At 64.5% G+C, this 115343-nt stretch carries 101 protein-coding genes and 2 pseudogenes (1 of these 103 running past the window's edge); 58 read left to right on the top strand and 45 right to left on the bottom strand.

All coding sequences use genetic code 11. From position 1 onward, the window contains the following. Positions 1-910, bottom strand: the 5' portion of a protein-coding gene (locus HV773_RS16330) for a virulence factor family protein (protein WP_175195490.1). It extends 473 nt beyond the left edge of the window; 910 of the gene's 1383 nt are visible here — the first part of the coding sequence; it begins with the start codon at positions 908-910; its stop codon lies off the left edge, out of view. Beyond that, a complete protein-coding gene (gene mprF / locus HV773_RS16325; RefSeq protein ID WP_175195488.1) occupies positions 907-3519 on the bottom strand; it encodes a bifunctional lysylphosphatidylglycerol flippase/synthetase MprF in 2613 nt (870 codons plus the stop codon). Before mprF ends, HV773_RS16330 begins: the two co-directional genes overlap by 4 nt. Before the next feature lie 496 nt (positions 3520-4015). On the opposite strand from mprF, the gene HV773_RS16320 reads away from it, so the two are divergent. Then, complete coding sequence (locus HV773_RS16320; protein ID WP_175195487.1) at positions 4016-5179, top strand: porin; 1164 nt, start codon at positions 4016-4018, stop codon at positions 5177-5179. Between the two features lie 134 nt (positions 5180-5313). Here HV773_RS16320 and HV773_RS16315 read toward each other — a convergent pair whose 3' ends face one another. Beyond that, positions 5314-5730 carry a DUF2917 domain-containing protein gene (locus HV773_RS16315; RefSeq protein ID WP_175195486.1) on the bottom strand — a complete coding sequence of 139 codons (417 nt, stop codon included), beginning with the start codon at positions 5728-5730 and terminating at the stop codon, positions 5314-5316. Between the two features lie 536 nt (positions 5731-6266). Between HV773_RS16315 and HV773_RS16310 the strand changes: the two genes are divergently transcribed. The 5 genes from HV773_RS16310 (at position 6267) to HV773_RS16290 (ending at position 11078) form a co-directional block, all read left to right on the top strand. Next, entirely contained in the window at positions 6267-6503 is a 237-nt protein-coding gene (locus tag HV773_RS16310) for a hypothetical protein (protein WP_175195484.1), read from the top strand. Further along, positions 6484-7212, top strand: coding sequence for a GntR family transcriptional regulator (locus tag HV773_RS16305; protein WP_175195482.1), 729 nt, complete (start codon positions 6484-6486; stop codon positions 7210-7212). The genes HV773_RS16310 and HV773_RS16305 overlap by 20 nt, the downstream gene beginning before the upstream one ends. Positions 7213-7643: 431 nt before the next feature. Next, positions 7644-8891, top strand: a complete 1248-nt coding sequence (frc, locus tag HV773_RS16300) for a formyl-CoA transferase (RefSeq protein WP_175195479.1) — start codon at positions 7644-7646, stop codon at positions 8889-8891. 135 nt (positions 8892-9026) lie between these two features. Then, on the top strand, positions 9027-9851 hold the full coding sequence (locus HV773_RS16295) for a fumarylacetoacetate hydrolase family protein (protein ID WP_175195477.1): 825 nt from the start codon (positions 9027-9029) through the stop codon (positions 9849-9851). Positions 9852-10034: 183 nt separating this feature from the next. Then, positions 10035-11078, top strand: a complete 1044-nt coding sequence (locus HV773_RS16290; RefSeq protein ID WP_175195475.1) for a hypothetical protein — start codon at positions 10035-10037, stop codon at positions 11076-11078. 80 nt (positions 11079-11158) lie between these two features. Here the strand turns inward: HV773_RS16290 and HV773_RS16285 are convergent, their stop codons facing one another. Beyond that, positions 11159-12103, bottom strand: coding sequence for a LysR family transcriptional regulator (locus HV773_RS16285; RefSeq protein ID WP_175195472.1), 945 nt, complete (start codon positions 12101-12103; stop codon positions 11159-11161). Between the two features lie 360 nt (positions 12104-12463). Between HV773_RS16285 and oxlT the strand changes: the two genes are divergently transcribed. Then, positions 12464-13792, top strand: coding sequence for an oxalate/formate MFS antiporter (gene oxlT, locus HV773_RS16280; protein ID WP_175195470.1), 1329 nt, complete (start codon positions 12464-12466; stop codon positions 13790-13792). A gap of 40 nt (positions 13793-13832) precedes the next feature. Then, complete coding sequence (locus HV773_RS16275) at positions 13833-14870, top strand: LysR family transcriptional regulator (protein ID WP_175195590.1); 1038 nt, start codon at positions 13833-13835, stop codon at positions 14868-14870. 104 nt (positions 14871-14974) lie between these two features. Here the strand turns inward: HV773_RS16275 and HV773_RS16270 are convergent, their stop codons facing one another. Together HV773_RS16270 and HV773_RS16265 are read right to left on the bottom strand one after the other, a co-directional pair. Then, complete coding sequence (locus HV773_RS16270; RefSeq protein ID WP_175195468.1) at positions 14975-15952, bottom strand: 2-dehydropantoate 2-reductase; 978 nt, start codon at positions 15950-15952, stop codon at positions 14975-14977. Positions 15953-16183: 231 nt separating this feature from the next. Beyond that, positions 16184-16804 carry a LysE family translocator gene (locus tag HV773_RS16265; protein WP_175195466.1) on the bottom strand — a complete coding sequence of 207 codons (621 nt, stop codon included), beginning with the start codon at positions 16802-16804 and terminating at the stop codon, positions 16184-16186. 211 nt (positions 16805-17015) lie between these two features. On the opposite strand from HV773_RS16265, the gene HV773_RS16260 reads away from it, so the two are divergent. The 7 genes from HV773_RS16260 (at position 17016) to HV773_RS16230 (ending at position 23224) form a co-directional block, all read left to right on the top strand. After that, on the top strand, positions 17016-18497 hold the full coding sequence (locus tag HV773_RS16260; protein ID WP_175195464.1) for a DUF2252 domain-containing protein: 1482 nt from the start codon (positions 17016-17018) through the stop codon (positions 18495-18497). Between the two features lie 135 nt (positions 18498-18632). Continuing rightward, positions 18633-18830, top strand: a complete 198-nt coding sequence (locus tag HV773_RS16255; RefSeq protein ID WP_175195462.1) for an oxidoreductase-like domain-containing protein — start codon at positions 18633-18635, stop codon at positions 18828-18830. 23 nt (positions 18831-18853) lie between these two features. Next, positions 18854-19753 (top strand): NAD-dependent protein deacetylase, encoded by a 900-nt coding sequence (locus HV773_RS16250; protein ID WP_175195460.1) that lies wholly within the window; start codon positions 18854-18856, stop codon positions 19751-19753. Positions 19754-19868: 115 nt separating this feature from the next. Further along, a complete protein-coding gene (locus tag HV773_RS16245; protein ID WP_175195458.1) occupies positions 19869-20486 on the top strand; it encodes a pyridoxamine 5'-phosphate oxidase family protein in 618 nt (205 codons plus the stop codon). A gap of 40 nt (positions 20487-20526) precedes the next feature. Next, positions 20527-21165 carry a DUF938 domain-containing protein gene (locus HV773_RS16240; protein ID WP_175195456.1) on the top strand — a complete coding sequence of 213 codons (639 nt, stop codon included), beginning with the start codon at positions 20527-20529 and terminating at the stop codon, positions 21163-21165. 122 nt (positions 21166-21287) lie between these two features. Continuing rightward, on the top strand, positions 21288-22697 hold the full coding sequence (gene gndA, locus HV773_RS16235; protein ID WP_175195454.1) for an NADP-dependent phosphogluconate dehydrogenase: 1410 nt from the start codon (positions 21288-21290) through the stop codon (positions 22695-22697). 197 nt (positions 22698-22894) lie between these two features. Then, positions 22895-23224, top strand: coding sequence for a DUF4148 domain-containing protein (locus HV773_RS16230; protein ID WP_175195452.1), 330 nt, complete (start codon positions 22895-22897; stop codon positions 23222-23224). A 511-nt stretch (positions 23225-23735) separates the two neighbouring features. Here the strand turns inward: HV773_RS16230 and HV773_RS16225 are convergent. Further along, positions 23736-24518 (bottom strand): DUF2968 domain-containing protein, encoded by a 783-nt coding sequence (locus tag HV773_RS16225; RefSeq protein WP_175195450.1) that lies wholly within the window; start codon positions 24516-24518, stop codon positions 23736-23738. 101 nt (positions 24519-24619) lie between these two features. After that, positions 24620-24940, bottom strand: coding sequence for a hypothetical protein (locus HV773_RS16220; protein WP_175195448.1), 321 nt, complete (start codon positions 24938-24940; stop codon positions 24620-24622). A gap of 341 nt (positions 24941-25281) precedes the next feature. Between HV773_RS16220 and HV773_RS16215 the strand changes: the two genes are divergently transcribed. Both HV773_RS16215 and ltaE read left to right on the top strand, forming a co-directional pair. Then, positions 25282-26028: a peptidoglycan DD-metalloendopeptidase family protein gene (locus tag HV773_RS16215; protein ID WP_175195446.1), complete on the top strand. Its 747-nt coding sequence runs from the start codon at positions 25282-25284 to the stop codon at positions 26026-26028. A gap of 174 nt (positions 26029-26202) precedes the next feature. Then, positions 26203-27207 carry a low-specificity L-threonine aldolase gene (gene ltaE, locus HV773_RS16210; protein WP_175195444.1) on the top strand — a complete coding sequence of 335 codons (1005 nt, stop codon included), beginning with the start codon at positions 26203-26205 and terminating at the stop codon, positions 27205-27207. Positions 27208-27230: 23 nt separating this feature from the next. Here ltaE and HV773_RS16205 read toward each other — a convergent pair whose 3' ends face one another. Further along, positions 27231-28580 carry an MFS transporter gene (locus tag HV773_RS16205; RefSeq protein WP_175195588.1) on the bottom strand — a complete coding sequence of 450 codons (1350 nt, stop codon included), beginning with the start codon at positions 28578-28580 and terminating at the stop codon, positions 27231-27233. 413 nt (positions 28581-28993) lie between these two features. Here HV773_RS16205 and HV773_RS16200 point away from each other — a divergent pair, with 413 nt between their 5' ends. Further along, positions 28994-31459: a glycogen/starch/alpha-glucan phosphorylase gene (locus HV773_RS16200; protein ID WP_175195442.1), complete on the top strand. Its 2466-nt coding sequence runs from the start codon at positions 28994-28996 to the stop codon at positions 31457-31459. Between the two features lie 34 nt (positions 31460-31493). Here HV773_RS16200 and HV773_RS16195 read toward each other — a convergent pair whose 3' ends face one another. From HV773_RS16195 to phnG, 11 genes are all read right to left on the bottom strand, one after another. Next, entirely contained in the window at positions 31494-31904 is a 411-nt protein-coding gene (locus HV773_RS16195) for a DUF6232 family protein (RefSeq protein ID WP_175195440.1), read from the bottom strand. Between the two features lie 112 nt (positions 31905-32016). Then, the gene (locus tag HV773_RS16190; RefSeq protein WP_175195438.1) at positions 32017-33186 is read right to left on the bottom strand and encodes a porin; all 1170 of its coding nucleotides are present in this window, start codon (positions 33184-33186) and stop codon (positions 32017-32019) included. A 387-nt stretch (positions 33187-33573) separates the two neighbouring features. Further along, the gene (locus HV773_RS16185; protein ID WP_175195436.1) at positions 33574-34689 is read right to left on the bottom strand and encodes a succinylglutamate desuccinylase/aspartoacylase family protein; all 1116 of its coding nucleotides are present in this window, start codon (positions 34687-34689) and stop codon (positions 33574-33576) included. Between the two features lie 258 nt (positions 34690-34947). After that, a complete protein-coding gene (locus HV773_RS16180; RefSeq protein WP_175195434.1) occupies positions 34948-35715 on the bottom strand; it encodes an ABC transporter substrate-binding protein in 768 nt (255 codons plus the stop codon). Between the two features lie 420 nt (positions 35716-36135). Further along, the gene (locus HV773_RS16175) at positions 36136-37269 is read right to left on the bottom strand and encodes an alpha-D-ribose 1-methylphosphonate 5-triphosphate diphosphatase (protein WP_175195432.1); all 1134 of its coding nucleotides are present in this window, start codon (positions 37267-37269) and stop codon (positions 36136-36138) included. Positions 37270-37339: 70 nt separating this feature from the next. After that, the gene (phnL, locus tag HV773_RS16170) at positions 37340-38107 is read right to left on the bottom strand and encodes a phosphonate C-P lyase system protein PhnL (RefSeq protein WP_175195431.1); all 768 of its coding nucleotides are present in this window, start codon (positions 38105-38107) and stop codon (positions 37340-37342) included. 8 nt (positions 38108-38115) lie between these two features. Beyond that, entirely contained in the window at positions 38116-38898 is a 783-nt protein-coding gene (gene phnK / locus HV773_RS16165; protein ID WP_175195429.1) for a phosphonate C-P lyase system protein PhnK, read from the bottom strand. After that, positions 38895-39848 carry an alpha-D-ribose 1-methylphosphonate 5-phosphate C-P-lyase PhnJ gene (locus tag HV773_RS16160; protein WP_175195427.1) on the bottom strand — a complete coding sequence of 318 codons (954 nt, stop codon included), beginning with the start codon at positions 39846-39848 and terminating at the stop codon, positions 38895-38897. Before HV773_RS16160 ends, phnK begins: the two co-directional genes overlap by 4 nt. Next, positions 39845-40969, bottom strand: a complete 1125-nt coding sequence (locus HV773_RS16155) for a carbon-phosphorus lyase complex subunit (protein ID WP_175195425.1) — start codon at positions 40967-40969, stop codon at positions 39845-39847. Before HV773_RS16155 ends, HV773_RS16160 begins: the two co-directional genes overlap by 4 nt. Further along, positions 40969-41622: a phosphonate C-P lyase system protein PhnH gene (phnH, locus tag HV773_RS16150; RefSeq protein WP_175195423.1), complete on the bottom strand. Its 654-nt coding sequence runs from the start codon at positions 41620-41622 to the stop codon at positions 40969-40971. Before phnH ends, HV773_RS16155 begins: the two co-directional genes overlap by 1 nt. After that, positions 41619-42113, bottom strand: coding sequence for a phosphonate C-P lyase system protein PhnG (gene phnG, locus HV773_RS16145; RefSeq protein ID WP_175195421.1), 495 nt, complete (start codon positions 42111-42113; stop codon positions 41619-41621). Before phnG ends, phnH begins: the two co-directional genes overlap by 4 nt. Before the next feature lie 181 nt (positions 42114-42294). Here phnG and phnF point away from each other — a divergent pair, with 181 nt between their 5' ends. From phnF to phnN, 3 genes are read left to right on the top strand one after another with little or no spacing between them, the layout of a single operon-like run. Next, complete coding sequence (gene phnF, locus HV773_RS16140) at positions 42295-43050, top strand: phosphonate metabolism transcriptional regulator PhnF (RefSeq protein WP_175195419.1); 756 nt, start codon at positions 42295-42297, stop codon at positions 43048-43050. Then, positions 43047-43823 (top strand): DUF1045 domain-containing protein, encoded by a 777-nt coding sequence (locus tag HV773_RS16135; RefSeq protein WP_175195417.1) that lies wholly within the window; start codon positions 43047-43049, stop codon positions 43821-43823. Before phnF ends, HV773_RS16135 begins: the two co-directional genes overlap by 4 nt. Before the next feature lie 8 nt (positions 43824-43831). Next, the gene (gene phnN, locus HV773_RS16130; RefSeq protein ID WP_175195586.1) at positions 43832-44383 is read left to right on the top strand and encodes a phosphonate metabolism protein/1,5-bisphosphokinase (PRPP-forming) PhnN; all 552 of its coding nucleotides are present in this window, start codon (positions 43832-43834) and stop codon (positions 44381-44383) included. A 69-nt stretch (positions 44384-44452) separates the two neighbouring features. On the opposite strand, the gene HV773_RS16125 is transcribed toward phnN, so the two are convergent. Further along, positions 44453-45277: an IclR family transcriptional regulator gene (locus HV773_RS16125; RefSeq protein ID WP_175195415.1), complete on the bottom strand. Its 825-nt coding sequence runs from the start codon at positions 45275-45277 to the stop codon at positions 44453-44455. Positions 45278-45886: 609 nt separating this feature from the next. Here HV773_RS16125 and cyoA point away from each other — a divergent pair. The 6 genes from cyoA to HV773_RS16095 all read left to right on the top strand — a co-directional run bounded on the left by cyoA (position 45887) and on the right by HV773_RS16095 (position 52085). Beyond that, positions 45887-46777, top strand: a complete 891-nt coding sequence (gene cyoA / locus HV773_RS16120; RefSeq protein WP_175195413.1) for a ubiquinol oxidase subunit II — start codon at positions 45887-45889, stop codon at positions 46775-46777. A gap of 5 nt (positions 46778-46782) precedes the next feature. After that, complete coding sequence (cyoB, locus tag HV773_RS16115; protein ID WP_175195411.1) at positions 46783-48789, top strand: cytochrome o ubiquinol oxidase subunit I; 2007 nt, start codon at positions 46783-46785, stop codon at positions 48787-48789. Continuing rightward, positions 48789-49400: a cytochrome o ubiquinol oxidase subunit III gene (gene cyoC, locus HV773_RS16110; protein WP_175195409.1), complete on the top strand. Its 612-nt coding sequence runs from the start codon at positions 48789-48791 to the stop codon at positions 49398-49400. Before cyoB ends, cyoC begins: the two co-directional genes overlap by 1 nt. Then, on the top strand, positions 49401-49721 hold the full coding sequence (gene cyoD / locus HV773_RS16105) for a cytochrome o ubiquinol oxidase subunit IV (RefSeq protein WP_175195407.1): 321 nt from the start codon (positions 49401-49403) through the stop codon (positions 49719-49721). Positions 49722-49943: 222 nt separating this feature from the next. Continuing rightward, positions 49944-51146 carry a 3-oxoadipyl-CoA thiolase gene (pcaF, locus tag HV773_RS16100; RefSeq protein ID WP_175195405.1) on the top strand — a complete coding sequence of 401 codons (1203 nt, stop codon included), beginning with the start codon at positions 49944-49946 and terminating at the stop codon, positions 51144-51146. Between the two features lie 324 nt (positions 51147-51470). Beyond that, complete coding sequence (locus tag HV773_RS16095; protein ID WP_175195584.1) at positions 51471-52085, top strand: hypothetical protein; 615 nt, start codon at positions 51471-51473, stop codon at positions 52083-52085. Positions 52086-52258: 173 nt separating this feature from the next. Here the strand turns inward: HV773_RS16095 and gabD are convergent, their stop codons facing one another. Both gabD and gabT read right to left on the bottom strand, forming a co-directional pair. Next, on the bottom strand, positions 52259-53710 hold the full coding sequence (gene gabD / locus HV773_RS16090) for an NADP-dependent succinate-semialdehyde dehydrogenase (RefSeq protein WP_175195403.1): 1452 nt from the start codon (positions 53708-53710) through the stop codon (positions 52259-52261). Positions 53711-53849: 139 nt separating this feature from the next. Continuing rightward, positions 53850-55136, bottom strand: a complete 1287-nt coding sequence (gabT, locus tag HV773_RS16085) for a 4-aminobutyrate--2-oxoglutarate transaminase (protein WP_281365278.1) — start codon at positions 55134-55136, stop codon at positions 53850-53852. Positions 55137-55268: 132 nt separating this feature from the next. Here gabT and pdxR point away from each other — a divergent pair, with 132 nt between their 5' ends. Beyond that, entirely contained in the window at positions 55269-56990 is a 1722-nt protein-coding gene (gene pdxR / locus HV773_RS16080) for a MocR-like pyridoxine biosynthesis transcription factor PdxR (RefSeq protein WP_175195400.1), read from the top strand. A 39-nt stretch (positions 56991-57029) separates the two neighbouring features. On the opposite strand, the gene HV773_RS16075 is transcribed toward pdxR, so the two are convergent. The 4 genes from HV773_RS16075 to phnC form a co-directional block, all read right to left on the bottom strand. Then, positions 57030-57866, bottom strand: a complete 837-nt coding sequence (locus tag HV773_RS16075; protein ID WP_175195398.1) for an EamA family transporter — start codon at positions 57864-57866, stop codon at positions 57030-57032. A 176-nt stretch (positions 57867-58042) separates the two neighbouring features. Continuing rightward, positions 58043-58900, bottom strand: coding sequence for a phosphonate ABC transporter, permease protein PhnE (gene phnE, locus HV773_RS16070; RefSeq protein ID WP_281365277.1), 858 nt, complete (start codon positions 58898-58900; stop codon positions 58043-58045). Next, on the bottom strand, positions 58900-59886 hold the full coding sequence (gene phnD / locus HV773_RS16065) for a phosphonate ABC transporter substrate-binding protein (protein WP_175195396.1): 987 nt from the start codon (positions 59884-59886) through the stop codon (positions 58900-58902). Before phnD ends, phnE begins: the two co-directional genes overlap by 1 nt. Positions 59887-59926: 40 nt before the next feature. Further along, on the bottom strand, positions 59927-60766 hold the full coding sequence (phnC, locus tag HV773_RS16060) for a phosphonate ABC transporter ATP-binding protein (protein WP_175195395.1): 840 nt from the start codon (positions 60764-60766) through the stop codon (positions 59927-59929). A gap of 297 nt (positions 60767-61063) precedes the next feature. Between phnC and HV773_RS16055 the strand changes: the two genes are divergently transcribed. Genes HV773_RS16055 through HV773_RS16040 form a run of 4 tightly spaced genes read left to right on the top strand, consistent with a single transcriptional unit; the run spans position 61064 to position 64889 of the window. Further along, entirely contained in the window at positions 61064-62098 is a 1035-nt protein-coding gene (locus tag HV773_RS16055) for a M14 family zinc carboxypeptidase (protein ID WP_175195394.1), read from the top strand. Further along, positions 62095-62877, top strand: a complete 783-nt coding sequence (locus tag HV773_RS16050; protein WP_175195393.1) for an alpha/beta fold hydrolase — start codon at positions 62095-62097, stop codon at positions 62875-62877. Before HV773_RS16055 ends, HV773_RS16050 begins: the two co-directional genes overlap by 4 nt. A gap of 42 nt (positions 62878-62919) precedes the next feature. Continuing rightward, complete coding sequence (gene selD / locus HV773_RS16045; RefSeq protein ID WP_175195392.1) at positions 62920-63987, top strand: selenide, water dikinase SelD; 1068 nt, start codon at positions 62920-62922, stop codon at positions 63985-63987. Then, entirely contained in the window at positions 63984-64889 is a 906-nt protein-coding gene (locus HV773_RS16040; protein ID WP_175195391.1) for a cation diffusion facilitator family transporter, read from the top strand. Before selD ends, HV773_RS16040 begins: the two co-directional genes overlap by 4 nt. Before the next feature lie 338 nt (positions 64890-65227). Here HV773_RS16040 and HV773_RS16035 read toward each other — a convergent pair whose 3' ends face one another. After that, entirely contained in the window at positions 65228-66232 is a 1005-nt protein-coding gene (locus HV773_RS16035) for a LysR family transcriptional regulator (RefSeq protein ID WP_175195390.1), read from the bottom strand. A gap of 298 nt (positions 66233-66530) precedes the next feature. On the opposite strand from HV773_RS16035, the gene HV773_RS16030 reads away from it, so the two are divergent. From HV773_RS16030 to HV773_RS16015, 4 genes are all read left to right on the top strand, one after another. Then, a complete protein-coding gene (locus HV773_RS16030) occupies positions 66531-67373 on the top strand; it encodes an alpha/beta hydrolase (RefSeq protein ID WP_175195580.1) in 843 nt (280 codons plus the stop codon). 65 nt (positions 67374-67438) lie between these two features. Then, positions 67439-68692, top strand: coding sequence for an efflux RND transporter periplasmic adaptor subunit (locus HV773_RS16025; RefSeq protein WP_175195389.1), 1254 nt, complete (start codon positions 67439-67441; stop codon positions 68690-68692). Positions 68693-68763: 71 nt separating this feature from the next. Continuing rightward, the gene (locus HV773_RS16020; protein ID WP_175195388.1) at positions 68764-71949 is read left to right on the top strand and encodes an efflux RND transporter permease subunit; all 3186 of its coding nucleotides are present in this window, start codon (positions 68764-68766) and stop codon (positions 71947-71949) included. Between the two features lie 54 nt (positions 71950-72003). Next, entirely contained in the window at positions 72004-73560 is a 1557-nt protein-coding gene (locus HV773_RS16015; protein WP_175195578.1) for an efflux transporter outer membrane subunit, read from the top strand. 164 nt (positions 73561-73724) lie between these two features. Here HV773_RS16015 and HV773_RS16010 read toward each other — a convergent pair. After that, positions 73725-73958 (bottom strand): annotated as a pseudogene (locus HV773_RS16010) (integrase core domain-containing protein); the annotation flags it as partial. Between HV773_RS16010 and HV773_RS16005 the strand changes: the two are divergent. Next, the gene (locus HV773_RS16005; protein WP_175195385.1) at positions 73915-74151 is read left to right on the top strand and encodes a helix-turn-helix transcriptional regulator; all 237 of its coding nucleotides are present in this window, start codon (positions 73915-73917) and stop codon (positions 74149-74151) included. The pseudogene HV773_RS16010 and the gene HV773_RS16005 sit on opposite strands and share 44 nt — an antisense overlap. A gap of 99 nt (positions 74152-74250) precedes the next feature. On the opposite strand, the gene HV773_RS16000 is transcribed toward HV773_RS16005, so the two are convergent. Together HV773_RS16000 and HV773_RS36875 are read right to left on the bottom strand one after the other, a co-directional pair. After that, positions 74251-75174, bottom strand: a complete 924-nt coding sequence (locus HV773_RS16000; protein WP_246282284.1) for an enoyl-CoA hydratase/isomerase family protein — start codon at positions 75172-75174, stop codon at positions 74251-74253. A gap of 142 nt (positions 75175-75316) precedes the next feature. After that, positions 75317-75583, bottom strand: a pseudogene (locus HV773_RS36875) (methyl-accepting chemotaxis protein); the annotation flags it as partial. Between HV773_RS36875 and HV773_RS15990 the strand changes: the two are divergent. After that, entirely contained in the window at positions 75570-75944 is a 375-nt protein-coding gene (locus HV773_RS15990; protein ID WP_175195383.1) for a hypothetical protein, read from the top strand. The pseudogene HV773_RS36875 and the gene HV773_RS15990 sit on opposite strands and share 14 nt — an antisense overlap. A gap of 41 nt (positions 75945-75985) precedes the next feature. Here HV773_RS15990 and HV773_RS15985 read toward each other — a convergent pair whose 3' ends face one another. From HV773_RS15985 to HV773_RS15960, 6 genes are all read right to left on the bottom strand, one after another. After that, on the bottom strand, positions 75986-77533 hold the full coding sequence (locus HV773_RS15985; RefSeq protein WP_343052365.1) for an acyl-CoA synthetase: 1548 nt from the start codon (positions 77531-77533) through the stop codon (positions 75986-75988). Between the two features lie 37 nt (positions 77534-77570). Continuing rightward, on the bottom strand, positions 77571-78071 hold the full coding sequence (locus HV773_RS15980) for a PaaI family thioesterase (RefSeq protein ID WP_175195380.1): 501 nt from the start codon (positions 78069-78071) through the stop codon (positions 77571-77573). Positions 78072-78085: 14 nt separating this feature from the next. Continuing rightward, the gene (locus tag HV773_RS15975; RefSeq protein WP_175195377.1) at positions 78086-79777 is read right to left on the bottom strand and encodes a GMC family oxidoreductase; all 1692 of its coding nucleotides are present in this window, start codon (positions 79775-79777) and stop codon (positions 78086-78088) included. A gap of 284 nt (positions 79778-80061) precedes the next feature. Beyond that, positions 80062-82797, bottom strand: coding sequence for a winged helix-turn-helix domain-containing protein (locus tag HV773_RS15970; RefSeq protein ID WP_175195375.1), 2736 nt, complete (start codon positions 82795-82797; stop codon positions 80062-80064). A 255-nt stretch (positions 82798-83052) separates the two neighbouring features. Beyond that, positions 83053-84171 carry an acyl-CoA dehydrogenase family protein gene (locus HV773_RS15965; protein WP_175195373.1) on the bottom strand — a complete coding sequence of 373 codons (1119 nt, stop codon included), beginning with the start codon at positions 84169-84171 and terminating at the stop codon, positions 83053-83055. 13 nt (positions 84172-84184) lie between these two features. After that, positions 84185-85378 carry an acyl-CoA dehydrogenase family protein gene (locus tag HV773_RS15960; RefSeq protein WP_175195371.1) on the bottom strand — a complete coding sequence of 398 codons (1194 nt, stop codon included), beginning with the start codon at positions 85376-85378 and terminating at the stop codon, positions 84185-84187. A gap of 298 nt (positions 85379-85676) precedes the next feature. Between HV773_RS15960 and HV773_RS15955 the strand changes: the two genes are divergently transcribed. The 6 genes from HV773_RS15955 (at position 85677) to HV773_RS15930 (ending at position 90566) form a co-directional block, all read left to right on the top strand. Then, complete coding sequence (locus HV773_RS15955) at positions 85677-86864, top strand: lipid-transfer protein (RefSeq protein ID WP_175195369.1); 1188 nt, start codon at positions 85677-85679, stop codon at positions 86862-86864. A 136-nt stretch (positions 86865-87000) separates the two neighbouring features. Then, positions 87001-87753 carry a 3-oxoacyl-ACP reductase FabG gene (gene fabG, locus HV773_RS15950; protein WP_175195367.1) on the top strand — a complete coding sequence of 251 codons (753 nt, stop codon included), beginning with the start codon at positions 87001-87003 and terminating at the stop codon, positions 87751-87753. Between the two features lie 31 nt (positions 87754-87784). Beyond that, the gene (locus tag HV773_RS15945; RefSeq protein ID WP_175195365.1) at positions 87785-88933 is read left to right on the top strand and encodes an acyl-CoA dehydrogenase family protein; all 1149 of its coding nucleotides are present in this window, start codon (positions 87785-87787) and stop codon (positions 88931-88933) included. A gap of 9 nt (positions 88934-88942) precedes the next feature. Continuing rightward, positions 88943-89440, top strand: a complete 498-nt coding sequence (locus tag HV773_RS15940) for a MaoC family dehydratase (protein ID WP_175195363.1) — start codon at positions 88943-88945, stop codon at positions 89438-89440. Between the two features lie 22 nt (positions 89441-89462). After that, a complete protein-coding gene (locus HV773_RS15935; RefSeq protein ID WP_175195361.1) occupies positions 89463-90254 on the top strand; it encodes a citryl-CoA lyase in 792 nt (263 codons plus the stop codon). Between the two features lie 75 nt (positions 90255-90329). After that, complete coding sequence (locus HV773_RS15930) at positions 90330-90566, top strand: hypothetical protein (protein WP_377729329.1); 237 nt, start codon at positions 90330-90332, stop codon at positions 90564-90566. Between the two features lie 145 nt (positions 90567-90711). Here the strand turns inward: HV773_RS15930 and HV773_RS15925 are convergent, their stop codons facing one another. From HV773_RS15925 to HV773_RS15910, 4 genes are all read right to left on the bottom strand, one after another. Beyond that, positions 90712-91506 carry an SDR family NAD(P)-dependent oxidoreductase gene (locus tag HV773_RS15925; protein ID WP_377729327.1) on the bottom strand — a complete coding sequence of 265 codons (795 nt, stop codon included), beginning with the start codon at positions 91504-91506 and terminating at the stop codon, positions 90712-90714. A 106-nt stretch (positions 91507-91612) separates the two neighbouring features. Continuing rightward, positions 91613-92389: a GntR family transcriptional regulator gene (locus HV773_RS15920; RefSeq protein ID WP_175195357.1), complete on the bottom strand. Its 777-nt coding sequence runs from the start codon at positions 92387-92389 to the stop codon at positions 91613-91615. Positions 92390-92500: 111 nt separating this feature from the next. Then, the gene (locus HV773_RS15915) at positions 92501-93496 is read right to left on the bottom strand and encodes an HpcH/HpaI aldolase/citrate lyase family protein (RefSeq protein WP_175195355.1); all 996 of its coding nucleotides are present in this window, start codon (positions 93494-93496) and stop codon (positions 92501-92503) included. A 29-nt stretch (positions 93497-93525) separates the two neighbouring features. Next, the gene (locus tag HV773_RS15910) at positions 93526-94578 is read right to left on the bottom strand and encodes a MaoC family dehydratase (protein WP_175195353.1); all 1053 of its coding nucleotides are present in this window, start codon (positions 94576-94578) and stop codon (positions 93526-93528) included. 262 nt (positions 94579-94840) lie between these two features. On the opposite strand from HV773_RS15910, the gene HV773_RS15905 reads away from it, so the two are divergent. The 13 genes from HV773_RS15905 (at position 94841) to HV773_RS15840 (ending at position 111447) form a co-directional block, all read left to right on the top strand. After that, the gene (locus HV773_RS15905) at positions 94841-96007 is read left to right on the top strand and encodes an acyl-CoA dehydrogenase family protein (RefSeq protein ID WP_175195351.1); all 1167 of its coding nucleotides are present in this window, start codon (positions 94841-94843) and stop codon (positions 96005-96007) included. A 31-nt stretch (positions 96008-96038) separates the two neighbouring features. Then, positions 96039-97391, top strand: coding sequence for an MmgE/PrpD family protein (locus tag HV773_RS15900; protein ID WP_175195574.1), 1353 nt, complete (start codon positions 96039-96041; stop codon positions 97389-97391). A 44-nt stretch (positions 97392-97435) separates the two neighbouring features. Then, positions 97436-98677, top strand: coding sequence for a CaiB/BaiF CoA transferase family protein (locus HV773_RS15895; protein ID WP_175195349.1), 1242 nt, complete (start codon positions 97436-97438; stop codon positions 98675-98677). Between the two features lie 39 nt (positions 98678-98716). Next, positions 98717-99631: an SDR family NAD(P)-dependent oxidoreductase gene (locus tag HV773_RS15890; RefSeq protein ID WP_175195348.1), complete on the top strand. Its 915-nt coding sequence runs from the start codon at positions 98717-98719 to the stop codon at positions 99629-99631. Between the two features lie 39 nt (positions 99632-99670). Further along, positions 99671-100840, top strand: a complete 1170-nt coding sequence (locus HV773_RS15885) for a thiolase domain-containing protein (RefSeq protein ID WP_175195346.1) — start codon at positions 99671-99673, stop codon at positions 100838-100840. A gap of 1 nt (position 100841) precedes the next feature. After that, the gene (locus HV773_RS15880) at positions 100842-101240 is read left to right on the top strand and encodes a Zn-ribbon domain-containing OB-fold protein (protein WP_175195344.1); all 399 of its coding nucleotides are present in this window, start codon (positions 100842-100844) and stop codon (positions 101238-101240) included. 127 nt (positions 101241-101367) lie between these two features. After that, entirely contained in the window at positions 101368-102600 is a 1233-nt protein-coding gene (locus tag HV773_RS15875) for an acyl-CoA dehydrogenase family protein (RefSeq protein ID WP_175195342.1), read from the top strand. A gap of 101 nt (positions 102601-102701) precedes the next feature. Beyond that, positions 102702-104813, top strand: coding sequence for an acetate--CoA ligase family protein (locus HV773_RS15870; protein WP_175195340.1), 2112 nt, complete (start codon positions 102702-102704; stop codon positions 104811-104813). A 203-nt stretch (positions 104814-105016) separates the two neighbouring features. Continuing rightward, positions 105017-106078, top strand: coding sequence for a porin (locus HV773_RS15865; RefSeq protein ID WP_175195338.1), 1062 nt, complete (start codon positions 105017-105019; stop codon positions 106076-106078). 50 nt (positions 106079-106128) lie between these two features. Further along, positions 106129-107574, top strand: a complete 1446-nt coding sequence (locus HV773_RS15860) for an MFS transporter (protein ID WP_246282283.1) — start codon at positions 106129-106131, stop codon at positions 107572-107574. A 192-nt stretch (positions 107575-107766) separates the two neighbouring features. Then, on the top strand, positions 107767-109821 hold the full coding sequence (locus HV773_RS15855; protein WP_175195336.1) for an alkyl/aryl-sulfatase: 2055 nt from the start codon (positions 107767-107769) through the stop codon (positions 109819-109821). A gap of 7 nt (positions 109822-109828) precedes the next feature. Next, positions 109829-110350 carry a hypothetical protein gene (locus HV773_RS15850; protein ID WP_175195335.1) on the top strand — a complete coding sequence of 174 codons (522 nt, stop codon included), beginning with the start codon at positions 109829-109831 and terminating at the stop codon, positions 110348-110350. 98 nt (positions 110351-110448) lie between these two features. Beyond that, on the top strand, positions 110449-111447 hold the full coding sequence (locus tag HV773_RS15840; protein ID WP_246282282.1) for an Nramp family divalent metal transporter: 999 nt from the start codon (positions 110449-110451) through the stop codon (positions 111445-111447). Between the two features lie 141 nt (positions 111448-111588). On the opposite strand, the gene flhC is transcribed toward HV773_RS15840, so the two are convergent. Continuing rightward, the gene (flhC, locus tag HV773_RS15835) at positions 111589-112191 is read right to left on the bottom strand and encodes a flagellar transcriptional regulator FlhC (RefSeq protein ID WP_175195333.1); all 603 of its coding nucleotides are present in this window, start codon (positions 112189-112191) and stop codon (positions 111589-111591) included. 10 nt (positions 112192-112201) lie between these two features. Next, positions 112202-112522, bottom strand: a complete 321-nt coding sequence (flhD, locus tag HV773_RS15830) for a flagellar transcriptional regulator FlhD (RefSeq protein WP_175195331.1) — start codon at positions 112520-112522, stop codon at positions 112202-112204. Between the two features lie 666 nt (positions 112523-113188). Here flhD and HV773_RS15825 point away from each other — a divergent pair. Continuing rightward, the gene (locus tag HV773_RS15825; RefSeq protein WP_175195329.1) at positions 113189-113647 is read left to right on the top strand and encodes a universal stress protein; all 459 of its coding nucleotides are present in this window, start codon (positions 113189-113191) and stop codon (positions 113645-113647) included. 27 nt (positions 113648-113674) lie between these two features. Here the strand turns inward: HV773_RS15825 and HV773_RS15820 are convergent, their stop codons facing one another. Then, positions 113675-114988 (bottom strand): MFS transporter, encoded by a 1314-nt coding sequence (locus tag HV773_RS15820; RefSeq protein ID WP_175195327.1) that lies wholly within the window; start codon positions 114986-114988, stop codon positions 113675-113677. Positions 114989-115003: 15 nt separating this feature from the next. Further along, positions 115004-115343: peptidylprolyl isomerase (locus HV773_RS15815; protein WP_175195325.1), on the bottom strand; the 340-nt coding region annotated here is incomplete at its 5' end.

The raw sequence follows: 115343 nt of genomic DNA, 5'->3' as shown, positions 1-115343 counted from the left end.
AGTAGCGCAGCGCATCCCAGCCGATCACCGAAATACCCTGTTTTTGCAGGGCTTCCGCGATGGTTTTGTCGAGATCGCGCCAGCCGCCATCGCCGGAAATCACGACCGCGAGCATGTCGGTCGGATGCGCGGCGGGCAGCTCGACGAGCGGCAGATCCGACACGTCTTCCTCGCTTTCCGTCTGCACGCGCAGATGCGGCGCGGTGAGCGCGACGAGCTTGTCGGCATCGGAAAGATTCGCGGCAAATGCGTGCGGCGTCGTGTGAATTGCTCCGGCCGCCGCAGGCGATTTGGTTGCGTTAGCAACGGTTGTTACGCCTTGCTCGAAGAAGCCCGGCAGACCCGTGCCGCGTGACAGCGTGGCGTCGGCGGGGCAGGGTGCGAAGCGTGCGTCGAGCTGCGCGGCGGGATCGAGCGACACTGCGCCCGCCATCGTGTTCGCGGGCGCTTGCGAGAGCATGCGTTGAGCGATGAGCGCGCCTTCGCCGCTGCCGATCGCGATCGGCGCGAAGTACTGGTTCGACGCTTCTTGTCGCTCGAGTTGATGGCTCAGCGCTTCGGCGTCGCTGTAAAGCTTGTGGCAGGTCTCGTTCTTCACTGCCGCGAGATGGGTCGCATAGCGCTCCGTGTCCACGCCCACGACCAGCGCGCCATGTTGCGCGAGGGCATCGGCGCGTGTCTGGTCTGCGGCGCTCCAGTGCTCGCCCGCCGAGAACAGCACGGTGAAACCGCGCATTGCGCCGATGGGGCGCGTCACGGCGACATCGCCATAACGTCCGCCGGAGACATGCGTGACGGCGCTATGCGCCGGTGCCTCGGTCGCGTTGGCCTGAACCGCGCAGAGCGCGAGCACGACGGCGCCCGCCGCGGCGCCCGCGAGGCGCGGCAGCGAGAAAGTACGAAAAATCATGAGCGCCAGCCTCCTGCCAGCAACGAAAGATCCGCAAGGGTGATGAACACGCTGATCGAGCCCGATGCAGCCAGATAACGCGGTTCCCAGCGCGGCGCGAACTTGTTCTTGAAGCCGCGCAGCCCACGGAAGTTGTAGAACCTGCCGCCGAAGCGCCAGATCAGTCCGGCGAGGCGGTGCCACCGCGAAGCGAGCGGCGTCGGCCCCATGCCGGCGAGCGGCGCCATGCCGAGCGAGAGCGATTGATAGCCCGCGCTCTTCAGATGCAGTGCGAGCTGCGTGAACAGATACTCCATCGAGTAGGGCGATGCGCCCGGCAGATGGCGCATGACGCCGACCGTTGCATCGGTGTTGAGATCGGTCGTCATGAAGGTCACGAAGGCGAGCGGCGCGCCGTTCTGGCGCACCAGCAGCACGTGTTGCGCGGCGAGATAGTCGTCGTCGAATGCGGCTACCGAGAAGCTCTTTTCGCGCACGTCGCGCTCTTCGAGCCACGCGTCGGAAATCGCGCGCAGCACGGGCAGGCTGTCGCTCATTCGCGCGGGGTCGATGTGCTCGAACGTGAAGCCGTCGCGTTCGCCGCGCTTGAGCGCGTAGCGCAGATGCGCGCGTTGCGGGCCCTTGAGGTCGAACTCCTGGAGCATCACGCGCGCTTCCTCGCCGAGTTTCATCAGCGTGAGGCCGGCGTCGAGATAGAGCGGCAGGGCGTCGGCGCGTACCTGATAGAACGCGGCGCGGCCGCCGTGCGCGTGCGCGAGCGAGACGAACTCGCGGATCAACGCGGGCCATTCGTCGCGCGGGCCCACCGGGTCGTGCAGCGCGGCCCACGTGCGTCCGCGCTTCGCGTACATGAGGAACGCGTTGCGCGAAGACGAGAACAGGAAGCTCTTGTCGCCCATGAGCGCGAGGCCTGCGTCGCTGCGCTCCTGCGCGCGCACGATGCGTGCGGCTTCGGCCAGATCCTCGCTGGCGGGAATCACGAAGCGGCCCGCGGCCGGACGCAACAGCTGCCACGATGCGAGCGCCGCCGCGAACACGCCCGCGCCAAGCGTTGCGCGGAGCGCGCGCGGCGCACGTTCGTCGAACGCGAATTGCCACCACAGATGCTGCGAGTACTCGACGTCGCGGAAGGCGAAGAACAGCACCCACACGGCGAGCGCGATCACGCAGCCCACCGAGGCGAGCCAGGCGGGCGTGAAGGGCTCGGCGAACAGCGACGAATGACGGTTGAAGCGGCTGCGCGTGGTGAGCAGCAGCGCGATCAGCACGCACAGCACGCCCGCTTCGACGAACGCAAGGCCCTTGGTGAGCGAGAGCGCGAGGTTGGCCACCGCGAGCACGAGGGCGAGCCACCAGGCGGCGTCGAGTCGGCGCAGCAGGCCGCGCGCAACGAACAGCAACAGCACGCCGAACAGGCTGCCGAGCAACTGCGAGCTTTCGAGTACCCAGAGCGGAATGAAATTCTGCAGGAGTTCTATGCGCTTGGTGAACGCGGGCGTGGCGCCCGAGATCACGAGCATGCTGCCGGTCACGAAGGTGACGATGGCGAGGAACAGCGGGGCGAGCTGCGAGACGCCATGAACGCCGCGTCGCGCGAAGTCCGTGTTGAGCGGATTCTTGAGCGCGCGGCCTTCGAACGCGGCGAGCAGCGCGGCCGACAGCGCGAGCGGCGCGCCGAAATAAATCGCGCGATAGGCGAGCAAGGCGGCGAACACCTTGGAGCCCGGCACGCTGTCGCCGAGCGCGAACACCATCGCCGCCTCGAACACGCCGATACCGCCGGGCGTGTGGCCGATCAGGCCAAGCAGCATGGCGACGCTGTAGACCGTGAGGAAGTCGGCAAAGCCGATATGCGCGTGCGGCATCACGGACCACAGCGCGAGGCCCGCGCCGACCACGTCGAGCGCCGCGAGCAGCAATTGCGCGACGAGGTCGCGCCGCGCGGGCACCGTGAAGCGCAGCCAGGCGCGCTTGAACGGCGCGACTTCGCGCGCCTCGCCGGGGCAGGCTGCGATGAGCGCAACGCCGAGCGCGAGCACCACGCCGCCGATCCAGCGCAGCGCCTCGGGCGAGAGCCGCAGCAGGCCCGTGAGCGTGTCGGCGGCGCCCACCATGCCGAGCGCGCTCATGAGCGCGAGGGCGAGCGCGAGCGTGATGCTCGTGAACACGGTCATGCGGCCGACTTGTGCCGCCGTGACGCCCGCGTCGCTGTAGACGCGGCAGCGCACCGCGCCGCCCGTGAGCGCGCCGAAGCCCGTGACGTTGCCGAGCGCCGAGCCGGCGATGGCGCCCACCCACAGGGCGCCGCGCGAAACGCGCGCGCCGAGGTAGCGCAGGCCGACTGCGTCGCGGCCCACGAGCGCGACGAAGCTGGCGGCGGTGGCGCCGAGGGCGCCGATCCATTGCGCCGGGCTCAGATGCCAGAGCTGGCGGATGACCGAGCGGTAGTCGACGGACTGCGAGAGGTGCTGAAACACCAGCAGCAACAGCGCGCAGATGCCGATAGCTAAGGCCGGCGCCACGAAGCGCTGCAGGCGCAACGCGCGGGCGCGGCGGCGCAGCGCCACGGCGGCGGCGCGCGCAATGCGCGAAGGGGGCGAATCAAGCATGGGTTGGCCTGGCGATTCTCCGATGCCGCATTGGCGCCGTGGTCGGCGTCTTTGGGGGCGGCATCGCATAGTGTTTGTTGGTGGGGCCGGCGGCTGCGGGCCGTCGCGGCAGGCAGCGCAAGGGGCCGTGGGACTTGCCTTGGCGGCTTGCCGTCACGGTCAGCCGTAACGGCGAGCCGTAACGGCAAGCCAAAACGTAAACGTTTGGTAAATGCCTGGTAAAGGAGCAAACGCGCGGAGCGACCTGGTGGTTGACCCCGAGCCCGAAGAAACATCGAGCGAAACCTCAAAGGGCCGGATGATCCAGGGGGCGCGAAGCGCGGCATTGTATCGTCCTGCGACACAATGTTTACGGCCGGATTGGATCCTTTCTGAAACCGCTGTGACCAATTCGAGACACGCTTTTTAATTCTTTTACTTCGCGTGTCGGTGGAGGTAGTCTGGTCCGGTCAAGTGCTGTTTGACTGCGGAAGTTCGACTGCGCCGGGAGAAAGACGTGAAACAACTCGTCCTGACTTCGCTTTCGTTCGTCGCGCTCGGCGCCGCCGGCGTCGCGCATGCACAGACCAGCGTCACGCTGTACGGCACCCTCGATACATCCATTACCTACGTCAATCACGCCAACGGCAACAAAAATCTCTGGTCGCTCGGCAACAGCAGCTACGGCAATCTTTCGGGCTCGCGCTGGGGCTTGAAGGGCGCCGAGGATCTGGGCGGCGGCCTCAAGGCCATCTTCCAGTTGGAGAGCGGCTTCAATCCGTCGACGGGCGCATTGGGCCAGGGCGGCCGCCTGTTCGGCCGGCAGGCGTACGTGGGCCTGACCGCGGCGCAGTACGGCGCGCTCACGCTCGGGCGCCAATATGACCCGGTGGTCGACCTCGTGCAGGCCATCACCGAGGACAACTACCTGGGTTCGGTCTTCGCGACGCCCGGCGACGTCGACAATTACGACAACAGCTTCCGCGTCAACAACGCCGTCAAGTACACCACGCCGGTTTGGAACGGCCTGCAGGCCGCTGCCATGTATTCGTTCGGCGGCATCGCCGGCTCTACCGGGGCTGAACAGTCGTATTCGGCGGCCGTCGCCTATAACAACGGGCCGATCTCGCTGGCGGGCGGCTATTTCTACGCGGCTAACAGCCAGGCGGGCACCGGTATCCGGACCACCGGCTGGAGCAGCACTTCGGACGGCACCTTCGACAGTTCCATCAACAGCGGCTATGTGAGCGCCCACTCACTCTCCATTGCGCGCGCGGCGGCGCAATACTCGCTTGGCCAGTTCATCTTCGGCCTCGGTTATAGCAACGCGCAATACGCGCCGGACGGCAGCTCGGTGTTCCGCAGCATCGAGAAGTACAACACGGGCCAGGGCTTCGTGAACTATCAACTGAGTCCGGTGCTCCTGCTCGGCCTTGGCTACACCTACACGCATGCCAATGGCGACACGAACGCGAACTACCACCAGGTGTCGATCGGCGCGGATTACAGCCTTTCGAAGCGCACCGACATCTATATGACCGCGGGCTGGCAGCACGCGAGTGGAGACCAGGGCGATGGCCTGGGCGGCTCGATGCCAGCCGAGGCGTCGATTGGCTCGTACGGCTATAACGGCACGGCGACGCAGACCATGTTCAATCTGGGCCTGCGGCACAAGTTCTGACGTGTTTGCCGCTTGATGAGGGACTGGCGCGCCGCGTGAGCGGTCTGCCAGGCCTTTTTGCATCGTGGTGGGTTTAAAGCGGCGCCCGCTTGCGTTGTGGCGGACGCCTGCATCGGTAGGGCAGGACGAAGCCGCTAACGCACAAGACGGCGCGTCGTGAGCAGGGCAAACCAGTCGGCGCAACGTCCGGCCGTGCGCCGCACTGTTGCAAACGGCGGCCGCCATGCGCTCGTGAGCGTCACGCGTGCGGCGGCGTTTCCGGCGTCCACGCTAAGCCAGAGGCGTTCGCCGCGATAGACCCTCAGCGTTTCGCCCGGGCTCAGCCAGTGGTCGTAAGGCGAGCAGGCGCGCGTGAGCCAGACGCGCGCGCCATGGACGCGCAGCGTGCCGTCCGCGCGCACGCGCCACGTGAACGTGCCGGTCGCGGGCACGGCGAAGTGGATCGACAAGGCTGGCAGCGCATCGTCGTGCGCGGGGGCGGCAAAAATACTGGAAACACTGAAAGGGCCAGAAGCGCCTTCCTGATCGGCATGCTGTGAAGCGGAATCCATCGCGTTCTCCATGATGGGAGCCGACGGACGGGACACGGTCACACAAAAAACAACAGCCCCGTCGATGCCGGCGGGGCTGTGTGATTTGCGTGACGACAGACTGGACTACCCGGATTGCTCGTCCGCACACATTCCCCGTGCTATGCCTTTGGGCATATGCCACGGGTGATTCATCGCGTTCACGTGGATGAAGGGGATGGATGTGTGCATGGGTCGAGTGTGCGGGGGGCGCGCATGCACTGTCAATACAATTTGTAGGAGGAACTGCAATGGCCGTCCGGGCGTACACGGTCGCAGTCGCTTCGTCTTGTCCGCGGTCTGTCATCGCGCCCCTTGTCGCGCGCGCCGGTTTCCGTCAGGATGGCTTTTTTTCTCATGCGGAACGATTTTGGCGATCTGAGGGCTTGAAGAGAGGTGCTGCGGAAAGACAACAATACCCGCACTCGTATGTGATATATCACATACGAAATATTGATTTTTGTCGCGCCGCAGCATATGATTGAGTCATTCAATGATTCAATCTTGTGGAGCTTCAAATGGATTTCATCTCTCTCGCACTCTTCGGTTTGGCAATTGTCGGCTTAGGCTCGGCGGCAACGGTTATGATCGCCAAATGGCTGCCGCAGGCGGCCATCGAGCAGGCGGCCGAGCATGGTCGTTATGTCGGCCTCGGCGTGGCGCCGCGCGCGAAGCTGGACTTGCATGCAAAGCGCCGCCCGCTGGTCGGCGTGCAGGTTGTTAAAGAGGCAATGAATGTCGTCAGAACACACTGAAGCAGTCGCTACCCGGGAAGCCGCGTCGCTCAAGCTGGCGCTGCAACCCATCAACGCCACGCTGAGCCTGCGCGATCAGGCTTACGCGATGTTGCGCCAGGCCATCGCCGACGCGGATATCTATCAGACACGCGAAGAAATCCGGCTGGACGAGCGCGTGCTGAGCGAAACACTAGGCGTAAGCCGCACGCCGGTGCGCGAGGCCATGACGCTGCTGGAGCAGGAAGGTTTCCTGCGCATGGTGCCGCGCCGCGGCATCTATATCGTGCGCAAGAGCAAGCGCGAGATCGTCGAGATGATCCAGATGTGGGCCGCGCTCGAAAGCATGGCCGCGCGCCTCGCGACAACCAACGCGACGGACGCGGAAATCGCCAAGCTGCGCCACATGTTCGACAACTTCCGCGACAGCACGCCGGCCGAGCATATCGCCGAGTATTCGGACGCCAATATCGCGTTCCATCAGGCGATCGTCGAGCTATCGAAGTCGCAACTGATCCTCGATACGATCAAGAACATCTTCGTGCACGTGCGCGCGATCCGGCGTATGACGATCTCGCAGAGCGATCGCGCTTCGCGCTCGATCGTCGATCACCTGCGCATTATCGAGGCGCTCGAAAAGCGCGACACCGAGCTTGCAGAGCGACTCGTGCGCCAGCATTCGCTCGATCTTGCGGCTTACGTCGAGAAGCATTGCGACTTTCTGGACTAAGCGCGGTGGCGTAGTCATTCGCTTGAGAAAGGCGGGAGACCCTATGGTCTCCCGCCTTTTTTGCTTTGGCTGCAGCAAGCGTGGACGAGGGGAGGGCGAAGACGCTCCGGCCGAACTTTATGCGCATCAAGACGAGACACCCCATCCCGCACACCGAATCTAAAATATCTCGCCACTCTCGACTCGGGGTTTTCCCTTCCTCGTGGCGCGCCAAAATGGCATAAATTCCTTCAAAGCCTTACCAAATAAGGCTTTCGGCTGATTCGGCCTGCATCTGCACGCGGTAAATCCCCTCTTGCTTCGTTGTGATATATCACATACTGTATTGAACAAGGACGCAGAAAAGCAGTAACCGCGGACGCCCAGGCGCTCCCGCAGTCCACCGATTTTTCGAAACTCGCCCGGCCACGACTAACCAAGGGAGACATGACATGGGCAAGGCACTGGATGGGGTGCGCATTCTCGATTTCACGCACGTGCAATCGGGCCCGACCTGCACGCAATTGCTTGCATGGTTCGGCGCGGACGTTATCAAGGTAGAGCGCGCCGGCGCCGGCGACGTCACGCGCGAGCAACTGCGTGACATTCCCGACGCGGACAGCCTGTACTTCACGATGCTCAACGGCAACAAGCGGTCGGTCACGCTCGACACGAAGAATCCGCAAGGCAAGCGCGTGCTCGAGCGGATGATCCGCGAATGCGATGTGCTCGTCGAGAATTTCGCGCCTGGCGCGATGGAACGCATGGGCTTCAGCTGGGAGCATATCCAGACGCTCAACCCGCGCATGATCGTGGCTTCGGTGAAGGGCTTCGGCCCGGGCCCTTACGAGGACTGCAAGGTCTACGAGAACGTCGCGCAATGCGTGGGTGGCGCCGCCTCCACCACGGGCTTCGACGACGGCCCGCCGGTTGTCTCCGGCGCTCAGATCGGCGACAGCGGCACGGGCCTGCATCTCGCGCTCGGCATCGTCACGGCGCTGTATCAGCGCACTCACACCGGGCGCGGCCAGAAGGTGCTGGCCGCCATGCAGGACGGCGTGCTCAACCTGTGCCGCGTGAAGCTGCGCGACCAGCAGCGGCTCGATCGCGACGGCGTCATGAAGGAGTATCCGCAGTACCCGAACGAGAGCTTCGGCGACGCCGTGCCGCGCGCGGGCAACGCCTCGGGCGGCGGCCAGCCGGGCTGGATTCTCAAGTGCAAGGGCTGGGAGACCGACCCCAATGCGTACATCTATTTCATCGCGCAGGCGCCCGTGTGGGACCGCATCTGCAAGCTGATCGGCCGCGAGGAATGGATCGACGATCCGCTTTACGCCACGGCCAGCGCACGCCTGCCGCATCTCAAGGAGATCTTCGCAGAGATCGAGCGCTGGACCATGCATCGCACCAAGTTCGAAGCGATGGCCGTGCTTAATCGGCAGAACATTCCGTGCGGTCCGATTCTCTCGATGAAAGAGATTGCCGCCGACGAATCGCTGCGCGATACCGGCACGATCGTCGAGGTCGATCATCCGGTGCGCGGCAAGTACCTCACGGTTGGCAACCCGATCAAGCTCTCGGACAGCCCCACCGAGGTTACGCGCTCGCCGCTGCTGGGCGAGCACACCGACGAAGTGCTCGCCGAATTCGGCTACAGCGCGACGGATATCCGTTCGCTGCGCGCTTCGGGCGCGATCTGAACGGCCGGCAGGAAGCGGCACACGAAGATCGATGCGGGCGCAACGATGCGCCCGTGCCCATGAACGACTGAATCTTTGAACCGATGGACCGCGCGGCACTAGCGTGCCGCGCGCCACGCAACGATGGAGCGAAGCATGGACACATGGATGCGCTTGATGGCGAACGACGGCAGTATCGTGTTCGGCCGCGTAGAAGATGGGTATCTGCACGAATACGAAGGGCTCGATCAACCGGTGCCCACTGGCGCGGTGCTCTCGCTGCGCACGCTCACGCCACTCGCGCCCTGCACGCCGGGCAAGGTCGTGGCGCTCTGGAACAATTTTCATGCGCTTGCGTTGAAGCTTGAAAAGCCGGTTCCGGAGCATCCTCTCTTTCTGATCAAACCGAAGGAGTCGGTGATTGGTTCGGGTGTGCCGATTCGGCGGCCCGATCACTATGCGGGGAAAATCGTCTTCGAAGGCGAGATCGGCATCGTGATTGGCAAGCGTTGCCGCAATGCGAGTCTTGCCGAGGCAGAGGACGCGATCTTCGGCTACACGATCGTCAACGACGTGACCGCTGCGGGCCTGCTTGCGGAAAATCCGCACTTCCCGCAATGGTGCCGCGCCAAAGGTTTCGATACATTCTGTTGTCTGGGGCCTGCTATCGTTTCGGGTTTCGACTGGCGCAGCGCGCGCGTCGTGACGCGGCTCGATGGCGTGGAGCGGCAGAACTATCCGCTCGACGACATGGTGTTTACGCCCGCGCAGCAAGTGAGCCTGATTTCGCAGGACCTCACGCTCGAACCGGGTGATGTGATCGCGTGCGGAACGTCGCTGGGCGTGGGCTCGATCGGCGATGGCGCGACGGTCGAGGTCTCCATCGAAGGGATCGGCACGCTGGTGAACGCGTTGGGCGCGAAAACAGGGGCCACGCAGGACTCGGCGCACGCAGGCCGCGAGGCGGTTCCGGCGGCATAGCCGGAAAAGCAGGTCACGAAGTCAGCAGGAGAACGCGCGAGCGTGTCGCGCGATGCACGACCAGATGCATCGCGCGACGAGACGAACGGTTGGGGGGCGCAACAAAAATGCGCGCCGCAAGTAGGCATTCGAAGCGCGAACAGATTACGTGCGCGGCATGAGTATCGCGTGCGAGGAGGAGAGATGCCGGAGCAACTGGCAGGCGACGTGGCATGGCTCGGTGGCAGCCTGCTGTTCGCGTGGCTTGCATGTGTATTTGCACAATTGGCGGCGCTCGCGCCGGCATGGGCGCGGCGCGCTCCCGAGCGCGCGAAGCCGCGCTGCAAGCATGCGCGTGAGGTGACGCCGCGGGTGCGCACCGCGCTCGCGTTATCGTTCGCACTGCTACTGACGGTGCCGCCGGGCTTGCTGGCGGCGCTGGTTGCGTATAGGCCCGATGCGGTGGGTGCTGCGGAATGCGGAGTGCTTGCCGGCTTATGGCTGGGTGCGCGGCACAACCTTGCGAAGCGTGCGCGAGCAACCGCCGTGGCGGGCTGCATGGTGGGCGCGGTGTCGATCGGCGTTTGCCTTATCAGCTTCCTGATGCTGCCGGCGCTGCCCGCCTCTGGGCGCGCTGCGCTTTACGTCACGGCAACGCTGGGCGCGCTGCTCACTGGCGCGGCAGCGAGCGCGTTCGCATATGGAGCAAGCGCTGGCATGAGCAGCGGTGCAGCCATGAACGAGCGCCGCCGCTTGCCGTTCCGGCGGGGCGATCGTGTGGTGCATGCGATTGCGTTCGTTTTGTTCGCGATTCTGGGCTACGGCTTTGCGGCGGTGCGCATTCTTGCCGCCGCTGAACTAGGGCTCTCCGTGCTGGTGGCCGCCTGCGTGCTGGCCGCTGCGTTCGGCGTGCGTCTCATGGGCGGCGCGCGCCCCCGTGTCGCGCCGCGTCTGGGCATCATGCGTGCGTCTACGGGTGAGCAGGCCGACGCGAACTCGCGGATCGCGTCGAAATCGCCCGTGCGAGCCGGCTTCGCGGGCGTGCCCGGTGCGTGGCTCGTTGCGGCTTGCGGCCGTGGAGCGCTCGAACCTGCGAGTCTCGACATCTGGCTGGCGGACTGCGAACCACCGTTCGAAACGCCACGTACACTGCACCATGCTTCGCAGGACCTGCCGCGCCGCCGGCGCAATCGCAGCCGCGAGGGTGCGCTCAGGCTGCGCCAGGGGCTGCACCAAGGACTGCACTGAAGCAACGCATTCAAGGATTCATTCGGTCAAGGCGCAAACGATCAGGCTTGCCTGATGGATGCGCCTTGACCCATCAAGCCTTACTTATGCAGTGACGACTCCGACACCCGGGTAATGTCCTCGATGAGCTGCTTGCCTTCTTCGAGAAGGAAGCGCTTGAAGGCGAGCGCGACCGGCGGCAGGCGCTTGTTTTTGCGGTGCACGAGGTACCAGTTGAGCATGACCGGAAAGCCCTCGACGTCGAGCACCGTGAGGTGCCCGACCTGCAATTCGAGGCTGACCGTGTGCGCCGAGAGAAACGCGATGCCCATGCCGGCGATCACGGCCTGCTTGATCGTTTCGGTGCTCTGGATCTCCATCGCGATCTTCAGGTTCGTGATCTTGCCCGCAAACCCTTCCTCCATCGAATTCCACGTGTCCGAGCCGCGCTCGCGCACGATGAACGCTTCGTTCGCAAGCGTGCTCAGCTTGATGCCGCGCTTGTTCGCAAGCGGGTGCGAGGGCGCCGCCACGATCACGTAGGGGTGCGGGGCGAAGGGCTCGTTGATGGCGTCGGTCGTGTGCGGCGGGCGCACCATGACCGCGAGATCGGTCTGGTTGGTCGAAAGCTGCTGCAGCAATTGCTCGCGGTTGTGCACCGAGAGATTGAGCTGCACGCCCTTGTAGCGGCGCGTGAATTCGGCGAGCAGGCGCGGAAAGAAGTAGTCGCCCGCGCTGATCACGGCCACGTTGAGCTTGCCGCCGGAGATGCCCTTCAGCTGGCTCATGGCCTCGTCGACTTCATGGAACTGCTGAATGATCGCACGGCTGTAGTGCAGCATCTCCGTGCCAGCAGGCGTGAGATAGATCTTCTTGCCGAGCTGCTCGAACAGCGGCAGGCCCGCGTGCTCCTCGAGCTGCTTGACCTGCGTGGAAACCGCCGGTTGCGTGAGATGAAGCTCCTCGGCGGCGCGCGAAAAACTGAGGTGGCGCGCCACGGTCTCGAAGACTTTCAACTGGCGCAGCGTGGCGTTTCGCATGGTCATGGCCGATCCATAAAGGATACTGAATCAACATAATAACAAACTTTAATTATTAGTAATCGAGTAATCGCCCTAGCATGAGTTGAAAGGCGTTCGAATGCATCGCTTTGATGTGCGGGTAAACGCTTGGAAAAGCGTTTAATAGCGGGAAAACCCGGATAAAAAGGCTTGGTGGAAGCGCTTTTCAGGCACTTCATGAATTCGATGAATGAGAGGGGAATTACGTATTTTCATTCGAATTTTTATGTGCTGATCGAATAAAAATAAGCGGTAATGGATGATGAATTAAAAGACTATAAGTCGATATTTATGCAAGCCGGAAAAGCGGCTGCGGTTCTTGATCGGATAGTGGAGACAACCGAGATGAATGCAATCAGTCAAAGGAGCGAAGGCGGTCCGTTTTGGACGAACCGCTGGGGTCAACTGGTGTTGGGCATGCTATGCATGGCGCTCGTTGCCAACCTGCAGTACGCGTGGACGCTTTTCGTCGCGCCCATGAACGCACGCCATCACTGGGGCGAAGCTTCGATCCAGATGGCGTTCTCGATCTTCATCCTGACTGAAACCTGGCTTGTGCCGATCGAAGGCTGGCTCGTCGACAAGTTCGGCCCCCGTCCGGTCGTCATGGGTGGCGCCGTGTGCGCAGGCCTCGCATGGGTGCTTTACTCGTATGCGACCACGCTGCCGATGCTCTATGCGGGGTCGGTGCTCGCGGGCATCGGGGCGGGCGGCGTGTACGGCACCTGTGTGGGCAACGCGCTCAAGTGGTTCCCGGACCGTCGTGGTCTCGCGGCGGGCCTGACCGCGGCGGGCTTCGGCGCGGGCGCGGCCGTCACCGTGATTCCTATCGCGAACATGATTTCGCGTTCGGGCTACGAGCACACATTCTTCTTCTTCGGCATCCTGCAGGGCGTGGCGATTCTCGTGCTCGCGCTGCTGCTCGTGAAGCCCGTACCGCGCGCCACCATGGCGGCGGGCCGCCGCCTCGTCTCGCGCATCGACTACACGCCGGGGCAGATGGTACGGCAGCCGGTATTCTGGGTCATCTACGCAGCGTTCGTTGCGGTTGCAGCGGGCGGCCTGATGGCGACCGCGCAGATCGGGCCGATCGCGAAGGACTGGGGCCTTGCCCGCATGCCGATGACCGTGTTCGGCGCGACGCTGCCGCTGCTCACGCTCACGCTGTCGATCGACAACATCTGCAACGGCTTTACGCGTCCGCTGTGCGGCTTCATCTCCGACAAGATCGGCCGCGAGAACGCCATGTTCTTCATCTTCGTGGGTGAAGGCCTCGCGCTGCTCGGCATGATGAAGTACGGCACGAACCCGTATGCGTTCATTACGTTTGCCGCACTCATCTTCCTGTTCTGGGGCGAGATCTTCTCGATCTTCCCGGCAATCTGCGCCGACACCTTCGGCAGCAAGTATGCCGCCGCCAACGCAGGCACGCTCTATACCGCGAAGGGCACGGCTGCACTGCTCGTGCCGGTGGCCTCGGTGCTCTCGGCAACAGGCGGCTGGAGTGCCGTGTTCATCGCAGCGGCGGTCATCACGATCGCAGCGGGCGTCAGCGCCAAGTTCATCCTCGCGCCCATGCGCCATCGCCTGATCGAGCGCAGCGACGAGCATTCCACTTCGCTCTCGGCAAATCCGGCAGGCCTGCAGAACTGGTCCAAGCAGACTGGCGAATGAGCCGTGCTCAACCCACGCTGACACGGGCCAGACCATGTCGATGAACGTTTCGCTGCAGCAACTCAAGGTATTCGTCGCGGTCGCGCGTGAGCGCAGCTTCACGCGCGCCGCGCGCGAATTCGGGCTCACGCAGTCGGCGGTAAGCCGCTGCGTGCGCGATCTCGAAGAGGCCATCGATCTGAAGCTGTTCGATCGCACGACGCGCCAAGTCGAACTCACGCTCGCGGGCAGTGGGTTCGAGCGGCGCATCGGGCGCTTGCTAGACGAGATCGAAATGGCGTTGAACGAAGGCCGCGACGCGCATCACGACTATAGCGGCGTCGTACTCGTGGCGAGCAATCCAGCACTGTCGTCGGGCTGGGTTCCCGCCGCGTTTGCACGTTGTGCGGCGGCGTTTCCTTCGCTGACGCTGCAATTGCGGGACTTGCCGCAAGCCGCTGTTTTGCAGGCCGTCGAGCAGGGTGAAGCCGATTTCGGCGTGATTGCCGAAGCCATGCCGTTCACGAGCGCCAACTTCGAGGTGCAGCCGCTCGCCGCCACGCCGTTGTGCGCCGTGCTGCCCTCACATCATCCGCTAGCGCTGCAAGGCGCGCTGCGCTGGGACGAGCTCTCGCGCGAGCCGCTCTTCACGCTCAATCGCGACGCGGGCTGTCACGGTGCGGTGATGCGCGCGCTCCAGGGGCTGCGGCCCGAGGGGCGTCCGGTCCAGGAGCTTGCGCATGTCGAAGGCGTCGCGCGGATGGCGCAACTCGGCATGGGCATCGGCATCCTGCCCATCAGCGACGACGGCGCGCGCGCGACGCATGGCGATGCGTCGGGCGCCGCGTGCCATTGGCCGGTGCCGGCGGGACCGCTCGTCGCGCGCGTGCTGCAGCCGGTCGTGATGGTGAGCACGATGCTCGTACGGCGCCGCAATCGCTCGTTGCGTCCTTGCGCTCAGGCCGCGTGGTCACAGTTCGCCGCGGACGGCCAGATTGCGGAAGACCATGCCACCACCGCTTCAACGCACGCCAGGCACGACACGCACGTCGCGCCGCGTTTCGAACGGGAAACCGTCGCGCTTGCGCGCATCGGCTGACTTCTTCAGGCGCTCCTCGTGAGCGCTTTTCTTTTCTCTCCGAGTTTCAAATGCAAAACGGGCCGCGCTTTCGCGCGGCCCGTTTATTTTGTTGCTACTTATTTTCAGGCTGCCCGTTGCGCCATGCGTTCGCGCTGCTTGATGAGCGCGAGCACGGTGTCGATGGCCGGCGTGGCTTCGCCCACCAGGTGTCCCATTTCCTGCACGACGGTCAGCAGCGGATCGATCTCCATCGGGCGGCGCGTTTCCAGATCGACGAGCATCGAGGTCTTGTGCGCACCGACCGCGCCCGCACCGTTGATACGCCGCTCCACGTCGACGCGGAAGTTCACGCCGAACTGCTCGGCAATGCGCTGCGCTTCAAGCATCATCGTGCGCGCGACGGCGCGCGTGGCCGGGTCTTCGGTAATGATGTCGAGCGTGGCGTGCGTGAGCGCGCTGATCGGGTTGAAGCAGAGATTGCCCCACAGCTTGAGCCAGATTTCGTCGCGGATGTTCTCGCGGATCGGTGCATCGAAGCCGGCGGCCGTCATGACTTCGTGCAGTTGCACGATGCGCGAGGTGCGCTCGCCCGAAGGCTCGCCGATCGGGAACTTCTTGCCGTACACGTGGCGGATCACGCCCGGTGCTTCGATTTCGGCGGCGGGGTAGAGCACACAGCCGATTGCGCGCTCGGGTCCGAGACGCGTCCATTGCGAGCCGTCCGGGTCGATGCTTTCGAGCCGCGAGCCTTCGAACTTGCCGCCGTGGCGGTGGAAGTACCAGTAGGGAATGCCGTTGGTGCCCGTCACGATGGCGGTGTGCTTGCCGATGAGCGGCTGCATCGAGTCGATCACGCCCGCCACCGAATGTGCCTTGAGCGTGATGATCACCACGTCCTGCACGCCCAGCTCGCGCGGATCGTCGGTACAACGGACCTTTGCGACGTACTCCTCGCCGTCCATCAAGAGACGCGCGCCGCGTTCGCGCATGGCGGCCAGATGCGGGCCGCGTGCGACGAAGCTCACGTCGGCGCCGGCGCGGGCCATCTGCACGCCCATCATGGCGCCAATGGCGCCCGCTCCAAAGATGCAGATCTTCATATGGATTCCCCTAATGACGTTGAAAACCGCATGTCCGCAGCGCGCCGCGAGTGATGGGGTGATTCCCGCCACTCGCCGCACGCGCGGGCGATGGTTTGAGCATAGGGGCTGCCGTCGATTAACGACAGTTAAAGTTTATCGGCGCAATCATCAGGAAAACATTATGGACTACGTGTTTTCCCGAGGTTTTCCGATATTGCGCGAGATGAGGGGGATTGAAGCGGGCGTGGATCAGGCGCGGCGGACCAGCAGGAAGCTCACGCCAATGAGGCCTAGAAACGCGCCGCACGCGCGGTTGAACCAGCGGCGCACGCTTTCGCGCGTGAGCCAGCGGCCGAGGTACATGCCCGCGAGCGAGTAGAGCGCGATGGCCACGCATTCGAGCACGAGAAAACTCGCGCCCAGCACGGCGAATTGCGGCAGCATCGGCTTGGCGACGTTGACGAACTGCGGCAGGAACGCGGTGAACACGAGAATCGCCTTCGGGTTGCCCGCCGCCACGAGGCACTCGCGCTGCGCGATGCGCGCGAGCGTGGCGTTGTCGTCGAGCTTCATGCCGATCGGGGCCGTGTCGCTGCGCCAGAGCTGCACGGCGAGCCACACGAGATAGGCCGCCCCCGCGAGCTTGATGGCAAAGAAGATGGCCTCCGAAGCGCGCAGCACGAACGCGAGCCCCGTTGCCGCTAGCCCGATCATCGCCGCGAATGCGACCAGCCGACCCGTGCCGCCCACGAGCGCGCGCATGAAGCCGTGGCGCGCGGCCACATTGATCGACAGGAGGTTGTTAGGCCCCGGCGCCATATTGAGCGCGAAGCAGGCGGGCAGGAAAAAGAGCCAAGCGGTGAGGGACATGATCGGGGTTTTGCAGAGGGCGTGCGCCCGGTGGCGCATTGGGCGATTTTAGCGCGAAGCGTATTCGCCACGGGCCGCGAATTCGTGTGAGTTAGCTTGCGCAAAAAAGGGCCGCACGCTTAAATACCGCAGTCGCGTTCGGCCTCGTTGAGCGGCCGGTGCGGAGTGCATCACGATCATCCACGAACATTCCCGAAAACTGGAGCCGTTCATGAATGGAAGGACTGTTGCCGAGCGAGAAGCGGCTGGCCGCGCCGCGCGCGAACGCGCCAAGCGCTCTAGCCACAAGCAAGTGGGCGAGCTCGAGCGCGACCCCATCGCGCTGCTCAAACAGAACAGCGAGGGGCGCGTGCCCAACCTCGTGCCGCTGCGCTACGGGCGCATGATGGTCTCGCCCTTCACGTTCTTTCGTGGCAGCGCGATCCTGCAGGCTCACGATCTGGCCCAGGTGCCCAACACGGGCATGGCCATGCCGATTTGCGGCGACGGTCATCTGCTCAACTTCGGCGGCTTCGCGACGCCCGAGCGCCAGCTCGCGTTCGATCTCAACGACTTCGACGAAGTGGCTTCCGGCCCTTGGGAGTGGGACCTCAAGCGGCTCGTCGCGAGTTTCGTGGTGGCCGCGCGGCATCTGCGCTTTTCGCGCGGCGTCGCCGAAGATCTCGTTATGACGGCGGTGAACACCTATCGCGACCGCATGCGCGAGTACGCGAATTTCGGCGCGCTGGAACTCTGGTACGACAAGATCACGTTCGACCGCATGGCGGAAAGCGCGCTCACGCCCGAGGGTCGACGCCTGATTCGCCGCGGCATGGAGAAGGCCGCGGGCCGCACGCACGAAAGCATGCTGGAAAAGCTCGCCTATCGTAGCGATCGTAGCGATCGTAGCGATCGCAGTGATCGCAGTGATCGAGACGACCGAGAAAGCAGCGAAGCGCCCGGCGCCTCGCACTGGACGATCCGCGACGCCCCGCCCGCGCTCTTTCACGTGCACGGTCCGAACTCGCTTTACGAGCACGAAGACAACTGGCTCACGCACAGCGACTGGCGCTCGATGATCATGCCGACCTACGAGGCCTATCTGAAGACGCTCGCACCCGACCGCCGCGAGCTGCTCGAACACTTCGCGATCCAGGATCTCGTTTTCAAGGTGGTGGGCGTGGGCAGCGTGGGCACGCGCTGCCTCGTGATGCTGCTCGTCGATCATCATGACAAGCCGCTTTTCCTGCAGTTGAAAGAGGCGCGCCAATCCGTGATCGCCCAGTATTTCAAGAGGCCGGCGTTCAAGCACGAGGGCGCGCGCGTGGTGCAGGGGCAGCGCTTGTTGCAGGCCGCGAGCGATCTGTTTCTCGGCTGGTCGACGGGGCCCTCGGGGCGTCACTTCTACTTTCGCCAGTTGCGCGACATGAAGCTCTCGGTGGAGCTCGAAATGCTCGATAGCGCGCTGCTCGCGGGCTACGCGCGCATGTGCGGCTGGGCGATGGCGCGCGCGCACGCGAAGTCGGGCAACGCGGCCATCGAGATTGCCTCGTATATCGGGCGCGGCGACGCGTTCGCCGAAGCGCTCGCGGGCTATGCGGCCAGCTACGCGGATCAGGTGGAGCGCGATTACGAAGCGTTCGTCAAGGCCGCGCGCAGCGGCGATATCGTGGCGCGCAGCGACGAGGACATGGCGGCCGATTTCCGCGTCTGATTGTTGCGGTTGTTTTTATTTGTGTTTTCGCGAGCGCGCCGAGTCCGTCGAATTCATCGCCGATGTGTTCCCGCACGCGCGTTCGCATGGTCCCGTATACTGGGCGTGCCGAACTGCCACATCGCCCGCGCATTCATGTATTTGCCTTCCGATTCCCATTCCGAGGACGATCCGCGTCCGTCGCCGCCCGAGCGGCCCAACGATGAAGACTGCTGCCAGAGCGGCTGCAGTCCCTGCATCTTCGATCTCTACTACGAAGAGATGGACCGTTGGCGCGCGGCGCTGAAGGCCTGGGAGGCGCGCGAGGCCGCGCGCCGGCCGCCTGGTCACTGATCCCCAATTCCCGCCAGACCGTCATGTCCGATCCCGCTTCCGATCCCGATCCCGCTTCCGATCCCACTTCACCGCTCGCTGCCAGCCAGCCCGATTGCGCCGCGCTCGACGCGCTGCACGCGTTCGCCGAACGTCACCCGCGCCTGTTCGTGCTGACCGGCGCGGGCATCAGCACGGACTCGGGCATTCCCGGCTACCGCGATGAAAACGGCGCATGGAAGCGCTCGCCGCCCATCACGCTGCAGGAATTTCTCGGCTCCGAAAGCGCGCGGCGGCGCTATTGGGCGCGCAGCATGATCGGCTGGCCGACCGTTGGCCTCGCGCAGCCCAATGGCGCGCATCGCGCGCTCGCGCAACTGGGCGCCGCGCAGCGGATCGGCGCGCTCGTCACGCAGAATGTCGATGGACTGCATCAACGTGCGGGCAGCTCCGATGTGATCGAGCTGCACGGCAGCATCGGCCACGTGCATTGCCTCGACTGCGGCGCGCAATACGCGCGCGCGTCGCTGCAGCCGCGCCTCGAAGCAGGCAATCCGGCGCTGGCGGACGCGTACGCCGAGCCTGCCGCCGATGGCGACGCGCACCTCGACTTCGACGGCGAGCAGGCTTTCGACATTCCTGCCTGCGAGGCGTGCGGTGGCGTGCTCAAGCCCTCTGTGGTGTTTTTCGGCGAGAACGTGCCGCGTGAACGCGTGGCTGCGGCCTCGGCGGCGCTCGACGAGGCGGATGCGGTGCTCGTGGTCGGTTCGTCATTGATGGTGTATTCGGGCTATCGCTTCTGCGCGTGGGCGCAGCAGCGCGGCAAGCCCGTGGCGGCGATCAACCTCGGCAAGACGCGCGCCGATCCGCTGCTCGCGCTCAAGGTGGCGGCGCCGTGCGCGGCCACGCTCGAAGCGCTGGCCGCGCGCCTGAATGCGGCATAAGTGTCGCCCCAAGCGTCGCGGCTTCAGGCGGCCCGCAATGGGCGTCAGCATCGCAGCATCGATGAAGCAATAACGCAGCAACAACGCAGCCACAACGCAGCCACAAGGAAGCCTCATGCCGAACACGATCGCGGATCTCGAAGCCCACTACGGCGCGCCGAACGAGCGCTCGCTGCGCAAGGAAATCGATCATGTGAACGCGGATTACCGCCGCTTCATCGAGCTTTCGCCGTTCGTGGTGCTCGCGACGGGCGGCCCCGAAGGGCTCGACTGCTCGCCGCGCGGCGACGCGCCCGGCTTCGTGCGCATCCTCGATCCGCATACGCTGGCCTTGCCCGACCGTCCCGGCAACAACCGCGTCGACAGCCTGCACAACGTGGTGGCCGCGCCGCAGGTCGGCTTGCTGTTCATGGTGCCAGGCGTGGGCGAGACGCTGCGCGTGAACGGCCGCGCACGCGTGAGCCTCGACCCCGAACTGCTCGCGAGCTTCGCCGTGGACGGCAAGCCGCCGCGCTCGGTGCTGCTGATCGACGTGCAAAGCGTGTACTTCCACTGCGCGAAGGCGATCGTGCGCTCGAATCTCTGGGACCCGGCGCATCATGTCGAGCGTTCGCAATTACCGAGCGCGGGCGAGATGCTGCAGCGCGTGAGCGTCGAGCAATACGGCGAGACCTTCGACGTCGAACGCTATGAAGCCGATCTTGCCGAGCGCATGAAGAAGAGCCTGTACTGACCGATCCATGCAGTTTTACGCAACCCAACCCCACGACACGATGAACGATCCCCAGGATCAAGATATCCACCGCCTCACGGCGCCCGCCGCCGCGCGCAACGCAGCGCCGATCCTCGACGTATTGCGCCACGCGCTGCCTGCGCACGGCACCGTGCTGGAGATCGCGAGCGGCACGGGCCAGCACGCCGTGCATTTCGCGGCGGCGCTGCCTGGCATCGAATGGCAGCCGAGCGACGCCGATCCGCGCGCCCGCTTGTCCATTGCCGCGTGGCGCGCGCACACGGGCCTCGCGAACCTGCGCGAGCCGCTCGATCTCGACGTGCGCCGCGAGCACTGGCCCGTGCATGCGGTGGACGCCATCGTCTGCATCAACATGATTCACATCGCGCCCTGGGAGGCAGCTGTCGCCTTGATGAAAGGCGCGGGCGCGCGAGTTGCCGAGGGCGGCGTATTGGTGCTCTATGGCCCGTACCGGCGCGGCGGCGCACACACCGCGCCCTCGAACGAGGCCTTCGACGCCGATTTGCGCGCGCGCGACCCGTCGTGGGGCGTGCGCGACCTGGAAGCGGTCGAAGCACTCGCGCAGGCCGAAGGCTTTGCGTGCGAGGCCGTGGTGCCGATGCCGGCCAATAATTTCAGCGTGGTGTTTCGCAAGCGGGCGGTCGCGGTTGGCCTGTAAGCGATAACCGCGCTCTTGCGCGCTCCGGCACGCCGCGTGGAGGATTCCCTTATCCTTGCACGATCGATGCCGCGCGCAACGCCGCGCGGCATTGCCCCAATCGTTTGAAGTGGAGATTCAACATGAGCAAACAGCCAATCGGCGTGGTGGGTCTGGCCGTGATGGGGCGCAATCTCGCGCTCAACATCGAGAGCCGGGGTCATGCGGTGTCGGTGTTCAACCGCACCCGCGAGAAAACCGACGAGCTGATCGCTGAGTACCCCGAGCGCAAGCTCGTGCCGACGTACACGCTCGAAGAGTTTGTCGCGTCGCTCGAAAAGCCGCGCCGCATTCTGATGATGGTGAAAGCCGGCGAGCCCACCGACGCCACCATCGCCGCGCTCAAGCCGCTGCTGGACCAGGGCGATATCCTGATCGACGGCGGCAACACGCATTTCACCGATACCATCCGCCGCAACCAGGAACTCGCGAAGGCGGGCCTGCACTTTATCGGCACGGGTGTGTCGGGTGGCGAGGAGGGGGCGCTCAAGGGCCCCTCGATCATGCCGGGCGGCCCGCGCGACGCCTACGATCTGGTTGCGCCAATCCTCACCGAGATCGCCGCGAAGGCGCCCGATGGCGAGCCATGCGTCGCGTACATGGGTCCGGACGGCGCGGGCCATTACGTGAAGATGGTCCACAACGGTATCGAATACGGCGACATGCAGTTGATCGCCGAAAGCTACGCGGTGCTCAAGCAGGTGCTCGGCCTCTCGAACGAGGAGCTGGGCCAGGTCTACACGGAGTGGAACCAGGGCGAGCTCGACAGCTACCTGATCGAAATTACCTCGAAGATCTTCGGCAAGAAAGACGACGAGACGGGCCAGTATCTCGTCGACGTGATTCTCGACCGCGCCGCGCAAAAGGGCACTGGCAAGTGGACGAGCCAGAATGCGCTCGATGTGGGCGCGCCGCTGCCGCTCATCACGGAAGCCGTGTTCGCGCGGGTGCTCTCGTCGCTCAAGACGCAGCGCGTGGCGGCGAGCAAGGTGCTCGCGGGCCCGGACGTGAAGCCGTTCTCGGGCGATCGCAAGGCGTTTATCGAAGCGGTGCGCCGCGCGCTGTACTTCTCGAAGGTGATCTCGTACGCGCAGGGTTTCGCGCAACTGCGCGCGGCCTCGGACGAGTACAAGTGGGATCTGCAATACGGCACGATCGCGAAGATCTTCCGCGCCGGCTGCATCATCCGCGCGCGCTTCCTGCAGAAGATCATGGACGCCTATGCGAAGGCCCCGCAGCTCGACAATCTGCTGCTCGATCCTTATTTCCGCGATATCGCCGCGAATTACCAGGCGGCGTTGCGCGAAGTGGTGATCCAGGCGGTGAACTCCGGCGTGCCGGTGCCGGCGTTTTCGTCGGCGATCGCGTACTTCGACGGCTATCGTTCGGAGCGCGTGCCCGCGAACCTCGTGCAGGCGCAACGCGACTTCTTCGGCGCGCATACCTTCGAGCGCGTGGACAAGCCTGGCAGCTTCCACGCCGACTGGTCATAAGGCGTGCGCGAAGCCAGTGCCTGCCAGGGCGCTGTTGAGTAAAAAGGGAGCCATCAGGCTCCCTTTTTTATTGCCGCTTTTGCAATGATGTTTTGTGTAATAAGGGTTTACCCTGGTACGGGTAAACGCCTAGACTTGGATCAAACGCTGACGGACACAGAGTTCGAAGCGGACACGAACCCGATGGAGGTTGGATCATGAAAAAGTTCTTCCCCGCAGTTGTGGTGGCCGCGGCACTCGCTATCCCGGCCGTTTCGTTTGCCCAGTCGAGCCAGCAAGGTTTGACCCGCGCCCAAGTGCGCGCGGAGCTCGTCGAGCTCGAGCAGGCCGGTTACAACCCGGCGGATAACCAGGTGAACTATCCGCAGAATCTGCAGGCCGCGCAGGCCCGCGTGACCCAGGAAAAACTCGCGCGCGGCGATACCAGCGGTTATGGCGCGCCGGCGGTGGGTACCTCGCAGGCGGGTGGCCCGGCCGTGCAGCCGCAGGCTGTTACTCCGTCGCAATCGGTTTATTTCGGTCACTAAGTACGTAGTGGCCGCAGGTTGAAGCGAAGTCGCGTCGAGTGGCTTCGCGCAGGTGGCGGTTGGAAATTGTAGTGCGTAGTAGCAGTGGCTTTACGCAGTAGGTAGTGGAAGTTGCGGTACGTTGTAGAAGGTGCAGTAAGCAAAGAGGTGTAGTTGGCAGTTGGAGTAAGCAGTACGTAGTAGATGTCGTTTTACGCAGTAGGCAGTCAGTAGTGGAAGTTGCAGTACGCAGTAGAAGGTGCAGTAAGCAAAGAGGTGTAGTTGGCAGTTGCAGTAAGCAGTGCGCAGTAGATGTTGAAGTAGATGGTGCTTTACGCAATAGGCAGTATGCAGTAGCAGCACGTAGTCAGCAGTAGAAGGTGCAGTTAGCAAAGAGGTTGCATTAGCAGTTGCAGTACGTAGCACGAAGTTGCAGTACGCAGTAGCAGTATGCAGTCCCAGCGCGGCCCGGTATTTTTCCGGCCCGCGCTTTTCTTTTGGGTATTCGGTAAACAGGAAGAACAGGAAGGCTTCAGCGGCTCGGCAGATGCGGCACGCCTTCGTTGCTCGCCACGCTTAGCTGATGGATCGTTCTGTGCGCCTTGTTCAACTGCGCCTGCGCGGCGATGCGTTGCGCTTCGAGCTGCGCCACGTCCTTGCGCACCTGATGCTGGCGCGCGCTCACGCGGTGCTCCTGCTCGGTATGGCGCTGCAGGTCGACGCGCAGACGCTCGGCTTGCGTCTCCGCCTGCTCGATCTGCTTCGTGAGCATCGCGTTTTGCGCGGCAAGTTGGGCGAGGCGGGTTTCGCCGTCGGCGAGGCGCGTCGCCTGCTCTTCGAGATGATGAAACGCCGCGCTGGCCGAATCGAGATCGGCGGCCCGCAAGGCGTGCCAGAGCGTGTTGTCCTGATGCAGGGTCGCGAAGTAAGAGAGCGTGGGGCCATGAAACAGCAGTGTCACAACGTAATCGAAGCTGCGGAACACGCGGAACGTGGCGAGCTCATCGGCGGCCGCGAGCGCTTCGAACGAAGCGCCCTCCGCGACTTGCACAGGCCGGTTGCTCAGGTGCGCCGGCATGGCCGGCACCGCGTGCAGCGTGGAGACCGGGCGTGCCGCCGTGCCGGCCTCGGGCGAGCGCGGAGCAAGCGTTTCGGTGCCAATGGGCGCGCCATCGTCGATCACGACGCCGCCACTGGCGGCGTGCGCGGCATCGTTCCCGGGGGCGGCTTTGGGCGGCGTTTCGGGTTCGACGGCGACGAGGTGCGAGGCGCCGTTGGTGAGCTTGGCGCTACGGCGATTCAGGAACGACTTCACGGCGTTTCCCCCAAAATGTCATGCGACGCGTCGTGGCGCCCGGCCGGGGTGGCCAAGGCGACCACGCCGGCGGTCCGCTCAGGTTCGCGCTGCGCGCACGTTCAATGCAGCAGGTGGCGCCGGCGTGCAATATCGTCGAATAGCGCGCGGCCGGACTCGAGCGCGAACAGCCAGGTTTCGTCATAGCCGCTCAGCGTGTCGAGGGCGTCGCGCAGGCGCTCGATCACGATGGCCGGAATTTCGACCGTGGCTTCCAGGCCGCCCGAGAGCCGCGCGATACTGGCGTGCTGGATCAGTTCGTCGGCGGCTTCCGCGACGTCGGCGGCAAAGACCAGGTGGTTGTTCAGCAATTCGACGAGGCCGGGCGAGGCGGCGACGTCTTCGACGTTGATCTGCAGGGAAAGGAAAGTGGCTTTGTTCATCCTAATGTTCCTCACGGACGTTGCACCACAGCGAGAGGCCGCCTTTCGTCTAATTGTCTGATTGTCTGATGTGAGCAGCAGGACCCAGTATAGGCGAGCGCACAAGCGAATGGGCCCGGCGTGCGCGAGCCCCGGCGGGCGGCGACGACGCCCATGCGCGGCGCCTAAGCCTGCGCGCGAAAAAAGAGCGTCGCGCATGGGACGATATAATGGGGGCCGTTCGCCAATTCCGGCTTAATCAGGGTATCGCAGGCGAACGCCAGCGGCCCCACGCGCATCCAGATACGCATTCCCGCCGTACGTGGCGTGGAAACAGCGAGGAACCAGCGAGGTACAGCAAGATGAATCGACAACGGCGAAACCCGGGTGCGTACGTGGCATTGGCCGCGCTCACGCTAGCCTGCAGCGCCTGCAGCACGCTCATGCCCCCTTGGGAGAGCAACACGACTCCGGCGCCCACCATGACCTCCAACGGCGTGCCGGCCGGCTATTACCGCGTCAACCCCGGCGACACGCTTTCGCGCATCGCCAGCGCCTATGGCCAGCGCCCGCAAGACCTCGCGAGCTGGAACCAGATGCCGCCGAACGCCCAGGTGCTGCCCGGCCAGGTGCTGCGCGTCGCGCCGCCGCCGGGCTACGCGAATGCGGCTCCCCAGCCGCCCGCGTACACCAGCGCCGTGCCCGCGGCCGCCGGCGTTGCAGCACCTGCGCCGGCCGCGCCGGCTGCGCTTGCGCTGGCGTGGCCCGTGCGCGGTCCGATCCTGCAGCGTTTCTCGCCGGGCAAGTCCAATGGCATTGTGATCGGCGGCACCCAGGGCGAGCAGATCAGGGCCGCTGCCGCGGGCCGCGTGGTCTACGCGGGCTCGGGCATCGAAGCCTATGGTCCGCTCGTCATCATCAAGCACAACGACCAGACCGTGACGGCCTACGGCCACAACGGCAGGCTGCTCGTGAAGGAAGACGACGCCGTTTCGCAAGGCCAGCCGATCGCCGAAATGGGCGTCGACAACGACGGCATTCCGGGCGTGGTGTTCGAAGTGCGCAGCGACGGCAAGCCGGTCGATCCGCTGCAACTGCTGCCGCGCTAGCCACGCGACGGCCTGAGTTTGCACACCGGGGCCACGCGCCCCGGTTTCGTTTTCGGCTTCGGTATTTCTGGCTTCCCTTCGCAAGCCGTTTGAAAATACACTCGATGGTTTCCACGCCGCGCAACGCGGCGGAACGCGCCGTGTGTGCACGGCCATTATGAGGAAGCCATCCGCATGATCGATCTGCGTAGCGACACCGTTACCCGTCCGAGCCCCGCCATGCTTGCCGCCATGACTAGCGCCGAAACCGGCGACGACGTCTGGGGCGACGACCCCACCGTGCTGCGCCTGCAGGCGCGCGTGGCCGAACAGGCCGGCAAGGAGGCGGGCCTGTTCTTCCCCAGCGGCACCCAGAGCAACCTTGCCGCGCTGATGGCGCATTGCGCGCGCGGCGACGAATACATCGTTGGCCAGGCGGCCCACACGTACAAATACGAAGGCGGCGGCGCGGCGGTGCTCGGCAGCATCCAGCCCCAGCCGCTCGAAAATTCCGAAGACGGCACGATCTCGCTCGAGCGCGTCGCTGCCGCGATCAAGCCGATCGACGACCATTTCGCGCGCACGCGCCTCTTCGCGCTGGAGAACACCATCGGCGGGAAGGTGCTGCCTGCGGCGTATGTCGCCGAGGCCACGCAGTTCGCGCATGGCCGCGGGCTCGCCACGCACCTCGACGGCGCGCGCGTGTTCAATGCGGTGGTCGACTCGAACCAGTCGCTCATGGCGCTGACCGACGGCTTCGACTCGGTGTCGATCTGCTTTTCGAAGGGCCTGGGCACGCCGGTCGGCTCGGTGCTGGTGGGCAGCAAGGCGCTGATTGGCTCGGCGCACCGCTGGCGCAAGATGCTGGGCGGCGGCATGCGCCAGGCGGGCGTGCTCGCGGCCGCGTGCCTTTACGCGCTCGATCACAACGTGGCGCGCCTCGCCGACGACCACGCGAACGCCGCGCGCCTCGCGGCCGGGCTCGCCCAAATCGACGAAGTGAAAGTGGCGTCGCAAGCCACCAACATGGTGTTCGCGCAGTTCCCGCAGGCCGATTGCGCGCCGCTGGAGGCGTGGCTCAAGGAGCGCGGCATCCTCACGCAAATGCTCTATGCGTCGCGTTTCGTGACGCATCTCGACGTGAGCGCCGCCGACATCGATACGTTCGTCGCGGCGGTGAAGGGCTACTTCAAGCGCTAACTGTCCAAACCAAAGGCTGCCGCTCAGTGCTTGATCGCGCGATGCGACGGTGCGAACAGCCGCAACCCGCTCGCCACGCTCGCCGCCGCCGCGAACAGGCCGCCCAGGCCCAGCGCCAGCGTGGGCCCGTGCGCGCCTGCAATGCCGAAGCACAACGCGACCAGCGCCGCGCCCGTCGCTTGTCCGAGCAGGCGTGAGACCGCGATGGTGCCGCTCGCCCCGCCGCTGCGCTCGGGCGGCGCGGACGACATGATCGCCTTCAGATTCGGGGACTGGAAGAAGCCAAATCCCGCGCCGCAGATCGACATGCGGATCACGATGTCGACCACGCCCGGATGGGCGGGCAACATCGCGAGCGACGCCATGCCGGCCGCGAGGATCGCGAGGCCGACCGCGCCCAGCAGGCCCGGCGGATAGCGGTCGGAGAGCCGCCCCGCAATGGGCGCGGCAGCGGCCACCACCACCGACCAGGGCGTCATCAGGAAGCCGGTTTCCACCTGGCTGCGCATCAGCACAGTTTCGAAATAGAACGGCAGCGAGACGAACGCGAGCCCCTGGGCCGCGAACGCGCACATGGCCGTGATCGAAGAGAGCGCGAACACCGGGCGCTTGAAGAGATCCACGGGCAGCATCGGCGAAGGATGGCCGGCCTCGCGGCGGATCAGCAGCGCGCCGAACACCAGCGCAGTGAGCGCCGCCGCGATCACTTCTTTTGCCGGCGCGCGCTGCGCCGCTTCGCCGAGCGCGAAGATCAGCGCGGAGAAAGTCACGAGATTGAGCAGCGCGGCGAGCGGGTCGAACGCATGCTTGCCGCGTTCCGTGTGCGGCAGCGCGGGCAGCGCGAACGCGAGCGCGATGGCTCCTAGCGGCACGTTGATTGCGAACAGCCACGGCCAGGTGCCGGCCGAAAGGATGATCGAGGCGATGGTCGGACCCAGTGCGAACGAAACCCCCACGATCAGCGCGTTCATGCCCAAGCCGCGCCCGAGCCGGTGTGACGGGTACAGGAAGCGGATCAGCGCGGTGTTGACGCTCATGATCGCGCTCGCGCCGAAGCCCTGCAGCACGCGCGCGCCCGCGAGCGCCGTGAGCGTGGGCGCAAGCGCGCAGGCGAGCGAGGCCACCGTGAAGATCGCGAGCCCGCTGATATAGATGCGCCGGTGGCCGATGATGTCGCCGAGCGCCGCGAGCGGCAGCAGCGTCGCCACCATCGCGAGCTGGTAGGCGTTGATGATCCAGACCGAGGCGGCGGGCGCCGCGTGCAGATCGGTGGCGATGGCGGGCAGCGCGGTGTTGGCGATGGCGGTGTCGAGCGTCGCTAGCGCGACGGCCAGCATGATGGCGGCCATCGCGCGGCGGTTTTTGGGCGACATGGGCGCGTCGGCGCGCTCGATGAGGCTTTGCGCGGTGCGGGTATCGGACACGGCGGGTCTCGGGTGATGCGAAGCTGGGGCGGGAAACGCGCGGACGCGGCAGGTGCGGCGCGGGCAATTTTGCGATTGTTGCAGACCCTGCGCGATTCTGCAGCGGATGCTTCAAAGGGACAGGGCCAGCAAGTACCGCGGATGCAACGCAACTAACCGCCAGATGCGCGCAATCCCCGCGAGCCGCCGCCACGCTGCGCATCCACGCGCCCCGCTGGGCGCACGGCAAATGGCGCAGCGCCGCACGCGAGGCAAAAATGTCCTACTCTGCAAACTGACTTGAGGCTGCCGGGCTGCTGAATTTGCTGCAGCATTTGCCCTGTCCGCCTTCGCTCCGCATGCCGTTTTACGGGAGACATTCGATGACAGCAGTGGGTCTTGAATTCGACCAATTGAAGAGCAGTGCCGACGCCCTGCGTCGCTCCGTGTCGAACCGCCTGATGTACGGCGTCGGCAAGGACGCCGTGACCGCGCGTCCGCAGGACTGGCTGCACGCCGCCGCGCTGGCCGTGCGCGACCGTCTCGTCGAGCGCTGGATGGTGACCACGCGCCGCCAGTACGACCAGGACGCCAAGCGTGTCTATTACCTGTCGATGGAGTTCCTCATCGGCCGCACCTTCTCCAACGCGTTGCTTGCGCTCGGCATTCACGACGCGATGAAGGAGGCGCTCGCGAGCCTCGGCGTGGATATGGACGCGCTCATCGACCTGGAACCCGACGCCGCGCTCGGCAACGGCGGCCTCGGGCGGCTCGCCGCGTGCTTTCTCGATTCGATGGCCACGCTCGGCATTCCGGGCTTCGGCTACGGCATCCGCTATGACTACGGCATGTTTCGCCAGCAGATCGTCAACGGCGAGCAGGTGGAGGAGCCCGACTACTGGCTGCGCTCGGGCAACCCGTGGGAGTTTCCGCGCCCCGAGGTGCAGTACCCCGTGCACTTCGGCGGGCGCACCGTGCAGCGCAACGGCACCGTCGAATGGATCGAGACGCACACCGTGAACGCGATGGCCTACGACACCATCATTCCCGGCTACGCAACGAGCGCGACCAACACGCTGCGCCTGTGGTCCGCGCGCGCCTGCGAGGAACTCGATCTCTCCGCGTTCAACCAGGGCGACTATCAGCGCGCGGTGGAAGCGCGCAACCTTTCCGAGAACGTCTCGCGCCTGCTCTATCCCGACGACTCGACCATGGCGGGCCGCGAACTGCGCCTGCGCCAGGAGTACTTCTTCGTCTCGGCGACGATGCAGGACCTGATCCGCCGCTACCTGCGCACGCACAGCACGTTCGGCCGCTTTTCCGACAAGGTCGCGGTGCACCTGAACGATACGCACCCGGTGCTGGCGATTCCCGAACTGATCCGCCTGCTCGTGGACGTCCATCACATGCCCTGGGACGAGGCGATGGGCCATATCAAGCGCGTGTTCTCGTACACGAATCACACGCTGATGCCCGAAGCGCTGGAAACCTGGGACGTCGAACTATTGTCGCGCCTGCTGCCGCGTCACCTCGAAATCATCTTCGACATCAACGCCGCATTTCTGCGCGAGGCGAGCGAGTCGAAAGAGAAGGGCGTGCACGATCTCGACTTTATCCGCCGCATTTCGCTGGTGGACGAATACGGCCAGCGGCGCGTGCGCATGGCCTATCTTGCGATCGTCGCGAGCCACACGGTGAACGGCGTCTCGAAGCTGCACTCGCAGTTGATGACGCGCCATATCTTCGCCGACTTCGCGCGACTTTTTCCCGAGCGCTTCACGAACGTGACCAACGGCATCACGCCGCGGCGCTGGCTCGCGCAGGCGAGCCCGCCGCTCGCGCGGCTCGTGGACGAGACCATCGGCACGCAGTGGCGCAAGGACTTGTTCGAGCTCGGCGCGCTGCGCAAGGTCGCCGGCGACGCGGCATTCGAAGAGGCATTTCGCGCGGCCAAGCGCGAGAACAAGGTGCGTCTGATCCAGCGGATGACCGCGCGCACCGGCCTCGCGTTCAACCCCGACGCGCTGTTCGACATGCAGGTCAAGCGCATGCACGAATACAAGCGGCAGTTGCTCAACGTGCTCCATGTGATCACGCGCTACAACCGCATCGTGCAGGCGCCCGAACGGGACTGGGTGCCGCGCGTCGTGCTGTTCGCGGGCAAGGCGGCCTCGGCGTATCGCATGGCCAAGACCATCATCCGCCTGATCAACGACGTGGCGGAGAAAGTGAATCACGACCCGGTCGTGGGCGATCGTCTCAAGGTGGTGTTCGTGCCGAATTACGGCGTGAGCGTGGCCGAAGTGGTGATTCCCGCAGCGGATCTTTCCGAGCAGATCTCGACGGCGGGCACCGAGGCGTCAGGCACCGGCAACATGAAGCTCGCGCTCAACGGCGCGCTCACGATGGGCACGCTGGACGGCGCCAACATCGAGATCGGCGAGGCCGTGGGCGCCGACAACATCTTCATCTTCGGCAACACGGCCGATCAGGTCGACGCGCTGCGCGGCGCGGGCTACCGGCCGCGTCAGATCTACGAAGAGAATGCCGGGTTGCGCATGGCGCTCGACCAGATTCGCCGGGGCTTTTTCGCGCCCGACGATCCCGCGCGCTATCAGGAGATCTTCCACACGCTCGTGGACTGGGGCGATCACTACATGGTGCTGGCCGATTACGCTGCCTTCGTTCAGGCCCAGGAGGCCGCGGACCGGCGCTTTGTCGACGTGCGCAGCTGGACCGCGAGCGCGATCGAGAATGTGGCGGGCATGGGCATGTTTTCGTCGGACCGCGCGATTGCGGAGTATGCGCGCGAGATCTGGCATACGAAGCCGGTCGACACGGGGCGCTGATTTGCGCGTCTGACGCGCGCTACCGTCCGCAGTTCTATTGGGCGGTGGGGCGCGCCGGGCTACCGTTGGTAGCGCTCGTGGCTTTGGCCGCGCGCACGGCCTGCTCGACGCGTTCGAGGAAGACGATATCGGCGCTCCAGACCGCTTCGCGGGATTCGCCGCCCGTCACCACGATCAACTGATGCTTGGCGTCTTGCCAGATCCACGCGAGCCAGCCCACCACCACCAGCATCACGCCGCACCCGAGCCCGGCGCCCGAGCCGTATGCGCCGCCCACCGCCGCGAGCGCCACGCCGATCAGCGCGAGCGCGATGGGCACGGTGCGCTTGCGCTGCCCGAAGACGATGCGCATGTCGTCGATATCGCGCAGCGGGAAGACCTGGCCCGCAGAGGAGAGCGCGGTGCGCGTGACCGAGACGCCAGCTTCGTTGAAAGGGAGTTCCATCGATTCGATCGCTGCGAGGGGAAAGGGCGCAGCGTACCAGAAGCGCGCGTGAAGCGGCAGCCAGCATGACGCCGCAAGGAGCGGCGCCATGCTGCACAAGGTTGGAGCTGGCTTAGAACTTGTGGCGGATACCGAGGCGCACAGCCACCTGGTTCTGCGAACCGCTGCCCGACGGCGCGATGATGCTCGACGCCGAGGAGCCGATCTGTGCCTGGACCGGCGCGCCCTGGTAGGTGCCCGATGCATCCTGATAAGCCACGAGCGCGTACACGTCCGTGCGCTTGCTGAGCGCGTAGTCGGCCGAGGCGTTGACCTGGTTCCAGTGCGCCGTGACGAGGCCCGACGAGCGCGAGTACGTGTAGCCCAGCGCGCCCGTGAAGGCCGGCGTGAAGGCGTACTTGCCGCCCGCTTCATAGGCGTTGTAGATCGTCGACGAACCGGCGATCGGCGCGAAGCGCGTGTTGGTCCAGAGCAGCCACATCGTCGCCGCGCCGGCCACATAGCGGCCGCCGAAGCCGAACGAGCGCAGATCGTGGATCACACCCTTGGCGCCGCCCGTCGTGTTGACGTTGGCGAGCGTGGTCGAGAACGACGTGGGCGATGCCGCGGCCGGGTAGGTGATGTCGGTGTACGCGCCGCCGAGGCTGAACGGGCCATAGGCGTAGTTCGCGCCGAAGCTGTACGCACGCGACGAAGCCGTCGTGGTGCCCGCCGGCGCGCCCGCGAACGAGGTCGTATTCGAGAAGCCATAGAGGCCGCCGAACGTGAAGCCCGAGTAGTTCACGCTCTGGAACTTGACCGCGTTGCTGATGCGGCTCGACGTGAGCTGATCGACGTCGTTGACGTGGTAGGCCCAGTTGCCCGAGACCGTGTTGCCGCCGGTCGAGTACTGCGAGCCGAGCACGTCCGTGCTGAACGAGTACTGGCGGCCGAACGTGAGCGAGCCGATGTTGGTCTGCGTGAGGCCGACATACGCTTGACGGCCGAACATCGAGTTGCCCTGGCCTAACGTGCCGTTACCGATGTTGAAGCCGTTTTCGAGCACGAAGATCGCCTTCAGGCCGCCGCCCAGGTCTTCCGAGCCGCGCAGGCCCCAACGGCTGCCTTGCGCGACGCCGTCGGCAAACGTGTATGCGCTCGAGCTGCCTTTCGTGGCGTTCTGCACGTGGTTGACGTAGTTCACACCCGCATCGATCAAACCGTACAGAGTCACGCTGCTTTGCGCATGAGCGGCCCCGGCAAACGTGGCGAGAATAGCGGTGGTCAAAATCTTGTTTTTCAACTGTTTCTCCGGATGAAGGAAAGTAAGTCTCCGGCTTCTTGAGAGCCGATTGATGCGACGCGCTGTAATTTAAGGGTCGATAACGAAAGGAATATGACAGTAAGGATATGCAGGGTAAATGTCGACTTCGTGTGGCACGAATGCGACAGGGGGCTTGCGAGTGGCGTCGAGTGGCCACGAGCCGCGCCGGGATTGGCTCGGCGGGATCTGAAAGGGGGCGGTGCAGCGCCGGTTGCGGAGAAAACCGGGTTATATGATTTTCTGATTTAGTTCATTCAGATTCGCATATGGATCGCCGATTTATATGGAATCCGAATTAATTGTGGCGGAATTGATCCATGTGACGCATAGGGCTCAAGCATGAGCCCTATGCGTGTGAAGCTTCGTTCAGAGTGACAGCAGCGAACCCGTGCGGATCGGCTTGTCGCCCGCGATGCGCGCGACCTCCATGCCGGCCGTGGCGAAGCGCGCGCTATGCCGCGCGTACATCACGCCGCTCACGCCCGCATGCAGCGTGGTCAGGGTGTCGGTGAGCGGGTCCACGATGTCGGCGATCGGCGCGCCGGCTTCGATCCACGCGCCGCATTCGGCGCGGAACACGATCACGCCGCTTGCAGGCGCGACGATCGGCTCGGTGCCCGCGAGCGGCGTGGCCGGATGCGCGAGCGGCGGCAGCGGGGCAGCCGCGCCGTCGATCACGCCGTAGCCGGTCAGGTACTCGACGATGGCCTGTGCGTCGTGCTCGGCGAATTCGTGCGAGACGTCACGCTGGCTGCGCAGTTCCACGGTCACCGAAATCGAGCTATGCGGAATCGGAAAGCGCTGGCCGAAGCGTTCGCGCAGCTCCGACCAGCAGAAGCTGTGAATCTCGTCGAACGGATTGCCGACCGAATCGAGCGCGAGCAGCGACGCCTTGGCGTCCAGATAGCGCGCAAGCGGCTCGACCTCGGGCCAGAGTTCGGGATTCGTGTAGATATGCATAGCGGCTTCCCAGTCGCAGTGCAGATCCAGCACGATGTCGGCGTCGTAGGAGAGGCGTTGCAGTGCGAGACGCTGCGATTCGATTTCGGTTTTCGGCGTTTGCGTCGCGAGCGCCTCGCCCATCGCGGTGCGAATGGCGTCGCGGTTCGCGTCGGCGTCGGGGCCGAGGCGCGATTCGATGCGCGGCAGCACGAGTGCCGTGAGATCGTAGAAGTTGCGGTTGAAGTTTTGCGCGGTGTTCGACTCGAAGCGGCCGATGAGATGGCCGAGCCAGCGCTGGTTCAAACCAATCGGGTTCGCTACCGGAACCACGACCACTTCGCCGCGCAGCTTGCCCGCCGCCTCGAGCGCGGCCAGCTTGCGCCGCAGCGCCCAGGCCGTGAGCATGCCGGGCAATTCATCGGCGTGCAGCGACGCTTGCACATACACCTTCTTGCCGCCGGGCTGGCCGTAGTGGAAGCTCGTGACCTGGCGCGCGGTGCCGAGGGCGGGCGCTATCAACGGATGGTGGTGAGTTTGCATGATGGGCTCGCGCGGCGCGGGAGGCGCGCGGCGCGTTCAGAGTGAGGGTCGGGATGGCCCGCGGGCGGGCCGGTGCTCATGATCTTAGCCGATCTGGACAGCGGGCTGAAAGCTGGCGTTTGCCTGAGCCGGTGCGCCGGGCGCGACCAGGCATGCCAGAAAAACGAAAGCCCGGCGCAAAGGCCGGGCTTTTTCCCCCATCGTTCAGCCGGGACGCGCTTTCACGCGGCGCCGGCTTTCCCGCAGGGCGTGCAGGGCTTAGCTGCCGTACACGTCGAAGTCGAAGTACTTCGCTTCGATCTTCTTGTACGTGCCGTCCTTGATCATGTCGGCGATGGCCTTGTCGATCTTCGCCTTCAGGTCGGTGTCTTCCTTGCGCAGGCCGATGGCGGCGGCGCCGGTCGGCAGCTCCTTGCCGGCGAACTGGAAACCCGTGCCGCGCGGCGTCTTCAGGAAGCCGAGGTCGGCTTGCACTTCATCCTGCAGCGCTGCGTCCAGACGGCCCGAGATCAGGTCGGCGTAGACCTGATCCTGGTTCTGGTAAGGCACCACGTTCACGCCCTTTGCCGCCCAGTTTTCCTTCGCATAGGTTTCCTGGATCGTGCCCTGCTCCACGCCCACCGACTTGCCCTTGAGCGAGTCAGCCGTCGGCAGGAGCGTAGAGCCCTTCTTGGCGACGAGGCGCGTCGGCGTGTTGAACAGCTTTGCCGAGAAGGCGATCTGCTCCTGGCGCTGCGGGGTGATTGTCATCGACGAAAGCGCGCCGTCGAACTTCTTCGCCTTCAGGCCCGGGATCATGCCGTCGAAGTCCTGCTCGACCCACACGCACTTCGCGTTCAGGCGCTTGCAGATTTCGTTGCCGAGGTCGATGTCGAAGCCGACGAGCTTGCCATCGGGCGCCTTCGATTCGAACGGCGCGTAGCTGGCATCGACGCCGAAGCGCACGGTGGACCAATCCTTCGCGTGGGCGACGCCGGCCGAGACCGCGAGCAGGGCAACCGACAGGGTGGCAAGCAGTTTTTTCACTATGTGTACTCCTCGTATGGTTCAGGGCGCGCAGCGGGCGGTTGTGCCGTCGCCGCGCATGGTTCCGGCGCGGCTCGCGCGGGAACTCTGTTGGGCTCGCTGGCTTGAAAGCGAGCGGCGGCGCAAAGCTTACCCGGGTCAAAATTGCTGCGTGGCTAGTGTTATACCGGATGGCGGGATTCGCAGTGCGCTAACGAACGTTCGAGCACTGTGGCGGGACGGCACAAAGCCTTGTGGGACAAGGCGTTCGGGGCGCGGGCCGGGCGCCGCGCGCGGTACCTGCGAGGGCGATTACGATGCTTTGCCGCAACAGTCTGAAGAATGCGCAACGGCGTTTGCTGGCGTGTGTTGGAGAGTTGAAAACGAAACGATGGTGTGTTGTTGGTTTTGGTGTAAGGCGCGCGTATATATGCGCTTCAATCAGACCACGCGCGTACCCGCGCGGTACGTCGCGCGTGGCACCGGCAGCGTGTCGAGCATCGTCACGCGCACGAAGTCGGCGCGCAGGCCGGGCGCGATCGCGCCGCGGTCCGCGAGGCCCGCCTTGTGCGCCGGTTCCCACGAGACCGTGGCGAGCGCGCGCGGCAGCGTCCAGTCGGCCCGGGTCACGAGATCGAAGGCGGCGGTGAGCAGGCTAGACGGTACGTAGTCCGATGAAAGAATGTCGAGCAGGCCGGCCTGCGCGAGTTCGAGCGCGGAGACGTTGCCCGAATGCGAGCCGCCGCGCACCACGTTCGGCGCGCCCATGATCGTGGCGATGCCGCGCTTTTTCGCCTCGGCGGCGGCCACGCGCGTGGTCGGAAATTCGGCGAGCACGATGCCTTCGCGCGCAGCCTGCTCGACGTGCTCGACGAGCGTGTCGTCATGGCTCGCGAGCGGGATGCGGCGCGCGCGGCAGCGCTCGACGATTGCGCGGCGATGTGCGTCGGCGTAGCGCTCCTGCTCGGTGGCCATCTCGGTGAGCATGATGGCGGCCTGCTCGTCGGTCCATTTGCCGTGGCGCTCCTGAAAGCGCCGCCATTGCGTGCGGTCGTGCCACTGGCGCTGGCCCGGCGTATGGTCCATTACCGAGGCGAGGCGCAGCAGCGGGTGCTCGCTCAGCGTGTCGAACAGATCGATCACGTCTTCGGTTGCGATCTCGCAGCGCAGGTGCAGGAAGTGCTCGGCGCGCAGCAGCTTGCGCTCGGAGAAGCGCGTGAGCGCGGCGGCGCTGGCGAGCTGCACCTCGCGGCCGCGCACGCCCACGGCCGCGCGCGTGCCGATGGCGAGCGCGTCGAACACCGTGGTGATGCCGGCGGCGGCGATCTGCGCGTCGTGGATCACGAACGCGGCGTCGGTGTTCCAGTGCACGCCGGGGCGCGGCGCGAGGTGCTTTTCGAGGTTGTCGGTGTGCAGCTCGACGAGCCCCGGCAACAGGAAGTCGCCTTCCCAGTCCTCGGCGTCGGGCGCGGCGGTCGTGCCGCGCGAAAGTTCGCCGATCGCGCCGTCTTCGACACGCAGCGTGCCGGTGAATACTTCGTCTCGCGTCACGATGCGCGCGTTCTTGATCAACATCGTCGGGCTCCGGAATTCAAACATGAGTGTGCCTGACGCAAATGACAGGCCACGACTTTTCAAGGCACTTTCAGGCCATTTCAGTGACAGATGCGCTCGCATGCGGGGCGGTCAGTGTCAGCACGCGTGTGGCCACGCGGCCGCGCGTGTCCTCGTCGTGAAAGACGCCGACGATTGCAGCGCCCCGCTCGCGCGCTTCCACAATCAGGCTTGCGACCACGGCGCGGTTCTCGGCGTCGAGCGAAGCGGTGGGTTCGTCGAGCAACAGCACGCGATGCTGCGCGATCAGGCCGCGCGCGATGTTCACGCGCTGCTGCTCGCCGCCCGAGAAGGTGGCGGGCGCAAGCGGCCAGAGGCGCTGCGGCACATTCAGGCGCGCGAGCAGCGCGGCGGCCCGGTCGCGTGCTTCGTCTTCGTCCACGCCGCGCGAAACGAGCGGCGCGGCCACGATATCGATCGTACTCACGCGCGGAATCACGCGCAGGAACTGGCTCACGTAGCCCACCACGTTGCGGCGCAGGCGCAGCACGTCGTGTGGCTCCGCGCCGGTGATCTCGAGGTGCTGGCCAAGCGCTGCGTCGTCGCGGATGGCAATCGAGCCGCCGCTCGCGAGATAGTTGCCGTACAGACAGCGCAGAAACGTGCTCTTGCCCGCGCCCGAAGGCCCGACCAGCACCACGCATTCGCCGCGCTCCACGTCGAGCGAGACGCCCGCGAGCGCTTCGATGCCGATGCCGCCCTGGCCATGCAGCGTGAAGGTCTTGCGCACGTCCTCTGCGCGCAGCATCAGGGCGGGGCGCTCGCCGAACGCGCGCGCAATCGAGGGATCCGGAGTCATGGCTCGTCCTATACCGGCAGCACCGAGGCCACCAGCGTTTGTGTGTAGGGGTGCTGAGGATCGTCGAGCACCTGGTCGGTCAGGCCGGCTTCGACTACGGTGCCGCCTTGCATCACCATCAGGCGGTGCGCGAGCAGCCGCGCGACGCCGATGTCGTGCGTGACGATCAGCACCGAGAGATGCAGCGTCGTGGTGAGCGTGCGCAGCAAGTCGAGCAGCCGCGCCTGCACCGAAACATCGAGGCCGGCGGTGGGCTCGTCCATGAACACGAGGCGCGGGCCGGTGACGAGATTGCGCGCGATTTGCAGGCGTTGCTGCATGCCGCCCGAGAACGCGGCGGGTAGTTCGTCGATGCGCGTGGCGTCGAGTTCGACGCGCTGCATCCACTGCTGCGCGGTCTGGCGAATGCGCCCGTAGTGGCGCGCGCCCACGGCCATCAGCGGCTCGCCGATATTGGCGCCCGCCGAGACGCCGGCGCGCAGCCCGTCGCGCGGGTTTTGCTGCACGAAGCCCCATTCGGTGCGGGCGAGCAGGCGCCGGCGCGGCTCGGAAAGCGTGAGCAGGTCGAGCGATTCGCCGTTCGCGTTCACGTATTCGAGCGCGCCCGAATCGGCTTCGGTGCGCAGCGCGAGCGTGTTGAGCAGCGTGGTCTTGCCCGAACCCGATTCGCCGACGATGCACAGCACCTCGCCGGGATACAGATCGAAGCTCACGTCGCGGCAGCCGTTGCGCCCGCCGTATTGCTTCGTGAGGTGGCGGGCGCGAAGCAGAGGCGTGAAACCTGATGTCATGCGTGTTCTCCGGGTGGTTTCGCCTGCGCGGTTGCCTGCGCGTTTGCCTGCGATTTTTCCAGGTTCTCCTCAGCGTCCCGCCGTTCGTGGCAATAATCGCTATCCGAGCAGACGAACATGCGCTTGCCCGCATCGTCGACGATCATCTCGTCGAGGAAGCTCTCGCGCGAGCCGCACAGCGCGCACGCATGGTCCCAGCGCTGCACGTCGAACGGGTGATCGTCGAAGTCGAGGCTTTTCACCGGCGTATAAGGCGGAATCGCATAGATGCGGCGCTCGCGGCCCGCGCCGAACAATTGCAGCGCGGGATTCATATGGAGCTTGGGGTTGTCGAACTTCGGAATCGGCGAGGGCGAGGTGAGATAGCGCCCATTCACCGTGACCGGGTAATCGTAGGTCGTGGCGATGCTGCCGTGCTGCACGATGTCCTCGTAAAGCTTCACGCTGATGAGCCCGTAATCGGCGAGCGCATGCAGCTTCTTGCATTCGGCCACGTGCGGTTCGAGCCGGAACAGCGGCTCTGGCATCGGCACCTGGTAGACGAGAATCTGCTTCTCCGTGAGCGGCGTTTCGGGAATGCGGTGACGCGTTTGCACGATCGTCGCGTCCCGGGTGCGCCGCGTGGTGGCCACGCCCGTGGTGCGCGCGAAGAAGCGGCGAATGTTGACGGCGTTGGTGGTGTCGTCGGAGCCCTGGTCGATCACCTTGAGCGTGTCGTTCGCGCCGATGATGGCCGCCGTCACCTGGATGCCGCCCGTGCCCCAGCCATACGGCAGCGGCATTTCGCGCGAGGCGAACGGCACCTGATAGCCGGGCACGGCCACCGCCTTGAGCAGCGCGCGGCGGATCATGCGCTTGGTCTGCTCGTCGAGATACGCGAAGTTGTAGCCGCCGGCGGCGCGGGTTTCGTGCGAAGCGAGCGTGGCTTCGAAGGTATCGGGCGCGTTCATGCGGCCTCCCCGGATGGCAGGCCGCCGCGCTCGTGCTGCGCGCGCAAGCGGCGCACGAGTTCGAGCTCGGCCTGGAAATCCACGTAGTGCGGCAGCTTCAGATGCTGCACGAAGCCCGAGGCTTCCACGTTGTCGCTGTGCGAGAGCATGAATTCGATGTCCTGGGTGGGCGAGGCCAGCGTTTCGCCGAGTTCTTCGGCGCGCAGCGCGCGGTCGACGAGCGCCATTGCCATCGCCTTGCGTTCCGCATGGCCGAATGCGAGGCCGTAGCCCTGCGTGAACGCGGGCGGCGCGTCTTTGCTGCCGGCGAACTGGTTGATCATCTGGCACTCGGTCAATTCGATCTCGCCGATCTCGACCGCTTCGCCCAGTTCGTCGAGCACCATTTCCACGGCCACCGAGCCAAAGCGGATCTCGCCTGCGAACGGATGCGAATGCGCATAGCCGCGCTGCGTGGCGTAGCCCATCGCGAGCAAGAAGCCTTCGTCGCCGCGCGCGAGGTTTTGCAGACGCACGCTGCGATCAGCGGGAAACGCGAGCGGCTCGCGCGAAAGGTCGCCCGGTTCGCAGGCTTCGCTCGACGGCGTCTCTTGCTCGATCAGACCTTCCTTGTCGAGTAGCGTGACCACGCGCGGCATGGAATCCGGTTCGTTCGGAACGCTGGGTGGCGAGTGAGGTCGGGATGATAATTCGATATCCGAATCATTGCCGCCTTCCGCGAGCAGCGCGAAATCCAGCAGGCGTTGCGTATAGTCGTATGTCGCTCCCAGCAGCTGGCCGCCGGGCACATCCTTGAACGTGGCGGAGATGCGGCGCTCGACGGCCATCTGCTCCGTTTCCACGGGCAGCGTGTAGCCGAAGCGCGGCAGCGTCGTGCGATACGCGCGCAGCAGAAAGATCGCTTCGACGAGATCGCCGGCGGCCTGCTTGATCGCGAGCGCGGCAAGCTCCTCGTCGTAGACCGAGCCTTCGGCCATCACGCGCGCCACGGCAAGGCGCATCTGCTCGCGAATCTGCGCGACGCAGAGTTCGGGTACGCGCGTATCGCCCCGGCGGGCTTGATCGAGCAGGCGCCACGATGCTTCGATCGCGCGCTCGCCTCCTTTGACGGCAACGTACATCAGCTCACCTCCACGCGAGTCGTGCGCGGCAGGCCCATGATTTGGGCGCCGCAAACGAAGTAGAAGTCGATGCCGCACGGAAAGAGCGGCGCGAGTTCGGCGCGTTCTTGCCAGAAGCGCGCGGGCAGGCCGGCGGGCGCGGCGGTGTGCGTCGACTCGATGCCGGGGCCGCGCAGCGTGATCGATGGGCCATCGGCCAACGAATCGACGCGCACAAACACTGTGGCCGACTGTTCCGGCGACTCGGGCGTGCCGCAGGCGAACGCGTCGAGCGGTGGCAGCGCGGCGGTGTCGTGCACGTAGGCGAAAGCGGCCTCGCGTGGCGTGTTCGCAAGCGGGGCGTCCGCGTGAAAGCGCAGCGCGGCTGCGAGCGCGGCGTCGGGCTGCGCGAGCCATACGGGCGTGGCGTAGTCGCAGAGCGTGAGCAGCGCGGCGAAGACCGCGAGGCCCGCGCGCGGCGTGTCGGGCGCGGCGGCGCTCGCCGGCTCTGCCGCTGGCAGCGGCGTCTCGATCGTCGCGAGGGTGCCCGGGCGCGAGAGCGCGCCGAGCAGCGTGCGAAACACGGCTTGCGTATCGTGGACCGGATCGGCGAAGCCTGGCGCGAGCGTATCGAGCGCCGCGTGCAGGGCGGGGCTGTTGCGTTGTTCGTTCATGCGTCGCCTCGAACCATCGTGAAGAACTCGACCTTCGTGCTGGCGGTCTCGTCGTGTTGTGCCGCGCGTTGCGCGGCCAGGCGCGCCGCGAGCGGCTCGATCAACCGTGCGTGGAGTTGGGTGTGGTGCTCGGGCTGTTGCAGGAGCGCGTCGGCGAGCGCGGCCAGTTCGGCGCGGCGCTTGTCGCGGCCCAGATGGCACGCCACGCCCACGGTGGCGTCGGCGCTGTTGTGGGTGCGCAGACGCAGCGTCGCGCGGGTCACGGTGGCTTCGCCGAGATTGAAGGCGTTGCCGGTGCCGCCGACGCGCCCGCGCACCATCGCGAGCCCCGTCTGGGGCGCGCGCAGCCACTCGAAAGCCGGCATGCTCTCGCCGCCGAGCGCGGCAATGAGCGCCGTTTCGAGTTCGGCGCGCGGCGTGCGCGCAAGCACCGCCATCCAGGCGCGGCGCGCATCGGACGCGGCGGAGCGCGGGACCGAAGATGCGTTCATCGGAGTTCCTGTGTCGTGACCGGAGATGTACATTGGAGCATCTACTCATCTAAACGTCTAGACGTTTATGCGGATGTCTAGTGTGTGTGCAACGAAGAACGTTTTCATATTTCCATCACGCCGTGCACACTACAATGCGCAAGCTACAGCCGATATTGAACCCCGGAGGAATGACAGCACCATGACATCGAACGACGAGGCCCCGCACAGCACGCTCGAGCGCGGCGCAGGCGTGGCGGTGTGGCGGCAGATCGAGCAGATCCTCGCGGCCGAGATCGCGGCGAAGGGTTTTGGCGAGGACGGCCGGCTGCCGAGCGAAGGCGAACTGGCACGGCGCTTCGATGTGAACCGTCACACGGTGCGGCGCGCCATGCTGGGGCTCGCCGCGCTCGGCCTCGTGAGTGTGGAGCAGGGGCGCGGCACCTTCGTGCAGCCCGGCGCAATCGATTACACCATCGGCAAGCGCACGCGCTTCACCGAGAATCTGCAGCGTCATCAGCATTCGGCGGTGGGCAAGCTGCTCGCTTCGTCGCGCGTGAAGGCCGATCCGGGCGTGGCGAAGGCGCTTTCCATGCGCGCCGGCGCGCTCGTGTACCGGCTGGAGACGCTGCACGAGTCGGAGGGCGTGCCGCTCACCTATGCGCGCAGCTGGTATCCGGCCGCGCGCTTCGCCGATCTGCCCACGGTCATGGCGCGCGTGGACAGCACCTCGAAGGCGCTCGCCGAATTCGGCGTGAGCGATTATTTGCGCAAGTGGAGCCGCATCGGCAGCGTGCTGCCCGAGCCCGAAGTGGCGCGACGGCTGAACATCAACCGGCAGCAGCCGGTGCTGTGGGTCGAGAACGTCGACGTCGATCTCGACGGCGTGCCCATCAAGTACGGCATTACGCATTTCGCGGCGGACCGCGTGCAGTTGATGGTGGAGCACGACGTATGAGCGCGCCGCACGAAGACTGGAGCGAGGCAACGCGCTTCGCGCTCTATTACGCGCCGCCGCGCGCCTCGGCGTGGTGGCGGGCCGGCTGTGCCTGGCTCGGCCGCGACCCGGAAAGTGGCGAGACGCTAGCGCCGCCGCAACCGGCCGGGCTCGCGCAGCCGCTCGCTGCGCTCACCGGCGCGCCGCACCGCTACGGCTGGCACGGCACGCTCGTACCGCCTTTCCGGCTCGCGGCGGGCGTGACGCCGCAAACACTCGTTGCCGCCGCAGAAGCATGGGCAGCGGGGCGCGCGCGCTTCGAAGTCGCGGTGGAGGCGGCCATGCTCGGACGCTTCGTCGCGCTGCGGGCCGCTAGCGAGAACGGCGCGCAGGCGCTGCGCGAGCTTGCCGCCGACGCCTTGCGCACGCTCGGCCACCTACGCGCCGCGCAGACCGCCGACGAGCTCGCGAAGCGCCTCGACGCGCCGCTCACACCGCGCCAGCGCGCCTATGTCGAAGCGTGGGGCTACCCGTATGTGTTCGACGAGTTTCGCTTTCACATGACGCTTTCCGATTCGCTCGACGACACAGCCGTGTGCGCCGCGCTCGCGCACGCGTGGAATGCCCAGATGCGCGACGCGGGCGCACTGCCCGTGGAGGGCGTCGCGCTCTACGTCGAGCCGCACCCGGGCGAGCCGTTCTCGTTGTGGCGGCGTGTGGATTTTCCCGCCGATTTTCCCGCCGATCGATCGGCACAGATGCAGGCGCACATGCAGGCACGGGGGCGCGCATGACCACTCGCATGAAATCGCGCCTGATCTACGTGATGGGCCCCTCGGGCGCGGGCAAGGACTCGCTGCTTGGCTTTGCGCGCGCGCGGCTCGCGTCCGGCGGGGTGCTGTTCGCGCATCGCTACATCACGCGCGAAGTGGATGGTGGCGAGAACCACATCGCGCTCACCGACGCCGAATTCGAGGCGCGCTCGCGCCTTGGCCTGTTCGCGCTGCAATGGCGCAGCCACGCGCTGCGATATGGCATCGGCGTGGAGATCGACCAATGGCTCGCGCTCGGCTGCACGGTGGTGTTGAACGGCTCGCGCGCCTACGTGAACGAGGCGCTGGCGCGCTATCCGCACATGACGGTCGTGCACGTGAACGCCGCGCAACATGTGCTGGCCGCGCGGCTTGCCTCGCGCGCACGGGAGACGCCTGAGCAGATCGCAGCGCGTCTCGCGCGGCGCGCGCCGTTCGAGGTGCCGGCGGGCGCGGCGCTCACGCACATCGACAACTCGGGACGGCTGGAGGATGCCGGACTGGCTTTCGTCGAGACGGTGCAGCGGGTGGCGGCGGGCTGAGCGCCGCACCGTTCGCCGGCTGCATACGGAAGAAAGCCCCTCTCCCCATGGGTGAGAGGGGGAGAGGGCTCAGGTGCGCAGCGCCACCATCTCCGAGACGCGCTGGGCGGCCTGCTGGAGCGGTTCGAGAAAGGCCTTGACCATCTGTTTCGCCGAGGTGCGCTGGGCATTGCCGCTGATGTTCATGGCGGCGATCACGCGGCCCTGGCGGTTGCGAATCGGCGCGGCGATCGAGATGAGTCCGCCCTCCAGCTCCTGGTCGATGATGGACCAGCCCTGCTGGCGCACCTGCGCGATGATCTTCTTGAGCTCGTCCTTGTCGGTGACGGTGCGCGGCGTGTGCGCGTAGAGCGGCATTGCGCCGAGCGTGGCGTCGAGCGTCGGCTCGTCGAGCGCCGAGAGCAGCACGCGGCCCATGGACGTGCAGTAGGCGGGCAGGCGGCTGCCGATCGAGAGGTTGATCGTCATGATCTTGTGCGTGGGCACGCGCAGCACATAAACGATCTCGGTGCGGTCGAGCACGGCGGCCGAGCAGCTTTCGTGCACCTCGGCCGAGAGTTGCTCCATGACCGGTTCGGCCAGATTCCAGAACGGCATCGACGTCAGATACGCGAAGCCGAGGTCCAGAATCTTCGGCGTGAGCCGGAACAGGCGCCCTTCGGCCTCCACATAGCCGAGCGTTTGCAGCGTGAGCAGGATGCGGCGTGCGCCGGCGCGCGTGAGGCCGGTGGCCGCGGCGACGTCGGTGAGCGTTTGCTCGGGGCGCTCGGCATTGAATGCGCGGATCACGGAGAGCCCGCGCGCGAACGACTGCACGTAGGAGTCGCCCGGCTTTTCGGCGGACTCCGGCGGCTCGTCGGAAGGGGCGGGCGTAGCGCGGCTGGCGGGGTTCATGGCGTCGTGGCGTCGGATCAAGGGCTGGAGGCGGCGCGTAAGGAACCCATGACAATAGCGCAAGCGCATGGATTCGCCAACCGGTGCGCGGCGGACGACGCCGGTCGAGACGGGAAAATCGAGGTGTTCACAGATTTTATTGGCTTTATATTTGATTAGCCGCAATTCGATGGCTTTATATTGGTATTGACGTAGATATTGGAGAGACGCAAGCGCCTTGAATAAGGCTGAGCTTCAATATCAGATTATTTTCCATTGGACCAGTCGAATAGTACTGTCGGATCCCGGTCGGGATTCTCTGACTCCTCTTTTTTCTACGTTCTGTCTCCTTCCACGTTTTCACATTGCCGGAAATTCGTCATACGCGAGAAGCCCGCCGTGCTTGGCTGTGCGTGCGTATGAAGGGTGGATGAAAGTAAATTGCGTCTTTCCGTCGCGCTTGTGCGGGATAGCTTTGTCGCGAGCAGAAAACCTTAGCCTGGATCAAATTTTCGGATAACGCATTTCCGTAGAATTTCCCCAAACACGTAAGGGGTGTATTTTGCGCCGGCATTTTTGCGACGCAATTACATGAAAGCGTCCAGGTAGTTAAACAAAACGCAGGCAAACATGAAGAGAAAAGCCTTCAAAAGGTGGTTAATCCCCCTCGGCAGCGGGCTGCTCGCCTCCCTCGCGGGGTGCAGCGAACTGACCGTGCTCGATCCCAAGGGCAGCATCGGCGTGGCCGAAAAGCACCTCATCGCCACCGCCACGTGGGCCATGCTGCTCGTGGTGGTGCCGGTGATTCTGCTCACGCTCTTTTTTGCCTGGCGCTACCGCGCGTCCAATCGCAACGCCACCTACGCTCCTAAATGGGCGCATTCCACCGCGATCGAAGTGGTCGTGTGGAGCATTCCGGCCGTCATCATCCTGTTCCTCGCGATCCTCACCTGGAAGACCTCCCACGAGCTCGACCCGTACAAGCCGATCGAATCGAACGTCAAGCCCATCAATGTCGAGGTGGTCGCGCTCGACTGGAAGTGGCTCTTTATCTACCCGGACCTCGGCATCGCCACGGTGAACCAGCTCGCGGTGCCGGTGGGCACGCCAGTCAATTTCCGCATTACGTCGGATTCGGTGATGAACTCGTTCTTCATCCCGCAACTGGGCACCCAGGTCTACGCGATGGCGGGCATGCAAACGCGCCTGCACCTGATCGCGGACCACGCCGGCGACTACGCGGGCATCTCGGCCAACTACAGCGGCAAGGGCTTTTCGGACATGAAGTTCCGCACGCTTGCCACGAGCCAGCAGGACTTCGACGCGTGGGTCCAGAAGGTGAAGGCGTCGCAAACCTCGCTTTCGATGGACCACTACGCGAAAGTCTCGGAGCCCAGCGAGAAGGCGCCGGTCGAGTACTTCTCGACGGTCGACCCGAAGCTCTTCAACAACATCATTGGGAAGTACAACAACGGCCACGTCACGGATTTCAACGACCCGTCGTGCGTGACCAAGGGGTAAGCGGCATGTTCGGCAAACTTACATTAGAGGCAGTTCCGTTCGATCAGCCGATCATCATGGGCGCCGCGGCATTCATGGCGCTGATCGTGATCGGCGTGCTCGGTCTTGTGACCGTGACGGGCAAGTGGAAGACCATCTGGAGCGATTGGATCACGAGCGTGGACCACAAGCGCATTGGCGTCATGTACATGATCGTCGCCGTGCTCATGCTCGTGCGCGGCTTCGCAGACGCCGTCATGATGCGTATCCAGCAGGCCATCGCGTTCGACGCGCCGGGCTACCTGCCGCCGCATCACTACGACCAGATCTTCTCGGCGCACGGCGTCATCATGATCTTCTTCATGGCGATGGCGATCATGGTCGGCCTGTTCAACCTCGTCGTGCCGCTGCAGATCGGCGCGCGCGACGTGGCGTTCCCGTTCCTGAACTCGCTGTCGTTCTGGATGACGGCCATCAGTGCGATTCTCATCAACCTCTCGCTCGTGATCGGCGAGTTCGCCCAGGTGGGCTGGCTCGCGTATCCGCCGCTCTCGGAGTTGCAGTTCAGTCCGGGCGTCGGGGTCGACTATTACATCTGGGCCGTGCAGCTTTCGGGTGTGGGCACACTCATTACCGGCATCAACTTCTTCGTGACCATCATCAAGATGCGCGCGCCGGGCATGAGTCTCATGAAGATGCCGGTGTTCACGTGGACCGCGCTGTGCTCGAACGTGCTCATCATGGCCACGTTCCCGATCCTCACGATCGCCGTTGCGCTGCTGGGCTTCGACCGCTACCTCGGCATGCACTTCTTCACGAACGACGGCGGCGGCAACATGATGCTGTACCTGAACCTGATCTGGGCGTGGGGCCACCCCGAGGTGTATATCCTCGTGCTGCCCGCGTTCGGCATCTATTCGGAAGTCATGGCCACGTTCTGCAAGAAGCCGCTGTTCGGCTACAAAACGATGGTTTATGCGTCGTGCGCCATCATGATTCTCGCGTTCCTCGTGTGGGCGCACCACTTCTTCACGATGGGTTCGGGCGCCGACGTCAACGCGTTCTTCGGCATCGCCACCATGATCATCGCGATCCCCACGGGCGTGAAGATCTTCAACTGGCTGTTCACGATGTATCGCGGGCGCGTGCATTTCACCGCACCGGTGCTCTGGACGATCGGCTTCATGGTCACGTTCTCGATCGGCGGTATGACCGGCGTGATGATGGCCATTCCGGGCGCGGACTTCGTGCTGCACAATTCGCTGTTCCTGATTGCTCACTTCCATAACGCCATCATCGGCGGCGTGGTGTTCGGCTACCTCGCGGGCCTGCATTACTGGTTCCCGAAGGTGTTCGGCATCAAGCCCAGCGAAAAGCTCGGCAAGGCGTCGTTCTGGTGCTGGTTCGTGGGCTTCTATGTGGCGTTTGTGCCGATCTACGTGCTCGGCTTCATGGGCGCAACCCGCCGCCTGAACCACTACGACAACCCCGCATGGCAGCCGTACTTCATCGTGGCCGCCATTGGCGTGGCCATCATCGCGGTTGGCGTGGTGTTTCAGGTGCTGCAGTGGGTGATGGCGTTCGTGAACCGGAACAAGGCTGAATGCCACGACGTCACCGGCGATCCGTGGGATGGCCGCACCCTCGAATGGGCGACTTCGTCGCCGCCGCCGGTCTATAACTTTGCGCTCATTCCGCAGGTGCAGGAACTCGACGCCTTCACCCACATGAAGGAAACGGGCCGTGGCATGGGCCTCGCCGCGAAGTACAAAGACATTCACATGCCGTCGAATACTTCGGCGGGCTTTTTCATCGGCGTGTTCAGTCTGTTGCTGGGTTTCGCGGGTGTCTGGCATATCACGTGGCTCGGCGTGCTCGCCTTTATCGCCATCGTCGTTATCGTCGCCGCACGCAGCTTTAGCGACGACGACGGCTACTACATTCCGGCCGCGAAGGTTCGCGAGATCGAAGAGAAGCGTCATCGCGCGGCGGTTGCAGCCGAGCGCGAACTGGTCGCTGTGGAGGCTAACTGATGTTGCAAAAAACCAATCCGGCAACGCTTGCCGATTTCGATCACGACGATCACCCGCCGTCGCATTCCGTGTTCGGATTCTGGGTCTACCTGATGACGGACTGCGTCCTGTTCGCGGCGCTGTTCGCGACGTTCGGGGTGCTCGGGCATCAGTTCGCGGGCGGCCCAACGGGCAAGGACCTGTTCAACATCAGCGACGTTGCAGTCGAAACCGCCGTGCTGCTGGTTTCCAGCATCACCTACGGCTTTGCCATGCTCGGCGCGCAGCAGCGCAAGAGCGGCGCGGTCGTCGGCTGGCTGGCCGTGACCTTCGTTCTGGGCGTGCTGTTCCTCGTGCTGGAATTGCGCGAGTTCTCGCACCTGATCGCGGAAGGCGCAGGCCCGCAGCGCAGCGCGTTCCTCTCGTCGTTCTTCGTGCTGGTCAGCACGCACGGTGTGCACGTCTTCTTCGGCCTCGTCTGGATGGCCGTGCTGATGGTGCAGGTTCTGCGCCGTCCGCAGTTGGACGAGCGGGAAGTGCGCCGCCTCACGTGCCTGAGCCTTTTCTGGCACTTCCTCGACGTGGTGTGGATCTGCGTGTTTACCTTTGTCTATCTCGGGAGCGTGATTTAAATGGCGCATTCTCATAGCGAAGCCCATGGCAGCCTCGGCAGCTATGTTGCGGGCTTTATTCTCGCGGTGCTGTTGACCGCCGGCGCGTTCGGCATCGTCATGCACGGCACGCTGGCGCCGAACACCATGATGGTCGTGCTCGCCGTGCTCGCCTTCGTGCAGGTGGTCGTGCACCTCGTGTTCTTCCTGCATCTGAACACGTCGTCGGAGCAGGGCTGGAACGTGCTCTCGCTCGCCTATACTGTGCTGGCCGCTGCGTTCCTGATCTTCGGCACGATTTGGGTCATGCACAACGTCGGTATGAATATGATGTCCCGGTAACCCACGGGTTCTGCCCGGCGCCTCGGCGCGCAGGCTGACGGCCGCACAGACATGGGTTCTGTGCGGCCGTTTTCATTTCATCTGATGGAATTTGGCGTGCCGATCAGGTGAGATGCCAGCTTGACACCCGCGCGACGCGACGCCTATTATGAACGCCGATTGTTCGTTTATCGGTCATTGGTTCGCTTAACGAACAAATTGCATCTGAAACTGGAGACTCTCATGACGGAAGCATTTATCTGTGACGCGATACGCACGCCGATCGGCCGCTACGCGGGCGCCCTTGCGCAGGTTCGCGCCGACGACCTCGGCGCCGTGCCGCTCAAGGCGCTCATGGAGCGCAACAAGGAGGTGGACTGGGCGGCGATCGACGACGTGATCTACGGCTGCGCGAACCAGGCGGGCGAAGACAATCGTAACGTCGCGCGCATGTCGTCGCTGCTGGCGGGCCTGCCGCAGGCCGTGCCGGGTTCGACGGTGAATCGTCTCTGCGGTTCGGGCATGGATGCCGTGGGCATTGCCGCGCGTGCGCTCAAGTCGGGCGAGGCGGGCCTGATGATCGCGGGCGGCGTGGAGAGCATGAGCCGTGCGCCGTTCGTGATGGGCAAGGCGGCAAGCGCGTTCGCTCGCGACGCCGCGATCTACGACACGACCATCGGCTGGCGCTTCGTGAACAAGCTGATGAAGCAGCTGTACGGGGTGGACTCGATGCCGGAGACCGCCGAGAACGTCGCCGTCGATTACGGCGTGAGCCGCGCCGATCAGGACGCGTTCGCGCTGCGCAGTCAACAGAAGGCCGCGCGCGCACAGGCAGATGGCACGCTCGCGCAGGAAATCGTTGCAGTGACGATCGCGCAGAAGAAGGGCGATCCGCTCGTAGTGTCGCGCGACGAGCATCCGCGTGAGACGAGCCTCGAGACGCTGGCGAAGCTCAAGGGCGTCGTGAGCCCGGATGGCTCGGTTACGGCGGGCAATGCATCGGGCGTGAACGACGGCGCATGCGCGCTGCTGCTCGCGAACGAGGCCAACGCGAAGCGCTTCGGCCTCACGCCGCGTGCGCGCGTGCTCGGCATCGCGACCGCGGGCGTTGCGCCGCGCGTGATGGGCATCGGCCCGGCGCCCGCCACGCAGAAGCTGCTCGCGAACCTGAACATGACCATCGACCAGTTCGACGTCATCGAGCTCAACGAAGCATTCGCCTCGCAAGGCCTGGCCGTGCTGCGCATGCTCGGCGTGGCCGATAACGATCCACGCGTCAACCCGAATGGCGGCGCAATCGCGCTGGGGCATCCGCTGGGCATGAGCGGCGCGCGTCTCGTGACCACAGCGATGTACCAATTGCATCGCACGCAAGGGCGCTATGCGCTGTGCACGATGTGCATCGGCGTGGGCCAGGGCATCGCCATCGCCATCGAGCGCATTTGATACCGTTCAGGCTGATCAGGCGGTTGAAGCAAGCCTGAGCCGCCGTATCGCCAACGCGTTACCCAAGCCGCGAATCTTCGGATTCGCGGCTTTTTGTATTCCGCGCGCCAATGCAACGTTTCAAAATTGAGAAAAATTATCGGTATTGTTTCGCATTCGAGGCTGATCAAAGAAGCGTTGTTTTTTGTTATACGTTTCGCTTAATCTGACGCGGCCCTTGGCCATCTACTAGTCGGTTTTTGATCGGCACGCGTAGAATCCTCACACTTCGGCGCAAGCCGTTGCAGCGAAAATAACCCCCGATTTTTGAGGAGAATACGGATGATGAAGGCAACAGCGTTGGCGGCAGTGGTACTTGGCATGGCGTTCGCGCAAGCGGCATCGGCGCAAACGGAGCAGCCGGCGTCAGCGCCCCAGGCTCAATCGGCGCTCGCGAGCGCGACGCAAGATATCGTCGCGAACATCCCGCCGGTCCACGTGCAGGCCAAGATCGTCGGCATCGACCGTGCGTCGCGCGTGGTCACGCTGCGCGGTCCGCGCGGCAATGACGTTCAGATCGCGCTGAGCCAGCAAGTCGCCAACTTCGACCAGCTCAACGTGGGTGACACCGTCGACGTGCTCTACAAGAACGCGCTGCTCGTGACGGCCGATAAAGTGACGGGCAAGGACAAGGGCATTCGCAAGCGTGTCGACACGAACGTCTACCTCCCGGCCTCGTCGGGCTACGACGCGGCGCGCCAGGTCGAAGTTCAGGCCACCGTGCAGCACATCAACGCGAAGAAGCGCGAAGTGACGCTGCGCGGCGCGTATCAGACGGTCACGCTCGAAGCTACGCCCGACGTCGATCTGAAGAAGCTGAAGGTTGGCGACACCATTCACGCCGTATTCATCTCCGCTTACGCGACGCAAATTACGCCGGTTGGCGCAACGGCGAACTAAGCTGCAAAACAAGCAGTGCCGGGCCGCGCGGCCCGGTTGCACCAGCAGAAACAAGCAGGAATAAACAGAAACGCCGGCATATCGCGGATCGACCACGATATGCCGGCGTTTCTGTTATTGGCGGGCGCCTTTACGGCGCCCGTTTTTCGTCCTGCTGAGTTTCTGGCGAGGGCTTACATGCCTGCCATGCACATGTACTTGACGACGACGTAGTCATCCACGCCATAGTGCGAGCCTTCGCGGCCGAGGCCCGACTGCTTCACGCCGCCGAACGGCGCGACTTCGTTCGAGATCAGGCCGGTGTTGATGCCCACCATGCCGTATTCGAGCGCTTCCGCCACACGCCACACGCGGCCGATGTCGCGGCTGTAGAAGTAGGCAGCGAGGCCGAACTCGGTGTCGTTGGCCATCTTGATCACTTCCTCGTCCGACGAGAAGCGGAACAGCGGCGCGAGCGGGCCGAACGTTTCGTCGCGTGCGACCTTCATCGCGGGCGTGACGTTGGTGATCACGGTGGGCTCGAAGAAGCCATGGCCGAGCGCGTGGCGCTTGCCGCCCGTGAGCACTTGTGCGCCCTTCGCGAGCGCGTCCTCGATGTGCGATTCCACCTTCAGCACGGCCGCTTCGTTGATGAGCGGACCTTGCGTCACGCCGGCTTCGGTGCCGAGACCGACCTTGAGCTTTTCCACTGCATCGCGCAGCTTTGCCGCGAACGTGTCGTAGACGGCGTCGTGCACGTAGAAGCGGTTCGTGCACACGCAGGTCTGGCCGCTGTTGCGATACTTCGAGATGATGGCACCGGCCACTGCCGCGTCAATATCGGCGTCTTCAAAGACGATGAACGGCGCGTTGCCGCCCAGTTCGAGCGAGACCTTCTTGACCGTCGCCGCGCATTGGCCCATCAGCAGGCGGCCAACCGGCGTCGAGCCCGTGAACGAGAGCTTGCGCACGGTGGGGTTGCTCGTGAGTTCGCCGCCGATGGCCTTCGGGTCGCCGGTGACGACGCTGAAGATGCCGGCGGGCACGCCTGCGCGCTCGGCCAGCACGGCCAGCGCGAGCGCTGAGAGCGGCGTGGCTTCGGCGGGCTTGAGCACGATCGGGCAGCCGGCTGCGAGCGCGGGGCCGACCTTGCGCGTGATCATCGCGGCGGGGAAGTTCCACGGCGTGATCGCGGCGCACACGCCAACGGGTTCCTTGGTCACGACGATGCGCTTGTCGCTGGCGACGGTCGGGATCGTGTCGCCGTAAATGCGCTTGCCTTCTTCGGCGAACCATTCGAGGAACGACGCGGCGTAGCCGATTTCGCCCTTCGCTTCGGCGAGCGGCTTGCCTTGTTCGGTGGTGAGGATGAGCGCGAGGTCGTCGGCGTTGGCCATCATCAGGTCGTGCCACTTGCGCAGGATGACGCTGCGCTCCTTCGCGGTCTTGGCGCGCCACGCGGGCCATGCGGCGTTCGCGGCCGAAATAGCGCGGCGCGTTTCGGCGGCGCCCATGCGCGGCACCGTGCCGATCAGCGCGCCGGTAGCGGGGTTGGTCACGTCGAGCGTGGCGCCGTCTTCAGCGCCTTGCCATTCGCCGTTGATATAGGCCTTGTTTTGCAGCAGCGATGCGTCTTTCAGGTTCATGCCTGAGCTCCCGATAACGTTGATTCGATTCAATGCAGTAAGAACGACAAACGGCACAGCGGCAAACGCCGGTGTGCCGTTTCGTGGATGGCCCGCGCGCGGCGGGCCGATGGACTTTCCGGGGTCTTGCGGCGCAGGCTTACGCCGGCACGCCCACGGCTTCCTTGATCGACTCTTCGAGGATCGCGAGCGCTTCGTCGAACACGTTGTCCTGGATCGTCAGCGGGAACAGGAAGCGCACGACGTTCGAGTACACGCCGCAGATGAGCAGCAGCAGGCCGCGGTTCAGTGCGGCGGTTTGCACGCGCTTCGTGAAGTCGGCGTCGGCTTCGGTCGTGCCCGGCTTGAAGAACTCGACCGCGTTCATCGCGCCCGGGCCGCGCACGTCGGCGATTTGCGGCACTTCGGCCTTCATCGCGTTGAGCTTGGCCTTGAGCTTGTCGCCGAGCTTGGTGGCGCGCTCGCAGAGCTGCTCTTCTTCGATGATCTCGATGACGGCGTGTGCCGAAGCCACTGCCAGCGGGTTACCGGCGTACGTGCCGCCGAGGCCGCCAGGCGCTGCCGCGTCCATGACTTCCGCACGGCCCACCACGCCCGACAGCGGCATGCCGCCGGCGAGGCTCTTGGCGATCGTCATGAGGTCCGGCGTGACGTCGTAGTGCTCCATCGCGAACAGCTTGCCGGTGCGCGCAAAGCCCGTTTGCACTTCGTCGGCGATCAGCAGGATGCCGTGCGTGTCGCAAATCTTGCGCAGGCCGCGCACGAAGTCGGCGGGCGCCTGGTAGAAGCCGCCTTCGCCCTGGACCGGTTCGAAGATGATCGCGGCGACGCGCTTCGGATCGATATCGGCCTTGAACAGCATCTCGATGTGCTTGAGCGAATCAGCCGTGGTGATGCCGTGCACCGAGTTGGGATACGGAGCGTGGTAGACGTCGGCCGGGAACGGGCCGAACGCGAGCTTGTACGGGGCGACCTTGCCGGTGAGCGCCATGCCCATCAGCGTGCGGCCATGGAAGCCGCCCGCGAAGGCGATCACGCCCGGACGGCCGGTGTGGGCGCGGGCGATCTTGACGGCGTTTTCGACGGCTTCGGCGCCGGTCGTGAAGAACGCGGCCTTCTTGGCGAAGCTGCCCGGCGCGCGCTGGGCGACTTTCTCGGCCAGCGAGACGTACGACTCGTAGGGGACGATCTGGTAAGCGGTGTGGGTGAAGTGGTCGAGCTGCGCCTTGATGGCGGCGACGATCTTCGGATGGCGGTGGCCCGTGTTGCACACGGCGATGCCGGCCGCGAAGTCGATGAAGCGGCGGCCTTCGACGTCCCACAGTTCCGCGTTCTCGGCGCGCTCGGCGTAGAAGTCGCACATCACGCCCACGCCGCGCGGGGTAATGGCGTTCTTGCGGTTCTGCAGTTCGGCGTTCTTGCTCACGGTCGTCTCCTTCGAAAACGGTGTCGGTTGCTGGTTTGATGGGTGGACCACTTTTGAGTCCATGCCGCGACTATACTCAGGTTTGGCTCTAAAATTCAGAGCCATTCAGATAAATTCTTGGGAGCCAATTTCATGCGAGCGAGTGTCCTGTCCGACTGGCTGGCCCAGCGGCTCGAGCGCGGCAGCGGTCAGCCGGTCTACCGGCAACTGCACCGGCTGCTGCAGCAGGCGATCCTCTCGCGCGAGCTGCCGGCGGGCGCGCGGGTGCCGTCGTCGCGGCTGCTGGCGGCCGAACTGGGCATCGCGCGCAATACCGTCACGCAGGTGTACGAGCAGCTCGTGCTCGAAGGCTATGTGACCTCGGCGACGGGGCGAGGCACCTTCGTCGCCGATACTTCGCCCGACGAGATCGTCGGAGCGGCGGAAATTGGCTCCCTGCAAGCGAGCAAAAATGTCGCTGGATTAGGATCCGCGCCTTATTTTGGGCCGGCGCGCAGGGTGGGGGATTCGGGGGCTATCGCAACTAACAGCCTTGCGGGGCGGGCATCGGCGAGCCTGAGTGGGGCGCCGGGTGTGCCGGGCGCGCCATCCGCGCCTGCTGCTCAGAAGGCCACCGCGCCGGATCATCGCGCCGATATCTTGACCGGACCCGCGCCGCTCACCACCCAGGCGCAGCGCACGGCGGCCCGCGCGCTCTCCACGCGCGGCGCGCGCCTGATCGCGGGCGCGGGCGTCTCGAAGCGCCAGGGCGGCGCGTTCATGCCGGGCGTGCCTGATGTTTCGCGCTTCCCGGCCCGCATCTGGACGCGTCTGCACAACAAGTACTGGCGCAGCCTGCGTCCCGATCTGCTTACCTACGCGCCGGGCGGCGGCCTCGCGCTGTTGCGTCACGTGCTGGCCGACTATCTGCGCACTTCGCGTTCGGTGCGCTGCTCGCCCGAGCAGATCATCATCACGACGGGCATTCACCAGTCGGTGGACCTGGCCGTGCGTCTGCTTTCCGACCCCGGCGACACGATCTGGACCGAAGACCCGTGCTACTGGGGCGTGCGCAGCGTGATGCAGGTCTCGGGCCTCAAGCCGCGCCCGATCGCGGTGGACAGCGAGGGCATCAATCCGTCGCCCGACGATTTCGCCGCCGCCCCGCCGAAGCTCATTCTCGTCACGCCCTCGCACCAGTACCCGCTCGGCATGGTGATGAGTCTCGCGCGCCGCCGCATGCTGCTGGAGTACGCGCGCCAACACCAGTGCTGGATCATCGAGGACGACTACGACAGCGAATTCCGCTACGGTAGCCGGCCGCTCGCGTCGCTGCAGGGGCTCGACACGGCGGGGCAGGTGATCTACGTGGGCAGTTTCGGCAAGACGCTGTTTCCGGGGCTGCGCGTGGGCTATCTCGTCGCGCCGGAGCCGCTCGCCGAAAGCTTCGCGACCGCGAGCGCCGAGCTTTATCGCGAGGGCCAGCTCTTGCAGCAGGCGGTGCTGGCGGAGTTCATCGCCGAAGGGCATTTCACTTCGCACATCCGCAAGATGCGCGCGCTATATGGCCAGCGCCGCCAGGTGCTGCTCGACGCGGTTGCGCGCCGTTACGGCGACGCGTTGCCCGCGATGGGCGGCGACGCGGGCCTGCACGTGGTCATGCAGTTGCCCGAGGGCAGCGACGACCGCTCCGTGGCCGAGGCCGCGCTCGCGCGCAATATCGTCGTGCGGCCGCTTTCGGGTTATTACTCGGCGCGCGAGCGTGCGGCGTCGGGGTTGTTGGTCGGCTATGCGTGCGTGCCCGATGAGGAGATCGCGCCGGCGTTCGATACGCTTGCGGAGGCGATTGATACGAGTTTGCCGGTGTTCGGGTGAGTTGCCGGAGGCATCGGTTCGATGCCTCGCTTGCATCCCTCACATCCGGATCAACACCGCCCCACACGTCACCAGCACGCAAGCCACCAGGCGGCGCGCAGTGAGTTTCTCGCGCATGAACAGCCACCCGATCAGCACCGCGAAGATCGACGACATCTCGCGCAGCGCGGACACCATCGCGATCGGCAGATAGTTGAACGCCTCGATCACGAGGCAATACGCGGTGAGCGCCAGCACGCCCGCGAGCATGCCGCGCACCGCGTTGCCCTTCGAGACGAACATTTGCGCCGCGCCGCCACGCAGCTTGCACACCACGATGAACTGCGGCACGTTCCAGAGCAGATAGACCCACATGATGTAGCTGAGCGGGTTGCCGGCGAGGCGCGCGCCGAGGCCGTCGACGATCGAATAGGTTGCGATGAAGAAGCCCGTCGTCAGCGCCCAGGGCACGCTTTCGCCCGAAAAACGCATGCCGCGCCGGAACGCGAGCGACATGATGCCGAGCGAGACGAGCAGCACGCCCGTGGCGGCGAGCGCGTGCAGTTCCTCGTGCGCGAACACCAGTGCGCCCACGAACACGAGCAACGGCGAGAGGCCGCGAGCGATCGGGTAGATCTGCCCGAAGTCGCCGCTGCGGTAGGCGCGGATCAGCGCGAAGCAGTAGGCGAATTCGAGGAGCGCCGATGCCACGATATACGGCCAGCTCGCGGGATCCGGCAGCGGCAGCACGCACACGCCGACGGCGCTCACCAACACATAAGGCACGGAGAACATGCCGAGCAGCCAGACGCGGTCGCCCGAGAGGTGGAGGAAAGCGTTCCAGCTCGCGTGCATGAGCGCCGAAATCAGAACCAGCAGGACCACGAAGCTTGCCATCGAACGAGCGCGAAGAATGGAAGGAGGGAGCGGTTGCGACCGCAAGCAGCCGATTATTCCAGCGAATGTGCCGCAGCGCCAGAACGGCAGGCGCGGCCGCGCAAAAGAAAAAGCGCGTGCTGCACGGCGGACGCCGTGCAGCACGCGCTTCGCGCGTTACGTTTTGCGAGGCGGCGTCAGATCACGCGCAAGCGCAGCTTCGCCGAGACGAGGTCGATTACCGTGACCACGGCGATCACCATGATCAGCACTGCGCTCGTCTGCGCATAGTCGAACGAGCGGATTTCCTCATAGAGCACGACGCCGATGCCGCCCGCGCCCACCATGCCCACCACCATCGCCGAGCGCACGTTCGATTCGAACCGGTAGAGCGCGTACGAAATCCACAGCGGCATGACCTGGGGCAGCACGCCGTAGATGATCTCGTCGAGCGGCGTGGCGCCGGTCGCGCGCACGCCCTCGGCGGGGCGCGGGTCGATGGCCTCGACGGCTTCCGCGAAGAGCTTGGCGAGCACGCCCGTGGTATGAACCCAGAGCGCCAGCACGCCCGCGAACGGCCCGAGACCCACCGCGACGATGAATAGCATCGCGAACACCATCTCGTTGATTGCGCGGCACGCGTCCATCAGGCGGCGCACCGGATGCAGGACCCAGCGCGGTGCGAGATTGTGCGAGGACATCAGCCCGAACGGCACCGCGCAGACGATCGCGAGCGCCGTGCCCCACAACGCCACCGCCACGGTCACCCACATCTCGTGCACATAGGTGCGCCATTCGGCGAAGTCGGGTGGGAAGAAGCCGCGTGCGAAGGTGCCCATGTTTTGCGAGTCGGCGAAGAGCTCGAGCGGGCGCATGTCGGCGCCGCGCCAGGCTGCGCCGAGCAGCACGAACACCATCGCCCAGAGCACGAGCGAGGACCCGCTGCGCTTGCCCGCCGCTGCGGCCGAAGGGGCCGTCACGGCGGCCTGCGTTGCAACCGGCGGATTGGACGCCGGTTGCGCGAGCCGCGATGCGTCGAAGTCCATCGTGCCCATTACGGCTTCGCGGCGTTCGAGAGCGCGCCGATCTTCGCGTCGATGGCCGCGATCTGGCTCTTGCGGTCCGCGTCGGAGAGATGCGTGTCGGCAGCGATCTTCTCTTTCTGGCGGGACAGCGCGACTGCGCGGATCGGCAACAGTTGGGCATCGGAGGCGGGCGCGAAACCTGCGTAGCCCGTGATGTCGGCCATGACCTTCTTCTCCTTCGGATCGGTTTTCGCGTAGTGATAGAAGAAGTCGCGCAGCTTTTGTTTCGTCGCTTCAGGCAGGTCCTTGCGCCACACGAGCGGATCGGACGGGATCAGCGGCGAGGTCCACAGCACGCGCACCTGGGCGAACTGGTCCGGATGCTTTTGTTGCAGATTGGCGAGCTCGATGGTGTTGTTGGTCGCGATGTCGACCTTGTTGTTGACCACCGCGAGCAGGTTCGCTTCGTGGCTCGACGGCAGCACCGTCTTGAACGTCGAGGCGTTCACCTGAACGCCGTGCTGCGCGAACAGGTAGTAGCCCGGAATCAGCGTGCCCGAGGTGGAATTCGGATCGCCCCAGCCGAGCGTGAGATCCTTAGTATTCTTGAATACATCGTCGAGTGTCTTCACGCGGCTGTTGACGTTGGTGATGAGCACCGACTTGTAGCCCGCGTCGCCGTTGGCGTAGAGCACCTTCGCGAAGAGTTCGCCATTCGAGCGGTCCACGGCTTCCATGGCGGAGGCGTTGCCGAAGTAGCCGATCTGCACCTTGTTGAAGCGCATCGCTTCGATGATGCCCGAGTAGTCGGTGGCGAAGAACGCGTTCACGTGCAGGCCGGTCTGACGGTTCATGTCGTCGATGAACGGCTGCCAGCGCTGCTTGAGCACTGCGGAGGAATCGGTCGAGATGATGCCGAAGTTGAGGTCTTCCGCGTGAGCGGCCGGGGCGCCCAGCGAGGCGGCCGCAACTGCGCTTGCGGCGAACCAGGAGAGCATGGAACGGAGCAGTTTCATGAGAGGCGGGTCCGAGTGTGTGAGGGGAACGTTGGCGTGATCAGGCTGCTCGGGGCTGCGCGCCGAAGCGCTGCGCGGCCGCATGAGCGGTGTCGGGTTCGGCTTCGATTAGTTCGCGCGCGGCGCTGCCGTAAAGCTGTTGCAGCAGGACCGGTGTGAGCGCGGCGGACGGGCCGTCGTAGACCACGCGGCCGTCACGCAGCGCGACCGTGCGCGGGCAGTACTGCATCGCGATATCGACCTGATGCAGCGACACGACCACCGTGAGTCCATGATCGCGGTTGAGCATGCGCAGCATGTCCATCACGCGGCGCGACGACTCGGGGTCGAGCGAGGCGATGGGTTCATCGGCGAGAATCAGGCGCGCGCGCTGCACCAGCGCGCGGGCGAGCGCGGCGCGCTGTTGCTGGCCGCCCGAGAGATTCGCGGCGCGTTCGCCGGCCTTGTCGCCGATGCCCACTTGCGCAAGCGCTGCCGCCGAAAGTTCGCGCTCGCTGCGCGGAAAGCATCCGGTGAGACGGCGCCACAGCGGCAGGCGCGCGAGCGCGCCAATCAGCACGTTGGTTTCCACCGTGAGCCGGTTCACAAGATTGAACTGCTGAAACACGAAGCCGATATCGCGGCGAATGCGGCGCACTTCGCGCACGATGCGGCCGTTGTGCTGGATTGGCCGGCCAAGTATTTCGATCTGCGAAGGTTGTGGATCGGCGGCGATGAAACCCGCGATATGGCGCAGCAGCGTCGACTTGCCCGAACCCGATGCGCCGATCAGCGCAACCATCTCGCCCATGCCCACGCGCAGGTTGATTTCGTCGAGCGCCTTTCGGCTTGCTGCGCCACTGAAGGTCTTCGAGAGGCGTTCGATGCGGATTGCGTCCATGCCGATTCGTCGTGTGGCCACGCGTCGTTGATTGAGTCCCAGACATTCTAGGAAGCGACTATGACGGTTGAGTGAAGGCATCGCGACGTCTAGACGACTACACGTTTTGCGGGACCGTGCGCTTTCTGCGTGCGTCGCGCGGGCGCGAAACATGTCGATAACGTGACAGCGCGAGCGGGCGTGACATCTGTGTGACGCCTTTCATGTGTCACGCGCAACGCACGTTTAACGGGCTATATTGTGGGCAGACGTGTGTGCTGGCCCCGGTTTTTTTCATGGCGACGCCATTGGACGACGATGCCCGGACTAAGCTTCCTTCCCGACAGCTTTGCGGAGTACGAGGACCTGAAAACGCTTCTCGATGCGGGCGCGAACTGGTTCGACATTCGCAGCGCGGGCGAGGTCGAAGTGCGCGGCCGTTCGTTCTCGCTGTACGTGGCCGCAGTGGGTTCGCGCGAACCGGATGCGCCCGCAATCGGCTTTTTCGGCGGCATTCACGGGCTCGAGCGCATTGGCTCGCAACTCGTGCTCGATTACATGCGTGCGCTCATCGGACGTCTCGCGTGGGACGAACTGCTGATGCGCCAGCTCGAGTCGGTGCGGCTCGTGATCATGCCGATCGTCAATCCTGGCGGAATGTGGCTCGCCACGCGCGCGAATCCGAATGGCGTCGACCTCATGCGCAACGCGCCGCAAGACGCCGACGAGCACGTACCGTTTCTAGCGGGCGGCCAGCGCGTGGGCTCCTGGCTGCCGTGGTATCGCGGCCAGCGCGGCGCGCGGATGGAGCCGGAGGCGGCGGCGCTGCTGAAGGTCGTCGATGAGGAGCTTGCGCATCGGCCGCTCGCGTTCGCGCTCGATTGCCACTCGGGCTATGGCTGGAGCGACAGCATCTGGTTTCCGTACGCGCGCACACGCCAACTCATGCGCCACTTGCCCGAGATGTACGTGCTCAAGACGATGTTCGAGCGCGCGCATCCGCATCACGGCTATACGTTCGAGCCGCAGAGCCACCAGTATCTGCTGCACGGCGATCTCTGGGATTGCGCGTACGACCGCGCGCCATCGGCCAGCATTTTTCTGCCGCTGACGCTCGAATTGGGCTCGTGGCTGTGGATCAAGAAGAATCCGCGCCAGCTTTTTTCTCGCCAGGGCATGTTCAATCCGGTCATGCAGCACCGCACCGCGCGCGTATTGCGGCGTCACGCGAACCTGTTCGAATTCCTCACTCGCGCGGCGTTTTCGTCGTCGCGCTGGCTGCCCCAGGGCGTGGCGCGCCAGCAGGTGCTGCAAAGCGCGATCGGGCACTGGTACCGGAAGCCTGGCTCATGACGGCGCGCTGGATTCTGCTGCGCGGCCTAACGCGCGAGTCGCGCCATTGGGGCGCGTTCGCGCCTTTGCTCGAAGCGCGCGGCGGCGCGGTGCTGCCGATCGACTTGCCCGGCAACGGTACGCTTGCGCATCTGCGTTCGCCCTCCGATGTCGATGCCTATGTGGACGCCGTGCGCGCCGAAGTGCAGCGGCAGGGTGCGCAGCCGCCGCTTCGGGTGCTGGCGATGTCGCTGGGCGGCATGGTGGCGTCGGCGTGGGCGCTGCGTTTTCCCGATGAGATCGAGCAGCTCGTGCTCGTCAACACGAGCATGCGGCCCTATAGCCGCTTTTACGAGCGGCTGCGGCCCGCTGCGTGGCCCGCGCTGCTGCGCGCGGCCTGGCACTGGCGCGGTATCACAAACGATAACGTGGCCGAAGCGGCGATCCACGCGCACACCTGCGCGCGCCGCGACACCCTGGCCGCCGATCTCGACGCCTGGTGCGCGATCCGCGCGAGCGCACCCGTGAGCCGCGCCAACGCGCTGCGCCAGTTACTGGCGGCGGCGCGCTATGCGGTGCGTGGCGTGCCGCCCTGTGCTGCGCTGGTGCTGTCCTCGCGCGAGGATCGTCTCGTGAATCCCGTGTGCTCGGCGCGGCTCGCGCAAGCGTGGAGCGCGGCGCATCGCGAGCATCCGTGGGCCGGCCACGATCTGCCGCACGACGACCCGCAATGGCTCGTGGATGCGGTTTGCGAGGCTGGGCCGCAGCGCGCCATCGCGCCCGCGAGGTTTGCCCCATAATATGCGGACTGCTTTTCCGGCTTTCTCTGGAACACTCCGCATATGACGCACACGAACGACAACGACCGCCCCGCGCCGCGCCTCACGAGCCTTTCGCACGGCGGCGGCTGCGGCTGCAAGATCGCACCAGGCGTGCTCTCCGCGCTGCTCGCGCGCAGCACGCCGCTCACCGCCGCGTTTCCGAACCTGCTGGTCGGCACCGAAACGGCCGATGACGCCGCCGTCTACAAGCTCAACGACGAGCAGGCCATCGTCGCGACCACCGACTTCTTCATGCCGATCGTCGACGACCCCTACGATTTCGGCCGCATCGCCGCCACCAACGCGCTTTCGGACGTCTACGCGATGGGCGGCAAGCCGATTCTCGCGCTCGCGCTGGTGGGCATGCCCATCAACGTGCTACCGCACGAGGTGATCGCCCAGGTGCTGCGCGGCGGCGAAGACGTGTGCGCGGCGGCCGGCATTCCGGTGGCGGGCGGCCACTCGATCGACTCGGTCGAGCCGATTTATGGGCTCGCCGCGCTCGGCATCGTGCATCCCGAGCGCGTGAAGCGCAACGCCTCGGCGCGCGCGGGCGATGTGCTGGTGCTCGGCAAGCCGCTGGGCGTGGGCGTGCTCTCCGCCGCGCTCAAGAAGGACCTGCTCGACGACGCCGGCTACCAGGCGATGGTGGCCGCCGCCACGATGCTCAACAAGCCGGGCGCGGCGCTCGCGGAACTCGAAGGCGTGCACGCGATGACCGACGTGACCGGCTTCGGCCTGCTGGGCCACACGCTCGAAATCGCGCGCGGCGCGAACCTCACGGCGCGCGTGCGTTATGCCGATCTGCCTTGGCTGCCGGGCGTGGAGGCGTTCGTGGCGCAAGGTGTGTTCACGGGCGCTTCGGGCCGGAACTGGGCCTCGTATGGCGAGGGCGTGACGCTCGCGGCCTCGTTGCCGGAAAGCGCCTGCACGCTGCTCACCGATCCGCAGACTTCGGGCGGCCTGCTCGTGGCTTGCGCGCCGGAGCAAGTCGATGCCGTGCTCGCGCTTTTCCACGCGGATGGCTTTGCCGATGCGCGCGTGATCGGCGAATTGACGGACGGACCCGCGCGCGTGGAAGTCGCATGAGCGGAGAGTCGCCGAAAGCTATTCTCTACGCTCTCGCGGCGAACACCGGCATCGCGATCTGCAAGTACGCTGCGGCGGCGTTTACAGGTTCGGGCTCGATGTTCGCCGAAGCGATTCACTCGACCGCCGATTGCGGCAATCAACTGCTGCTGCTGTTCGGCCTGCGCCAGTCGCGCGAGCCGCCGACGCCGCTGCATCCGATGGGTGCGGGTCGCGCGATCAACTTCTATTCGCTGCTCGTGGCGCTGCTGCTGTTCTTCGTGGGCGGCGCGTTCTCGGTCTATGAAGGCGTTCACCGGCTGATCGCGCGCGAGCCGCTCCAGTACGCGTATGTGGCGCTCGCGGTGCTGGGCATTTCCGTGGTGCTCGAAGCGTTCTCGCTTTACGGCGCGCTGCGCGAAATCCGCAAGGGTTCGCCCACGAAGTCGCTGTGGCGCTGGGCGCGCGAAACGCGCGACTCCGATCTGCTCGTGGTGGCCGGCGAGGACATCGCCGCACTCGCGGGTCTCGCCATTGCGTTCGCTGCAGTGCTGCTCACGGTCATCACCGGCAATCCAGTGTGGGACGCGTGCGGGTCGATTGGTGTGGGCGTCCTGCTCATGCTGATTTCGTGGTTCATCGCGCGCGAAGTGAAGTCGATGATCGTGGGCGAATCGGCGAGTCCGGAAATGCGTCGCGATATCGAGGCGTTCTTGCGCGCGCGGCCTGAGATTCGCGGCATCATCAGTCTGATTACGCTGCAATGGGGCAAAGAAGTGGTGGTGGCGGTGCAGGCCGAGATGATCGATTACGACCATAGCCGTGCGATGGTCGAGGCGATCAACGTGATCGAAGCCGATTTGCAGGCGAAATTTCCGGTGGTGCGCTGGGTGTTCTTCGAGCCGGATTTCGTAAAGCGTTAAGCGCTCGTTTTGATAAAAAAGCCTGGCGGCCGAAAGACCGCCAGGCTTTTTTATTGCATTGGCACGGTTCAGCGCCGAAACGGCGTCCACACAGGCGTGGTTTCGTCCCAGTCGTCCAACTCGGAGGGAGTCGCGTTATTCATGATCAGGTTTCCTTATCGAATCGAAATGGCGGCGGACACTTGCCGGCACGGGCCAGAGGCGCGGCCGGGAGTGGCGACAGGTGCAAGTGTAGGTGCACGGGCCCGCGCGATAAATGTTCCGAAAGCGAAAGGAATTGTCGGGAAAGCGGAACAATCAGGAAAACGCGCGGAGCGCTTTCCTGATTGAGTGGCCCATCATGCGGCCCACTCCGAAATCACCGGCGTTTCGAGTGCGGGGGCCTGTTCGCGTTCCTCCAGCGTGCGCATCGTGCAGGTCTTGTCGAGCGAGGCGCGGCCGGAGAGGAGCGGGCAACGGTCGAACACTTCGGCGATCCAGTCGACGAACACGCGCACTTTCGGCGACAAATGCCGGCTATGCGGATACACGGCCGAAATCGGCATGGGCAGCGGCTTGAAGTCGGGCAGGACTTCGACCAGCGCGCCGGACTTCAGGTGCGGCAGCACCATGTAGCGCGGCCCCTGGATCAGGCCGAAGCCCTCGACGCCGCAGGTCACATAGGCGTCGGCGTCGTTCACCGAAACCATGCTCTTGAGCTTGAATTCCACTTCCTTGCCGTCGACGAGAAACGCCCAGTCGATCGTGCGCCCCGTGCGCTGCGAAAAATAATTCACGGCGCGATGCTCGGCGAGCTCTTCGAGCGTTCGCGGCGTGCCGTTGCGCTCGAGGTACGAGGGCGAGGCGCACGATACGCCTTCGAACAGGCCGATGCGGCGCGCGACCAGCGACGAATCCTGCAGCGCGCCCACCCGCACGACGCAATCCACGCCTTCCTGAAGCAGGTCGACCGGGCGGTCGGTCAGGCCCAGTTGCAGGTCGATGTCGGGGTAGCGCCCATGAAATTCGCATAGCGAGGGAATCACGATGAGGCGTCCGATCGACCCCGGCATGTCGATGCGCAGCTTGCCGTGCGGCTTGCGGTTGCGGTCCTGGAAGGTCTGCTCGGTTTCTTCCACATCGGAAAGAATGCGCACGCAGCGCTCGTAATACGCGGCGCCGTCGGGCGTGAGCGAAAGGCGGCGCGTGGTGCGGTGCATGAGGCGCACGCCGAGAAAGGCTTCGAGATTCTGGATGATCGTCGTGACCGAAGCGCGCGGCATGTCGAGCGTTTCGGCTGCGCGCGTGAAGCTGTTGGTATCGACGACGCGGGTGAACACCTGCATGGCCTGAAGGCGGTCCATTACCACTCTCCGAAAGACATCGACGCACACCGCGCGGACCCGCTACCCGGTTATGCCAGGCCGGTCGCGCGAATAAAAGGAAACAGATTGTTCAGGTGCGCCGAATTGTGTTGACGGATTATAGGCATTTATTTGCGGATCTGCCGAACCCACAATTTGCACCATTCGAATCTAATCTCGCGCATTGCGCTGTTTCGCCATGGATGCCTTTAAACGTTCGACGCCCTGGATTTCCGCTGACCTCTCCGCGAGCGTCGATGAACCCGCGCCGGTGCGGCTCGTCGCAGCGCCGGCCGCCATGCTCAAGGCCGATCCGCCTGCTGCGGTTGCATCGGGCAAGGCGCGCGGGCCCAAGCCCATCGACGTGAGCGAAGCCACGATCGCCGGCCATGCGCAGGACATCGTGCTGCGCATGTACCGTCCGCGCGGTGCGAGCAATTTGCCGGTATTGCTGTATTTCCATGGCGGCGGTTTCGTGCGCGGCACGCTTGACGACGCCGACTCCACCGCACGCTTTTTCGCAGAGCGCTTACCTGCGCTCGTGGTCTCGGTGGACTATTCGCTCGCGCCCCGGTTTCCGTTTCCGGCCGCGCCCGAAGACGCGTACCTTGCCGCGCAGTGGGTGCATGCGCGGGCGCGCGCATTCGGCGGCAGCGCGAAGCGCATCGTTGCTGCAGGGCACGACGCGGGCGGACAGATCGCTAATGTGCTCGCATTCATGGCGCGCGACCGCGGCGACGTGCGGCTCGCCGCGCAGGCGCTTTTCGCGCCGATGCTCGACCCGAGCCTCACGCGCCTGGGCGACGAAGCGCGGCTCGCGTCGGACATTTCCGCAAGCGAATGCGCGGCCTGCTATCGCGCCTATTTGCCCGAAGCCTCGCAGCGCATGCATCCGTATGCGGCGCCGCTGGAATCTTCGCGGCTCGCCGGCTTGCCGCCCACGTTCATCGTCACGGCGCAAAACGATGTTCTGCATATCGAAGCGGAGAAGTACGCAACGCGCCTGATCGAAGCGGGTGTGCGCACGCATGTGGTGCGCTACCCGAGCGTTTCGCATGCACAGATTGGCACGCATCCCGATGCGCTTGCCGAAGCGGTGCGCTTTTTTCGCTGTTGCTTCGAGGCCGGCGTGGCCTGTTAGCGCCGCCGCAGCGTGCAGCAGAACGTAATTATCGAAAAACAATCAGTCATTTGCTGGAGCTCGCGATGTCACTCAATTCGTCACTCAACTCGCATTCACGTACGCGCATTGCACTCGTGGTGGCCGCTGTTCTCGTCGTTGGGGGGCTCGGTTCGCTCGTCGCCATGCGTCTCGATTCGCACCCGGCCGTGGCCGCCGAAGCGCCGCCCGCGCCCGAGGTGGATGTCGCCGCCGTGCTCAAGCGCGACGTTACCGACTGGCAGAGCTACTCGGGCCGCATGGCCGCCGTCGAGAAAGTCGAGGTGCGCCCGCAAGTTTCGGGCACGATCGTCTCGGTGAACTTCCGCGATGGTGCGCTCGTGAACAAGGGCGACACGCTGTTCGTGATCGACCCGCGCCCGTATCAGGCCGCTGTCGATCAGGCCGCCGCGCAACTGGCCGCCGCGCAGGCGCGCACCGGCTACGCGCAGAGCGACTGGCAGCGCGCGCAGCGCCTGATTGGCGACAACGCCATCGCGAAGCGCGACTACGACGAAAAGCAGAACGCCGCGCGCGAGGCGAGCGCGAATCTGAAGGCGGCGCAAGCGGCGCTCGAAGCCGCGCAAATCAACCTCGGCTATACGCGCATCGTTGCGCCGGTGTCGGGGCGCGTCTCGCGCGCCGAGATCACGGTGGGCAACGTGGTGTCGGCGGGCCCGAGCGCGCCGCCGCTCACGACGCTCGTGTCGGTGTCGCCGATCTACGCCGAATTCGACGCCGACGAACAGACCTATCTCGACTACCTCAGCCGCATGAAGGATGGCTCGAAAGTCCCGGTCGAACTGGGGCTCGCGAATGAGACCGGCTATTCGCGCAGCGGCACGATCGAGTCGGTGGACAACCGGCTCGACACGTCCTCGGGCACGATCCGCGTGCGCGCGCGCTTTGACAACGCCGACGGCGCGCTCGTGCCGGGGCTCTATGCGCGCATCAAGGTGGGCGGCAGCGCGCCTCACGCGGCGCTGCTGGTCGACGAAGCGGCCATTGGCACGGACCAGGACAAGAAGTTCGTCTATGTCGTGGACGGCGCTGGCAAGGTTGCGTATCGCGCCGTGCGCACCGGCGGGCAGCAGGGCAATCTGCGCGTGATCGTGGGCGGCCTGCAGGCGGGCGAGCTCGTGATCGTGAACGGCACGCAGCGCGTGCGGCCGGGCGAGGCCGTGCGCTCGCACGCCGTGCCGATGAACGGCGACCCGGACGCGGGCGTGGCGGGCATGGCCAAGGCGGCGGCTGCGCCTTCGCCCGACAATTCCGCTGCAAAGACGGCTAAGGCTTCCTGAAGCGCGGCGTTCGCCTTTTGCGCGAGCGCGATCCTCGCATCAAGTTAGTCATACGAAATATAGAGCGACCCATGAACATATCGAAATTCTTCATCGACCGGCCGATCTTCGCGGGCGTGCTGTCCGTGCTGATCCTGCTGGCCGGGGTGATCGCACTGTTCCAGTTGCCGATCTCCGAGTATCCCGAGGTCGTGCCGCCTTCGGTGGTCGTCCACGCGCAATATCCGGGTGCGAACCCGAAAGTGATTGCCGAAGCCGTGGCCGCGCCGCTCGAAGAGCAGATCAACGGCGTCGAGAACATGCTGTACATGCAGTCGCAGGCCAACAGCGACGGCAATCTCACGCTTACGGTCACGTTCCGGCTGGGCACCGACCCCGACAAGGCCACGCAGCTCGTGCAGAACCGCGTGAACCAGGCGCTGCCGCGCCTGCCCGAGGACGTGCAGCGTCTTGGCATCACGACCATCAAGAGCTCGCCTACGCTCACGATGGTGGTGCATCTGATCTCGCCGAACAATCAGTACGACATGACGTATCTGCGCAACTACGCGCTGCTCAACGTGAAGGACCGCCTCTCCAACATACGCGGCGTGGGCGAGGTGCAGCTATGGGGCTCGGGCGATTACGCCATGCGCATCTGGCTCGATCCGCAGAAGGTGGCGCAGCGCAATCTCACGGCGGAAGACGTGGTGAACGCGATTCGCGAGCAGAACGTGCAGGTCGCGGCGGGTGTGATCGGCGCATCGCCGAGCGTGCCGGGCACGCCGCTGCAACTGAACGTGAATGCGCGCGGGCGTCTGCGTACGGAAAGCGAGTTCGGCAACATCATCGTCAAGACCAATCCCGATGGTGGCGTGACGTATCTGCGTGACATCGCGCGCATCGAGCTCGCCGCGTCCGAGTATGGGCTGCGCTCGCTGCTCGACAACAAGCCGGCCGTTGCGCTCGCCATCAACCAGGCGCCGGGCGCGAATTCGCTCGCGATTTCCGACCAGGTGCGCGAGGCGATGAAGGAGCTCAAGGCGGATATGCCCGCGGGCGTGGACTACCGCATCGTCTACGACCCCACGCAGTTCGTGCGCTCCAGTATCGAGGCGGTCGTGCATACGTTGCTCGAAGCCATCGCGCTGGTGGTGGTCGTGGTGATCGTGTTCCTGCAAACCTGGCGCGCTTCGATCATTCCGCTCATTGCCGTGCCGGTGTCGATCGTGGGGACGTTCTCGCTGCTGCTGGCATTCGGTTTCTCGATCAATGCCTTGTCGCTGTTCGGGATGGTGCTCGCGATCGGCATCGTGGTGGACGATGCGATCGTGGTGGTGGAGAACGTCGAGCGCAATATCGCCAGCGGGCTTTCCGCGCGCGACGCCACTTACAAGGCCATGCAGGAAGTGAGCGGGCCGATCATCGCGATCGCGCTCACGCTGGTGGCCGTGTTCGTGCCGCTCGCGTTCATGAGCGGTCTCACGGGCCAGTTCTACAAGCAGTTCGCGATGACCATCGCGATTTCGACGGTGATCTCCGCGTTCAACTCGCTCACCCTTTCGCCGGCGCTCTCCGCACTCTTGCTGCGCAGCCACGGCGAAAAGGAAGACTGGCTCACGCGTGTGATGAATACGCTGCTGGGCGGCTTTTTCCGGCGCTTCAACAAGGTGTTTCATCGCGGCTCGGAAGACTATGGGCGCGGCGTGAACGGCGTGCTGCACCACAAGGGCGCGATGCTCGCGGTCTACGCCGTGCTGATCGGCGCGACGGTGCTGATGGCGCGCGTCGTGCCGGGCGGCTTTGTGCCCGCGCAGGACAAGGAGTATCTGATCGCATTCGCGCAATTGCCCAATGGCGCTTCGCTCGACCGCACGGAAAATGTGATTCGCGACATGAGCGCGATCGCGCTCAAGCAGCCGGGCGTGGAAAGCGCGGTGGCGTTCCCGGGTCTTTCGGTGAATGGCTTCACCAATAGTTCGAGCGCCGGCATCGTGTTCGTCACGCTCAAGCCGTTCAAGGAGCGCAAGGGCAAGGCGCTCGCGGCGGGGGCGATTGCGGGCGCGCTCAATCAACAGTACGCGAATATCAAGGATTCTTTTATTGCCGTGTTCCCTCCACCGCCGGTGCTCGGCCTCGGCACGCTCGGCGGCTTCAAGATGCAACTGGAGGATCACGGCGCGCTTGGTTATGAGGCGCTCAACCGCGCAACCGAGGACTTCGTGAAGCGCGCGGCGAAGACCCCCGAACTGGGTCCGACGTTCTCGAGCTATCAGATCAACGTGCCGCAGTTGAATGTCGATCTCGACCGCACCAAGGCCAAGCAGCTCGGCGTGCCGGTCACGGACGTGTTCGAGACCATGCAGATCTATCTAGGCTCGCTCTACGTGAACGACTTCAACCGCTTCGGACGCGTGTATCAGGTGCGCGTGCAGGCCGATGCGCCGTTCCGCCAGAAGGCCGACGACATTCTTCAACTGAAGACGCGCAATGCCGCCGGCGATATGGTGCCGCTCTCGTCGCTCGTGACGGTGACGCCCACTTACGGTCCCGAGATGGTGGTGCGCTACAACGGCTACACGGCCGCCGACATCAACGGCGGGCCGGCGCCGGGCTACTCGTCGGGGCAGGCGCAGGCGGCGGCCGAGCGCATCGCGGCCGAGGTGCTGCCGCGCGGCGTGAAGTTCGAATGGACCGACCTCACGTACCAGCAGATTCTCGCGGGCAACTCGGGTATCTGGGTGTTCCCGATCAGCGTGCTGCTGGTGTTTCTCGTGCTGGCTGCGCTCTACGAGAGCTTGACATTGCCGCTCGCGGTGATCCTGATCGTGCCGATGAGCGTGCTGTGCGCGCTGACCGGCGTGTGGCTCACCCAGGGCGACAACAACATCTTCACGCAGATTGGCCTGATGGTGCTGGTGGGCCTGGCGTCCAAGAACGCGATTCTGATCGTGGAGTTCGCACGCGAACTCGAACATGACGGACATACGCCGCTATCGGCCGCCATCGAAGCAAGCCGGCTGCGCCTGCGCCCGATTCTGATGACGTCCATCGCGTTCATCATGGGGGTGGTCCCGCTCGTGCTGTCGTCGGGGGCGGGCTCGGAGATGCGTCATGCGATGGGCGTGGCGGTGTTCTTCGGCATGCTCGGCGTGACGGCTTTCGGCCTGTTGCTGACGCCGGTGTTCTATGTCGTGCTGCGCACGATCGCGGGCGGCAAGATCCACGTCGCGCAAAAGGACAACGCACGCACGACCCGGTCCACGGTGGACGCGTAAGCAAGGATGATCAAGATGACTAACTATTCAGCCTCGCCCGCGCAACATCGCGGCATGGAAGATACGAGCAGATTCTGGCGCGTGACGCGGCTGGCCGCGGGCGTGGCGCTATTCGCGTGGCTGGCCGCGTGCTCGGTCGAGCCCACCTACAAGGTGCCCGACGCGGGCGTACCGAGCGCGTACAAGGAAGCGCCGCTGCAAACGCAAGGTCAGCCGTTGGGGCAGCACGATGTCGGTTCATGGACGCCCGCGCAACCCGCCGACGACGCGCATCGCGGCGAATGGTGGAAGGCGTTCGGCGACCCCACGCTCGACCAACTCGAGGAGCAGGCGCAAACCGCGAACCAGGACCTCAAGGCCGCCGCCGCGCGCGTGCAGCAAGCGCGTGCGGTGACACAGGCGGCGCGCGCCTCGTGGTTCCCGTCCATCGACGCGGGCTTCGGACCGACTCGCGAGCGCGCCTCGCCGACCTCGCTGTATCTGCCGCAGAACGCCAACGTGCCCGCGCAAACGCTGTGGCGCGCACAGGCTACGGCAAGCTATGAAGTCGATTTGTTTGGCCGCGTGAGCTCGAACGTGCACGCGACCCAGGCCGATGCGCAGCAGAGCGAGGCGCTGTTCCGCTCGGTGCAGCTCGCGCTTCAAGCCGACGTTGCGCAGAACTACTTCCAGCTGCGCCAGTTCGATTCCGACGCCGATCTTTACCGGCGCACGGTCGCGCTGCGCGAGGACGCGCTCAAGCTCGTCCAGCGCCGCTTCAAGGAAGGCGACATCAGCGAGCTCGACGTTTCGCAGGCGCGCAACGAACTGGCGAGCGCGCGCGCCGACGCCGTGGGCGTGGCGCGTCAGCGCGCGGCCTCGGAGCACAGCCTCGCGATCCTGCTGGGCAAGGCGCCGGCGGATTTCACGTTCCCCGAGACGCCGCTTGCGCCGGTGGTCGTGCAGGTGCCGGCCGGCCTGCCTTCGACGCTGCTCGAACGCCGCCCCGACATCGCCGCTGCCGAGCGCGCGATGGCGGCCGCGAACGCGCGCGTGGGCCTCGCGAAGGCGGCGTTCTTCCCGAAGCTCGATATCACAGGTGCATTTGGCTATGAATCGGCGACGCTGGGCGATCTCTTCATGTGGTCGAGCCGCGCGTTCCTGCTCGGGCCGCTCGCGGGCACGGCGCTCACGCTGCCGTTGTTCGACGGCGGCCGGCGCAAGGCCAATCTCGCGCAGTCGCGCGCGAAGTACGACGAGGATGTCGCGCAGTATCGCCAACAGGTGCTCGTGGCGTTCCGCGAGGTCGAGGACAATCTCTCCGACTTGCGCTTGCTCGGCGACCAGATCGGCGCGCAGGACGACGCGGTGAACGCCTCGCAACGCGCCGCGCATCTCTCGCGCACGCAGTACGAGGAAGGCGAGGTCAGCTATTTGAACGTGATCGACAGCGAGCGCTCGGTGCTGGTTTCGCAGTTGCAGGCGAGCCATTTGCAAGGCTCGCAGGCGGTGGCCACCGTCAATCTGATCCGTGCGCTGGGCGGCGGATGGGGCAATGCGAAGGCTGATTCGGAGCCTGCTGGCGCGCCCGCCGCGAGTTCGGCGGCTCCGGCGCCGCTCGCTTCACGCTGACACCGCACGTGCGCGCGCGCCGCCTTGCGGAGCGCGCGCACGTGCGACCCGAGTCGAAGCGGTACACTCGAGAAACCGGACGCGCGGCGCAAACGGGAACTTGAAGCGAAACATAAAACTGAACCCAACGCGCTGGAGTTGCCCCTGCAATCCCGGACGCGGCTTCACACTAAGATTGCTGAGTCCATCGAGCGCCGGAACTCGCGAGGCGAGCGGTATTTCAGCGCGCTATGGGGATGCTTCTCGTTGTAATGCTCGAACGCAATGGCCAGGTTGCGTGCAGCGGTCGCTGCATCCGGCTTCGGCATGAAGGCAACGTAGTCGCGCTTCATCGTTTTCACGAAGCTCTCGGCCATGCCGTTACTTTGCGGGCTACACACCGGCGTGGTCAGGGGCTTGCGCATACAGGCGACCAGCGCGACCTTGGGCGGTTTCGGGCTGTCGCCGGAGACGGTGACGTGGCACCTCACGAATATCTACAGCAAATTCGGCGTAAGCGGGCGAGACGAAGCCGTCGAGCGCGTGCGTGATATGGAGGGGGCGACGCAGTTCGATGCTGCACCGCGCGCCGCCGCTGGTTGGCAGGCTTGAACGGTGTGATCCCTCGCTGCTGGCCGGGCACCGGCAGCGTTCGGGCTGGCCAGCCCTCACGTGCGGTGCGATACAACCACGCGAAACCGTCCGCATTTATCACGTTCGCGAGCGTTCCCAATCGTATGGGGCAGGTTGGCCGTCGAGGAATGCCGCAACGGCTGCGGCATGAAACGGCGCGCTGGTCGCGACTGCCTGAGCCGAACTCTCCAGCTCGGCGAGAAGCGCATAGTGGCTCTCGAAACTCTGATTCAAAAGACGTTTGGTCAATCCCATTGCCTCACGCGGCCCCGTGACAAAACGTCGTGCAAACTCACGTGCCTGTTGCGCGAGCGCTTCGGGCGAGTGAATCGTATGCACGATGCCGAGCTGCTTCGCCTCCTGCACGTCTACGCGGCGAGCCGTCAGCGCGAGTTCCTTGGCCATGGAAAGCCCGACCACGCGTGGCAGCAAGTAGGCCGCAGCCAGATCCGGCACGACTCCAATCTTGACAAACGACATACAAAAGAACGCCCGTGACGAAGCGAGTACGAAGTCCGCTGCGAGCGCGAGCGAAAAGCCTGCGCCCGCGGCCGCGCCATCAACGGCTGCGATCACGGGGATCTCCAGATTGCGCAGCCGCTGCATCCACATATGGCCGTTCATCAAGCGGCGGCGGATCCCATCGGGTGAGCCGGCTTCCGGATTTTCGCGGGCCTCCTTGAGCGACCGGATATCACCGCCCGCGCAAAAGCTACCGCCCGAACCCGTCAGTATCAGTGCGCGGATGCCGCGGTCCCGCTCGATCATGTCCAGCATCTGGGCGTAGTCCTGTCGCAAGCCGAGCGACAAAGCGTTGCGCGACTTCGGTACCTGGTGTGTGAATTCGGCGACGCCGTCGTCGATGACGAGCGTCGAATCACGAAGCTGGATCTGTTCTGCGGGCATGGGCTGCGCTCGGAAAAGTGGGTTGGGAAGGCAATAGTTTTGAAGCTCGACGGTCGCATCACCCCACCGCTGATGGGGGGCGCCGTCACAGATCATGGTTCGCCAGAACCCTCGCGCCCTCGGGCGTTGACATAGACCGCAGGTGTCCCGCCTGCCAGAAAGCCCCAGCGAACGGACGGGTTCTCTGCGCCGGCTGCGCAGGATCGGCAAGGGGGCTCGCCGTGCCCGGCGCCGTCCGGTCCGGGAGCCGGAACACCGCGACCGACGTCATGAGGCGGCCGGCCTGGTCGACAAGCGATGTGCCGGTGCCAACGCGTTCGACCGAGGTGTCGATGAGCGCCTTGATCTCCTTCGCGGCGGTCGACGAGCGCTGCGCGAGCGCGCGCACCTCGCCCGCGACGACCGCGAAGCCACGTCCCTGCTCGCCCGCTCGCGCAGCCTCGACGGCGGCGTTCAAGGCAAGGATGTTGGTCTGGAATGCAATGCCCTCGATGATGCCGATGATCTTCGATGATGGTCATGTTGGCCAGATCGAAGCCGCGTACCTGATAGATGCGCTCCGTGACCTCGAAGAGCCCGTGGACCCGGTTCAGGCGGACCTGGCGCCACAGGGCCGGGTGCGCGGTGGCCGGGGCCTCTTCGGCATCGAGAAAGCCGTAGTCGGCGAGACTCCAGACGAGGCGACCGTAGGCATCGCGCACTTCCGCATTGGGAACGGTACCGATGAAGCCCCGGTTTGCTTCGGCTTCGTCGAGGTGGTCCTCCATCGGCAGCTCGCGCAATGCGCGTTGATGCGCCGCAACGGTGGCGGCGGTGGCTCGGGTTTGTGCATCGGCCTTGTTTGCAGCCGGCACCGGTTGATATGAAGACATGCCCATGTTCCAGATTTCGGGTGGAACGGTTCGCTTTAGTGGCCTGCGTGCGCCGGCTGTTTTTCCATGGCGGCGCGCAGTTCCCGTTTGAGAACTTTGCCGATACCCGAAAGCGGCAGCTCTGCACGGAACTCCACGGATTTCGGGCACTTGTAGCCGGCGATTGCCTGCCTGCAGTGTTCGCGAATCTGCGCTTCGGTCGCTGTCATGTCAGGACGCAACACCACGACTGCATGCACGGTTTCGCCCCACTTTTCGTCTGGCAGACCGATCACCGCGCACGATGCGACGGCCGGGTGCCGGCAGATCACATTCTCGACTTCTGCCGAATAGACGTTTTCGCTGCCGCTGACGATCATGTCCTTGATGCGGTCGACGATGAAGATGTAGCCGGCGTCGTCCATATAGGCGCCGTCACCCGTGTGCAACCAGCCGCCGCGCAGTGCGCTCGCCGTTTCCTGGGGCCTGTTCCAGTAGCCGTGTGTCACGTTCGGACCCTTCACCGCAATTTCGCCGACCGTGCCGCGCGGGACCTCTACGCCTTCGGCATCGACGATCTTGACGGCGATGCCAAAAATGGCGCGCCCGGCCGACATGTGCAGCCCCTTCGTCCGTGCCGGCCCGGTATGGTTTTCGTGCGGGTTCGACGCCACGATCATGGTTTCGGTGAGACCGTAAGCCTGGGTGAACTCGACGTGAGGCAGAAGCTGCAAGCTCGTTTCGAGCGTGGAGGCCGTGATCGGGGATGCACCGTAGGAGATGCGTCGGACGCAGCTCAAGTCGGTTTGGCCGAAGTCGGGATGGTCGATCAGCATCTGCAGCATCGTAGGCACGAGCGTGACTTCGGTGACGCGTTCGCGCTCGACGGTCCGAAGCAGTTCCGCAGGTTCGAATAGCGGGATGATGACGTGGCTCTCGCCCGCAATGAACTGACCGATCGCGCGCCCGAGCGCGCCGATATGGAAGAGCGGCGCCGCATGCAGCACTCTGCCTTCGCGTAGCGGCGCAACGTCGGCATTGCGCTGGATCGAGGCGCACCACAGCGCAGCATGTGTCTGTGTAACGCCCTTGGGAAAACCGGTCGTGCCGCCGGTGTACATGATGATCGCCAGATCGTCATAGCCGCGGCCGGCGTCCGGAACGGGCTGGGTCTCCTCGATCAGTTGTTCAAACGATTTCATCCCATCCGGGACGGGTTTTTCGCCCGCATAGATGAGCGTGAGCGGTCGTTGCGTAGCGCTCTGGATCGCCTCGGCCATCGGCGCGAAGCGATCGGCGAGAATCAGGATGTTCGTGTCGCAGTCGTTGAGCGAGTAGGCTATCTCTGCCGCGCTCCAGCGGATGTTCACCGGATTGGCCACGCCGCCTCCCCACCAGACGCCCATCAGGTATTCAAGGTAGTAGTCCGAATTGAATGACAGCATGGCGACGCGGTCGCCCGGTTGCATGCCAAGCGATTGCAGCGCGCCGGCAAGGCGCGCTACGCGATCGGTGAATTCGCGGAAAGACCGGCGACGTTCCCGGAATATCGTCGCCACTTTGTCGGGCGATTGTTGCAGGGATCGGTGCAGGGCGTGAGTCATGTACATCAACGTCTCCTTCCAGATTGTATTGTCATGCTCAGGTGGCTTGCCCTGGCGGCTTGCAGGTTGTCGAGCGGTCTTGACGGCGGGTGGAACTTCCCACGTGAAAGACGCCGCTGGACGTCAAGAGGGTGCGCCCGTCGGTCAAGACCGAACAGGTTGCGTGGGCAACACTTCTGCCGACCTTCGCGACCGAGACGTGCGCTTCGAGCCAGTCTCCCTGTTTTGCGGGCGCGAGATAGTCGACGCCCAGATGGACTGTCGGGGTCAGGGTGTGGGTGAAGTCGCGCCGCAGGATCAACCCGAACGCGGAATCCACAAACGTGGCAAGAAATCCGCCATGTGCGATGCCGAGGCTGTTCAGGTGTTCTGGCTGCACGCGCACGCCGACGATGGGCAGCAATCGGTGGATCATGAAGCCACCGCACAAATTGGAGAATGCGGCGGTCGTGATGGCCGGCTCGAAATTTTCAGGTGCTGCGATCGACGCATGTGCGACCGCGGCTACCTCGGAGGCGGAGAATTCGGGTGAAAGCATTGGTTGCCGCCTGGTCAAAGCGTCTCTCTGGTCGTCGTCGGTGCGTTGCCTGCGACGGATGTCACTGGCGTGGGGCGACCCAGTATCAAATCTGCGGCTTTCTCCGCGATCATGATCGTCGGTGCGTTGGTATTGCCGCTGACGACGGCCGGCATGACCGACGCATCGACCACGCGAAGCCCGGCTACGCCGCGCACGTGCAATTCCGTGTCGACGACGGCGTGCGCATCTGTGCCCATGCGGCAGGTGCCGACGGGATGAAAGACGGTTTCGGTCCGCGCGCGCAGCAGTGCCCGGATTTCGTCATCCGTGGACGTCTCCGCGTCCAGCCAGGGATTCACGGGGCGGCCGCCGAAGCGCTTGAGCGCGGGCTGGTCGACGATCCGTTTGAGCAGGCGCACGCCGGCCACGAGCGCGTCCATGTCGCGGCTGTCCGCGAGCATGTTGAGGTCGATGACGGGTGTATCGCGCACGTCCTTCGATTTCAGCGTGAGCCGGCCGCGGCTGTGCGGCCGTAGGAGGCAAATGTGCGCCGAGTAGCCGTGGCCGTATTTCATCGGGACCGTGATGGCCGCATTGGCGAAATGGATTTGCAGATCGGGCTCGGTAAGGTCCGGGCGGCTCTTGATGAAGGCACCCGCCTCAGCGACGTTGCTGGTCAGCATGCCGGTACGCTCGCGTTTGTAGCGCCGCAGTTCTCGCAGCATGCGCAGCCCCCCGAGCACGGAGACCCCAAACAGATCGCGACTCGGCACTGAGGTCTGGACGAGCAGAATGTCGGGATGGTCGTGAAGGTTGTGTCCCACGCCGGGTGCATCGCACACGACCTTGATGCCGAGTTCGCGCAGATGTTCGCCCGGACCCACTCCCGAGAGCATCAGCAGTTGTGGCGAGCCGATCGCGCCGGCGCTGAGGATCACTTCGCGGCTGGCGTGAAGGACCGTTTCCTCGCCGCCGCGCTGCACGACCACGCCCGTAGCGCGACCGCCTTCGATCACGATCCGCACCACCTGGGTATCGGTCAATACGTGCAGATTTGGCCAGCGGCTCTTGCCGGCCGCGGCGAGTTCGGGATCTCCGCCGTGCAGGTAGGCACGCGCGGCATTCCAGCGTTCGCCATTGCGCTGCGTGACCTGGAAATAGCCGGCGCCCAACTGGGTGACGCCGTTGAAGTCGGGATTGTAGGGGTGGCCGGCGGCGAGCGCGGCTTCGATGAAGTAGCGCGCGAACGGGCCGGGCGAGCGAAGATCCACGACGCTGAGGGGGCCGACGCCGCCGTGCAGCGCGTCCTCGGTATGGCCCGCAAGGCGTTCGTTGCACTCAGCGCGCTTGAAGTAAGGCAGAACGTCCCGCCATCCCCAGCCAGGGCATCCATTCGCGGCCCAGTTGTCGTAATCGGCCGCGTTGCCGCGGATATACACCATGGCGTTGATCGACGAACTGCCGCCCAGCCCGCGTCCGCGCGGCACACGGATCTTCCGGTTGTTCAGGTCCGGCTGGGGCGGTGTGCGCAAGCCATAGTTGAACGGGCCGCGTTTCGTCGCGACGACAGCGACGCCAAGGGGCGTCGTGATTCTCGCATTCTGGTCGCCCGGCCCGGCTTCGAGTAAGGCGACCCGATGCGTGCTGCGCTGGGCCAGACGGCCCGCAATCGCGCAGCCGGCGGAACCGCCTCCAATCACAATATAGTCGTAGTGGGTATTCATAGGATTCGATCACCTGCAGCGCGAAACTTGCATGGACATGGCGCGGTAACGTAAGACGGCATGCATCCATGCTTGTGGAGGTGATCAAGTACACCACGGGCGGGGGCGCGCTGAGCCCCCCCGCAAAACAGGGGGAAGGACATTCACGCACGCGTCGATGCGCGCGGGTATGAGGCTGGCGCCGCGTCGGGAGCGTCGGGTTTCGCACAACGACGGGAGTGGACGTGCCAAGGCGACGCCCCGGTTCGCGGGACGTGAAGAAGGGGGCACCGCTGAGCAGGCGCCTATTCGTTTGGTTTCGTGTCGAACTTCGCGCGTACGACGCCTGGGCCGGAACCCCAATCGATATCACGCAGACGGTCGAGTGCCGCGTCGCGCCCGGAAACGCCGAGCTTCCCGTAAATGTTGGCGAGATGCCATTTAACGGTTTCGGGTGACAGGCCGAGCGCGCGAGCGATCTTTTTGGCGGTGAATGCTTCGACAAGCAGCCTGACGACGTCGGTTTCCCGCTGGCTGAATTTCGGCAGATCGCGTGCAGCCCGGTTCGGATGGATGTTCGCGCCTCCAGCAAGCGGCGTTCGTGCGTCGTTTGCCGCTATGCGGGAAAGAATGCGCTCCGCGTAGAACGCGACTACCGGCTCGGCGGCCCTGTCTTGTGCGATTTCGCCGAGCAGGGCGGCGGCATTGGGGTCGGCATCGACCAGGGTGCGCACGAGACCGAGCCGGTGGCCGCGCTGCAGGGCCTCCAGCACTTCCCCTCGGGCTGCTGCCACGCGACCCAAACGGGCTAGAACGACCGCGTGCTGCATGAGCAGTGCGACCTCGTCGCGTTGCCGCCCATGCGAGCGGCAGTAGTCGATGAGCGGCGAGAGATAACGCGCGGCTTGTTCGATGTCCCCTGTCGCGAGGCACCAGCGAACCTGGGTCCCGTGTGCGGCCACGTGGAGTTCGCTGTAGAACTCCGCGGGGGAATCCGGAAAGTGTCTCGCATCGAGTTCGGCGAGCTGTTCGAGCCGCGCGTGCGCGGCTTCCATCTCACCATTCGCGAGGAGCCGCGTCACCTGCAATGCCAGGCTGTGCGCGAGCGGGCGGTCGAGTTCGAGATGCCGCGCGTACTTTTCGAGGCGCTCGAGATAACCGATGGCGCTGGAGCGCAGACCCATGTTCCAGTGCGCAGCCGACAACGTCGTCATGACGCGCAGGACGCAATCGGGCATCGAAACCTGTTCGTACACATCGGCACGCTCTTCGAGCAGATCGCGCGCGGTGCGGTTGTCGTTGCGTTCCACGAGCACTTCGCCGAGCAGGGCGGCCGCGAGGTTGGCCGGTTCAGCGCATACCTTGCCACCCATGTCGGCGTCGCGGAGAACGGCGCGGTACACCTGCTCGGCCTGCGTCATGCTGCCTTCGAGCGCATACGCGAGCCCCGCGAAGCAACGGCCATAGAGCGATCCGACGATCGATCCAACGAGCGGCGCATCGTCTATCACCGTGACGGGCGCGTCGAACTGGAGGTCGCGCGCGCGTTGGTACTCGCCGCGGCGCATGGCAAGCCAGGTCAGGATGAGCCGCCCGCCCGCCGCCAGCGCCGGGTCCGCGTCGACGGGCGGGGCGGCGAAACGGGCTCCCAGCGCCTCGACTGCCTGCACGTTGTCGCGCTGCACCGCGAGGGCCGCGCGCAAGACATCGATCGTGAAGCGATGGCAGGCATCGTCGGCCGGGACATCGGCGTCCAGTGCATCGAGGGTGGCGGCGCACGCGACGAATTCGCGCCAGTAGATCTGCATGCGAGCCATCCACGTACGCAATCGCACACTCGCCTCTACCTGCGCGGCGGGTAGTTCGCGAACGAGGTGCATCAGTTTGGCCCGGTCGCCGAGCACGAAGAGCGTCTGCGCGCACTGTTCGACCATGGCCGCTGCCTGCTCGGGCTCGCCGGCGCGCAATGCGTGGTGGATGGCCTCGTCCACGTGGCCGTGTGCGCGGAACCAGCGGGAGGCAATCGCATGGACCTTGCGCTGCGCTTCGTAGTCCCAGGCAGCGAAGTGCTCTGACAACGATTCGCGCAACAGCGGGTGCAGGCCGTACCAGGTCTCCCATGCGTTGCGATCGACCGTGGAAATGAACAGATTGTCGGCTTCGAGCCGCGCAAGCAGTTCATTCGACACGTCCCGGGCACCGGGATTGTCGAGCAGCGCCGCACAAAGCGCGGCGCAGAAGCGGTCGCAGGCGGATACGCGTATGAGCAGGTCCAGCTCCTCGGGCGCGAGACGCTGGAGCACTTCCTGTTCGAAGTAGACGGCGAACGCGCGCGAGTCGCGCAACTGCTTCTGGAAGAACGCACTGGCGGCGCCGGGCGTGGGCGCGCCCCGCCTTCTGCGCTTCCACGCCACGGAGAAGACCTGGAGCCCTGCCGCCCAGCCGTCGGTGAGCACATGCAGGTGGTGAGCGCTGTCGCTGTCGATGCTGCCGAGCTGTGCGCTCAGGAACAGGGCGGACTCCTCCGCGGAAAAGCGTAGCTCGGAGGCGCCGATCTCGCACACCCCGTTCTCTGCGCGTTCCCGTTCGAGCGGAAAGGGCAGCGGTGAACGGGAGCTGAATGCGAAATGCAGGTTGGGCGGGGCGTAGTTGATCAGCGACTGGAGCGCCGAAAGTATTGAGGCATCCTTGACATGATGAATATCGTCGAAGACCAGCAGCAACTCGCGGCGATGACGCGCAATGCCACGCACCAATGCGACGATGGTGCGCTCGAGTGCTTCTTCGCCGCCCTGGAATCCTCCGAGCTGCTCGGTGTCGCGGGCGATCGCGGGCGAGACCCGGCTGATGCTGCTTGTCAGATAACTGAGCCACGTCGGCAGGCGGTCGTCCTCCGGTGCGAGCGTGAGCCAGGCAACGTCGTAGCCGAGAGGAATCATCGCCCGGCACCATTTGGCGAGGGTGGTGGTCTTGCCGTAGCCGGCGGGGCCGATGAGCACGAAGCATCGGCATTGGCGCGCCTGCGTGAGGCGCGCCAGCATTGCGTCGCGTGGTACAAGTCCGCGACCGAGTCGCGGTGTCACCAGCTTCGTATCAATGAGGGACTTGACCGCGCCGTCTTCATTTGGAAGAGCGACACCGTTTATGCTTTCGGGCATGTGAGGTGTGCATCAATGGCTATAACGCAAAAGATCCTTGAGACGCGAATCTGGCACGAGCGGAACGCCCTTTCTCATCCGGCTTTGTGCCAGGAACGATGATACGGCGCCAGCGTGCCCGCTGACGCTTCAGGTGGGTCAGGCGGCCATGGCGGCACTGTATGCGGCCATGTGATGGGCGCTGTCGCCGAGCAGCATGTCGAACGTTGTGAGGTACTTGAAATAGTCGCCTACCTGCAGTTCGTCGGTTACCCCCATGCCGCCGTGCAACTGCACGGCCTGCTGGCCGACGAAACGTCCTGCCTGTGCCACGATGACCTTGGCGCCAGCCAGCTTGCGCCGTCGCGCATCGGCGTCCTGGTCGTCGATCGCCTGTGCGGCGAGGTACGCCATGGAGAGCGCCATTTCTTTCTGGACCAGCATTTCAGCCATACGGTGCTGTAGTGCCTGGAAGGTGGCAAGCGCCCGGCCGAATTGCTTGCGTGTACGCAGGTATTCGGCCGTGATTTCGATAAGGCGCTCCATTGCGCCGGCCGCCGCCGCGCACTGCGCGGCAATGCCGACGTCGATGCCGTCCTGCAGTGCCGCGACACCGCCGCCCGGCTTGCCGACCAGCGACGCTGCGCTCAGGTGCACATTGCGCAAATGCAGGTCGGCGCCGTGCAAGCCGTCCATGGCCGGATAGCTCGCAAGCGTCACACCGTCCGCTTCGCGCGGCACCAGAAAGAGCGATATTGCGCCGTTCAGGCGCGCGCTGACGAGCCATGCATCGGCGTTGCCGCCATGCCAGACCAGCGCCTTGACGCCGTCGAGGCGGTATCCCTCGCCGTCGCGCACCGCGCTGGCTTTGGCGGTATCCGTGCGATATCGCGTTTCGGGCTCGAGGTACGCGAGCGTGACGATGCGCTCGCCTCGCGCGATCTCCGGCAGCCACTGCGGCCGCTGGTCCTCGCTGCCATGGCGCGCCAGAATGGCCGTTGCCATGGCCACGGGAATGACGGGCTCCAGCACGAGTCCGCGCCCCAACTCGCGCTGCACGGCGAGCTGGCCCGCCGCGCCTTCGCCGAAACCGTCGTAGTCGGCAGGCACGGTCAGGGCGGTGATGCCGAGGCTCGCCAGCATCGCCCAGACGCGCCGGTCGAAACTGCCGCAGTCCCGTGCGATCTTGCGCCGCGTTTCAAACGAATACTCCGTATCGACGAAGCGGCGCAGGCTGTCCGCCAGCATCCGCTGCTCTTCGCTGTAGTCGAATTTCATGAATGCTGTCCTCTCAAATCCCGATAATCGCTTTGGAAATGATGTTCTTTTGAATTTCGTTGGAGCCGCCGTAGATCGACGTCCTGCGCAATTCATAATAAGGCGCTGAAGCGCCGGGAGCCCATGCCGGCCCACCTACCGGCAGCGAGGCGCCAGCTTCGAGCCAATCCGGCGAGTAGGGCCAGCCATACGGGCCGGCCACTTCCATCTGCAACATGGCAATGTTCTGCTGCAATTCGGAGCCACGGATCTTGACGATCGAGGCCTCCGGCCCGGGATGTCCCGCCGCCTGGGTCGCCACGCGCAGGAGCAGCATCTCCAGACCGCTCAGCTCCATTTCGAGCAGCGCAATCTTGTCGCGCGTGCGAGTGTCGTCGATTAGCGGCCGGCCGGCACCATCGGTCACCGTGCTGGCGTAGTGCTTGAGAAGACTCAGTTCCCGGTAGCACAGTCCAATGCCGGCGATGCCGGTGCGCTCGTGTCCGAGCAGGTATTTCGCGCAGGTCCAGCCCTCGTTCTCTTCGCCGACGAGATTCTCCACGGGCACCTCGACGTCCTCGAACCATGTTTCGTTGACGTCGCAACTGCCGTCGAGGGTGCGGATCGGCCGGGTCGATACGCCTCGCGACTTCATGTCGATCAGCAGGAGCGAGATGCCGCTCTGCTGGCGGGCTTCCGGGTCGGTGCGCACAAGACAGAAAATCCAGTCGGCGTAATGTGCGTAAGACGTCCAGGTCTTCTGACCGTTGACGACATACCGGTCGCCTTTGCGTACCGCGCGAGTCTTGAGCGAGGCAAGGTCGGAGCCCGCGCCGGGCTCGGAGAAACCCTGGCACCAGAAGTCCTGCATGTTCGGAATGCGGGGAAGGAAGCGTGCCTGGAGCGCCGGGCTGCCGAAGCGCATGAGCACGGGGCCGATCATCCCGAGACCGAACGGCATCTGGCGCGGGGCGCCGGCGGCAAACGTTTCGATTTCGAAGATGAGGCGCTGGAGCACGCTCCAGCCGGTGCCTCCGTGCTGCGTCGGCCAGGACGGGGCACCCCAGCCGTGCTCGTAGAGGATGCGCTGCCAACGGACGTAGTCGTCCTTGTGCAGGCGCTGGTGGTTGAGGACCTTGTCGCGGATATCGGCGGGCAAGGCCGCCCGGATGAATGTGCGAACTTCCTCGCGAAACTGCTCTTCGTCTGCTGAAAAACGTAGATCCACGTTTGTCTCCCTGTCGACCCGAGTCGGCGCGCTTCAGCACTTGCCCGGGTCCCGTGCACTTGTTGCGGTCGACCGGAGCAGGTGCTTGGTTACTTGCCCTGGTCGCATCAAAGATGTTTGCGGCCGATTGGCCGTTGGGAAGCGACGGTAGCAAGCCCGGATGGTGCGAGCCCCACCATGTTCGGGGGGGCGTAGGCGCGCCCCCCAATCGAGGGGGGCGTGCGCGCACGAACGCCGGTCGCAACATCGGTGCACGGCGGTAGTACGTCTGCCCACAGTCAACTTCAAGGAAGCCACCATGACTCGAAAAGTCTTCGTCGCCGGCGTCGGCATGATTCCGTTCAAAAAGCCAGGCGCCAGCGAAACCTACGACGCAATGGGCGCGCATGCCGTGCGCGACGCACTTGCGGACGCGGGAGTCGCCTATGCCGACATCGAACAGGCCTATGCCGGTTATGTGTACGGCGATTCGACCAGCGGACAGAAGGCGCTTTATCACGTCGGCATGACCGGTATTCCCGTCATCAACGTGAACAACAACTGCGCGACGGGCTCGTCGGCCCTGTTTCTCGCCCGCCAGGCCGTGGCAAGCGGCATGGCGGACTGCGTGCTGGCGTTCGGTTTCGAGTTCATGAGGCCCGGCGCGCTGGTCTCCCGCTGGGACGATCGGGCGCCCGCGCTCGAGCGCGCTCACGTTCTCGCCACGGAGCTGGTGGGCCATGATGAGATCCCCACGGCGATCAAGCAGTTTGCCGGCGCGGGCTATGCGCACATGCAGAAGTACGGCACGAAGCTCGAGACGTTCGCGAAGATTCGCGCGAAGGCAAGCCGCCATGCGGCCAACAATCCGCTGGCTGTGTTCCGCGACGTCCTGACGACCGAGGACGTCATGAACGCTCCCATGCTTTGGGACGGCGTCATCACCCGCCTGATGGCTTGCCCGCCCACGTGCGGCGCTGCCGCCGCGGTCGTGGTGTCGGAGGATTTCGCGAAGCAGCACGGTCTGCGCACCGACGTGTTGATTGCGGGCCAGGCGCTCACCACGGACCTTCCGAGTACTTACGACGCGCGCGACATGATCCGTCTCGTCGGCTTCGATATGACCCGCCTTGGCGCGAACCAGGTGTATGAGCAGACCGGAGTCGGCCCCGCGGACATTGACGTGATCGAGCTCCATGACTGCTTCGCGCAGAACGAGCTGCTCACCTACGAAGGCCTTGGCCTGTGCGACGAAGGCTGCGCCGAAAAGCTGGTCAACGACGGTGACAACACCTACGGCGGCAAGTGGGTCGTCAATCCCTCGGGTGGCCTGCTTTCGAAGGGCCATCCGCTGGGCGCGACGGGCCTCGCGCAATGCTACGAAATGACCCACCAGTTGCGCGGTACCGCAGACAAGCGCCAGGTGGAAGGCGCCCGCAATGCGCTCGCGCATAACATCGGTCTCGGCGGCGCGTGTGTCGTGACGCTTTATCAGAAGCAGAACTGATCGTATGCGCCTCGCCGCAAGCCTGGTCTTGCGCGAGGCGAGCACAGGCCCGGCGCGAAAAATCCGCGCGGGCGATCGGGTGCGGGACAACATCTGAAACCGGTGCATACCGGTTCGTATCGTGGAGGAGCAGGAGATGGATCTGGGCATTCGCGACAGGGTCGCGGTGGTGACGGGCGGCGCACGCGGAATCGGCGCGGAAACCGCGCGCGTACTCGCGCAGGAGGGGGTGAAGCTCGTCGTGGCGGACCTCGACCTTGACGCTGCCGGACAGGTGGCGCAAGAGATCGCGGCACAGGGCGGCCGTGCCATCGCGGCGCGTTGCGACGTGGCCGACGGCAACGACGTGCGGCGGATGGTCGAAGCCGCCACCGAGGCATTCGGCGGCGTCGACATCCTCGTGAATAACGCGGGATTCAACAAGGACCGCTATCTCACGAAGATGACCGAGACGGAATGGGACAGCGTCGTGGACGTCGTGCTCAAGGGCGCGTTCCACTGCACGCGTGCGGTCTTGCCCGGCATGATGGAGCGGCGCTGGGGGCGGATCGTCAACATCTCGTCGCGCTCGGTGTTCGGTAATCCCGGCCAGACCAACTACAGTTCCGCCAAGCTCGGCCTGATCGGCTTCACGCGCGCACTTGCGCTCGAGCAGGCACGCTTCGGCATCACCGCTAACGCGGTGGCCCCCGGCTTCGTCGAGACCGAGCTGATGCGCGCCAATCCTAACTACGACAAGCTGCGCGATGCCGCGCTAGAGAAGATTCCGGTCGGATTTCTCGGCATGCCGGGCGACATCGCGTCGTCGGTCGCCTTCGTCGCCTCGGAGCGCGCCCGCTACATCAGCGGCGTCACGCTGTTCGTGACCGGCGGACGCTTCTCTTCGTAAGCCCGCGTTTTCTATCATCCGGGACTCAATTATGGATTTCGAATTCGACGCAGAGCAGGTAGCGCTGCGTGACAGCATCCGGCGCTTCATGCGCAACGAAGTCGTACCCCGTATCGACGCCTGCGAACGGGAAAAGCGCATTCCGCTGGACCTGCTTGCGGGCGCGAGCCAGTTCGGCTATATCGGCGGCCTGCTGCCCGAGGAGGCCGGCGGTTTCGCGCTGGACTTCGTGACGTGGGCGATGATGCTGGAGGAAGCCGGTTACTTCTGGGGTTCGCTGCGCACTATCGTCAACATCACGAATGTCTTTTTGCGGCTCGTCAGCCAGCACGGCACGGCAGCGCAGAAGGCGCAGTTTCTCGCACCGGTGATGGCGTGCGAGAAGGGCGCCTGCGTGGCCTTCAGCGAGCCGAACCACGGCTCCAACCCCGCCGGCATCGAGATGCGTGCCGAAGACAAGGGCGATCACTACCTCCTGAATGGCACCAAGCTGTGGATCACCAACGGCGTCGCCGCGGATTATGTCATCGTGCTGGCGCGCACCTATAGCGCAACCTCGGACGGCGCTCACTCGCTGTTTCTCGTGGACAAGGCCAGCACACCGATCGACGCGCGCCTCGTCGACAAGATGGTGCTCAAGGCGTCGGGCACCTCCGAGCTTTTCTTCGACAACGTCCGCATCCCGAAGGCCAATCTGCTCGGCGCGGAAGGCTCGGCGCTCAAGGCGATGTCGGTCGGGCTCAACTATGGCCGCATGAACATTGCGATGGGTGCGGTCGGTGCAGCCCAGGCCGCGCTCGATCTGTCCGTGGAGTATGCGAAGACGCGCAAGCAGTTCGGCAGGACGATCGGCGAATTCCAGCTCGTACAAAAGCATATCGTGGACATGATGGTGCGTACCGAGGCGGCCCGCGCGCTGGGCTACAAGGCGGCCGTTTCGCTGCAGAAGGGCTTGCCCTCGCGCATCGAGTGCTCGATTGCGAAGCTCTATGCGGCGGAGGCGGCGCACGAGGTGGCCAAGATCGCCATCTCCGTGCACGGCGGCATTGGCTACTCCACCGAATATCCGCTCGAACGTATCTTCCGCGATACGAGCGGCGGCACGATTCCGGAGGGCACCGCCGAGATCCAGACGCTGATCGTCGGGCGTGAAGTGCTCGGCATGTCGGCCATCTCTTGAGGAGCGACGATGTCCACGACACACACAGTTGCGCCTCACGCCCTTGGCGACCTGCGCTATTACTGGGAAGACATGGAGCCCGGTCTCGCGTTCGAGACCGCCAGCCGCACGGTGACGGAAGCGGACGTGACGAACTTCGCAGCGCTCAGTGCGGACTACAACCGAGTGCATGTCGACGCGCATTATGCGGCCAGCACGCCGTGGGGCACGCGGATCGCGCACGGGATGCTGGTCGCCTCGATCCTCTCGGGACTCAATACGCGCACCGTCGTCAATCAGTTGCTCGAACCCTCGTTGATCGGGCTGCTCGAGATGTCGTTTCGCTTTCCCAAGCCCACGCTGATCGGCGACACGCTGCATGGGCGCATCGAGGTGAGCGGCCGGCGCGAGACCTCGAATCCGGCGCGCGGGATCGTCGATTTCCGGCGCGTCGCGATCAACCAGCACAACGAAATCGTCTGCGAATGCGACGCGCGGATGATGCTGCTGCGGCGGCCAGCGGCTTGATACAACCTGATCGGGAAACTGCATGATTACCACTGAAATTGGCTACACCACGATCGACAAGATCACGGTGCGTGGCAAGGATCTCTCGCTGGAGCTGCTCGGCAAGCTCGACTTCGTCGACATGATGATGCTCACCATCCTCAATCGCCTTCCCGAAGAGCGCGAGAAGCGGATGGTGAACCTGATTCTCGTCACGGCGTGCGATCACGGCCTTACCCCGAGCGCGATGAGCGCGCGGCTCACCTATCTGGGCGCGCCGGAAGCAATGCAGGCAGCGGTGGCCGCCGGTCTGCTCGGCGCGGGCAGTGTGTTTCTCGGCACGACGCAGAATTCGGCGGAGCTGCTGATTGACGCCGCACGAGAGTTGGCGGATGACGCCTCGGACGAAGCCGTGCTGGACTGCGCACGCACGGCGATCCGCACCTCGCGCGAAAAGAAGCAGCCAATCTACGGTGTCGGCCATCCGATCCACGTGCACGGTGATCCGCGGGTGCCGACGCTGGCCGAGGTGTCGCGGCAGAACGGCTACTTCGGCAAGCATTGGCGCCTGATGTACGCCATCGAGCGCGTCTTCCGACATGAGATGGGTAAGAACCTGCCCATCAACGCGGTCGGCGCAATTGGCGCGATCATCGGCGACATGAAGCTCGAGCCGCTCCTTGCTCGCGGCTTCATGCTGGTGGGCCGGGCTGCCGGTCTGCTCGCGCATCTGTATGAGGAGCGCCAGCATCCCATCGGCCAGCAACTGTGGGATCTCGTTCTGACCCAGGACGAGCGCAACGAGATTCCGGCACGCAAGGGCAAAGGCAGCTGATCCGCACGGCGCAACGACCGGGTTGCGCGTCCGGTGGCAGCAAGAAATGGCAATATCGATAAGGATTCCGATTAAATGAATAAAGGAATGGATGGCAAGGTGATGATCGTGACCGGTGCGGGCACGGACGCGGCGCCTGCGGACCACGTCGTGGCGGAGATCCAGGCGGCAGGCGGGCAGGCTGTGGCGAGCAAGGACAGCGTCGCCGAGTGGGCCAGCGCGCAGCGCGTAGTCAGTGCGCGGTCGATCCGTGCGCTTGCAGCAGACGGCGGCACCTTCGTGCGCTATCCGGTCGTGATGGAAGGCATGTGAATCCGATGCTGGTGGTTCGCCGAGTGCCGGCGCGATGCCGGAGGCGTGGGCCGCAAGAGTAGCGCAGTGATGAACGCCGGCCGCGTGGAAGAAAAGCGCGGCCGGCCGGAGCCTTGATGGATTGCTGCGGGATGGCAGTGCCAGCTTACTGGACGTTGCCGGCCACGGCGATGGTTTGACCCGTGATGTAGTTCGACTCGGGCGAGCAAAACAGATACACGCCGCCTGCCGCCTCTTCAGGCGTGCCGCCTCGTCCGAGCGGGTTGCGCTGCGCGTGGGTCTTGAGCATCTCGGCGTTCAGGCCGACGCGAATGTCGCGGCCCTCGATTTTGACCGTTTGGGCGGATTCCGTGCTCACCGTCATGCGAGTGTGAATCAGGCCGAACGCCACCGCGTTGACGTTGACATTGAAGCGGCCCCACTCGCGGGCGAGCGCACGCGTCATCCCGATCACGCCAGCCTTGGCCGACGAATAGTTCATCTGCCCCGCGTTGCCGTTGAGCGCCGACGTCGAGGAGATGTTCACGACTTTGCGGTACACCTCGCGGCCCGCCTCCTTGTCGGCGGCATGCAGCGCCTTGATGTGCGGATACGCGGCGCGCAGGATGCGGAACGGTGCCGTCATGTGGCAGTCGAGGACGGCGTACCACTGCTCGTCGCTCATCTTCTGGATCACGTCGTCCCATGTGAAACCAGCGTTGTTGACGAGGATATCGATGCTCCCGAACGTGCTCATGGCCGTGTTGACAAACCGCTCGGCGAAGTCGGGCGCCGTCACGTTGCCTACGCAGGCTACGGCTTGCGCACCGCTGGCCTTGAGCGCTTCGACCGCCTCTTGAGCGGGCTCCGGGTCGAGGTCGTTGATGACGAGAAATCCCCCCGAAAACAGGGGGCGAGATGGTGCAAGACGTCCGGTACTTCGCAGCGCAGGAGGCCGCAACCTGAGCGACGGCAATCTGGTGGTGAGGAAGCGGTGAGGGGAGTTGAGGGGGGGCAGGCGGAATGTGGTGTCTGCAAGTTACTCGAGCCAGCCAGCAGACCGCGACTCAAAGCGGCGCTTTGCTTCGCTTCAACTGCGACGCGACGGACACCCGGTCGGCGGGATAAATCGTGTCGGTGATTTCGAGGATTTTTCCCGCTGCGTCTTTGTAGTGGCGCACGAGCCTCAAGCCAGCCGATCCGGCTGCTACGCCGAGCACGCGGGCAAGCGGCACTTCGATCAGGGTCGCCGTCACGACCTGCCGGATTTCTGCAATGACCTGGCCGGCCTCTCGCTCGATCAGGAAACTGACCAGCACTTCGGGATTGTTCCGAACCGCCTTCGCGATGCGAGCAAGCGTCACATCAATGTAGATATCGGCCCAGGCCACAGGCGTTCGTCCCTTCCTGACGTCGACGCGGGTACCGGCAAACAGCAGCCATTCGCTACCGACCGGTGCTTCGAGGCGCCGAGCGGCGGCACGATCCAGCGTGACCCGGTGCTCGTTCTCGATGGCCCGCACTTCCGTTGCCGCGACTCGCACGAGATCCTCCGCGGTTCCGAACGACTGCGTATACGCGGTTTCCGGATTGGCGCTCTCAACCAGCGTGCCGACTGACTTCTTGCGCGTGATGTAGCCGAGGTCCTGTAGCAGCTTGAGCGCGGCGCGTACGGTATGACGGCTTACGCCGCGCTGCTCGGCCAATTCGTGTTCGGTGGGCAGCAGGCTGCCCACCACGTGGCGCCCAGCCACGATGTCCTTGACCAGCGCGCTGGCCAGTTCGGCGTAGCGTGTGGACGAGCCGGGTGAATCGATCTGGTTGCCTTTCGAGGTGGCGCGCATGGGCTACTGTGTTGGTGCGTAAGTCGGGCGTGGCTATCAATCAGGGAGCTGATTATACGCGCGTCGAGTCATCGCCCCGGGCGCAGGCCAGCGCCGGCATCGCACAGGCGTTCAGTCCTGGAAGAACCGCTGCATGGCTTCGGCTGGCAGCGCCATCCCAGTGATTTTCGCTTTTTCAAGCACGGCCCAAAAATAGCGATAGGTTGCGCGGTCGTGCAATTCGCCCTGGTACTGGATTGGACCCCAGCCGGCGTTCTGCGCGGCAATCAGAATCCCGGACGCATCGGCCACTTCCGTGAGGTCCGGACGCATGGCATTGACGATAGGTGCGATCTGTGCCGGATAGATGCTCCACATCCGTAGAAAACCAAATTCGTTGCGGGCGCGGGCCGCGTCACTCGCGATCGCTTCAGCATTCTTGAGGTTAAGACACACGTTATGCGCGGGCACGATGCCATTGGCCAGCGCGGCGGCCACGATGTCCGCCTTGGCCCGCGCAAGCAGCGCATGCTCGAACTGGCCCGGGCTGCGCATGGCCATAGCGGGTATGGCGCCGTGATGTCCGCTGACGAAATCCATGAGTCCAAAGTCCAGCACTTCGATATGCGGCAAGGACGCGATGTGAAAGACGTCGCGCAACGCGCCATGTGTTTCAATCAGGGCATGAATCGGGATCGCGCGGCTCGTTCCCGCCCTGCGTGCCGCGTTGCCGATATAGTCGATCACCTCTGCGACCTGCTCATGATGGGTCGCTTTGGGGATCGTGATGTAGGCGACTTTTTCCGCGGCTTCGCCAACGATGATGTCCACGTCCGCTCGCCAGGCTGGATGCGCAGGATCGTGGATGCGCGCACCCGCTCTGCCGAATCGGTTACGCCCCGAATTGATCATGCGCGCCACCATCGCAGCATGCTCGCGCTCCTCGCCGGTGACGGCGCCGTCCTCGCAGTCGCAGGTAATGTCAAAAACAGGACCGTACTCCACGTGCAGGTCCATCGCCTTGCCGATCAACTTTTCGCTGCCGGCGAAATGCTCGCACGCTGCAAGGACCGGGAATGCCTTTTCGCCGGCAAAGAGCGCGTCGCGCGGATGCGTGGTAGCAGCCATGAGATTCTCCGATAACTGGAATGGGTGAACTATCTGGGAATGGCAATCGTGTAGTCGAGATCGAGCACGACATGCTCCGGATGGATGGGCCGTGTCCCCCCCGCGTCGGGAAATGCAATCGATGACGCGGCAGCATTCTTGACGCCGATGGTACGCAGGCGGAGTCCGCCAATGTGCCCGAGGCCGAGGTCGATCTTGTCCAGTACCATGGTCGAGCAGGCGATGGTGTCGCCTGCGTAGGTCGGGTTGACGTGACTGCCGCCATTGATCGCCAGGATCGACAGACCGTTCTCCAGCCCGTCATACGCCAGCGCCTTGCAGATCGACATGACGTGACCGCCATAGACCAGCCGCTTCGTGCCCCTCGCGGTCGCGGCGAAGCCGTCAAAGTGTGCTTTTGCCGTGTTCTGATATAGGCGCGTGGCGATGCTATGGTCGCTCTCGTTGACGGTCATTGCACCCGGATGATCGATTCGTTCGCCAGCCGCGTAGTCGTCCCAAAGCGCGGACACACCGGTCATGGAGCCAATCTCGCGCACCCGTGCGCTGTAGTCGCCACAAGGCAGACGCTCAGTCGGTACGCTGGCATTCAGCGTGGGAACGACGGCCTCGCCGCAGGGCGCGCCAGGGTCGCGCTTGTGCACCATCACCCAGCGGATCCACGTCAGCACGTTCAGTCCGAGTTGATTGCTCGCTGTCGAACGCACGTAGACCACTCCGGTCTTGCGGCTGGCGTTTTCCTTCAGACCGAGGATCTCGGTCTCCACAGTCAGCGTGTCGCCTGGATACACGGGAGCGAGGAAACGGACATCCGAGTAGCCAAGGTTGGCCACGGCATTGAGCGAGATGTCCGGCACCGTCTTGCCGAATGCCGTGTTGAACACCAGTAAGTCTTCCAGTGGGCGGCGATCGAAGCCTAGCCGCTGCGCGTTGGTCTCGGCGGTGCAGAGCGCCGTACGGCTGCCGGTAAGTCCGATATAGAGGCTTCGATCGCCTTCCGTCAGCGTCCGCGGCGTGGCATGACGAATTCTCATGCCCACGCGAAAGTCTTCGAAGTAATTTCCCGCCCTGTCCTTGCGCATCGCTCTCCTCCGGTCAGGAATTCTTGATCGCCGCTCATCGCGAATGGTTAAAATGTACGTACATAATGGCGGCCTGATCGAACCGTGTCAACCGGCACTTCACCGTCGCGCATGAGCGTTTTTGCTTGGCCGCGCTACAGCCACCCGATTTGGGGGGGTGGGAAAAACCCGCGTGTCACTTATCACCGTGACGTTGCTAATATGTACGCACATAGTCATCGATCAAACTCCGTAAGGCAAACGTCAAAAAGGGGCAGGCCCAGTGCAAAAATTGACCGAAGAGCGCCGCATGATCCAGGAAGCCGCGCATCAATTCACGATGGAACGTGTGCTGCCGATCGCTAACAAACTCGATCCGGAAAAAGGTCAGATCCCGCGCGAGCTGATCGAAGCGATGGGCGAGCTGGGTTACTTCGGCATCCTGATTCCCGAGGAATACGGGGGGCTCGGCCTTGGTGCATACGAGTACTGTCTCGTGGCGGAGCAACTGTCGCGCGGCTGGATGAGCGTGGGCAGCCTGATCGCGCGTGGCAACGGCTTGATCGGCGCCTTGAAAAATCTGTCGCCGGAGAAAAAAGCCGAGTATTTGCCGCGCATGGCTCGCGGCGAATTCCTCGGCGCATTCTCGCTGTCGGAGCCGAATGCGGGCTCCGACGTGGCGAATATTTCTTGCCGCGCAGTGCGAGTCGGCGACGAGTGGGAGATCACCGGCAGCAAGTATTGGTGCACGTTCGCGGACGAGGCCGACTTCATCCTCGTCATCGCGCGAACCGATCCCGTGATCGACCCGAAGGCTCGCCACCGCGGCCTCTCCGCCTTCATGGTCGAGAAGCCTCGCGGCCAGTTGCCCGAAGGGGTCAAGGGCAGCGTGATTCCCAAGATTGGCTACCACGGCTGGACTACCTGGGAACTGGCATTCGATGGCTGCCGCGTACCGGACTCGATGAGGGTGGGAGAAGAGGGCAAGGCCTTCTATCTCGCCACCGCTGGCCTGGAAACGGCACGCGCGCATACCGCGGCGCGCTCCATTGGTCTCGCCCAGGGCAGTCTGGAGGACTCGCTGCACTATGCGCGCGAGCGCGCCCAGTTCGGTTCGCCGATTGGCAACTTCCAGGCTATCCGCTTCAAGCTGGCCGACATGGCCACCCAGATCGAAGCTTCACGCGCGCTGTTGTACTCGGTCTGCGAAAAGATCGACGAAGGCGAGCGCTGCGACACGGAAGCGGCCATGGTCAAACTGTTCGCGAGCGAAATGTCGGAGCGGGTCACGAGCGAAGGTCTGCAGATCCATGGTGGCGCCGGCTACACGACCCACTTCGCGGCGGAGCGTTACTGGCGCGATGCGCGCCTGACCAAAATCTTCGAGGGCACATCGGAAATCCAGATGCGGATCATTTCCGACGCCATGCTCGGCAAGATCGCAGCGTAACCGCCAGGGGCTCTCGTTGAATCCATCCACATTGCAAACCTCAGACGGGGTCACCGCACAGGCGGCTCGCTTTGCCGTCGACCGGTCGATCGAATTCCCGGAACACGCGCTCGATTTCGCGAGGCTCTCGTTCTACGACTATTTCGCCGTCGCGTTGGCGGGTCGGCATGAACCGGTCAGCAAAATCGCACGCGAACTGGTGACGCGCGAAGGCGGCACGCCCGAGGCCAGTGCGTTCGGCATCCGGCAGCGCGTGCCGGCGCGCGCTGCCGCCTTGTTGAACGGCACGGTCGGGCACGCGCTCGACTACGACGACACCCATTTCGCTTTCGTGGGTCATCCAACAGTCGCCGTCCTGCCCGCGACACTGGCTATTGCCGAGCAGCAGCAGGCCGATGGCAACGCCTTGCTTGAAGCGCTCCTGTGCGGCCTCGAGACCACCTGCCGGGTGGGCGCCTGGCTGGGGCGCGCGCACTACAACGCGGGGTTTCATCAGACTGCGACGTCCGGTGCGTTCGGCGCGACGGCGGCATGTGCTCGGTTGCTGGGGCTCGACGCCACGCAGGCTGCCCATGCGCTTGGCATTGCGGCTACCCGGGCGTCCGGACTCAAATGTCAGTTCGGCACCATGGGCAAACCGTTTCATGCGGGCATGGCGGCCGCGAGCGGCGTGGAAGCCGCCACGCTCGCCTCGCTGGGTTTCGTCTCGCGGCCCGATGCGATCGAATGTGCGGGCGGCTTCGCAGCCAGCCACGGCGCGCGGCAGGACAACGTTGCCGGGCCATTCGACGGCCTGCCACAACAGTTCCGGTTCGTCGACGTGCAGTACAAATTCCACGCCTGCTGCCACGGTACCCACCCGGCGCTGGAAGCGCTGCTGGCGTTGCGTGCCGGGCACGACGTGAAGCCTGCGGACGTCGCCGCCATCAGCCTTCGCATCAACCCGCAATGGCTGCCGGTTTGCTGCATTGAGCAGCCTCGCACCGGACTCGAAGCGAAGTTCAGCCTTGCGTTCACTGCGGCGATGGTACTGGCCGGTGTCGATACGGCGTCGCTACGCTCGTTTTCGGACGCGGCGTGCACAGACCCCGCCCTCGTCAGCCTGGCTCGACGCACCTCGATTCATGCCGATCCAGCCGTCGCCGATACCGCATGCCGCGCCACCATCGCGACGCATGCCGGCGCTTGTCTCGAACACACGGTCGAGCTCGCCGATGCCATGCCGTACACGCGACAACTGGCCAGGCTGAGAACCAAGGCCGCGGCCCTGATCGGCGAGGCACCGGCGAAGGAACTCTGGGACTTTGTCGCACAGTTGCATACGTTGCCGGCGCGTGAGCTCTATGCGCGCATCCATGCGCTGATGAGCCCGGCCGCAGCGTAGCCCCGCCGCTGCGCAACGATGCAGCACGAAAACGGAGACAACAGATGGAAGACCGTATGCAGGCATCGCGCCCCCTGACAGGCGCGCTCGCGGGACTTCGCGTGATCGATCTGACGCAGATGCTGGCCGGCCCATTTTGCACGCAGATCCTCGCCGACCACGGCGCCGAGGTCATCAAGGTCGAGCCGATGAGCGGCGACGGTACCCGCATCAACGGCCCGTTTCGCGAGGACGACTCGCTGCGCGAATTCGGCGGCTATTTCCAAAGCGTCAATCGCAACAAGCGGTCGATCGCCGTGGACCTGAAGACGACTCATGGACTGGAGGTCGTGCGCAGGCTGATCGACGGCGCCGACATCGTAGTCGAGAACTTTCGCACCGGCGTGATGGAGCGGCTCGGCCTGTCGTATGAACGGCTGCGCGAAACGAATCCGCGTCTGGTCTACGGCGCGGTACGCGGCTTCGGCGACCCGCGCAGCGGCGCCAGCCCGTATGCGGAGTGGCCTGCCTACGACGTGGTATCCCAGGCCATGGGGGGCATGATGGGCATCACCGGACCGGACCACGATACACCGACCAAGATTGGCCCGGGCGTGGGCGATACGGTACCGGCGCTGATGCTGTGCGTCGGCATTCTCGCCGCCGTGCATCGCGTTCGCGAAACCGGCGAAGGCCAGTTCGTCGACGTGGCGATGACCGACTGCGTGCTGGCGATGTGCGAGCGCATTGTCTACCAGACTTCTTATACCGGCATCGTGCCTGCGCCCGAAGGCAACCGCCATCCGCTGCTTTGCCCGTTCGGGCTGTTTCGCGCACGTGACGGCTGGGTGTCGATCGCCTGCGCGCACGATGGTTTCTGGGAGAAGCTCGCTTTGGCGATCGGTCGTCCGGAACTGGTCGTCGATGAAGCGTTCGCCACGAACGCGGCGCGCGTGCAAAACGCGTCACGCGTGGTCGAGGCGATTGAGGCGTTCACCCGCGTTCGCACCAAGGAAGAGCTGGCGCGATGCATTGGCGGCAGCGTGCCGTTCGGGCCCGTCTATACGTCGGCGGAAATCTTCGACGATCCGCACTACGGCGTGCGCGAAATGCTGGTCGAAGTCGAGCAGCCGGGCTCCGCGATGCCGGTCAAGATCGCGGGCGTGCCGATCAAGTTGAGCGGCACGCCAGGCGCGGTCCGCCACCGTGCGCCGCTGCTCGGCGAACACACCGACGGAATCATGCGCGCTGCCGGATACGGTCCGCAGGACATCGAACACTTGCGAGGCCTGGGCGCGATTCGCTAGGTCTTTTGTAATCAACCGGTTGAAAAAGGAGCGAGACAAATGAATTCATCCTTGCAGGGCAAGGTCGTCGTGGTGACGGGCGCGGGTGGTGGAATCGGGCGCAGTGTTGCCCTCGCCATGGGGGCAGCCGGTGCAAAAGTCATCGTCAACGACCTCGGCGTTTCGATGTCGGGAGAGGGCGGCGACCCGGGGCTGGCCCAGCGCGTTGTCGACGAGATCCGCACCGCCGGGGGCGATGCGGTGGCAAACCAGGATAGCGTCTCAACGTGGAACGGTGCACACGCCATCATTCAGTGCGCCCTCGACAGGTATGGCCGCATCGACGCTGTGGTCAACAACGCCGGAAACCTGCGCGACCGCATGTTCTTCAAGATGAACGAGGAAGAGTGGCGTTCAGTGATCGACGTGCACCTGAACGGCACCTTCTTCATCAGTCGTGCGGCCGCCAATCATTTCAAGGACCAGGAGAGCGGCGCCTACATCCATATGACGTCGACTTCGGGCCTGATCGGCAACCTGGGACAAGCCAACTACGCCGCCGCCAAGCTCGGCATCGTGGCCCTGTCCAAGTCGATCGCACTCGACATGGCCCGCTTCAACGTGCGCTCCAACTGCATCGCCCCGTTCGCGTGGAGCCGCATGACCAGTTCCATTCCGTCGGCAACGCCGGAAGAGCAGGCGCGCGTAGCGAAGCTGCAAAAGATGGAGGCCAGCAAGATCGCACCGATGGCCGTGTTTCTCGCGAGCGACGCCGCGCGCGATGTGAGCGGCCAGATATTCGCCGTGCGCGCCAATGAGCTGATGCTGATGAGCCAGTCGCGGCCGCTGCGCTCGGTGCACATGAGCGATGGCTGGACGTCGGAATCGATCGCGGAAGTTGCCGTGCCCGCGATGCGCAACAGCTTCTTCAAGCTGGAGCGTTCGCCCGACGTCATCAACTGGGACCCGATCTGACTGGCACAACGCACCCTCTGACCCATCGGAAGAACGAGCATGAGCATAAACGGCAAGGCCTATATCGTCGGGGCTTACGAGCACCCGACCCGCAAGGCGCCGGACAAGACAGTCCCGCAATTGCATGCCGAATGCGCGAAGGGCGCGCTCAAAGACGCGGGCCTGTCCCTGCATGATGTCGACGGCTATTTCTGCGCCAGCGACGCGCCGGGCCTCGGCCCGGTCAATATGGTCGACTATCTGGGCCTGAACGTGCGTCACGTGGATTCCACCGACATGGGCGGATGCGTCTATCTCGCACATGTTTCGCACGCGGCGCAGGCCATCGCGGCAGGCAAGTGCAATGTCGCGCTGATTACGCTGGCGGGTCGCCCACGCTCCGAAGGCTCCACCGGCACGCAGGCGCGCAACTTCGGCAAGGACTTGCCGGACTTGCCCTTCGAGACGCCGTTCCAGCCGCTGACAGTCAACCTCTACGCCATGGCAGCGATGCGTCACATGTACGAGTTCGGCACGACCAGCGAGCAACTGGCGTGGGTCAAGGTGGCCGCCTCTCACCACGCGCAGCACAACCCTGATGCCATGCTGCGCGACCTGGTCACGGTGGAAGACGTCCTGGCTTCGCCGCTGGTTTCCGATCCGCTGCGCCGGCTCGACTGCTGTGTCGTGTCCGACGGCGGCGGTGCATTGGTCGTGACCCGCCCGGAGATTGCCGCCACGCTCGCGCGTCGTGCAGTCAAGATCCGCGGCGCCGGTGAGGCTATCAAGGGTCAGCTTGGCGGCAAGGTCGACCTGACCTGGTCGGCGGCGCAGCGCTCCGGCGCAGCCGCCTTCGCCGAAGCGGGTGTGACGCCTGCCGATATCAAGTACGCCTCGATCTACGACAGCTTCACCATCACGGTCCTGATGCAGCTCGAAGACCTCGGCTTTTGCAGGAAAGGAGAGGGCGGCAGATTCGTCGCCGACGGCAACCTGATTTCCGGTATCGGCCGGTTGCCCGTCAACACCGATGGCGGCGGCCTGTGCAACAACCATCCGGCCAACCGTGGCGGCATCACCAAAGTCATCGAAGCGGTGCGGCAATTGCGCGGCGAGGCGCATCCGGCGGTACAGGTCCCGAACTGCGACCTGGCGCTTGCTCAGGGAATGGGCGGCTACCTCGGCTCGCGCCACGGCAGCGCCACCTTGATCCTCGAACGGGAGCAATGACATGACGTCCCCTTACATCCCGCGCGCGCTGAAGGCGCCGGCCGAACTGCCCGACAGTGCCGAATTCTGGCAGGCCGCGCGCGAGGACCGGTTGCTGGTGAAGTACTGCGATGACTGTGGCAAGCCCCATTGGTATCCGCGCGTGCTGTGCCCGTTCTGCATGGGCACCACCCACTGGAGAGAGGCGAGCGGCCTCGGCACCATCTACACGTACAGCGTCACGCGCCGGGCCGGCCCCACCCCGTTTTGCATCGCCTATGTCGCGCTGGACGAAGGGGTTTCGATGATGACCCATATCGTCGACTGCGATCTCGATTCGCTGCACATCGGGCAGAAAGTGCGGGTCAGGTTTTCGCCGACGGACGACGGCCCACCGGTGCCGACCTTTACGCCGGTATGACGAGTCCGTGCTGACGAACGCCTGCCCGATGCATGCGTGGCGCGCGTTTGCCTGCCGGACAGGTGTTGCCCACTGACAGCGGCCCGACCATGCACCGACCGCATAACAGAGACAAGGAGGCATTCCAATGAACTTCGACGTACCTAGCGAATGGGTTGATTTCGGCGACGCGCTGATCCGCTTCGTCGACCGTGAAGTGGCGGGACTCGAACAGGAACACCGCGCCCTGCTTGGCAGCGAACGGACCCTCTATGGCGAGGACGGCCGCTACAGCCCCGCGGTGCTGGCCCTGCGCCGGCAGGTCCGCATGCGTTCGGCCGAACTGGGTTTCTATACCGCGCTCGCCGACGAATCCCTCGGCGGCGGCGGGCTGGGCGCGCAGGCAGCCGTCTATATCCAGGAACGTCTGAACGCGCACTGCGGACCGGGACGCCATCTGGTGCAGACCGTCGTGCTGCCGTCGCCCTTTACGAACGGATTGTCGCCGGTGCTCCGGCACCTCGACCCGGCCGTGCTGGCAACCTGCCACGCGGCACTCGCCAGCGGCGACAAGACTATGTGCTTCGGCCTGAGCGAACCGGATGCAGGCTCCGATGTCTTCGGCATGCGCACCCGCGCCGTGCGCGACGGCGACCACTGGGTCATCAACGGCAGCAAGCAGTGGATCACCAACGCCCCCTACGCGGATTACGCGATGATCTTCGCCGTCACGGACGAAGAGAAAGCGCGTGCGCACCGCGGCGGCATTACCGGCTTCTTTTTGCGCACCGATACGCGGGGATTCTCGGTGCCGGGTGTGATTCCGGTCATGGGGCATCTGGGCGCCGAAATCGGCATTGTTGCGCTCGACAACGTGCGGGTGCCCGATGCCCAACGTCTCGGCCCGGTGGACCGCGGGCTGTCCGTGGCACTCGACGGCGTCAATGCCGGACGCCTGAGCATGGCGGCGTCATGCCTTGGTCTGGCGCGCTGGGCACTGGACCAGGCGCTGGCCTATGCGCAGGTCCGCAAGACCTTCGGCCAACCGATCGCAGAACACCAGGCCGTGCAGTTCATGCTGGCGGAGTGCGCGATGGACATCTACGCCAGCAAGTCCATGATCCGGCATTGTGCCTGGCTAATCGACGAGAGCCGGCCCGCCACCAAGGAAGTGTCGATCGTCAAGGCATCGGCCACTGAAATGGTGGGCCGCGTCATGGATCGCGCCATCCAGATCCACGGCGGCATGGGCCTTACCAACGAGCTGCGACTTGAGGCGGGTTATCGTTGGGCGCGCACCATGCGCATTCCCGACGGCACGTCCGAGATTCAGCGCCGCACCATTGCTCGCCGGTTGCTGGAAGGCGACGCCACGTTCTGACGTCGGCAGGATCGCCCGATTGAATTGCGAAAGCAGGAGCCGCAGAGGGGATCTCTCCCGAACGGCTCCCGATGAACGTTCACGAACCCGGATACAGATTCATGACCACAAGCACTCCTATCGACTGTCTCCTGAATCCACGCTCGGTTGCCGTCATTGGCGCGTCGGACGACGCAGCCCGCATTGGCGGACGACCGATAGCCGCCATGCTCAAGCTGGGCTTCACCGGGCGCATCCTGCCGGTCAACCCGAACCGGCGAGAGGTACAGGGCCTGCCCGCTTACGCTTCGATCGCCGATCTGCCTGAAGTGCCGGAGGTCGCGATCGTGGCGGTGCAGGCAAGCCTGGTGCTGGAAGCCGTCAGCGCGCTGGCGACGCGCGGCGTTCGCGTGGCGATCCTGTTCAGCGCGGGCTTTGCCGAAACCGGGGCCGAAGGCGAGGCATTGCAAGCCGAAGTGGTCGCCATCGCGCGGCGCAGCGGCATGCGCGTGCTCGGACCGAACGCGCTCGGGATCATCAACCTCCACAGCGGCTTTATCGGTAGCTTTGCCTCAAGCATCTTGCTCGGCCAGATACGCACAGGTTGCGTCAGCGTGGTCAGTCAGTCCGGTGCCTACGGCGGCCATCTGCTAAACGCGGCTCGGGCTGCGAACATTGGACTGTCTACCATAGCGATGACCGGCAATGAAGGGGACCTGACGCTGGGCGATATGGTCCGACTGCTGGTCGACGACCCGAACACCGGCGTGATTGCCCTTTATGCCGAAGGTATCAACGACGGCGAGGGGCTGGTTGAAGCGCTTCAGGCCGCGCGCAGCGCACGCAAGCCGGTCGTGATGATGAAGGTCGGCCGCAGCGACGTCGGCAGCGCAGCGGCGCGCTCGCATACCGCTTCGATCGCCGGTAACGATGCGGTAGTGGATGCCGTGCTGAACGAACTCGGCGTAGTGCGTGCACGCACCACCGAGGAATTGCTTGACATCGTGCGCCTCGCCGCGCGCGGCGTGTACCCGGTGGCCAATACGCTTGGCGTCATTACCGTCAGCGGCGGTGCCGGCGTGATCATTTCGGACGCAGCCGAAGACCTCGGCTTGTCGCTACCGGAAATGCCGCGCGCGGCGCAAGAGAAACTGCTCAAACTGCTGCCATTTTGCGCGCCGCGCAATCCGGTCGACACCACCGCGCAGTTCGTCAACGATCTGTCTCTTATCGAGCCGTTCGCCGAGACGATGGTCGGCGAGGGGGGGTATCAGGCTGTCCTCGGATTCTTTACCTACGCCGGCGCGACGCCATCCGTAGCGCCGCGTCTGCGGGAGCAGTTGGCCGCAGTGCGTGCCCGCCACCCGGACCGCCTGTACGTACTCGTGCTTCAGGGCCCGGGCGACGTGCTGCGCGCCTATGAGGAGGATGGCTTCACGGTCTTCGAGGATCCGACGCGCGCTGTGGTCGCCATTGGCGCCATGAGCCGTTTCGGCCGCGCCTTTGCGCAAGCGCCGCGGGCAGCACCACAGGCGTTGCCGCCGGTGGTGCTGCCGGCCGACACACCGAACGAATTGCAGGCCAAGCGGCTCCTTGCTGGCGCCGGAATCGTCAACGCGCCGGAACGCGCGTGCGCACAGCCAGAAGATGCAGTGGCGGCCGCTCGGGAGATCGGCTTTCCGGTGGTGCTGAAAATCCTTTCGCCTGACATTCTGCACAAGTCGGACATTGGCGGCGTGCTTCTCAACGTGGGCGATGAAGAGGCAGTGCGCGCGGGCTTTGCCACCTTGCTGGCACGCGCCCATGAGGCCGCACCGCAGGCCCGCCTGGAAGGCGTGCTGGTGGCCCGGCAGATCACTCAGGGCGTGGAATGTGTCATGGGTATCCAACGTGACGCCGTATTTGGTCCGGTCGCGATGTTCGGAATGGGCGGCGTGTTCGTCGAGATTCTCAATGATGTCGTGCTGCACCGCTGCCCATTCGACGAAAGCGTGGCCGAACAGATGATCCGCTCGATTCGTAGCTCGAGCCTGTTGCTCGGCGCGCGAGGCCGGCCTCTGGCCGATATCGCCGCGCTGGCGAAAATGCTGTCGAAGCTCTCGCAGTTCGCGGTGGCGGCAGGACCCAGGCTGCTATCAATCGACCTCAATCCGGTCTTTGCGATGCCTGACGGAGAAGGTGCGTTTGCGGCCGATGCCGTGATCGAACTGGCAGCACCGACGAAAAATGGGTGATCCCCAAAAGGAAAGCCGTGTCGCGTCTTGACGGTCACCGTCGACACCAGAACTTCCCGTGCGGCTGAGTACATCGGCCTACCCGGACTGAATCTTCAACCGCTGAGCAGTAAGGCGTTGCTATCGAACTTCATGGGGTAACAGCAGAAATGCCGGAATTTTTTAAATAACATAAGTACAACGAAGGAATGGAGACGGATGTAATGAATAGAACACTTCTGGCATTGGCACTGATGGGAGTGACGAGCGGAGCGGCATATGCGCAAAGCTCCGTGACCTTGTATGGCGAGCTCGACGCTGGCTTGCTTTACACGAACAAAACGTTAGCCCCGACCACTGGGGGCAATGCCGGTTCCAACTTCTCGCTGATCGATGGCGGGCGCGCTCCTTCGTTCTTCGGCTTCACCGGAACGGAGGATCTGGGCGGAGGGCTCAAGGCAAAATTCAAGATCGAAAGTGGGATCAACGTGGCCAACGGCGGCCTCAACAATTCGAACGGCAATCAGTTCGGCCGACAGGCCTGGCTCGCTCTCGACGGGAATTTCGGGGAGTTCAAGGCGGGGCTGCAATTCTCGCCGTTCTTTCTGGCCGTCGACGAGTCGGATCCGCGCGCCTTCTCCCTGTTCGGCAGCGGCGCGTTGCCCTACGTCAATAGCGCTATCGGTACGGGCATCTTCAATTCGAATGCAGTCTCCTATACCACGCCGCGATTCGCCGGACTCCAGGGCAGGGCGATGCTGGCGCTGGGCGGGTCGCCAGGCGACTTTCAGGCAGGCCGGCAATATTCATTTGCCGTGAACTACGAACACGGCGGCCTGACGGCCAACGCCGCGTTTTACGACGGTAATGCCGGAGGCACAGCCAACACGCCCGTTCCAACCAATCTGGGCTTCGAAGGCCGCATGCTCGGCGTTTCCTACGCGTATGGCCCGGTCATCGCCAAGGCATCGTTTGTCAACTACAAGGTCGCCGGTTCGGCTAACAACAATGTCTATGGCGGCGGGCTCACTTATTACGTGTCGCCGGCTTTCGATGTCAACGGCGGCGTCTGGGTAACGAGCGACCGCGACCATACTACGAATCACTCGGTGCTGGCTGCCTTGGGTGCCGAGTATTTCCTCTCGAAGACGACTTCGCTCTACGCCCAAGTCGGACTGGTGGACAACCACGGAGCAATGGATACCGGGCTTAGCATCACCGGCGCCTTGAATGAGGTGCCCGGCACGACAACGGGAGCGGACATCGGCATCCGACACACGTTCTAGCGCCGCATCGACGTACAAGCTGTCAGGTCCGCGAAAGCGTCCAATGGTGTATGGCCGCTCATTTGCTCTATGCGCCACGGACGATGGCATCTCGACAGCACCTCGAAATCAACAGCAAACAAGAGCAGGAGACAGGAATGCGTTCAGCGCCGCAAACAGTAGACGTCAAGCAATTCATCGACGACCGTCCGGTCTCGCTATACCAATGGTTCGTGATAGCAGTATGCTTTCTGATCCTAACGATCGATGCTTATGACGTTGTCGCGATCGGCTTTGCAGGACCGTCATTCATCGGCGAGTGGCATATTACGAAAGCCCAATTAGGCACCGCGATAAGCGCCGGCGTGCTGGGGATGACAGTCGGAGCGCTGCTCGGCGGCCCCCTCTCTGACTGGACCAGCCCTAAACGGGTATTGATCGTCATGCTGATGACGTCGGCAGTCGGAAGTATTCTGACTGCATTCGTCGGCGGCGTTGGTGCCCTCACCGGACTGCGCTTCGTCACCGGCATCGGGCTCGGCGCGGCTATGCCCGTGGGTTTGACACTGGTGCACGAATACGCCCCCACTCGCCGTGGTTCGCTACTCGTCAATTTCGTGAATTGCGGTGTCATGCTGGGTGCGGCGGCATGCGGTGTCGTTGCAGGCATCGTGATTCCGGTCTATGGCTGGGGAAGCATCTTCATCATCGGCGGCGTGATACCGCTCGGCCTCGCCATCGCCGCGATCTTTGTGCTGCCCGAGCCGCTGCGATTCATGGTGTCGCGAAACTGGCCAGCGCAACGCGTTGCCGCCGTGATGCGAAGAATTGCCCCCGACGTCGCCTTCGACAGCAGCCACTTCGTGCTTTCGGAGGACGAACAATCACAGAAGAAAGTGGGCGTCGCAGTTATTCTGTCACCGGGTTTTCTGTTCGGTACATTGATGCTGTGGTGCGCCTATTCCTCGGCCTGCTTTGTGTTTTACCTGCTCAACGGCTGGATGCCGCTGTTGATTCGGGACAGCGGCGCTACCCTCAGTCAAGCTTCATTCATTACGAGCCTGTACCCGCTAGGCGGCGCGCTCGGCGCCCTTTGCCTGGGATGGTTAATGGGTAGATTCGAAAAGAACACCGTGGTTGCAATCGCTGTTGCCGGCGGGGGAGTGGCTCTCTGGATTCTTGGCGGACAAAAGGGTAACCTCGGCCTCCTCGCGGCAAGCACATTCGCGGCGGGTATGTGCGTCAATGGCGCGCTGATGTCGATGGCCTCTCTGGCTGCGACGTTCTATTCGAGCAGCGGCCGCACGACGGGAATCTCCTGGATGAACGGCGTCGGCCGCTTCGGCGGCATGTTGGGTCCTCTTGCAGGCGGGCTCATGCTTAAAGCCAACGTCGATGTCAGCACGATGTTCGCGCTGCTCGCCGTGCCGATGCTGATCCAGGCCGCCGCATTGCTGCTGAAGCGCTCAGCAGCAGCTCGCACGGGCGCGCTCGAATACCCATCGAACCTTGCCTGAACCAACGCATCCAAAAGACGCTTTTTGAACGTCTCGTCTGCCTCGCGCCTCGCGCGAGGCAGGAGTGATTGTTGCGGAGTGTTCTTGCATCGCCCTCTGCGCTGCGATGCAAAGTTTGAGATTGACCTTGCCATAAGCCCCTGCTATCACTTAACGAATCTGTCGCACGAGTAACCGCCTGGAGAAACGCTCATGTCGGATAAACGCGCACCGGCTGGTCCCGCTACACGCAGAGCATTCCTGAAAAATGTCGCTGTCGCCGGGGTGGCGACAGGCCTCGGTTCAGTCGGGGCTGATGCATTCGCTCAGACGGGATCGTCCGCAAGCCCCACCGGCATTGGGGCAAAGCCGCCCACCCGGGCCACGCTCGATGCGAACGCGGCTTACGCGAAATTCCTCAATTTCGCCGATGCTCAGGATTTCGAGGATGCCAGGCACGGTCTTGTCGCAACGCTGCCCGAGCCCGTGAAGATTCCAGGTAACCAGGGAGGCTATGCCTGGGATCTTTCACAGTTTTCGTTCATCACGGGCGGTCCGGAAAACAATTCGCCGGCGACCGTGAATCCCAGCCTCTGGCGCAATGCCAAGCTGAACATGAATCATGGCCTGTTTGCGGTTGTCGACGGCATCTGGCAGGTCCGCGGGTATGACCTTTCGGTGATGAGCATCATTCGTGGCGACAACGGCTGGATCGTCGTCGATCCATTCACCACTGAAGATGTCTCGTCGTTTGTCTGGAAGAATCTGGTCGTGCCGCATCTCGGCGAGCGTCCCATTACGCACGTCGTTTATACCCACAGTCACGCCGACCACTACGGCGGGGTTCGCGGCATTGTCAGCGACGACGATCTGAAATCCGGCAAGGTAAGGATTGTCGCGCCGGTGGCCTTTACTGAAGCGGCAGTCAGCGAAAACGTCATTGCCGGCAATGCGATGGGGCGCCGGGCATCGTATATGTACGGGATGTTGCTGCCGCGCAGCCCCGTCGGCACCGTTGACGGTGGACTCGGGAAGACGAGTTCCAACGGCGCGATCACGCTGATGGTTCCAACGCACTTCGCGGAGAAAACCGGGCAGCGGTTGACGCTCGACGGCGTTGAGTTCGTTGTCCTGATGGCTCCGGAGTCGGAGGCTCCCTCGGAGTTCATGTTCTATCTACCGAAGTACAAGGCGTTCTGTGCGGCAGAAGATGCGACGCATACCCTGCACAACCTCTATACTTTGCGAGGTGCCAAGGTCCGCGACGCACTGCTCTGGTCGAAGTACCTCCAGACTGCGCTCGACATGTTCGGCGACGACATGCAGGTGCTGTTCGCATCGCACTACTGGCCCACTTGGGGCAATGAGCGGATCGTCCCGTTCCTGCGCGCGCAGCGCGACATGTACCGCTATCTGCACGACCAGACGATGCGTCTTGCGAACGGGGGGTATACGCCTCGCGAGATCGGCGAGATGCTGCGCCTGCCGGATAGCCTCGCGAAGCATTGGTACTGCCGCAGCTACTACGGTACCGTCTACCACGACCTCGTTGCGCAGTACAACCTGCGTCTCGGCTTCTTCGACGGCGTGCCCGCGAATCTGCATCGTCTGCCGCCCGTCGAGTCCGCGAAACGCTATGTCGAATTCATGGGAGGGCCAGATTCGGCGTTGAAAAAAGCACAGGGCTCTTTCGACAAAGGGGATTACCGTTGGGTGGCGGAAGTCGTCAATCACGTGGTCTTCGCGGAACCGGATAACGTCGCCGCGAAACACCTGCTTGCCGACACCTACGAGCAGCTCGGTTACCAGTCCGAGTCGGCGAGCTGGCGCAATTTCTACCTGACGGGCGCGATGGAGTTGCGCAACGGCGTGCACAAGGTGCCGATCGGCAGCCCGGAGAATCCGGATACGATACGTGCGATGCCGCTCGATTTGTTTCTCGACTTCCTCGGCGTGCGCCTGAACGGGGAGCGGGCTGCGGGCAAATCGCTGACCTTCAATCTCGTGCTCACGGACACCAACGAGAAATACCTCGTCGGTGTCGAGAACTCCGCGCTGCACTATTCGAAGGGACGCACGTCCGGTTCCGCTGATGCGTCACTGACCATGACGCGCAACGACCTGAACAACGTGATGCTCGGCGCCGCGACAATGCATAACCTGGTGATAGCGGGTAGGGCGAAGATTGATGGGGATAGCCAGAAGCTCGGCGAGTTCGTCACCTGGCTCGACAACTTCGAGTTCTTCTTCAACATCGTGACACCGTAACGGGACCATGTGCGCAATCTGCAACTTCAAGATTGAATTCAGCGTCGGCCACCGGTCGGCGCTGTCCGTAGCAGTGGCAACCCGAAAGGCAATCGAGTCCGGTTGGGTCGAACCGCCCGGCGCTGTTCAAGGTGCGCTTGCCGCGGCACGCGTGCGCATGGCGTCCGTCGAGGCATTGAATCTGCTACAGGCACGTATCGAAGGCGCGCACGGCGAGGAGGCCCTGCTGGGTCTGCCCGACTTCTACGTGCTGCTCATCGAGAATGACACGTGGGGGTTCTTCCACGCAACGATGAACGGTTTCGATCCGGATATCGTGCCTGAGATACCCGATGTGTCGGCGACGGACGAGGAAAAGCGCAGCAATATCGTCGTTACGTCCGAGGTCGTGTTGCGCGGGTGGCTGGAGGGGCGTCTCAGCACCGCGAGGGCGATCGCGGAGTCGCTGCTCATTATCGATGCACCCTCAGCACACGTCGCCTCACTTAGCCGGATGTTCACCGCTGCAGAACGGGTCGCCACGGGTTAGTGTGTGGAGTCGCCCCCTGAAACACCGGACACCGTCTCCCACTTAAAATTACGGGTAGGCATAAGACTGTGTTTTTGGCTAACACCAGGCAGGAAGTGATGGATGTGTTGACGGGTCCGGAGCGTCGGCGACGCTGGACGGCGGAGCAGAAGCTCGCGATGGTGCGCGAGAGCTTCGAGCCGGGGAAATCGGTTTCGTTGGTGGCGCGCCAACACGGCGTGAACCCGAACCAGTTGTTCCATTGGCGCAAGCTGTACCAGGACGGGAGCCTGCCAGCGGTCAAGGCTGGCGAAGAAGTGGTTCCGGCCTCGGAGCTGGCCGACGCGCTCGCGTTTCATCTGCTGCTGGGTTGCTCGATGTTATGGGACGTGGTGCTCACCGCGTTCGACACGGTGATCGTGCTCGGCCTCAAGGACAAGAATTTCCGCACGCTCGAAGCGATCATGGCCGGCCTCATCGCCACCATCGGCCTCGGTTACGTGATCGAACTGGCGCTCGTGAAGCCGCACTGGCCCGCCGTGTTCGCGGGCGCGATGCCCTCGTGGCAAGCGATCTCGTCGAAGGAGCCGCTGTATCTCGCCATTGGCGTTCTCGGCGCGACCGTCATGCCGCATAACCTCTACCTGCATTCGTCGATCGTGCAGACGCGCGCCGTGAAGCGCGACCACGCGAGCCTCGCGCAGGCTATCGGGTGGTCGCGGCTCGACACGATCGTCTCGCTCACGCTCGCGCTGCTGATCAACGCGGCCATCCTGATTCTCGCGGCGGCGGCCTTTCATGCGACCGGCCACAACCAGGTCACCGAGATCGAAGACGCCTACAAGCTGCTCGCGCCCGTGCTTGCGCTGATTCCTGCGTTCGTGGGGGTGTGGCTGCTCGGCAATGGTGCGGTGGGCAAGCTGCCGGTCGCAAGCCAGGTGGTGCTGAGCCTGCAACTGCCGTTCGCGCGGTGGCCGCTCATCCGCATGACGAACGATCGCGCGCTGACGGGCGCGTTCGCGAACCGGCTGCCCACGCGGGTGATTGCGTGGCTGCGCTTCGCCGTGATCACGGCCGCGAATCTGTGGCTTGTCTGGCAGACGTTGGGCGGGACTTGAAGCGGAACTGAAGATGAGGGGAACGGCAGAAAGCGCTTCGCCGTCCGGCCCTCGTTCCGAGCGCCGGACGGTTTCGCGTCTAGTTTGATGCGTCCGGTTTTTTGAGCTTGCTCCGCCCGCCGGATCTTTGGTCTCCTACGCTTACGCAGCCTCGGCAATGCCATCCGGTGACTGCTCCGGAAGGTTGCGGTCGGTCTGCTCGGCGCCCCGTCGCGCTGCAGCGGCCTTTTTCGTCTTGCCCGCGCGCGAAGGCGGCTGGCATGCGCCACACACGACGTTGTGCTGCAAGTCGTGGCGGTGCGCGACGAACTTGCCGCTACAGCGGCAGCAAGGCGTCAACTGCAGAATATCGGCATCAAAAAACCGCACCAGGGTCCATGCGCGAGTGAGATCGAGCACCGGCTCGGTCCCGCTGTGGCTGCAGTGTTCCAGATAAAGCCGGAACCCCTTGGTGAGCGCGTCGAGATGCGAGCAACGCGCTTCATTCTTCAAAAACAGGTACGTGTTGTAGAACAGCGAAGCATGAATGTTCGCCAGCCACGTCATGTACCAATCCGCCGAAAACGGCAGCATGCCCTTGGGCGGCGACACGCCGCGGATCTCGCGATACAGGCGGATCATGCGGTCGCGCGAAAGCGAAAGCTCGCTCTCCAGCACTTGCATGCGCGCGCCCAGTTCGATCAGCGCGATGGCTCGAAAGACTTCTTGCGCGTCTTCTGTGAGGCTGCGCCGGTTCGTCGCCATGACCCGTTCCTCAGGCGAACTGCACAGCCGGCTGCCCTGCAAGCAGGATGGCCGTGTGCGTGGCCGCCACGTCGGCATGCCGGGTTGTCTGCGTGAGCGCGGACAGCATGGCATGGTCGTCGAAGCGGAACAAACAAAGGAGCTGGTCGGAAGCGGCCAGCTTAACGATCTGCGCGAGCGACAGACCGGAAAGCAGATCGGCCAGTTCCGACGACAGGCCCAGTCGGAACATACCGACCGGCTTGTCCTCGCGCAGCATGCGCTGCGCGAGCATCAGGTACGACAAGTTAATTTCGCGGATTGAATCCAGCGTCTCGCTGCTGCGGTCCATTTTCTTTTTTCCGAAGCCCCGATTAACCCCCCGGCGTTGTGCGCCGTTGTAACTTTTATGGCCCTTGGTCGGCCCGCTCATGAGTGGCGGTGCCTGACTTTTTGATACAACACGTTACAACTCGTAACATGTTGGAGCGAATTGTATGAGGGCAGATCCCAGAAATCAATCCCTGAGACGAAAAATAATCAGGCTGTTACAAATAAGTTCGGTAATTTTTTCTGTTTGCCGGATGGGAGATCCAGTGAGCATCCCGCTCTCCCTTTCTGGGCAAGGGATATCGCGTAAAGTGCAGTAATAAAAGGACTTTTTGGAGATGGCTCGAATGTATGCGCAATGGATTGAAGAAAGCGCTTTTATAGTTTTTTTCGAGCAATAAGATTGAAAGCAACCAGCGGAGCAGGTAATAAATTCTAGTTACAAACCCTATCTATCTGACAATTAGTTTGTAACAAGCGTATCGGCCCCTTGTAACGAGTTCTGTCTAATTGTGACAAATGAGGGCTTCGGAGGGGGCGTCGACGCGTTTTGTAACACGGTCCGGTTACACAACCCGAGCCATCGGAGGGGGCAAATGGGCTTTTCTGTCAATTTATATCACGACGTGATATAAATAATGTAACAGGCGAGCTCGGGAGAGCAGCAGGAGACACAAGGAGAAGTGAAATGGGCGCGTTCAACCGCATTCTGTTGTGTTACGACGCCACGCGGGAGGGGCGCCGCGCGCTGCGCGAAGGCAAGGATCTGGCGCTCGAATGTAAGGCGCAGACGCAGCTGCTGGCGGTGCTCGACCAGTCGCCGCTGCAATGGGGTACCGACATTGCGTCGGCGGTGCCCTATGAGGCCGCGGAGGCGGCTGCAAAGGACATTCTCGAAGACGGCGTGGCGCGCCTGAAGGCGCTCGGGCTCGAGGCAACGGGGAATTTTGCCGTGGGCCGTGCGATCGACGAGATCGCGCGTGCGAGCGCGTCGTTCAACGCCGACCTCATCGTGCTGGCCCATCACCGCAGAGGTCCGTTCAAGCGTTGGTGGGAAGGTCGCGACGACCGCAAGCTGCTCGACCGGGTGTCGTGCAGCGTGCTCGTGGTGACGGCGCCGGAGGCCGCCGAAGCGGCGGCCGCCTGAGCGCCTGAGTGGGGGCCAGCGTGCCTGCTAGCGCACGAGCACGCCGGCTTCCCGGGTCTGCTTGTCGCCGAGAATCGGCGCGCGCTTGACCTCGGTGATATAGATCACGATGAGCGAGACCCACACGACGCCGTAGAGCAGCATGAAGCAGCTCGAGCGGATCTTGAGCAGGTCGAGCAGCACGCCGAACAGAATCGGCAGCAGGAAGCCGCCCAGCCCGCCCGCGAGGCCCACCACGCCGGTCACCACGCCCATATTGGTGGGGAAGTCGTCGGCAACGTACTTGAAGGTCGAGGCCATCCCGAACGCCAGCACGCCGCCCAGCACGAACGTGAGCGCAACGAAGCCCGCGAGCGGCATGCTGATGTGCAGTGTCTCGGTGCCGTCGATGGTGTGAATCACGAAATCGGTGGCCGGGTACGAGAGAATGAACAGGCAGATCCACGCGACCCACAGGCCCCACCACGTGACGCTGTGTGCGCCGAACTTGTCGGCAAGCACGCCGCCCACCGCGCGCAACACCGATCCCGGCAGCGAGAAGCCCGCTGCGAACGCGGATGCCATCACAATCGACATCCCGTACTCGGCCTTCAGATATTGAGGAATCCACAGCGAAAGCGCCGTGAATCCGCCGAACGTAATCGAGTAGTACTGGCACAGACGCCAGACGCGCGAGTCGCCGAGCACCTTGAATGCGTCGAGCCACGAGCCGTTCGCCTTGCCCGCGCCTGGGTCGCGCGCGGAGCCCAGCCAGAAAATCACGGCGGTCACCAGCAGTGCGACCGCGTAGACGCGCGGCACGAAGCGCCAGCCGTAGAGCTTTTCGAGTTCGGGCGTCACGAACAGATTGACTGCGGCGCCCACGGTGCCCGCGCCGAAGAAGCCCATCGCGAAGCCGCGTTGTTTCGGCGGGAAGAAGCGCGCGACATAAGGCGTGCCTACCGCGAACGAGGCGCCCACACAGCCGAGAAACAGTCCGATGGTGAGGAATTGCCAGAGCTGGCTCGCATAGCTGACGATATACACCGGCACCGCGCAGACCACGAGCAGGATTGTCATGACAATGCGTCCGCCGAAGCGGTCGGTCCAGGTGCCCAGCGGCAGCCGCATCACCGCGCCGGTCAGCACGGGCGTTGCCGTGAGCAGGCCGAACTCGGTGCTGCTGAGCTTGAGCTCGTCGCGCAATTCCACGCCGATCACGCCGAACATCATCCACACCACGAAGCAGACGAGAAACGCGAGCGTGCTCACCAGCAGCACGGACCACGCCCTGGCGTCGGCCTGCGCGGGCGGGGTGTCAGCGTCGGCAGGTTTGCGTGCTGGAGCGTTGGGCTGAGTCATGAAGGGTCCCTTTGTTCACTGAACCAGCGGGCTTGTCGCGGCATCGACGGCGGCATTTTCGAGCGTGGCCTCGGAAGCCAGAATCGATACGTATTGTTGAATGGCCTTGTGGCGGACCCGCTCCGCAAGATAGCGCGCGATGTCGTCGGCGACGTCCTCGAACGCAACCGGCTGGCCCGCCACGCGCCGCTCGATGCGCACGAGGTGAAAGCCGAAGCGCGTGCGTATGAGACGCGGCAGCAGGCCTTCCTCGGCGTGGTCGAACAGCGCGCTCTCGAACTCGGGCACGGTGTCGCCGCGCATCAACTGGCCGAGGCTGCCGCCCACGCCCGCCGAGGGGCAGTTCGACAGTTCG

Source organism: Paraburkholderia caffeinitolerans (assembly GCF_902859945.1).
Classification (GTDB): domain Bacteria; phylum Pseudomonadota; class Gammaproteobacteria; order Burkholderiales; family Burkholderiaceae; genus Paraburkholderia; species Paraburkholderia caffeinitolerans.
Note: the sequence above shows the minus strand (reverse complement) of the source record. Positions and strands in the feature narration are given on the sequence as shown.

Bases quoted from the DNA above. Each gene is read 5' to 3' on its own strand.
- mprF (WP_175195488.1), bottom strand. From the start codon at position 3,519: ATGCTTGATTCGCCCCCTTCGCGCATTGCGCGCGCCGCCGCCGTGGCG.
- HV773_RS16315 (WP_175195486.1), bottom strand. From the start codon at position 5,730: ATGGATTCCGCTTCACAGCATGCCGATCAGGAAGGCGCTTCTGGCCCT.
- HV773_RS16310 (WP_175195484.1), top strand. From the start codon at position 6,267: ATGGATTTCATCTCTCTCGCACTCTTCGGTTTGGCAATTGTCGGCTTA.
- HV773_RS16305 (WP_175195482.1), top strand. From the start codon at position 6,484: ATGTCGTCAGAACACACTGAAGCAGTCGCTACCCGGGAAGCCGCGTCG.
- frc (WP_175195479.1), top strand. From the start codon at position 7,644: ATGGGCAAGGCACTGGATGGGGTGCGCATTCTCGATTTCACGCACGTG.
- HV773_RS16295 (WP_175195477.1), top strand. From the start codon at position 9,027: ATGGACACATGGATGCGCTTGATGGCGAACGACGGCAGTATCGTGTTC.
- HV773_RS16290 (WP_175195475.1), top strand. From the start codon at position 10,035: ATGCCGGAGCAACTGGCAGGCGACGTGGCATGGCTCGGTGGCAGCCTG.
- HV773_RS16285 (WP_175195472.1), bottom strand. From the start codon at position 12,103: ATGACCATGCGAAACGCCACGCTGCGCCAGTTGAAAGTCTTCGAGACC.
- oxlT (WP_175195470.1), top strand. From the start codon at position 12,464: ATGAATGCAATCAGTCAAAGGAGCGAAGGCGGTCCGTTTTGGACGAAC.
- HV773_RS16275 (WP_175195590.1), top strand. From the start codon at position 13,833: ATGAACGTTTCGCTGCAGCAACTCAAGGTATTCGTCGCGGTCGCGCGT.
- HV773_RS16270 (WP_175195468.1), bottom strand. From the start codon at position 15,952: ATGAAGATCTGCATCTTTGGAGCGGGCGCCATTGGCGCCATGATGGGC.
- HV773_RS16265 (WP_175195466.1), bottom strand. From the start codon at position 16,804: ATGTCCCTCACCGCTTGGCTCTTTTTCCTGCCCGCCTGCTTCGCGCTC.
- HV773_RS16260 (WP_175195464.1), top strand. From the start codon at position 17,016: ATGAATGGAAGGACTGTTGCCGAGCGAGAAGCGGCTGGCCGCGCCGCG.
- HV773_RS16255 (WP_175195462.1), top strand. From the start codon at position 18,633: ATGTATTTGCCTTCCGATTCCCATTCCGAGGACGATCCGCGTCCGTCG.
- HV773_RS16250 (WP_175195460.1), top strand. From the start codon at position 18,854: ATGTCCGATCCCGCTTCCGATCCCGATCCCGCTTCCGATCCCACTTCA.
- HV773_RS16245 (WP_175195458.1), top strand. From the start codon at position 19,869: ATGCCGAACACGATCGCGGATCTCGAAGCCCACTACGGCGCGCCGAAC.
- HV773_RS16240 (WP_175195456.1), top strand. From the start codon at position 20,527: ATGAACGATCCCCAGGATCAAGATATCCACCGCCTCACGGCGCCCGCC.
- gndA (WP_175195454.1), top strand. From the start codon at position 21,288: ATGAGCAAACAGCCAATCGGCGTGGTGGGTCTGGCCGTGATGGGGCGC.
- HV773_RS16230 (WP_175195452.1), top strand. From the start codon at position 22,895: ATGAAAAAGTTCTTCCCCGCAGTTGTGGTGGCCGCGGCACTCGCTATC.
- HV773_RS16220 (WP_175195448.1), bottom strand. From the start codon at position 24,940: ATGAACAAAGCCACTTTCCTTTCCCTGCAGATCAACGTCGAAGACGTC.
- HV773_RS16215 (WP_175195446.1), top strand. From the start codon at position 25,282: ATGAATCGACAACGGCGAAACCCGGGTGCGTACGTGGCATTGGCCGCG.
- ltaE (WP_175195444.1), top strand. From the start codon at position 26,203: ATGATCGATCTGCGTAGCGACACCGTTACCCGTCCGAGCCCCGCCATG.
- HV773_RS16205 (WP_175195588.1), bottom strand. From the start codon at position 28,580: ATGTCGCCCAAAAACCGCCGCGCGATGGCCGCCATCATGCTGGCCGTC.
- HV773_RS16200 (WP_175195442.1), top strand. From the start codon at position 28,994: ATGACAGCAGTGGGTCTTGAATTCGACCAATTGAAGAGCAGTGCCGAC.
- HV773_RS16195 (WP_175195440.1), bottom strand. From the start codon at position 31,904: ATGGAACTCCCTTTCAACGAAGCTGGCGTCTCGGTCACGCGCACCGCG.
- HV773_RS16185 (WP_175195436.1), bottom strand. From the start codon at position 34,689: ATGCAAACTCACCACCATCCGTTGATAGCGCCCGCCCTCGGCACCGCG.
- HV773_RS16175 (WP_175195432.1), bottom strand. From the start codon at position 37,269: ATGTTGATCAAGAACGCGCGCATCGTGACGCGAGACGAAGTATTCACC.
- phnL (WP_175195431.1), bottom strand. From the start codon at position 38,107: ATGACTCCGGATCCCTCGATTGCGCGCGCGTTCGGCGAGCGCCCCGCC.
- phnK (WP_175195429.1), bottom strand. From the start codon at position 38,898: ATGACATCAGGTTTCACGCCTCTGCTTCGCGCCCGCCACCTCACGAAG.
- HV773_RS16160 (WP_175195427.1), bottom strand. From the start codon at position 39,848: ATGAACGCGCCCGATACCTTCGAAGCCACGCTCGCTTCGCACGAAACC.
- HV773_RS16155 (WP_175195425.1), bottom strand. From the start codon at position 40,969: ATGTACGTTGCCGTCAAAGGAGGCGAGCGCGCGATCGAAGCATCGTGG.
- phnH (WP_175195423.1), bottom strand. From the start codon at position 41,622: ATGAACGAACAACGCAACAGCCCCGCCCTGCACGCGGCGCTCGATACG.
- phnG (WP_175195421.1), bottom strand. From the start codon at position 42,113: ATGAACGCATCTTCGGTCCCGCGCTCCGCCGCGTCCGATGCGCGCCGC.
- phnF (WP_175195419.1), top strand. From the start codon at position 42,295: ATGACATCGAACGACGAGGCCCCGCACAGCACGCTCGAGCGCGGCGCA.
- HV773_RS16135 (WP_175195417.1), top strand. From the start codon at position 43,047: ATGAGCGCGCCGCACGAAGACTGGAGCGAGGCAACGCGCTTCGCGCTC.
- phnN (WP_175195586.1), top strand. From the start codon at position 43,832: ATGAAATCGCGCCTGATCTACGTGATGGGCCCCTCGGGCGCGGGCAAG.
- HV773_RS16125 (WP_175195415.1), bottom strand. From the start codon at position 45,277: ATGAACCCCGCCAGCCGCGCTACGCCCGCCCCTTCCGACGAGCCGCCG.
- cyoA (WP_175195413.1), top strand. From the start codon at position 45,887: ATGAAGAGAAAAGCCTTCAAAAGGTGGTTAATCCCCCTCGGCAGCGGG.
- cyoB (WP_175195411.1), top strand. From the start codon at position 46,783: ATGTTCGGCAAACTTACATTAGAGGCAGTTCCGTTCGATCAGCCGATC.
- cyoC (WP_175195409.1), top strand. From the start codon at position 48,789: ATGTTGCAAAAAACCAATCCGGCAACGCTTGCCGATTTCGATCACGAC.
- cyoD (WP_175195407.1), top strand. From the start codon at position 49,401: ATGGCGCATTCTCATAGCGAAGCCCATGGCAGCCTCGGCAGCTATGTT.
- pcaF (WP_175195405.1), top strand. From the start codon at position 49,944: ATGACGGAAGCATTTATCTGTGACGCGATACGCACGCCGATCGGCCGC.
- HV773_RS16095 (WP_175195584.1), top strand. From the start codon at position 51,471: ATGAAGGCAACAGCGTTGGCGGCAGTGGTACTTGGCATGGCGTTCGCG.
- gabD (WP_175195403.1), bottom strand. From the start codon at position 53,710: ATGAACCTGAAAGACGCATCGCTGCTGCAAAACAAGGCCTATATCAAC.
- pdxR (WP_175195400.1), top strand. From the start codon at position 55,269: ATGCGAGCGAGTGTCCTGTCCGACTGGCTGGCCCAGCGGCTCGAGCGC.
- HV773_RS16075 (WP_175195398.1), bottom strand. From the start codon at position 57,866: ATGGCAAGCTTCGTGGTCCTGCTGGTTCTGATTTCGGCGCTCATGCAC.
- phnE (WP_281365277.1), bottom strand. From the start codon at position 58,900: ATGGGCACGATGGACTTCGACGCATCGCGGCTCGCGCAACCGGCGTCC.
- phnD (WP_175195396.1), bottom strand. From the start codon at position 59,886: ATGAAACTGCTCCGTTCCATGCTCTCCTGGTTCGCCGCAAGCGCAGTT.
- phnC (WP_175195395.1), bottom strand. From the start codon at position 60,766: ATGGACGCAATCCGCATCGAACGCCTCTCGAAGACCTTCAGTGGCGCA.
- HV773_RS16055 (WP_175195394.1), top strand. From the start codon at position 61,064: ATGCCCGGACTAAGCTTCCTTCCCGACAGCTTTGCGGAGTACGAGGAC.
- HV773_RS16050 (WP_175195393.1), top strand. From the start codon at position 62,095: ATGACGGCGCGCTGGATTCTGCTGCGCGGCCTAACGCGCGAGTCGCGC.
- selD (WP_175195392.1), top strand. From the start codon at position 62,920: ATGACGCACACGAACGACAACGACCGCCCCGCGCCGCGCCTCACGAGC.
- HV773_RS16040 (WP_175195391.1), top strand. From the start codon at position 63,984: ATGAGCGGAGAGTCGCCGAAAGCTATTCTCTACGCTCTCGCGGCGAAC.
- HV773_RS16035 (WP_175195390.1), bottom strand. From the start codon at position 66,232: ATGGACCGCCTTCAGGCCATGCAGGTGTTCACCCGCGTCGTCGATACC.
- HV773_RS16030 (WP_175195580.1), top strand. From the start codon at position 66,531: ATGCTCAAGGCCGATCCGCCTGCTGCGGTTGCATCGGGCAAGGCGCGC.
- HV773_RS16025 (WP_175195389.1), top strand. From the start codon at position 67,439: ATGTCACTCAATTCGTCACTCAACTCGCATTCACGTACGCGCATTGCA.
- HV773_RS16020 (WP_175195388.1), top strand. From the start codon at position 68,764: ATGAACATATCGAAATTCTTCATCGACCGGCCGATCTTCGCGGGCGTG.
- HV773_RS16015 (WP_175195578.1), top strand. From the start codon at position 72,004: ATGGAAGATACGAGCAGATTCTGGCGCGTGACGCGGCTGGCCGCGGGC.
- HV773_RS16005 (WP_175195385.1), top strand. From the start codon at position 73,915: ATGCCGTTACTTTGCGGGCTACACACCGGCGTGGTCAGGGGCTTGCGC.
- HV773_RS16000 (WP_246282284.1), bottom strand. From the start codon at position 75,174: ATGATCTGTGACGGCGCCCCCCATCAGCGGTGGGGTGATGCGACCGTC.
- HV773_RS15990 (WP_175195383.1), top strand. From the start codon at position 75,570: ATGATGCCGATGATCTTCGATGATGGTCATGTTGGCCAGATCGAAGCC.
- HV773_RS15985 (WP_343052365.1), bottom strand. From the start codon at position 77,533: ATGACTCACGCCCTGCACCGATCCCTGCAACAATCGCCCGACAAAGTG.
- HV773_RS15980 (WP_175195380.1), bottom strand. From the start codon at position 78,071: ATGCTTTCACCCGAATTCTCCGCCTCCGAGGTAGCCGCGGTCGCACAT.
- HV773_RS15975 (WP_175195377.1), bottom strand. From the start codon at position 79,777: ATGAATACCCACTACGACTATATTGTGATTGGAGGCGGTTCCGCCGGC.
- HV773_RS15970 (WP_175195375.1), bottom strand. From the start codon at position 82,797: ATGCTGGCGCGCCTCACGCAGGCGCGCCAATGCCGATGCTTCGTGCTC.
- HV773_RS15965 (WP_175195373.1), bottom strand. From the start codon at position 84,171: ATGAAATTCGACTACAGCGAAGAGCAGCGGATGCTGGCGGACAGCCTG.
- HV773_RS15955 (WP_175195369.1), top strand. From the start codon at position 85,677: ATGACTCGAAAAGTCTTCGTCGCCGGCGTCGGCATGATTCCGTTCAAA.
- fabG (WP_175195367.1), top strand. From the start codon at position 87,001: ATGGATCTGGGCATTCGCGACAGGGTCGCGGTGGTGACGGGCGGCGCA.
- HV773_RS15945 (WP_175195365.1), top strand. From the start codon at position 87,785: ATGGATTTCGAATTCGACGCAGAGCAGGTAGCGCTGCGTGACAGCATC.
- HV773_RS15940 (WP_175195363.1), top strand. From the start codon at position 88,943: ATGTCCACGACACACACAGTTGCGCCTCACGCCCTTGGCGACCTGCGC.
- HV773_RS15935 (WP_175195361.1), top strand. From the start codon at position 89,463: ATGATTACCACTGAAATTGGCTACACCACGATCGACAAGATCACGGTG.
- HV773_RS15930 (WP_377729329.1), top strand. From the start codon at position 90,330: ATGAATAAAGGAATGGATGGCAAGGTGATGATCGTGACCGGTGCGGGC.
- HV773_RS15920 (WP_175195357.1), bottom strand. From the start codon at position 92,389: ATGCGCGCCACCTCGAAAGGCAACCAGATCGATTCACCCGGCTCGTCC.
- HV773_RS15915 (WP_175195355.1), bottom strand. From the start codon at position 93,496: ATGGCTGCTACCACGCATCCGCGCGACGCGCTCTTTGCCGGCGAAAAG.
- HV773_RS15910 (WP_175195353.1), bottom strand. From the start codon at position 94,578: ATGCGCAAGGACAGGGCGGGAAATTACTTCGAAGACTTTCGCGTGGGC.
- HV773_RS15895 (WP_175195349.1), top strand. From the start codon at position 97,436: ATGGAAGACCGTATGCAGGCATCGCGCCCCCTGACAGGCGCGCTCGCG.
- HV773_RS15890 (WP_175195348.1), top strand. From the start codon at position 98,717: ATGAATTCATCCTTGCAGGGCAAGGTCGTCGTGGTGACGGGCGCGGGT.
- HV773_RS15885 (WP_175195346.1), top strand. From the start codon at position 99,671: ATGAGCATAAACGGCAAGGCCTATATCGTCGGGGCTTACGAGCACCCG.
- HV773_RS15880 (WP_175195344.1), top strand. From the start codon at position 100,842: ATGACGTCCCCTTACATCCCGCGCGCGCTGAAGGCGCCGGCCGAACTG.
- HV773_RS15875 (WP_175195342.1), top strand. From the start codon at position 101,368: ATGAACTTCGACGTACCTAGCGAATGGGTTGATTTCGGCGACGCGCTG.
- HV773_RS15870 (WP_175195340.1), top strand. From the start codon at position 102,702: ATGACCACAAGCACTCCTATCGACTGTCTCCTGAATCCACGCTCGGTT.
- HV773_RS15865 (WP_175195338.1), top strand. From the start codon at position 105,017: ATGAATAGAACACTTCTGGCATTGGCACTGATGGGAGTGACGAGCGGA.
- HV773_RS15860 (WP_246282283.1), top strand. From the start codon at position 106,129: ATGGCCGCTCATTTGCTCTATGCGCCACGGACGATGGCATCTCGACAG.
- HV773_RS15855 (WP_175195336.1), top strand. From the start codon at position 107,767: ATGTCGGATAAACGCGCACCGGCTGGTCCCGCTACACGCAGAGCATTC.
- HV773_RS15850 (WP_175195335.1), top strand. From the start codon at position 109,829: ATGTGCGCAATCTGCAACTTCAAGATTGAATTCAGCGTCGGCCACCGG.
- HV773_RS15840 (WP_246282282.1), top strand. From the start codon at position 110,449: ATGGATGTGTTGACGGGTCCGGAGCGTCGGCGACGCTGGACGGCGGAG.
- flhC (WP_175195333.1), bottom strand. From the start codon at position 112,191: ATGGCGACGAACCGGCGCAGCCTCACAGAAGACGCGCAAGAAGTCTTT.
- flhD (WP_175195331.1), bottom strand. From the start codon at position 112,522: ATGGACCGCAGCAGCGAGACGCTGGATTCAATCCGCGAAATTAACTTG.
- HV773_RS15825 (WP_175195329.1), top strand. From the start codon at position 113,189: ATGGGCGCGTTCAACCGCATTCTGTTGTGTTACGACGCCACGCGGGAG.
- HV773_RS15820 (WP_175195327.1), bottom strand. From the start codon at position 114,988: ATGACTCAGCCCAACGCTCCAGCACGCAAACCTGCCGACGCTGACACC.